The sequence below is a fragment of the Pontibacter aydingkolensis genome (genome assembly GCF_019443125.1).
GTDB lineage: Bacteria > Bacteroidota > Bacteroidia > Cytophagales > Hymenobacteraceae > Pontibacter > Pontibacter aydingkolensis.
The window spans coordinates 1-115,343 of sequence record NZ_JAHYXK010000002.1 but is presented as its reverse complement, the minus strand read 5'-3'; the positions used below and the strand labels follow the sequence as shown (position 1 = coordinate 115,343).

101 protein-coding genes and 3 tRNA genes (1 of these 104 running past the window's edge) are annotated in these 115,343 nt (G+C 46.0%); 42 read left to right on the top strand and 62 right to left on the bottom strand.

Annotated features, from left to right (window positions below; genetic code table 11):
• The 6 genes from K0O23_RS02815 to K0O23_RS02790 all read left to right on the top strand — a co-directional run.
• Positions 1 to 132, top strand: partial view of a LytR/AlgR family response regulator transcription factor gene (locus K0O23_RS02815; RefSeq protein WP_219875879.1) — the final stretch only. It extends 612 nt beyond the left edge of the window; 132 of the gene's 744 nt are visible here — the last part of the coding sequence; its start codon lies off the left edge, out of view; the stop codon is at positions 130 to 132.
• 250 nt (positions 133 to 382) lie between these two features.
• Entirely contained in the window at positions 383 to 1,015 is a 633-nt protein-coding gene (locus tag K0O23_RS02810; RefSeq protein WP_219875878.1) for a TetR/AcrR family transcriptional regulator, read from the top strand.
• Between the two features lie 24 nt (positions 1,016 to 1,039).
• Positions 1,040 to 2,407 carry a TolC family protein gene (locus tag K0O23_RS02805; protein ID WP_219875877.1) on the top strand — a complete coding sequence of 456 codons (1,368 nt, stop codon included), beginning with the start codon at positions 1,040 to 1,042 and terminating at the stop codon, positions 2,405 to 2,407.
• Between the two features lie 34 nt (positions 2,408 to 2,441).
• Positions 2,442 to 3,593, top strand: a complete 1,152-nt coding sequence (locus K0O23_RS02800; RefSeq protein WP_219875876.1) for an efflux RND transporter periplasmic adaptor subunit — start codon at positions 2,442 to 2,444, stop codon at positions 3,591 to 3,593.
• A gap of 23 nt (positions 3,594 to 3,616) precedes the next feature.
• Positions 3,617 to 7,039 carry an efflux RND transporter permease subunit gene (locus K0O23_RS02795; protein WP_219875875.1) on the top strand — a complete coding sequence of 1,141 codons (3,423 nt, stop codon included), beginning with the start codon at positions 3,617 to 3,619 and terminating at the stop codon, positions 7,037 to 7,039.
• A 6-nt stretch (positions 7,040 to 7,045) separates the two neighbouring features.
• A complete protein-coding gene (locus tag K0O23_RS02790) occupies positions 7,046 to 7,297 on the top strand; it encodes an acyl carrier protein (RefSeq protein ID WP_219875874.1) in 252 nt (83 codons plus the stop codon).
• A gap of 318 nt (positions 7,298 to 7,615) precedes the next feature.
• Here the strand turns inward: K0O23_RS02790 and K0O23_RS02785 are convergent, their stop codons facing one another.
• The 4 genes from K0O23_RS02785 to K0O23_RS02770 all read right to left on the bottom strand — a co-directional run bounded on the left by K0O23_RS02785 (position 7,616) and on the right by K0O23_RS02770 (position 10,260).
• Complete coding sequence (locus K0O23_RS02785; protein ID WP_219875873.1) at positions 7,616 to 8,356, bottom strand: M48 family metallopeptidase; 741 nt, start codon at positions 8,354 to 8,356, stop codon at positions 7,616 to 7,618.
• Between the two features lie 240 nt (positions 8,357 to 8,596).
• Positions 8,597 to 8,818, bottom strand: coding sequence for a hypothetical protein (locus tag K0O23_RS02780; RefSeq protein WP_219875872.1), 222 nt, complete (start codon positions 8,816 to 8,818; stop codon positions 8,597 to 8,599).
• 21 nt (positions 8,819 to 8,839) lie between these two features.
• On the bottom strand, positions 8,840 to 9,388 hold the full coding sequence (locus tag K0O23_RS02775) for a YkvA family protein (protein ID WP_219875871.1): 549 nt from the start codon (positions 9,386 to 9,388) through the stop codon (positions 8,840 to 8,842).
• A gap of 260 nt (positions 9,389 to 9,648) precedes the next feature.
• Positions 9,649 to 10,260 (bottom strand): C40 family peptidase, encoded by a 612-nt coding sequence (locus tag K0O23_RS02770; RefSeq protein WP_219875870.1) that lies wholly within the window; start codon positions 10,258 to 10,260, stop codon positions 9,649 to 9,651.
• A gap of 290 nt (positions 10,261 to 10,550) precedes the next feature.
• On the opposite strand from K0O23_RS02770, the gene K0O23_RS02765 reads away from it, so the two are divergent.
• Positions 10,551 to 10,928, top strand: a complete 378-nt coding sequence (locus K0O23_RS02765) for a hypothetical protein (RefSeq protein WP_219875869.1) — start codon at positions 10,551 to 10,553, stop codon at positions 10,926 to 10,928.
• 197 nt (positions 10,929 to 11,125) lie between these two features.
• The gene (rlmH, locus tag K0O23_RS02760; protein ID WP_219875868.1) at positions 11,126 to 11,599 is read left to right on the top strand and encodes a 23S rRNA (pseudouridine(1915)-N(3))-methyltransferase RlmH; all 474 of its coding nucleotides are present in this window, start codon (positions 11,126 to 11,128) and stop codon (positions 11,597 to 11,599) included.
• A gap of 94 nt (positions 11,600 to 11,693) precedes the next feature.
• Here rlmH and K0O23_RS02755 read toward each other — a convergent pair whose 3' ends face one another.
• The 4 genes from K0O23_RS02755 to K0O23_RS02740 all read right to left on the bottom strand — a co-directional run bounded on the left by K0O23_RS02755 (position 11,694) and on the right by K0O23_RS02740 (position 14,368).
• Complete coding sequence (locus tag K0O23_RS02755) at positions 11,694 to 12,101, bottom strand: SMI1/KNR4 family protein (protein WP_219875867.1); 408 nt, start codon at positions 12,099 to 12,101, stop codon at positions 11,694 to 11,696.
• Between the two features lie 135 nt (positions 12,102 to 12,236).
• Positions 12,237 to 12,827 carry a hypothetical protein gene (locus tag K0O23_RS02750; RefSeq protein WP_219875866.1) on the bottom strand — a complete coding sequence of 197 codons (591 nt, stop codon included), beginning with the start codon at positions 12,825 to 12,827 and terminating at the stop codon, positions 12,237 to 12,239.
• Between the two features lie 395 nt (positions 12,828 to 13,222).
• Positions 13,223 to 13,852: a thioredoxin family protein gene (locus K0O23_RS02745; protein WP_219875865.1), complete on the bottom strand. Its 630-nt coding sequence runs from the start codon at positions 13,850 to 13,852 to the stop codon at positions 13,223 to 13,225.
• A 12-nt stretch (positions 13,853 to 13,864) separates the two neighbouring features.
• On the bottom strand, positions 13,865 to 14,368 hold the full coding sequence (locus tag K0O23_RS02740) for a TlpA disulfide reductase family protein (RefSeq protein WP_219875864.1): 504 nt from the start codon (positions 14,366 to 14,368) through the stop codon (positions 13,865 to 13,867).
• 114 nt (positions 14,369 to 14,482) lie between these two features.
• On the opposite strand from K0O23_RS02740, the gene K0O23_RS02735 reads away from it, so the two are divergent.
• Positions 14,483 to 15,040: a type 1 glutamine amidotransferase domain-containing protein gene (locus K0O23_RS02735; protein ID WP_219875863.1), complete on the top strand. Its 558-nt coding sequence runs from the start codon at positions 14,483 to 14,485 to the stop codon at positions 15,038 to 15,040.
• Here K0O23_RS02735 and K0O23_RS02730 read toward each other — a convergent pair.
• From K0O23_RS02730 to K0O23_RS02715, 4 genes are all read right to left on the bottom strand, one after another.
• Positions 15,037 to 15,174, bottom strand: coding sequence for a hypothetical protein (locus K0O23_RS02730; RefSeq protein WP_219875862.1), 138 nt, complete (start codon positions 15,172 to 15,174; stop codon positions 15,037 to 15,039). The two genes, K0O23_RS02735 and K0O23_RS02730, sit on opposite strands and share 4 nt — an antisense overlap.
• 248 nt (positions 15,175 to 15,422) lie before the next feature.
• Entirely contained in the window at positions 15,423 to 15,974 is a 552-nt protein-coding gene (locus tag K0O23_RS02725) for a DUF6992 family protein (protein WP_219875861.1), read from the bottom strand.
• A gap of 87 nt (positions 15,975 to 16,061) precedes the next feature.
• Positions 16,062 to 16,814: a YceI family protein gene (locus tag K0O23_RS02720; protein ID WP_219875860.1), complete on the bottom strand. Its 753-nt coding sequence runs from the start codon at positions 16,812 to 16,814 to the stop codon at positions 16,062 to 16,064.
• Between the two features lie 134 nt (positions 16,815 to 16,948).
• A complete protein-coding gene (locus tag K0O23_RS02715) occupies positions 16,949 to 17,581 on the bottom strand; it encodes a porin family protein (RefSeq protein WP_219875859.1) in 633 nt (210 codons plus the stop codon).
• 473 nt (positions 17,582 to 18,054) lie between these two features.
• Here K0O23_RS02715 and K0O23_RS02710 point away from each other — a divergent pair, with 473 nt between their 5' ends.
• The gene (locus K0O23_RS02710; RefSeq protein WP_219875858.1) at positions 18,055 to 18,957 is read left to right on the top strand and encodes a histone deacetylase family protein; all 903 of its coding nucleotides are present in this window, start codon (positions 18,055 to 18,057) and stop codon (positions 18,955 to 18,957) included.
• Between the two features lie 188 nt (positions 18,958 to 19,145).
• Here K0O23_RS02710 and K0O23_RS02705 read toward each other — a convergent pair whose 3' ends face one another.
• From K0O23_RS02705 to K0O23_RS02690, 4 genes are all read right to left on the bottom strand, one after another.
• The gene (locus tag K0O23_RS02705; protein WP_219875857.1) at positions 19,146 to 19,352 is read right to left on the bottom strand and encodes a hypothetical protein; all 207 of its coding nucleotides are present in this window, start codon (positions 19,350 to 19,352) and stop codon (positions 19,146 to 19,148) included.
• A gap of 93 nt (positions 19,353 to 19,445) precedes the next feature.
• Complete coding sequence (locus K0O23_RS02700) at positions 19,446 to 20,144, bottom strand: methyltransferase domain-containing protein (RefSeq protein WP_219875856.1); 699 nt, start codon at positions 20,142 to 20,144, stop codon at positions 19,446 to 19,448.
• Positions 20,125 to 21,279: a type III polyketide synthase gene (locus K0O23_RS02695; protein WP_317195633.1), complete on the bottom strand. Its 1,155-nt coding sequence runs from the start codon at positions 21,277 to 21,279 to the stop codon at positions 20,125 to 20,127. Before K0O23_RS02695 ends, K0O23_RS02700 begins: the two co-directional genes overlap by 20 nt.
• 169 nt (positions 21,280 to 21,448) lie before the next feature.
• The gene (locus K0O23_RS02690) at positions 21,449 to 22,561 is read right to left on the bottom strand and encodes an NAD(P)/FAD-dependent oxidoreductase (RefSeq protein WP_219875854.1); all 1,113 of its coding nucleotides are present in this window, start codon (positions 22,559 to 22,561) and stop codon (positions 21,449 to 21,451) included.
• Positions 22,562 to 22,726: 165 nt separating this feature from the next.
• Between K0O23_RS02690 and K0O23_RS02685 the strand changes: the two genes are divergently transcribed.
• Both K0O23_RS02685 and K0O23_RS02680 read left to right on the top strand, forming a co-directional pair.
• Entirely contained in the window at positions 22,727 to 23,101 is a 375-nt protein-coding gene (locus K0O23_RS02685) for a T9SS type A sorting domain-containing protein (protein WP_219875853.1), read from the top strand.
• 145 nt (positions 23,102 to 23,246) lie between these two features.
• Positions 23,247 to 24,272, top strand: a complete 1,026-nt coding sequence (locus K0O23_RS02680) for an alkaline phosphatase D family protein (protein ID WP_219875852.1) — start codon at positions 23,247 to 23,249, stop codon at positions 24,270 to 24,272.
• A gap of 154 nt (positions 24,273 to 24,426) precedes the next feature.
• On the opposite strand, the gene K0O23_RS02675 is transcribed toward K0O23_RS02680, so the two are convergent.
• The 3 genes from K0O23_RS02675 to K0O23_RS02665 all read right to left on the bottom strand — a co-directional run bounded on the left by K0O23_RS02675 (position 24,427) and on the right by K0O23_RS02665 (position 26,243).
• The gene (locus K0O23_RS02675; RefSeq protein WP_219875851.1) at positions 24,427 to 24,780 is read right to left on the bottom strand and encodes a hypothetical protein; all 354 of its coding nucleotides are present in this window, start codon (positions 24,778 to 24,780) and stop codon (positions 24,427 to 24,429) included.
• Positions 24,781 to 24,876: 96 nt separating this feature from the next.
• Positions 24,877 to 24,948: transfer RNA gene (locus K0O23_RS02670), tRNA-Arg, on the bottom strand.
• Between the two features lie 62 nt (positions 24,949 to 25,010).
• Positions 25,011 to 26,243: a Pycsar system effector family protein gene (locus K0O23_RS02665; RefSeq protein WP_219875850.1), complete on the bottom strand. Its 1,233-nt coding sequence runs from the start codon at positions 26,241 to 26,243 to the stop codon at positions 25,011 to 25,013.
• A 407-nt stretch (positions 26,244 to 26,650) separates the two neighbouring features.
• On the opposite strand from K0O23_RS02665, the gene K0O23_RS02660 reads away from it, so the two are divergent.
• Both K0O23_RS02660 and K0O23_RS02655 read left to right on the top strand, forming a co-directional pair.
• Positions 26,651 to 30,469: a BamA/TamA family outer membrane protein gene (locus K0O23_RS02660; RefSeq protein ID WP_219875849.1), complete on the top strand. Its 3,819-nt coding sequence runs from the start codon at positions 26,651 to 26,653 to the stop codon at positions 30,467 to 30,469.
• Between the two features lie 86 nt (positions 30,470 to 30,555).
• A complete protein-coding gene (locus K0O23_RS02655) occupies positions 30,556 to 31,587 on the top strand; it encodes a DUF6268 family outer membrane beta-barrel protein (RefSeq protein ID WP_219875848.1) in 1,032 nt (343 codons plus the stop codon).
• Between the two features lie 133 nt (positions 31,588 to 31,720).
• On the opposite strand, the gene ppk1 is transcribed toward K0O23_RS02655, so the two are convergent.
• The 4 genes from ppk1 to K0O23_RS02635 all read right to left on the bottom strand — a co-directional run bounded on the left by ppk1 (position 31,721) and on the right by K0O23_RS02635 (position 36,508).
• Complete coding sequence (gene ppk1, locus K0O23_RS02650) at positions 31,721 to 33,832, bottom strand: polyphosphate kinase 1 (protein WP_219875847.1); 2,112 nt, start codon at positions 33,830 to 33,832, stop codon at positions 31,721 to 31,723.
• A 73-nt stretch (positions 33,833 to 33,905) separates the two neighbouring features.
• Entirely contained in the window at positions 33,906 to 34,400 is a 495-nt protein-coding gene (locus K0O23_RS02645) for a SixA phosphatase family protein (RefSeq protein WP_219875846.1), read from the bottom strand.
• 191 nt (positions 34,401 to 34,591) lie between these two features.
• A complete protein-coding gene (gene hflX, locus K0O23_RS02640) occupies positions 34,592 to 35,779 on the bottom strand; it encodes a GTPase HflX (RefSeq protein WP_219875845.1) in 1,188 nt (395 codons plus the stop codon).
• 3 nt (positions 35,780 to 35,782) lie between these two features.
• Positions 35,783 to 36,508, bottom strand: a complete 726-nt coding sequence (locus K0O23_RS02635) for a SirB2 family protein (RefSeq protein ID WP_219875844.1) — start codon at positions 36,506 to 36,508, stop codon at positions 35,783 to 35,785.
• A gap of 256 nt (positions 36,509 to 36,764) precedes the next feature.
• Here K0O23_RS02635 and K0O23_RS02630 point away from each other — a divergent pair, with 256 nt between their 5' ends.
• Entirely contained in the window at positions 36,765 to 37,883 is a 1,119-nt protein-coding gene (locus tag K0O23_RS02630; RefSeq protein ID WP_219875843.1) for a glycosyltransferase family 4 protein, read from the top strand.
• A gap of 104 nt (positions 37,884 to 37,987) precedes the next feature.
• A complete protein-coding gene (rfbC, locus tag K0O23_RS02625) occupies positions 37,988 to 38,557 on the top strand; it encodes a dTDP-4-dehydrorhamnose 3,5-epimerase (RefSeq protein ID WP_219875842.1) in 570 nt (189 codons plus the stop codon).
• Between the two features lie 203 nt (positions 38,558 to 38,760).
• Here the strand turns inward: rfbC and K0O23_RS02620 are convergent, their stop codons facing one another.
• Positions 38,761 to 40,047, bottom strand: a complete 1,287-nt coding sequence (locus tag K0O23_RS02620; RefSeq protein ID WP_219875841.1) for a UDP-N-acetylmuramoyl-tripeptide--D-alanyl-D-alanine ligase — start codon at positions 40,045 to 40,047, stop codon at positions 38,761 to 38,763.
• A 172-nt stretch (positions 40,048 to 40,219) separates the two neighbouring features.
• Here K0O23_RS02620 and K0O23_RS02615 point away from each other — a divergent pair, with 172 nt between their 5' ends.
• Together K0O23_RS02615 and K0O23_RS02610 are read left to right on the top strand one after the other, a co-directional pair.
• The gene (locus K0O23_RS02615) at positions 40,220 to 42,445 is read left to right on the top strand and encodes a T9SS type A sorting domain-containing protein (RefSeq protein ID WP_219875840.1); all 2,226 of its coding nucleotides are present in this window, start codon (positions 40,220 to 40,222) and stop codon (positions 42,443 to 42,445) included.
• On the top strand, positions 42,445 to 42,834 hold the full coding sequence (locus K0O23_RS02610) for a hypothetical protein (protein WP_219875839.1): 390 nt from the start codon (positions 42,445 to 42,447) through the stop codon (positions 42,832 to 42,834). Before K0O23_RS02615 ends, K0O23_RS02610 begins: the two co-directional genes overlap by 1 nt.
• 284 nt (positions 42,835 to 43,118) lie before the next feature.
• Here the strand turns inward: K0O23_RS02610 and K0O23_RS02605 are convergent, their stop codons facing one another.
• From K0O23_RS02605 to K0O23_RS02595, 3 genes are all read right to left on the bottom strand, one after another.
• Positions 43,119 to 43,892: an amidohydrolase gene (locus K0O23_RS02605; protein ID WP_219875838.1), complete on the bottom strand. Its 774-nt coding sequence runs from the start codon at positions 43,890 to 43,892 to the stop codon at positions 43,119 to 43,121.
• A gap of 108 nt (positions 43,893 to 44,000) precedes the next feature.
• Positions 44,001 to 45,149, bottom strand: a complete 1,149-nt coding sequence (locus tag K0O23_RS02600) for a methionine aminotransferase (RefSeq protein ID WP_219875837.1) — start codon at positions 45,147 to 45,149, stop codon at positions 44,001 to 44,003.
• Between the two features lie 42 nt (positions 45,150 to 45,191).
• Positions 45,192 to 45,779: a uracil-DNA glycosylase family protein gene (locus K0O23_RS02595; protein ID WP_219875836.1), complete on the bottom strand. Its 588-nt coding sequence runs from the start codon at positions 45,777 to 45,779 to the stop codon at positions 45,192 to 45,194.
• 79 nt (positions 45,780 to 45,858) lie between these two features.
• On the opposite strand from K0O23_RS02595, the gene K0O23_RS02590 reads away from it, so the two are divergent.
• The gene (locus tag K0O23_RS02590; RefSeq protein WP_246596892.1) at positions 45,859 to 46,446 is read left to right on the top strand and encodes a hypothetical protein; all 588 of its coding nucleotides are present in this window, start codon (positions 45,859 to 45,861) and stop codon (positions 46,444 to 46,446) included.
• A gap of 69 nt (positions 46,447 to 46,515) precedes the next feature.
• On the opposite strand, the gene K0O23_RS02585 is transcribed toward K0O23_RS02590, so the two are convergent.
• The 6 genes from K0O23_RS02585 to mfd all read right to left on the bottom strand — a co-directional run bounded on the left by K0O23_RS02585 (position 46,516) and on the right by mfd (position 57,065).
• On the bottom strand, positions 46,516 to 46,938 hold the full coding sequence (locus K0O23_RS02585; RefSeq protein ID WP_219875835.1) for a hypothetical protein: 423 nt from the start codon (positions 46,936 to 46,938) through the stop codon (positions 46,516 to 46,518).
• Positions 46,939 to 47,129: 191 nt separating this feature from the next.
• Positions 47,130 to 47,942, bottom strand: coding sequence for a hypothetical protein (locus K0O23_RS02580; protein ID WP_219875834.1), 813 nt, complete (start codon positions 47,940 to 47,942; stop codon positions 47,130 to 47,132).
• 222 nt (positions 47,943 to 48,164) lie between these two features.
• The gene (locus K0O23_RS02575; RefSeq protein WP_219875833.1) at positions 48,165 to 48,575 is read right to left on the bottom strand and encodes a response regulator; all 411 of its coding nucleotides are present in this window, start codon (positions 48,573 to 48,575) and stop codon (positions 48,165 to 48,167) included.
• Between the two features lie 14 nt (positions 48,576 to 48,589).
• On the bottom strand, positions 48,590 to 51,664 hold the full coding sequence (locus K0O23_RS02570) for a PAS domain-containing protein (protein ID WP_219875832.1): 3,075 nt from the start codon (positions 51,662 to 51,664) through the stop codon (positions 48,590 to 48,592).
• Between the two features lie 119 nt (positions 51,665 to 51,783).
• Complete coding sequence (locus tag K0O23_RS02565; RefSeq protein ID WP_219875831.1) at positions 51,784 to 53,418, bottom strand: PAS domain-containing protein; 1,635 nt, start codon at positions 53,416 to 53,418, stop codon at positions 51,784 to 51,786.
• Positions 53,419 to 53,693: 275 nt separating this feature from the next.
• Positions 53,694 to 57,065 (bottom strand): transcription-repair coupling factor, encoded by a 3,372-nt coding sequence (gene mfd, locus K0O23_RS02560; protein ID WP_219875830.1) that lies wholly within the window; start codon positions 57,063 to 57,065, stop codon positions 53,694 to 53,696.
• A 251-nt stretch (positions 57,066 to 57,316) separates the two neighbouring features.
• Here mfd and K0O23_RS02555 point away from each other — a divergent pair, with 251 nt between their 5' ends.
• From K0O23_RS02555 to K0O23_RS02545, 3 genes are all read left to right on the top strand, one after another.
• Entirely contained in the window at positions 57,317 to 59,284 is a 1,968-nt protein-coding gene (locus K0O23_RS02555) for a T9SS type B sorting domain-containing protein (RefSeq protein ID WP_219875829.1), read from the top strand.
• A 90-nt stretch (positions 59,285 to 59,374) separates the two neighbouring features.
• The gene (locus tag K0O23_RS02550) at positions 59,375 to 59,611 is read left to right on the top strand and encodes a hypothetical protein (RefSeq protein ID WP_219875828.1); all 237 of its coding nucleotides are present in this window, start codon (positions 59,375 to 59,377) and stop codon (positions 59,609 to 59,611) included.
• A gap of 174 nt (positions 59,612 to 59,785) precedes the next feature.
• Entirely contained in the window at positions 59,786 to 60,121 is a 336-nt protein-coding gene (locus tag K0O23_RS02545) for a DUF805 domain-containing protein (RefSeq protein WP_219875827.1), read from the top strand.
• Between the two features lie 214 nt (positions 60,122 to 60,335).
• Here the strand turns inward: K0O23_RS02545 and K0O23_RS02540 are convergent, their stop codons facing one another.
• The 4 genes from K0O23_RS02540 to K0O23_RS02525 all read right to left on the bottom strand — a co-directional run bounded on the left by K0O23_RS02540 (position 60,336) and on the right by K0O23_RS02525 (position 64,745).
• On the bottom strand, positions 60,336 to 61,397 hold the full coding sequence (locus K0O23_RS02540) for a J domain-containing protein (protein ID WP_219875826.1): 1,062 nt from the start codon (positions 61,395 to 61,397) through the stop codon (positions 60,336 to 60,338).
• A 98-nt stretch (positions 61,398 to 61,495) separates the two neighbouring features.
• Positions 61,496 to 62,428 (bottom strand): glutamate--tRNA ligase family protein, encoded by a 933-nt coding sequence (locus K0O23_RS02535; RefSeq protein ID WP_219875825.1) that lies wholly within the window; start codon positions 62,426 to 62,428, stop codon positions 61,496 to 61,498.
• A gap of 176 nt (positions 62,429 to 62,604) precedes the next feature.
• The gene (locus tag K0O23_RS02530) at positions 62,605 to 63,264 is read right to left on the bottom strand and encodes an SHOCT domain-containing protein (RefSeq protein WP_219875824.1); all 660 of its coding nucleotides are present in this window, start codon (positions 63,262 to 63,264) and stop codon (positions 62,605 to 62,607) included.
• A 125-nt stretch (positions 63,265 to 63,389) separates the two neighbouring features.
• The gene (locus K0O23_RS02525) at positions 63,390 to 64,745 is read right to left on the bottom strand and encodes a mechanosensitive ion channel family protein (protein WP_219875823.1); all 1,356 of its coding nucleotides are present in this window, start codon (positions 64,743 to 64,745) and stop codon (positions 63,390 to 63,392) included.
• Between the two features lie 257 nt (positions 64,746 to 65,002).
• On the opposite strand from K0O23_RS02525, the gene K0O23_RS02520 reads away from it, so the two are divergent.
• The 6 genes from K0O23_RS02520 to K0O23_RS02495 all read left to right on the top strand — a co-directional run bounded on the left by K0O23_RS02520 (position 65,003) and on the right by K0O23_RS02495 (position 70,759).
• Positions 65,003 to 65,530, top strand: a complete 528-nt coding sequence (locus K0O23_RS02520) for a DUF2911 domain-containing protein (protein ID WP_219875822.1) — start codon at positions 65,003 to 65,005, stop codon at positions 65,528 to 65,530.
• 139 nt (positions 65,531 to 65,669) lie between these two features.
• Entirely contained in the window at positions 65,670 to 67,058 is a 1,389-nt protein-coding gene (locus tag K0O23_RS02515; RefSeq protein WP_219875821.1) for a CPBP family intramembrane glutamic endopeptidase, read from the top strand.
• Positions 67,059 to 67,281: 223 nt separating this feature from the next.
• Entirely contained in the window at positions 67,282 to 68,250 is a 969-nt protein-coding gene (locus tag K0O23_RS02510) for a DUF2157 domain-containing protein (RefSeq protein WP_219875820.1), read from the top strand.
• Positions 68,237 to 69,316, top strand: a complete 1,080-nt coding sequence (locus K0O23_RS02505; RefSeq protein WP_219875819.1) for a DUF4401 domain-containing protein — start codon at positions 68,237 to 68,239, stop codon at positions 69,314 to 69,316. Before K0O23_RS02510 ends, K0O23_RS02505 begins: the two co-directional genes overlap by 14 nt.
• Positions 69,306 to 69,809 carry a GDYXXLXY domain-containing protein gene (locus K0O23_RS02500; protein ID WP_219875818.1) on the top strand — a complete coding sequence of 168 codons (504 nt, stop codon included), beginning with the start codon at positions 69,306 to 69,308 and terminating at the stop codon, positions 69,807 to 69,809. Before K0O23_RS02505 ends, K0O23_RS02500 begins: the two co-directional genes overlap by 11 nt.
• 35 nt (positions 69,810 to 69,844) lie before the next feature.
• Positions 69,845 to 70,759 (top strand): NAD-dependent epimerase/dehydratase family protein, encoded by a 915-nt coding sequence (locus K0O23_RS02495; protein WP_219875817.1) that lies wholly within the window; start codon positions 69,845 to 69,847, stop codon positions 70,757 to 70,759.
• A 7-nt stretch (positions 70,760 to 70,766) separates the two neighbouring features.
• Here K0O23_RS02495 and K0O23_RS02490 read toward each other — a convergent pair whose 3' ends face one another.
• The 3 genes from K0O23_RS02490 to K0O23_RS02480 all read right to left on the bottom strand — a co-directional run bounded on the left by K0O23_RS02490 (position 70,767) and on the right by K0O23_RS02480 (position 75,110).
• Positions 70,767 to 71,357: a YfiT family bacillithiol transferase gene (locus tag K0O23_RS02490; RefSeq protein WP_219875816.1), complete on the bottom strand. Its 591-nt coding sequence runs from the start codon at positions 71,355 to 71,357 to the stop codon at positions 70,767 to 70,769.
• Between the two features lie 655 nt (positions 71,358 to 72,012).
• Positions 72,013 to 72,636, bottom strand: coding sequence for a hypothetical protein (locus K0O23_RS02485; protein ID WP_219875815.1), 624 nt, complete (start codon positions 72,634 to 72,636; stop codon positions 72,013 to 72,015).
• Positions 72,637 to 72,740: 104 nt separating this feature from the next.
• Positions 72,741 to 75,110, bottom strand: a complete 2,370-nt coding sequence (locus K0O23_RS02480) for a TonB-dependent receptor (RefSeq protein ID WP_219875814.1) — start codon at positions 75,108 to 75,110, stop codon at positions 72,741 to 72,743.
• Between the two features lie 261 nt (positions 75,111 to 75,371).
• Here K0O23_RS02480 and K0O23_RS02475 point away from each other — a divergent pair, with 261 nt between their 5' ends.
• Both K0O23_RS02475 and K0O23_RS02470 read left to right on the top strand, forming a co-directional pair.
• Positions 75,372 to 75,740: a DUF4174 domain-containing protein gene (locus tag K0O23_RS02475; RefSeq protein ID WP_219875813.1), complete on the top strand. Its 369-nt coding sequence runs from the start codon at positions 75,372 to 75,374 to the stop codon at positions 75,738 to 75,740.
• 46 nt (positions 75,741 to 75,786) lie between these two features.
• Entirely contained in the window at positions 75,787 to 76,590 is an 804-nt protein-coding gene (locus tag K0O23_RS02470) for an SDR family NAD(P)-dependent oxidoreductase (RefSeq protein ID WP_219875812.1), read from the top strand.
• A gap of 22 nt (positions 76,591 to 76,612) precedes the next feature.
• On the opposite strand, the gene K0O23_RS02465 is transcribed toward K0O23_RS02470, so the two are convergent.
• A complete protein-coding gene (locus tag K0O23_RS02465; protein ID WP_219875811.1) occupies positions 76,613 to 77,143 on the bottom strand; it encodes a hypothetical protein in 531 nt (176 codons plus the stop codon).
• Between the two features lie 92 nt (positions 77,144 to 77,235).
• Here K0O23_RS02465 and K0O23_RS02460 point away from each other — a divergent pair, with 92 nt between their 5' ends.
• Positions 77,236 to 78,432 (top strand): carboxypeptidase-like regulatory domain-containing protein, encoded by a 1,197-nt coding sequence (locus tag K0O23_RS02460; protein WP_219875810.1) that lies wholly within the window; start codon positions 77,236 to 77,238, stop codon positions 78,430 to 78,432.
• Between the two features lie 151 nt (positions 78,433 to 78,583).
• Here the strand turns inward: K0O23_RS02460 and K0O23_RS02455 are convergent, their stop codons facing one another.
• From K0O23_RS02455 to K0O23_RS02420, 8 genes are all read right to left on the bottom strand, one after another.
• Positions 78,584 to 78,979: a hypothetical protein gene (locus tag K0O23_RS02455; protein WP_219875809.1), complete on the bottom strand. Its 396-nt coding sequence runs from the start codon at positions 78,977 to 78,979 to the stop codon at positions 78,584 to 78,586.
• 244 nt (positions 78,980 to 79,223) lie between these two features.
• Complete coding sequence (locus tag K0O23_RS02450) at positions 79,224 to 80,633, bottom strand: alpha/beta hydrolase family protein (protein WP_219875808.1); 1,410 nt, start codon at positions 80,631 to 80,633, stop codon at positions 79,224 to 79,226.
• A 157-nt stretch (positions 80,634 to 80,790) separates the two neighbouring features.
• On the bottom strand, positions 80,791 to 81,147 hold the full coding sequence (locus K0O23_RS02445) for a helix-turn-helix domain-containing protein (protein ID WP_219875807.1): 357 nt from the start codon (positions 81,145 to 81,147) through the stop codon (positions 80,791 to 80,793).
• An 11-nt stretch (positions 81,148 to 81,158) separates the two neighbouring features.
• A complete protein-coding gene (locus K0O23_RS02440; protein ID WP_219875806.1) occupies positions 81,159 to 81,452 on the bottom strand; it encodes a type II toxin-antitoxin system HigB family toxin in 294 nt (97 codons plus the stop codon).
• A gap of 163 nt (positions 81,453 to 81,615) precedes the next feature.
• The gene (locus tag K0O23_RS02435) at positions 81,616 to 82,593 is read right to left on the bottom strand and encodes a GNAT family N-acetyltransferase (protein WP_219875805.1); all 978 of its coding nucleotides are present in this window, start codon (positions 82,591 to 82,593) and stop codon (positions 81,616 to 81,618) included.
• A gap of 235 nt (positions 82,594 to 82,828) precedes the next feature.
• Positions 82,829 to 83,401, bottom strand: coding sequence for a DUF4738 domain-containing protein (locus K0O23_RS02430; RefSeq protein ID WP_219875804.1), 573 nt, complete (start codon positions 83,399 to 83,401; stop codon positions 82,829 to 82,831).
• A 368-nt stretch (positions 83,402 to 83,769) separates the two neighbouring features.
• A complete protein-coding gene (locus K0O23_RS02425; protein ID WP_219875803.1) occupies positions 83,770 to 84,318 on the bottom strand; it encodes a lipocalin family protein in 549 nt (182 codons plus the stop codon).
• Positions 84,319 to 84,334: 16 nt separating this feature from the next.
• A complete protein-coding gene (locus K0O23_RS02420) occupies positions 84,335 to 84,766 on the bottom strand; it encodes a GNAT family N-acetyltransferase (RefSeq protein ID WP_219875802.1) in 432 nt (143 codons plus the stop codon).
• A gap of 386 nt (positions 84,767 to 85,152) precedes the next feature.
• On the opposite strand from K0O23_RS02420, the gene K0O23_RS02415 reads away from it, so the two are divergent.
• From K0O23_RS02415 to K0O23_RS02400, 4 genes are all read left to right on the top strand, one after another.
• Positions 85,153 to 85,650: a YajQ family cyclic di-GMP-binding protein gene (locus tag K0O23_RS02415; protein WP_219875801.1), complete on the top strand. Its 498-nt coding sequence runs from the start codon at positions 85,153 to 85,155 to the stop codon at positions 85,648 to 85,650.
• 198 nt (positions 85,651 to 85,848) lie between these two features.
• The gene (locus tag K0O23_RS02410; protein WP_219875800.1) at positions 85,849 to 86,631 is read left to right on the top strand and encodes a TerC family protein; all 783 of its coding nucleotides are present in this window, start codon (positions 85,849 to 85,851) and stop codon (positions 86,629 to 86,631) included.
• A gap of 665 nt (positions 86,632 to 87,296) precedes the next feature.
• On the top strand, positions 87,297 to 89,603 hold the full coding sequence (locus K0O23_RS02405) for a M20/M25/M40 family metallo-hydrolase (RefSeq protein ID WP_219875799.1): 2,307 nt from the start codon (positions 87,297 to 87,299) through the stop codon (positions 89,601 to 89,603).
• A gap of 129 nt (positions 89,604 to 89,732) precedes the next feature.
• Positions 89,733 to 90,299, top strand: a complete 567-nt coding sequence (locus tag K0O23_RS02400; RefSeq protein WP_219875798.1) for a DUF4142 domain-containing protein — start codon at positions 89,733 to 89,735, stop codon at positions 90,297 to 90,299.
• 15 nt (positions 90,300 to 90,314) lie between these two features.
• Here the strand turns inward: K0O23_RS02400 and K0O23_RS02395 are convergent, their stop codons facing one another.
• The 4 genes from K0O23_RS02395 to K0O23_RS02380 all read right to left on the bottom strand — a co-directional run bounded on the left by K0O23_RS02395 (position 90,315) and on the right by K0O23_RS02380 (position 96,181).
• Complete coding sequence (locus K0O23_RS02395) at positions 90,315 to 90,971, bottom strand: hypothetical protein (protein ID WP_219875797.1); 657 nt, start codon at positions 90,969 to 90,971, stop codon at positions 90,315 to 90,317.
• 736 nt (positions 90,972 to 91,707) lie between these two features.
• The gene (locus K0O23_RS02390; RefSeq protein WP_219875796.1) at positions 91,708 to 92,727 is read right to left on the bottom strand and encodes a dipeptidase; all 1,020 of its coding nucleotides are present in this window, start codon (positions 92,725 to 92,727) and stop codon (positions 91,708 to 91,710) included.
• Between the two features lie 151 nt (positions 92,728 to 92,878).
• Positions 92,879 to 95,362: an outer membrane beta-barrel family protein gene (locus K0O23_RS02385; protein ID WP_219875795.1), complete on the bottom strand. Its 2,484-nt coding sequence runs from the start codon at positions 95,360 to 95,362 to the stop codon at positions 92,879 to 92,881.
• A gap of 294 nt (positions 95,363 to 95,656) precedes the next feature.
• On the bottom strand, positions 95,657 to 96,181 hold the full coding sequence (locus K0O23_RS02380) for an RNA methyltransferase (RefSeq protein WP_246596891.1): 525 nt from the start codon (positions 96,179 to 96,181) through the stop codon (positions 95,657 to 95,659).
• 481 nt (positions 96,182 to 96,662) lie between these two features.
• Between K0O23_RS02380 and mutS the strand changes: the two genes are divergently transcribed.
• From mutS to K0O23_RS02355, 5 genes are all read left to right on the top strand, one after another.
• Complete coding sequence (mutS, locus tag K0O23_RS02375) at positions 96,663 to 99,290, top strand: DNA mismatch repair protein MutS (RefSeq protein WP_219875793.1); 2,628 nt, start codon at positions 96,663 to 96,665, stop codon at positions 99,288 to 99,290.
• Between the two features lie 228 nt (positions 99,291 to 99,518).
• Positions 99,519 to 99,591 (top strand) — tRNA-Gly (locus tag K0O23_RS02370).
• Positions 99,592 to 99,677: 86 nt separating this feature from the next.
• A tRNA-Leu gene (locus tag K0O23_RS02365) sits at positions 99,678 to 99,761 on the top strand.
• 526 nt (positions 99,762 to 100,287) lie between these two features.
• Positions 100,288 to 100,644 carry a hypothetical protein gene (locus K0O23_RS02360; RefSeq protein ID WP_219875792.1) on the top strand — a complete coding sequence of 119 codons (357 nt, stop codon included), beginning with the start codon at positions 100,288 to 100,290 and terminating at the stop codon, positions 100,642 to 100,644.
• A gap of 808 nt (positions 100,645 to 101,452) precedes the next feature.
• Positions 101,453 to 101,983, top strand: a complete 531-nt coding sequence (locus K0O23_RS02355) for a hypothetical protein (protein ID WP_219875791.1) — start codon at positions 101,453 to 101,455, stop codon at positions 101,981 to 101,983.
• Between the two features lie 204 nt (positions 101,984 to 102,187).
• Here K0O23_RS02355 and K0O23_RS02350 read toward each other — a convergent pair whose 3' ends face one another.
• Positions 102,188 to 102,898: a hypothetical protein gene (locus K0O23_RS02350; protein ID WP_219875790.1), complete on the bottom strand. Its 711-nt coding sequence runs from the start codon at positions 102,896 to 102,898 to the stop codon at positions 102,188 to 102,190.
• Between the two features lie 769 nt (positions 102,899 to 103,667).
• Positions 103,668 to 105,167 (bottom strand): DUF6056 family protein, encoded by a 1,500-nt coding sequence (locus tag K0O23_RS02345; RefSeq protein WP_219875789.1) that lies wholly within the window; start codon positions 105,165 to 105,167, stop codon positions 103,668 to 103,670.
• A 191-nt stretch (positions 105,168 to 105,358) separates the two neighbouring features.
• Between K0O23_RS02345 and K0O23_RS02340 the strand changes: the two genes are divergently transcribed.
• Positions 105,359 to 106,435: an acyltransferase family protein gene (locus tag K0O23_RS02340; RefSeq protein WP_219875788.1), complete on the top strand. Its 1,077-nt coding sequence runs from the start codon at positions 105,359 to 105,361 to the stop codon at positions 106,433 to 106,435.
• An 8-nt stretch (positions 106,436 to 106,443) separates the two neighbouring features.
• Here K0O23_RS02340 and rodA read toward each other — a convergent pair whose 3' ends face one another.
• From rodA to purN, 7 genes are all read right to left on the bottom strand, one after another.
• Entirely contained in the window at positions 106,444 to 107,769 is a 1,326-nt protein-coding gene (gene rodA / locus K0O23_RS02335) for a rod shape-determining protein RodA (RefSeq protein WP_219875787.1), read from the bottom strand.
• A gap of 3 nt (positions 107,770 to 107,772) precedes the next feature.
• The gene (gene mrdA / locus K0O23_RS02330; protein WP_219875786.1) at positions 107,773 to 109,602 is read right to left on the bottom strand and encodes a penicillin-binding protein 2; all 1,830 of its coding nucleotides are present in this window, start codon (positions 109,600 to 109,602) and stop codon (positions 107,773 to 107,775) included.
• A complete protein-coding gene (locus K0O23_RS02325; protein ID WP_219875785.1) occupies positions 109,603 to 110,130 on the bottom strand; it encodes a hypothetical protein in 528 nt (175 codons plus the stop codon). It lies immediately after the preceding gene.
• Positions 110,120 to 110,986: a rod shape-determining protein MreC gene (gene mreC / locus K0O23_RS02320; protein WP_219875784.1), complete on the bottom strand. Its 867-nt coding sequence runs from the start codon at positions 110,984 to 110,986 to the stop codon at positions 110,120 to 110,122. Before mreC ends, K0O23_RS02325 begins: the two co-directional genes overlap by 11 nt.
• 9 nt (positions 110,987 to 110,995) lie before the next feature.
• The gene (locus K0O23_RS02315) at positions 110,996 to 112,021 is read right to left on the bottom strand and encodes a rod shape-determining protein (protein ID WP_219875783.1); all 1,026 of its coding nucleotides are present in this window, start codon (positions 112,019 to 112,021) and stop codon (positions 110,996 to 110,998) included.
• Between the two features lie 543 nt (positions 112,022 to 112,564).
• Positions 112,565 to 114,088, bottom strand: a complete 1,524-nt coding sequence (gene purH / locus K0O23_RS02310) for a bifunctional phosphoribosylaminoimidazolecarboxamide formyltransferase/IMP cyclohydrolase (RefSeq protein ID WP_219875782.1) — start codon at positions 114,086 to 114,088, stop codon at positions 112,565 to 112,567.
• Positions 114,089 to 114,118: 30 nt separating this feature from the next.
• Positions 114,119 to 114,712, bottom strand: a complete 594-nt coding sequence (gene purN, locus K0O23_RS02305; RefSeq protein WP_219875781.1) for a phosphoribosylglycinamide formyltransferase — start codon at positions 114,710 to 114,712, stop codon at positions 114,119 to 114,121.
• Between the two features lie 391 nt (positions 114,713 to 115,103).
• On the opposite strand from purN, the gene K0O23_RS20465 reads away from it, so the two are divergent.
• Positions 115,104 to 115,343, top strand: a 240-nt coding sequence (locus K0O23_RS20465; RefSeq protein ID WP_394371676.1) for a transposase-like zinc-binding domain-containing protein, incomplete at its 3' end; no start/stop codon positions are given.

The window sequence follows — 115,343 nt, the reverse complement described above, 5'->3', positions numbered from 1 at the left end:
CTTGCCCTTCCGCAACTCACCCGCATAGAACCCCTTGAAAAAGACAGCCATATAGCCCTGCTTAAAACCGGCCAGCGCATACCTCTGAGCAAGAGCGGATACACCAAATTAAGAGCAGTTTTAGGATTGTAACTTTCTGAAGGCCCTGCTTAGCTGCTGATGGATTGCTGCAGCTTTTCTGGCAGTTCTTTGCTGGATTGTGTCCTGTTTTCCGGGGTGTTCGTCTTTCTTTTGTAAAGATTTATACTTGCACGCGAAACATATGTTTATTGTATGTTATTTATACATAGCCTTGTAGCGCCTGATTTCGAACTATAAATTATTGAAAAATACTTGCAGGAAACTTTGGGGGTTTAAAACGTTTCCATAGTTTTGTGTTGAAATGGAGACAACTGAAAACCTAGACATCAAACTAAAAATTTCACAAGCCGCATTTGAGCTTTTCTGCCAGCGTGGAATCAAAAGCGTGTCGATGGATGATATTGCACAGCAACTGTCCATGTCGAAGAAGACCATTTACAAGTGGTTCGATAACAAAGACCAGATTGTGTTTCACTCCTGCAAGTGCTTCCTGGCTGCTATGGAAAACGATTGCGAGCGCTCTATGCGGGGAGCAGGCAATGCCATCGACGAGCTCTGGGGTCTGATGGAGATGACAAAGCGCGTTGTGTCAAAAGTACACCCATCCATATTCCATGATGTGCAGAAGTACCACGGCGACAGCTGGCAGCTCTGGATGGCGCACAAGTATGATTTTCTATTGGATAAGATCAAGCTGAACATACTTCGCGGCGTGGCAGAGGGGCTTTACCGAGGCGACCTGGATGTGGAGATAATGGCGCGCATGCGACTGGGTATGATCGAGCTAGCCTATGATAACAAGCTGTTCCCCCCACACGAGTTTGACTTGCAAAAGGTGCAGCTCGATATGCTGGAGCATTACATGCTGGGCATGGCCACCTTACGCGGACACAAGATGATTAATGAATTCAAACACAGAATTGAAGAAGAATAACACTACCTACTACCTGATAAAATTATGAAGAACTACCTAAGCCTGATACTGGCAATAGTTACGCTGACAGGCTCCGCTCTCGCTCAGGGGCAAACCTCGCAAACGTTTAGCCTGCAGGAAAGTATAAACTACGCGCTGCAGAACCGCGCCAGCCTGCAGGTTAATCGCAACGAAGAAAAAATTGCCAAAGCACAGGTTGGCGAGATCCGCTCTATGGGTTTGCCGCAGGTTAACGGAATCCTTGATGTTGGAAATAACTTTGTGCAGCAGCAGCAGTTCCTGCCCGGAGAGTTCTTCAACGATCCCAACGATCCGGAATCGCCGCAGCCAGGCTCTTTTGTGCCGGTAACGTTTACACCTGCCTACACAGGTAACGCTGTACTGACAGGCAGCCAGTTATTGTTCGATGGCACTTATCTTATTGGCTTAAAGGCTGCCAAAACTTACACAGAGCTTTCTAAAAAGAGTACCAGGCAGAGCGAAATAGAGGTGGCCGAGCAGGTATCCAAGGCATACTATGGCGTGCTGGTTAACCGCGAGCGGATGGAGCTGCTAAACCAGAATATTACGCGCTTGGATACAGTGCTTAACCAGACAAGAATAATGTTTGACAACGGTGTAGCCGAGAAGCTGGATGTAGATCGCCTGCGTGTATCCTTAAATAACCTGAAAGTAGAAAAGCAAAAGGCACAACGCCTGATGGACCTAAGCGAAAGCCTGCTGAAGTTCCAGATGGGCATTGATCAGAAACAACCGATTGTTTTAACAGACAAGTTGGCTGAAGTAGAGGTAAGTGTAGCTGCAGTAACGCCGCAAGATTTCGACTACAGCCGCCGCGTTGAGTATTCTATACTTGAGACGCAGCGCGATCTGGCTGAGCTTGACTTGCGTAACAGGCGCTCAGGATACCTGCCGAAGTTATATTTAAATGCACGCTATGGTTATAACGCTGCTAACAATGAGTTTCAGCAGATAACCAAAACCCGAAACTGGCTGGAGTATGGCTATGTAGGAGGTCAGATACAACTACCTATCTTCGACGGTTTACGCAAGCATTACCAGATACAGCAGGCGCGAATCGCATTAGACAACACCAAGTATGGCTTTGAGACGCTGCGCCAAAGTATAGACCTGCAAATAGACCAGTCAGCCACAGAACTTACAAACGCGTTGGATGTGCTGGACTCGCAGCGCGAGAACCTGGAGCTGGCAGAGGATATAGCACGTGTGGCCAAGATCAAGTTTCAGGAGGGTGTTGGGTCTAACCTGGAGGTGATAACTGCCGAAACAGACCTGCGCCAGGCCCAGACAAACTACTATGCCGCCATTTACGACGCCCTTATTGCCAAGGTAAACTTAGAGAAAGCCACCGGCACATTGCTTACAAAATAAAACTATCGGAAAACTACCAAATCGCTTAATCTAAATGAAAAAAATACTAGGAATATCTTCAATGGCCATCCTGCTGGGATTGGCTGCCTGCGGCGGGAACGACGATAAAGAAAAACAGCTGGAAGAATTAAAGGCAGAGCAGGAAAAGATAGAAGAACAAATTGCTACGCTGGAGGCTGAACTCAAAGCTGACGGTAAAGTAGTTGCTACCCAAAAGAAGACTGTACCGGTATCAGTAGAAACTGTAAGCCAGGATACGTTCCGCCATTACCTGGAAGTGCAGGGCCGTGTTGATTTTGACCAGAACGTACTGGTAAGCGCCAAGGTGCCGGGTGTGCTTACAAGTATGCGTGTGCAGCGCGGCGACAGAGTATCGAAAGGCCAGACCATGGCTACTATAGATGCACAGGTGCTGGAGCAGAACCTTGCCGAAGTGAGGACCCGCCTGGAGCTGGCCAACATTGCCTTCGAAAAGCAGAAAAACCTTTGGGACCAGAAGATAGGCACCGAAATGCAGTACCTGACGGCTAAGAACAACAAGGAGGCCCTGGAGCGCAGCCTGGCAACGTTGCAGCAGCAGCGCGACCAGTACAACATCAAAGCGCCTATCAGCGGTGTAGTGGATGATGTAATTCCAAATGCAGGAGAGGCTGTTGCGCCGGGTGTAGGTATTATAAGGGTGGTAAACACGCAGGGCGGCAAAATTGTGGCAGAAGTATCGGAGGCATACCAGGATAAGCTAAACAAAGGCGATGATGCGGTGGTTTTCTTTCCGGACCTGAACCGTGAGGTAGAGACAAGAGTGGAAGTGGTAGGCAGTTATATTAACCCTACAAGCCGCACATTTAAAGTAGAGTTAAGCCTGAAGAACGGAAGCCAGATCAACCTGAAGCCGAACATGGTGGCGGTAGTACGCATACAGGACTATAAGAACGAGGGCGTCATTGTGTTGCCTGTAAACCTGGTGCAGCGCGACGAAAAAACCGAGTATGTATACGTGGCCAAAAAAGAAGGCGACAAGTATGTAGCTGCCAGAAAAGAAATTAAAACAGGCATGAGCTACAAGGGTGAGGTAGAAGTGCTGAGCGGCCTGGATGCTAACGACCAGATCATAACGGCCGGTTACCAGAATGTGAACGAGGGGCAGCCTGTGGTATTTACCCAGACCACCCTAACACAGAAGTAAGTCATACTTTCAAAGTATAAACTATGAAACAATTCAAGCCAACCAGTTGGTCTATCGATAATAGGACAAGTATCTATATCATAACCGTTATTATTTCGCTGGCGGGTATCTTCTCTTACATCAACCTCCAGAAAGAGAATTTCCCGGATGTCGTTATTCCTACAGTTTTTGTAAGCACCATATATGCCGGTACTTCGCCGTCGGATATGGAGAACCTGGTAACGCGCCCCATCGAGAAAGAGATAAAAGCCATTAACGGTGTTAAGAAAGTAACCTCTAACTCGATACAGGACTTCTCGATGATAACCGTGGAGTTTAACACTGACGTGGAGGTAGCTGTCGCAAAGCAGCAGGTAAAGGATGCCGTAGACAAGGTGCGCGTAGACCTTCCTACAGACCTAACCCAGGAGCCTAACGTGCAGGAAGTAAACTTCTCTGAGATCCCGATCATGTTCGTGAACGTGTCTGGTAACTATAGCCTGGATAAGCTGAAAAAGTATGCCGAAGACCTGCAGGACAGGATGGAGGCGTTCCCGGAGATTACCCGCGTGGATATGGTGGGTGCCCTGGATAAAGAGGTGCAGGTAAACGTGGACCTCTATAAAATGCAGGCTGCCAAAGTAACATTTAACGATATTGCCGCGGGCATTGCCCGTGAAAACGTTACTATTTCTGGCGGTAATATTACCGTAGGCGAGGCTAAGCGTTCTGTGCGCGTGGTAGGCCAGTATGTAGACCCGAACATGATCGGTGACATTGTGATCAAGTCGTTGTCGGGAGCTAACATACAGCTGAAAGAGATTGCTGAGGTAAAAGAAGGGTTTGAAGAGCAGGAAAGCTTTGCCCGCCTGGACAATGCACCGGTTATTACCCTGAACGTGATCAAGCGTAGCGGCGAAAACCTGATCGAAGCGTCTGACAAAATACGTGAGACAATAGATGAAATGCAGGGGGCTACGCTGCCAGATGATTTGAAGATCACGATTACCGGCGACCAGTCTAAAATGACTCGCCATACTTTGAACGACCTGATCAACACGATCATCATCGGCTTTGTGCTGGTAACGCTGGTACTGATGTTCTTTATGGGTACCACCAACGCCATTTTCGTGGGCTTGTCGGTGCCAATCTCTATGTTCGTGGCCTTCCTGACATTCCACTTCTTCGGCATTTCGCTGAACATGATCGTGCTGTTTGCCTTCCTGTTGGCTCTGGGTATTGTGGTAGACGACGCCATTGTAGTAATAGAGAACACGCACCGTATTTTCCATACAACCAGCTTAAGCATTGTTAAATCGGCTAAGTCGGCTGCCGGCGAAGTGTTTATACCCGTTTTGGCTGGTACACTAACTACCATTGCGCCGTTCTTCCCGCTTCTGTTCTGGCCTGGTATTGTGGGTAAGTTCATGCAGTATCTGCCCATTACGCTTATCGTAACGCTTGTTTCGTCGTTGCTGGTAGCCTTTATTATTAACCCGGTATTTGCGGCGTCTTTCATGAAAAGAGAGCATAAGACTGAAGCAGAGGGTGCGCCGCGTTCTCGCAAGCTGTTCTGGATATTTACAGTTGTTGGCTTGGTGCTGGCTCTCATTGGGTATGTAGCCGGCTGGTATGGTACTGCCAACCTGTTGATGCTGATGATTGTGCTGGTGCTGCTGAACAAGTTCGTTTTTACGGGTATGATAAACAGGTTCCAGAGCAATACGCTGCCTCGTTTTATGAGAGGGTATGAAAGTTTGCTGCGTTGGATGCTGGTAGGTTACCGGCCAATAATGGTGTTTGCAAGTGTAATAGCCTTATTATTTTTCTCGCTGGGCATAACTTATCTGTGGCCTCCTAAAGTGGTGTTCTTCCCATCCGGTGATCCAAACTTCGTTTATACTTACATCAACATGCCAATCGGTACCGATCAGGCTGTAACAGACTCGGTTACGAAGATCGTGGAGAAGCGCGTGTACAATGTGATAGGGGAGGATAACCCGAATGTAGAGTCTGTTATTTCGAACGTGGCCATTGGTGCCGGCGACCAAAATGAGCGCAGTGCTACACCACAATCTCATAAAGGAAAGGTTACCGTAGCCTTTGTTGAGTATAAAGACCGTGAAGGAGATATTTCGACCTCTGATTACCTGACCAAAATACGTGAGGCGGTGCAAGGGATACCTGGTGCCAACATCACAGTGGATAAAGAGCAGAGTGGTCCTCCGGTTGGCAAGCCGATCTCGGTTGAGATTGCAGGCGAAGACTTCGAAGGCCTGATCAGGTTATCGAAGCAGGTGGAGCAGTATTTAGACCAGCAAGGAATTGGCGGTATAGAAGAACTGCGCTCCGACCTGGAAGACAGCAAGCCGGAGATTGTTGTGAACATTGACCGTGAGCGTGCTAACCGGGAGGGTATAAGTACAGGCCAGATAGGGCAGGAGGTGCGCACAGCTATTTTCGGTGCCGAGGCCTCTAAGTTTAAGCTGGACGAAGAAGAGTATCCGATACAGGTGCGTTATGCAAAGCCTTACCGCGATAACATTGATGCTTTGCTGGACATGCGCATTACCTACCGCGACATGAACTCAGGGCAGGTGCGCCAGATTCCGCTATCGTCGGTGGCAAGTATAGATTACTCTACGAGCTACGGCGGTATTAAACGCAAGAACCTGAAGCGCATGGTAACGCTGGAGTCGAATGTGCTGGATGGCTATAATCCGAACGAGGTAGTGCAGCAGATAGAGCAGTCGCTGAACAGCTTCCAGACGCCGGAAGGATACGAGGTAAGAATGGGCGGACAGCAGGAGGAGCAGCAGGAAACGATGGTGTTTTTGATGCTTGCTCTTGTAGCGGCTTTCCTGATCATTTTCCTGATTCTGGTAACGCAGTTTAACTCGGTTTCGAAGCCGTTTATTATACTTTCGGAAGTGCTGTTCTCAATCATAGGCGTACTTTTAGGCTTCTCCATTTTCGGAATGGATACATCAATAGTAATGACGGGCGTTGGTATAGTGGCGCTGGCAGGTATTGTGGTTAAAAATGGTATTCTTATTGTGGAGTTTACGGATATACTGCTGGCAGAGGGCCGTGACTTGAAAGAAGCCATTGTAGAGGCAGGCAAAACGCGTCTGAACCCGGTATTGCTAACGGCAACGGCTACTATACTTGGCCTTATTCCGCTGGCAATCGGCTTAAACCTGAACTTCTTTACGCTGTTCACAGAGTTTGAGGCAGGTTTCTTCCTGGGCGGCGACAGCGTAACGTTCTGGGGCCCGCTGGCCTGGACCATTATTTTTGGCCTTAGCTTTGCTACCTTCATTACACTGCTGGTTGTGCCGGTAATGTACTTACTGAACGAAAGATTAAAGGATAAATTAATAACCAAGAGAAAACGTGGCGATGTGAAGCTGCAAAAAGAGGCAGAGTTTCACGCAAACGGAAAAGTTAGAGAATACACAGTTTAATTTACTATGATTGCTACACATAACGCTATTGAGAAAGAGGTTATCCGTATCATTAGCAAGACAAAAGAGATTAAGTCAGACCGCCTTTGGGCAGACAGAATGCTGCAGGACTTCGGGTTCGACACAGTAGATGTAGTGGACATTATCCTGGAGTTGGAGAGAAGTTTTAAGATCACGATTCCGGATGAGTTGCCTATAGATAAAGTAGGCGATTTTATTGATTTCGTATCTACGCACACCCTGAGAAAGGCCAGCTAAATTTTGTTAAACCACACCCTAAAGAAAAAGCCCTGAAGCATGCTTCAGGGCTTTTTTGTGTCTTTTGCAGTTTGTTGTAAGTTGGTTATTGGTTGCTCGTTGTTAGTTGTTGGTGATTGTAGAGATGCAATACTTTGCGTCTTTTCTTAAATGTAGAGAAAGCTTGCTCAAAAGACCTCACAGTGTTTTAAAACCTGTGAGTGTCTGTGCCCGTGGCCATTGCATCGTTGAGACAAGACGCTCACAGGTCTGGAAGACGCTGTGAGGTCATCGCGGATTTATACTTTGGCTTAGTAAAGTTGCCCGATAGCTTATACTTTAAAAGATTGAAATACGGTAAGCCTTCAGTTTTTTATCCAGCGCCCTGGCATTGCCGCAAACACTATCAAGCAGCGCCCAGAAATGAGGACCATGGTTTTTCTCTACAGTGTGTGCCAGCTCATGCAGGATCACGTAGTCGCAGAGTGCATCAGGCAAACGCATCAGGTGTAGGTTCAGGTTAATGTTGTTGGTGTGGGAGCAACTACCCCAGCGGCTCTTAGCACTCTTTATAAACACGTTCTGGTACTCAAACCCAAACTTATCTGCAAAGTATGCTACTCGCTCCGGCAGGTATTGCTTTGCCTCTTTTCGGTAAGCATCCTCAATAGACTGGCGGATAAACTTTTGCACATCAGGGTCGCGCACATCTTTGTGGGCAGGGTAGAACACATTAATGTAGCCACCCTGTAAAACGCAGCGCATGTTATACTGGGCATGGGTTAGCAGGCGAAGCGTATGGTTCCTGGTTTTAAATTCCGTAGAGCCATCGTACACGGTAAGCTGCTGCTCATGCTGTTGCATGCGCGCCTGGTGCTCTTTTATCCAGTCTGACTTGGTGTAAATGAGCTGCTCTGCTTTTTCGAAGCTGATATGCGGCGGTACAGCAACGCGTACACCCTTTAGAGGGCGTACACTAATGCTGAGGCGCTTTGCTTTATCGCTTCGCTCAATCAGAACTTTCCCGATTCCGTCGATGTGTACATTAACGGAGGTAAGTCGTAAAAATGATGAAGACACTTTGGCTAAAAAGTTAAAATACAAAATCCTGTGGCCAAATATAAAGAATAATTTCCTTACAAAACTAAAGTATAAGCGCCTTTTCTTTGATTTTATGTATATGCCAGTATTCGTATTGTGCTATATTTTAATGTTTTAAGGCATGCAAATTGTGCGTCTGTAATTCTTTAAATCAACTTTTAGTGCAAAAAACAAGGGCCGGCTATAGCATAACCGGCCCTTGTTTTTTTATGTTTTTACTTAACGGATGTTGCCGCCTGTAGGCAAATCGTCGTGTGGGTTTTTATGCGTACGGCTGCTGTCGGTGGTAGAGCCGCGCAGGGTTGGCTCTTTGCTACTGGTAGCCGATCCTTGCGCATCGGTAGAGTGGCCCTGAGAAGTATGGTCTTTAGCAGGTTGCTGGCCCTTTGGCTGCTTGCCTTGCATTTTGTTTTTGTTCTTGTCAGCTTTGTTGGTTTCCATAGTTTTGGGGTTTAATCGTTTCTATTCTCTGTTGTCAGTCTTTCTTTCCACTGTACCCGCAGGCTCGTCTGCATACTTTGGCGTGCCAAACGAGGGGTCTGCGTTGTGTGTAGTGGCTTCTGTGTGTTGCGGTCTTTCATGTTCCTGGGCTGGTCTGTTTATGTCCCACTCCTTAAACCTGTCCAGTTCCGATTTTATACTTGTCATAAACCAGGCAAGCAGGCTGGCATCGTCCAGCAGGCCTATTACCGGAATAAAATCTGGGATCAGGTCTATCGGCATCAGGAAGTAAAGTATAACGGCTACGCCTCCAACAAGGGTAGTTGCCGGTATGCCTTTATACTCGCCGGCAGTGGCAGCCTTGATCATGCGCGAAAGCAGCTGCAGGTTTTCCCATACTTCGCCGGCAATGGCACCAACGCTTTTACTCTGGGTTGCTTTCTTAAAGGCATCGTTTAACAATCCTGCTACTTTGGAAGGGTGCTTCAGGTATTGCTCTGCCTTCTCCAGAATATTTTTAAATATCTTGCTCTCGGCTACTCTTTTGCCATCAGGTCTTTGGTTCTCCATAGTTTTGTACGTACTGCTATTTGTTGTGTTGGTATAAGTATAATGAAGTATAATGTTAAAGGCCGCTGTAGTTACCCTGCTACGGCGATGCAAAGTTGCTTAACTAACAGTAACCTTCCTATACTCTGTGCGGGTAAAATTGTTTTTCGGGCTATAAACAAAACATGCCCTGCAGGGGTTGCTGCAGGGCATGTTTTGTCAAGCTTATAAGTAGTGCTGCCTGTTAAGCAGGAAAGTGTGTTTTTTAGTCGTGCTACGGTTTAATTTACACGGCCAGCGGCATAGTAGTAGTTGCGGTAATAGGGTTCTTTTAACGAGCTAACCATTACCCCGCCATTTGTTGCCGAGTGTATAAACTTGTTGTTTTTAAGGTAAATGCCCACATGAAAAACAGGCTGCTTCGAGCTGCGGCGGAAAAATACCAGGTCGCCGGTGCGGATGCTGTCTTTCTGGATGCGCTGTACCTCCTGGAACATGGAGTGAGAGCTGCGCCTTAACTTTACGCCGTATACTTCGCGGTAAATGCTGGTAACAAAGCCAGAGCAATCGGTGCCTTTTTTAGAGTTGCTCCCGTAGCGGTAAGGCGTGCCTATCCACTTTGCCACCGTTTCTACCAGGTCTTTGGCATCGGGGTTGGCAAAGGCCATGTTAAGCCTTTTCGAGAAAAATTCTTCTGCCTTTGCTTCTTCTATGGGTTCGTAAAGCTCAAGGGCCCGCACCATGTCCTCGCCGGAATTTATCGCGTAAGGAGTGATATGGAACGCTGCAGCTGTGGATTCTGGTGTTGCCGACTTTGCCGGTGTTACCTCGTAGAAGTATGATAACACAACCGAGATGATGGCAAGTGCAGTTAATACAATGGTTTTAGTCATGGGGTTTGGCATGTTATCGGCCGGCACTAGGCTGGCAAACAGTTACACCTTTATTTTCTAAACAGAACAGGAAAATTGCACTGAATCCTGCTCCATGTGCTGCTTTAAATGCCTCTTTGGCATAGCGGCGGGCAAAAATAGTTACAAAAATCTAAAGTGCCAAGTAAACTGCAAAAGCTATTTGCCTGTAAATGTGGAGCATCTGCCCGTAAAACTATCATGTATACCTTTAAAGTATATATAAGAAATGGAGTAGTATAAATTAAAAGTGCAATCCGGATTTTATACTTATGGATTTCAAAATTGTAGAACGATCTTTATTTGCCCGCATTGCCCGTATGGTTTTAAAGAGCAGCAATGTAGCCATGGTGCTGGGCAAAACCATACATTTAAGCGGTGTTACCCGCGACGACTTTATGGACGACCCTGGCTGGCTGGCCCATGAACTCTGCCACATCAGGCAGTTTAGGGAGAATGGTTTTTTCCGGTTTCTGTGGCTGTACCTGGCAGAGTCGTGGCGGGTGGGTTACTACAACAACAAGTATGAGGTAGAGGCCCGCATAGAAGGCATGAAGCACCGCCGCCATATGAACCCGGCCCAGCGTGCCGACAATGCCATTACCCCAACCGGCCTGCCACTGCCAGCTGATGAAAGAGAGACGGAGTAGGAGAGTAGCTTAACGACTGAACAGCAGGTGCATAAAGTGTAAGTATGAGCTAAGAACTGCACCCTGTTTTGGAAAGTACCCCTTTTAAGGCGAAATTGGCAGAAATATAGTTTTCAATGAATAATGGTAATGAAGTATAAAATAGGCTGCTACCTTCTCAGGCCCTTTGTCATACTCTCATTTGTCAGGCTACTTAAATGAAGATCAGATTAATTGCGATTGGCAAAACCGACGAGGCCTTTCTGGAAGAAGGTGTTCAGAAGTATCTTAAAAGATTGAAGCATTACCACCAGGTAGAGTTTATCATAATCCCGGATATAAAGCAGGGTGGTAAGTATGCGGCAGAGAAGCTAAAAGAAGAGGAAGGAAAACTCATACTTCAGAAAGTGCAGGAAGGCGACCATTTGATCTTACTCGATGAGAAAGGAAAAACGTTTACCTCCCAGGAGTTTGCAGCCTTTTTGCAGAAAAAGCTGAATGCCGTTACCACCAACCTGGTTTTTGTTATTGGCGGTGCTTTTGGTTTTTCTCCGGCGGTTTACCAAAGGGCCAACGATAAGATCTCCCTCTCTAAAATGACCTTTTCGCACCAGATGATCAGGCTCTTTTTTACTGAGCAGCTATACCGTGGCTTTACCATACTTCGGGGAGAGAAGTATCATCATGAGTAGGCTTGATGATTAACGTTTTGTACATAAAGCGAGCGAGGCGTAGCCGAAGCATGACTTATGTACTGGGTTGGGCGTACGTTATTCTTAAACACTTTTAATAAATTGTTTCATCATCTGAATTTATTAAAGATATAGCCTCTTCAAACGTGTTTGCAAATTGAACTGGATTATCGCAATACTTATAAACACCTTCTTTCCCACGTACAAATCCTATCTGGTGCACATTCATTGAATAGTCTGCAAAACCAATAAAGTCTTTATTTGTACTTTCATTAAATTCTTCGAGCATTCTTTCAATAGGCCATATTGAAAACACATTTTCTATCCAGTCAAGATTGTTAAAGCCATTTGCCTTGACATACAGCTGTTGAAACTGTAAAGGGAATATGAAATTTAAAACTCTTTCGGCATTCTTTATTGCTTCAAGTGAAGCACCTACGTTAAGTTCTACACCATCAATCTCCCACTGCTCAATTGTTTTTCCTATCCAAGTATTTGACATTTGAAAGCACTAAAGTTTTAATTTTATTTATGCATGCTGCCCAACGTGCTCGTGCAGCCTATGGGCGAGGCGTAGCTGAGCATAAAAGCTGCACCTTGTTACCAGCTGTATTTCTACTTTCTTGTTTTCTAAACCCTATAAGCTGACATGGATAGAATCTGTTGCAGTCCCTCCTTCGCAATCAGGCTTGCCGATGACAACAACACCTTTTCCTTTTTCCATTTCAGCTATTTGTAAAGCATAGAAGTCTTGATTTATCTTTTCACTGGTGCCGTTCTTATTGACTTGGTAAATGGCGAGTCGTGCGGTGCAGTCAGGATACTGGAAGTCCCATACAAACACAAGGCTATTTTGTCCACTGGTTTCAGGTATGTAGAGTTTGTCGGAATGTAACCTGTTTTGAAGTTTTAAATTTGTCTGTTTGTCGACCAAAGCCCCCTGCACATTCTTGTATACATATTCTTTGTTGCTGGCGAGCTTTAGTTTCATAATAGTAAACAGCTGTGGGTCTCCTTTTAGGTCTTCTAGATTCTCTAATACAATTGTGTCCGCTTTACCATCATAATCTAGGTCAATGATATATCTATCAACTAAATATGTGCTTAAGGTATCAACTCCTTTGTACTCCTTAAAGTCACCTGTATACTCAACGGTATGAGTTCTCTCACCTGCCTGTTGGCTACATGAGTAAAACAGTAAACAAATTGCGAGTAGAAGGTTTTTCATTCGTAATTGTTATTGCTGGTAACTATAGTGTATAAGGAGTTGTTCCGGTTATTGGCCATATATGTGGATGTGTTATCGTACAAGTTAAAAACTGCTTTTACAAGTAACCATATAGGGCTTACACAATACAAGATAATATTAAAGTATCTATCTGCCAAATCCTATACTTTTCTAAAGTAGTCAATGTGCAAATTGTTGATATAAAGGATTTTATTAATGTGTGTAAAGCCGTTTTGTTGGTAATTTGCTCACAAAGATGCCACTCACCAGGCAGCCAGAACATACGTAGCCGTATTATGAAACATTTAGTTGCGTTTATAAACGTTTAAATGCGGAAACAAAAAATCCCCGCCACAAAACATGGCAGGGACTTTATACTTTTGCTTATACTTAAATTAGGCCTCTCTCCACTTAATAGTGCAGCCAATGGCTTTGGTGTTTGGCTGGCTAACGGCTTTGTTGGCTACCAGTTCATCTAACGCTGCTTCGGCATACTTTTTCTCTACTTTAGAGGCGTCGCGGCTGTTATCGTCTATGGTGCCAATGTAGGCTACTTTATACTTGCCGTCTTTCTGCTTCTGTACAATGTATAAATGCGGCGTGCGGGTGGCGCCGTAGGCTTTGGTTATCTCCTGTGTCTCGTCGTACAGGTAGGCAAACGGGAAGCTCTTTTCCTTAGCGCGCTTTTGCATGTGGGTGTAAGAGTCTTTTGGAGATACGCTTACGTCGTTGGGGTTAATAGCAACAACCGGGTAGCCTTTAGGAGCATACTTGTTGTGCAGGTCTATAAGGCGGTCTTCGTAGGCTACAGAGTAAGGGCAGGTGTTGCAGGTAAAGGTTACAATAAAGCCTTTGGCGTCTTTGTAGTCGGCCATGGATACCATTTTGCCGTCCACGTTCTTCAGTTTAAAATCGCGGGCAGTGTCGCCCACCTCGTAGCCGCTATCGGCAGGAGCAGCTGCCAGCAATACACCCACAAACAGCAGGCACATAATGTACACGAAAGGTAGTTTAGGCTTTCTCATAGAGGTTAAATTTTATTTAGGTTTATACTTTGTGATCAGGTTCTGTAATTCCTGCTGCGACAGTTCTTTTTCTACAAACTCGTACTGTTTGCGCTTGTTGTTAAACACCATGGTGGCAGGTATGGCCCCGCTCCATTTTGGCTCCAGCTTATCTATCCAGGTGTTGGCGTCTACCTCGTCCAGCAGCATCACGTCAGACTTTAGACTACGTTTCTTTACAAAGGGTTTAACGCGGGTATTAAGATCTTCGGCGGCATCCATGCTTACCAACACTACGCGCACCGGCTGGTTTTTATACTGCTCGGTAAGCGCCTCAAAGTATGGCATCTCTTTAATGCAGGGTTTGCACCAGGTAGCCCAGAAATTTACCACATACAGGGTATCGTGCGGGGCATTGCGCAACTGCTCTAGTTCTTTATACTTTATCACCTTCACGTCCTGGGCAAAGGCAGGGGCCAGACAAAGTATAAATAAGGCTGTGGCGGCAGTTAGTTTCTTTAAAAAAGTGCTCTTCATAGATACAGAACGATGGTTGTGTAATAGCTATTGCGTATACGATGCTTTAACAATTTAGCTTTTAGTTCGTTATTGTAAAAGCTAAATTTAATTTAAACCAAAACAAACTTAAGCATGGCAAACAGATTAGAAGGAAAGAAAATTGCGATACTGGTAGAAGAAGGATTTGAACAGGTAGAACTTACAGAACCGCTAAAGGCATTAAAAGAGGCAGGAGCAGAGGCCCACATTATCTCACCCAACAAGAACAGCGAAATTAAAGCCTGGAACCATACCGAGTGGGGAGATAAATTTAAAGTGGATAAGAAACTGAGCGATGTAAATGCAGATACCTACGATGGGCTGGTGCTGCCCGGCGGCGTAATGAACCCGGATAAGCTGCGCACCAACAAAGATGCCGTTAGCTTCGTGGATAAGTTTATGACCTCTGGCAAACCGGTTGCCGCCATCTGCCACGCCCCCTGGACGCTGATAGAAACCGGCAAAGTTAAAGGTAAAAAAATGACCAGCTACCATACCCTGAAAACCGACCTTAAAAACGCCGGCGCCGATTGGGTAGACCAGGAAGTAGTGGTAGACCAGGGCCTTGTAACCAGCCGAAACCCAGACGATATACCCGCTTTTAACAAAAAGATGATCGAAGAATTTGCCGAAGGAAGGCACAGCCGCTAATCTGCTATACTTTCATACTTTACAGGCCGCACTTTATACGTTAAGGTGCGGCTTTTTTGGATCAGGATCTTCAGGATTAAATAATGGGCAGGATTGCCTGTAGATGCAGGTGTTATTATTGCTGTTCCGGACATCCTTGTCCGGAGCTTTCTCTGCAGCGGACTTCCTAGTCCGCGTGGAGGGGGCCAATCTATGGGGACAAAGATGTCCCCGGCAGTAAGCTTTCGGACTTGGAAGTCCGAAAGAGCTGTAACAACAGAGCCGTTTCACTCTAAAAGATTCTGCGAGGGCAAAAGTAGGGCAAGTTTAAAACCCTCGCCAGCAAAAGAAGCATCATCTTGGTGAAAGTGAAAAGATGACCATACTGCAGCCAAAAATGATTTTACCCCAGCGGTACCAGCCGGAAGAGCCTTTCAGAAATATTCTCCAGCATTACGGTTAGCACTACATCGAGTAGCAACAGGAAAAACCCTTGTAACACAACTGCCTGTCCCCAACCCATTAACTGCTCGGGTTTCATTAAAGAGGTTTTAGCGCGTTGCTGTAAGTAAGCTCCCAAGGCAATGTAAGCCACATCCAGGCCAATATTTAAGTACAGAATTTTTTTGTACCAGTCGTGCTGCCGTATGCTTTCTGCTAAAGCCATCGCTTCTCCGTCCGAAGATATAATATGGTGTAGTGCAATGCCGGCGATAACCAGGTTTACGACGTTCCAGTACAGGTTCATTTGGTAAAAGTAGCGCCTTGCCCGTGTGGTAGTGGTAAGTTTAAAGCTTGCCAGCAGAATGTTAAGTACAGCCCAGCCTCCCAGCACCAACATGCCCACCCGAAGTATACTTTCCTGCTTCAGGTTAAAAGTTGCCAGCGTGTTTTCTTGTGCCTGTGCCGTAAGTGTAAGCAATAGTAAGGGCAGCAGGCAAAGGTATTTTCTCATACTTTATACGTTGTTCTTTAGGGCTAGAAACGCACTAATTACGGGTTTAGCATAAAGCAAAGGCAAAAAGCTGTATCGTAGCGCGCATTAAAGTGCCTGGTCAGCCTTTGGGCGGGCCACAATATCAAACCCGATGTTCACTTCTGACCGGATAGTCTGGTTGCCAAGCGAGTTGTCGGAGCGGTACACCAGACCCCAGTGAGTGCGGTCTATGTTAAAGTTGGCTTTGGCCTTTAGAAGATTATCCTCCAACGTGATTTTTGCCGGAAATGTAATGCTTTTGGTCTGGTCTTTAATAGTTAGGTTACCTGTTACAAAGTGTGTTGGCCTTTTTACACGCAAGGCATCATCTGCGGTTTTACGGGCAGGAGTGCTTTGTGTAGCAACTTTGGTGCTATCGTAGGGGGCAATTCCAGTAAACTCAAAACGGGCAGTATTATACTTTACCACATCAAAAAAGTCTTCAGATTGCAGGTGCTTGGTTAATTTAGCATTGCTGGCCTGGTCTATTGTTTTATCATCAGCGCTAAGCCTGGTCATGTCAATCAGAATGGTCCCGCTGGTAAGCAGGCTGTCTTTCAGGTGCAGTTCGCCTTCTTCAATTTTAAAGTAGCCGTTGTGGCGGCCCGTCATTTTGGCACCGATCCAGGTTAGCTGGCTTTTGGCGGTATCTATCACAAAGGTTTCGGAAGGTGTGGCAATAAGGTCCTTCGGGGTAACGGCCTTCCCTACAAGCGCCTTGTCAGACTTTACGGCTGTGTCACAGGAGCTCAGGGTAGCAATGCTCAGGAACAGGACAAGAATAGCATACTTAATTATATGCAGCTGATATCGAATCATACTTTTAGGCTTAATCTGTGCTATGCCAATTCTGGCGCTCCAGCCTATAGTACGTTTACAACGCCTAAAATGATATTTTGCTGCTGTCCGGGGGGTAGGAAATTATCTTTGAGTCAAGTATGCCCGGTGTTGTATCAGAAGCCGATGCCAAGATATACCTGTAAAATGCCGTTCTTTATATCGTTGGTAACGCTACGTCCTGCCTTGTCGGTTTTAATTAGATCGGCAAAGCCAAGGTTATAGCGGCTACCCAACCTGAAACGGCTGATACGACCTTCAAATCCGGCGGCTACGCCATAGTCGAATGTGTTAAAACGGTCCAGGTTTGTTTCTTTGCCATCTTCTCTTGCAAACAACATGGAAGATATCTGTGGACCCAGGTGTATGCTGATATTGTCTGTCAGGTTAAACACGGCAAGAACAGGTACATCCAGGTAATCAAACCTGAAAGTAGAGTCGTTTCGTTCGTAGCCTTTGCGGGAATACAATGCTTCCGGCTGAATAGAGAAAAAATCGCTTAGGGCAAACTGTACAAACACCCCGGCGTGATAGCTTGTATAATGACTGATGTCGCCAAGCAGGTCTTTTTCGCTGCCATTTATCTCGGCAAAGTTAACACCTCCTTTTATGCCAAAACCTGCGTTAGGGCCGCTCAAGCCGCTGAGTATATTATGGTCCTGCTGTTGTGTTGTGGGGCCGCCTCCTTCCTGGGCCTTTGCTGCCAATATGTAAAACAGCATAAATAGCACGGTAAATAGTCTTTTCATAGTATAGGTGATTATACTGGTTTGTAATCTTGCTTATATATCATATACTCTGATGGTTGACTATAAAGTTGCAGTTTGCCTGAATACTATGCTTTGGGAGATAGAGGTAGAGCAGTGCTAGTATATAGGGGCCTGCAAAATGGAAAACGATGGCAGCTAGTCCGGATAAAATTTTTAGCAATTAAGTTGCCTCAAAGTATACTTTTCTGGTTGATAATATGAAATTGTAAAGAAAAATTGGATTTAGTTACACTGCGTTAACACTTGTTGGTGGATAACTTAAGGTAATAAACATAGTTATCCACATTTATCCACATATAAAGTAGTGAACAACTTCTTAATTATGAATACTGCTACAGGTTATCCACTTTGTGTTTTTCTGCTGCTAACAGATTTAGTTTTTGCACTGTTCTATAGTTGTGCCTAAGGTGGCGTGCAAACCTGCGCTGCCTTATAATTGTTACCTTTGCGATATGCTAAAAATTGCCTGGTCAGAGATATTCGCGCACAGCCTGCCGGAGGGTCATCGCTTCCCGATGGCAAAGTATGACCTACTGCCCGAGCAACTGCTTTATGAAGGCACCATCACCCAGGACAACCTGTTTGAGCCGCAACCGCTGGCCGAGCAATTTATACTTGATACCCACGATGCCGGCTATTGGCACCGCTTGAAAAGCCTGGCGTTAACTCCCTCAGAAATTCGCAAAACAGGCTTTCCTTTGTCTGAGGAACTGGTAAACCGTGAGATAGTGATCATGAACGGTACTTTACAGGCCTCACTTTTTGCGCTGCAGTATGGTGTTGGGATGAATATTGCCGGTGGTACGCACCACGCTTTTACTGATAGAGGAGAAGGCTTTTGCCTCCTAAACGATATCGCTATCGCGGCCAACTATCTGCTAAAGTATAAAAGCATTAACCGCATACTTGTCGTGGATTTGGATGTGCACCAGGGTAATGGCACAGCGCAGATATTCGCAAACGAGCCACGGGTGTTTACCTTCAGCATGCATAGTTGCCATAACTACCCGTTTCATAAAGAAAAATCCGACCTGGACATACCGCTGGCAGAAGGCACCGACGACAAAAAATACTTAGGCCTGCTGAAGCACCACCTGCCGCGGCTGCTTGACCAGCACGAGCCGGAGTTTGTGTTTTTTCAGTCGGGGGTGGATGTGCTGGAAACAGATAAGCTTGGCAAGCTGGGTATGAGCATAGCCGGCTGCAAAGAACGCGACCGTACCGTGCTGGAGCTCTGCCACCGCAACAACCTACCCGTAGCCATAAGTATGGGTGGTGGCTACTCTAAACAAATTGCCCACATCGTTGAGGCCCATGCTAACACTTTTAGGCTGGCCCAGCAAGTGTATTTTTGAGTTAGAGAGTTAAAGAGTTTGGGAGTTAGAAAGTTAAAAACGTAGAGACGCAATATCGTTATTTGTTATTGGTTGTTCGTTATTCTGGAACGTAGAGACGCAATACCTTGCGTCTTACCAGCCACGAAGCAGAAAAGTATAAGTCATCAACAAGTCAATAATTTAACAACCCAACAATCAACAATTAACTACTCCCTCGTTTTGAGTTTATCGTCTTCGTTTTTGCGGCCGGGTATAATGCTGCGCAGGATAATGTATACAATAGGTGCAAAGGCCAGTACAAGTATAATGTACAGCACTATCTTAAGCGCCTTCAGGAAAAAGGATATGGCAATGGCTGATATAACGATTGAAAGTATAAACAGGAGCCGGAACCGGATGTTGTCTTTTTTCATACACTACTATACCATAAATATGGCTGTTAAGTTAGTGTAAGATGTGTTAAGGAGAACGCGCAGCACTTTTTTTTAAAAGTATAAATTGCCAGGCTAACTCTTCTCCAATACCAACTGCCATCTAAAGGCCCACATCCACTTTAAAGTATACGCTGTAATACCAGCCTGCTGTACCAGCTGCTCCAGTTCTTCGCGTTTAAAAGCACGCCACACCGAAAGCGGGGCATCGTTTTTAACAAGCCTGGAGCCTGAGAATACTGCAGTTATGTATTTGATAGAATAGTATGCCAGCCAGTGGCGGTGCAGGTCGTTGATGATAACTTTGTGCTGGGCCTGGCTGTGAAGCTGGCGGAACATCTCTATAAGCTGTGTATTGGTAAAATGGTGGCAAAACAGGCTGCAGACTACAATGTCGTACTTCTTTTCTGAAAAAGCTTCGGAGAAAACATCGTACTGGGTTATACTTATTTCCGGGTAATCGGCGCAGCAAGTACGGGCATACTTCACCATGAAGTCGTTTGCGTCAATACCTTCCAGTTCAACGGTTATTTGTTTGCGGCGGGCCCACTTTGCTATACTTTTAAGTGTGTCTCCGCCGCCGCAACCTATGTCGGCTATGCGTATAGTTTGGTAACCGGCCAGGTCTGGTTTCTCCAACGCGTCCAGCACCACTTTGTGCCCGCCCAGCCAATTGTTGATAACCTCCAACTCCGCCAGGTTTTTACGAAGCTCTTCCCCCGACAAGGTCAGGTCGTCCATCAGTTCGGGTTCGTTAGACCTGTACTTTAGCATAATGCACCTTTAGCAACATAGATTCCAGGGTAAGGCCGGGGCCGAAGGCAAAGCTAAGTATAGGCTCATCCTGCTCTTTTGGGGTAAGGCTATCCATAAGCGCTTTAAGCACAAACAGCACCGTAGCCGACGACATGTTACCAAAGTCGCGCAGCACCTGGTACGCAAAGCGGTTATCGTTGCGCGTCATGCCCAGTTCCTGCTCTATTACTTCTAAAATGCGCCTGCCACCGGGGTGTATGGCAAAAAGGCTTATTTCCTTTGTAGTTGTTTTCAGCCCTTGCAGCAGCCGTTCAGTTAGTTCTTTTATGCCTTTCTTGATAAGGTCCGGCACATAGGAAGAAAGTGTCATCTCAAACCCGGTGTCGCCTATGTGCCAGGCCATGTCACGCTTGCCAGCCGGTGCCAGGTCGCAGTGGAAAGACTGCAGCTCCAGGCATACTTCCTGGCAAGGTAAACCCTGCATCAGCACGGCAGCGGCTCCGTCGCCAAACAAGGCATTTGATACGAGGTGGTCCTGTTGGGCGTGCTTTTGAAAATGAATGGTGCAGATCTCAGTGCATACCAGCATCACTTTTGCCTCAGGGTTAGCTCTGCAAATAGAGTCGGCTAGTTTAATGGCGTTAAAAGCAGCATAGCAGCCCATAAAGTTAACGGCAGTGCGCTGCACACACGACGACAGCTGCAGCCGTTCTACCAGCTCAATATCCAGGCCTGGGGCATACATTCCAGTGCAACTGACCGTAATCAGGTGGGTTAATTCTGGCAAGGTTACTGGGGACTGTTCCAGACAACGGCGCACAGCGTCTTCCGACAGGTTTACGGCATGGTTGCGGTATAACTCCATGCGCTGCTGCACCGTCGGGAAGGGCTCCAGGGTAGGAGTGTTTGGGTAAAAGGTAAACTCTCCGTTCTGACGCGTATAATCCTCCAGTACGCTGTAGCGCTGGCCAATGCCGGATACCCGGTAAAGCGCCTTTAGCTTTCGTGTTTCCTGCTCGTCGAACTGCAATGCCTCGGCCATAAAGTCTGCCACCTGCATCTGAGGTATTTTGTGGGGTGGGTTAGCAGTGCCTATAGCGCAAATGTAGCTCTTCATGTTATGTCTTGTTTGTCGCGTTTCGTCTCCCGGGATAGAGTATAAACTTCATATTGTGAGGCTTACCATCATCAACCGGGCTGTAGTCTTAATGTTTGATTCAGGTAAAGGTCCGGAAGAGTTGATGCAGCTTATGCGCCTGTTAAGCACAAAAAGCGAAGCATGCACATAAGTACGCAGCCCAACCTATAATAGATGTATCTGTTTAAAAAGGCTTGCCATGAGTTTGGCGCATAATAAGGTTTACAACAGCAGGTGCCCGCCTTAGCACACCAACCGTTATTTCTGAGAGTACCGGGCTGCCAAATAAACGCTGTACGGTGCGGCCAAGCTGCAGGCGGCTTTGGAACTGCTTTTTCCAGGCATAAGTATACCGCTCCTCCAATTGCTGCCTGTTTTGGCCATTTCTGAAATAATGCACTACTTCTTCTGCTGCTATTCTACCTGCGTGTATCGCCATCGCCATTCCGTTCCCGCAGAGTGGGGTTATCATACCGGCTGCGTCTCCGCACATTAGCATGTGCTCTTCCACGCAGGTTTTGGTGGCAAAAGATATTTCGTTGATAACCTCTGGCTTTGAGTATAGAAACTCAGCCTCTGCAAAAATGTGCTGCAGGTGAGGATTAAGGTAAAGTATGGCCTGCTCCATAGCTGGTATAGTGCCGTGCTGCTGCAGGTTGTGCCTGGTGGTAAGGTAGCAAAAGCAGTAACGGTTATCCTCTATGGCCGAGATGCCTGCATACCCATCCTTGAAATTGTGCAATGCGATCTGGTCTTGTGGTTGATGATAACGCAGGTGATACTTAACTCCGATGTAGGGAGACCGAGCCTTAAAAAAACTGCGGGAGAGTTGCCTGTCCAGGTTGGTGCGTTTGCCGTATGCCCCTAGCACCACCTCTGCGTTTATACTTTCGCCGTCTGCCAGCTTAAGAGTAAAGTGGCCATCTGTAAAAGACACATCCTGCACAGGAGTGTTCAATTTAAATGTTACGCCGTGCTGCTGTGCCAGTTGGTAAAGATAATTGTCGAACGTATATCGGCTCAGTCCGAAACCGCCCAGGTCAAGGTCAGCTTTTAAAATTTTTCCGTTAGGCGACGAAAGTATAAATTTTGAGATGCGAGCCGGAGAAAGTTGTTCAATAGCAACACCGAGGCTGTGCAGGTAGGGCAATACTTCGTTAGACACGTACTCCCCGCATACTCTGTGAAAGGGGTATGCCTTTTTCTCGATCACAGTTACTGCTATGCCACCTTGTGCCAAATGCAAAGCACTGGTAAGTCCTGCCAGTCCACCTCCTATTATTACTACCTGCTCCAATTGGTTATGTGTTTTGTGATGTTGTTTAAGTGCAATTTTAAGTGTTAAATTTTAGTGAATCCACCTGTTTTAAGGTGTATAATACAAGAACAATTTATTGTGTAAACCGTTTTAATAAATGTGGAACGACTTTTGTAACTTTGAGCAAGAATACAACTTACATACATGAAGCAATTTATACTTACGTTATTTACAATTTCAACAGTGCTTTTAGCGCAGGCACAGGCCAGAACGAATGTGGTTGGCCCTGTTCGCCAAGCCGAAAAGGCACTTGAAGTTCAGGAGCAGGATGAAGAGTTAGCCATATATCCGAACCCGAGTAATGGCGTTTTTACCATATCTGTAGCCAATCTTTCGGCAAAGAAGGCAGAGCTGCGCATCATAAATGTTATCGGTAACGAGATTCATCGTGAAACGTTGACGCGCGACGACGGCCAGTTTACCAAAACGATTGACCTTACCGGAAAAGCAAAAGGACTTTACTATGTGAAGTTAGAAACAGACACCTACAGCTCTGTAAGAAGGGTAGTGATAAAGTAACCGAAATAGACTCGTGACAAAAGCGGCGGCTCTTCAAAAGGGTCGCCGCTTTTTTTATTTAACTCCAGTTAAGAAACAAATAGAGGTATATCCAGGACTTGTTTTTCTTATATTTGTAAAAGATAATATCAACTGCTCTGTCATTATGCTAAATAAGTATACTGCCGTTAGGTTACTCGTATTTGCCCTGCTTATACTTACCGGCTGCCAGAAACCGGCTGCCACCACGCAACCCGAAACGCCGCTTACCACCCTGGCTTTTGGGTCCTGTAACCGCGAAGACCTGCCTCAGCCGCTCTGGGAGCCTATCTTAAAAAATGAACCACAAGTGTGGGTATGGCTTGGCGATAATATTTACGGCGACTCCTACGACATGAACGTGCTGCAGCAGAAGTACGAGATGGTGAAAGCTGAACCAGGATACCGGCAGCTAATGGCTACCTCGGAAATAATTGGTGTTTGGGACGACCATGATTATGGCCTGAACGACGGCGGCAAAGAGTATGAAATGAAGGAGCAAAGTTCCCAGCTGTTCTGGGATTTTATAGGTGAGCCGGCCAACAGCCCACGCCGCCAGCAGGAGGGTGTGTACAGTTCGCATACTTATGGGCCAAGTAATAGCCAGGTAAAAGTTATCCTGCTCGATAGCCGCTACCACCGCGACTCGCTGGCACGCATTAACAGGGTGTACCAGGTAAACCGAACCGGCGATATACTAGGTGAGGAGCAATGGCGCTGGCTGGAACAGGAACTGCGCAACAGCAAAGCTAAGGTAAACATTATAGGCAATGGTATTCAGGTACTGCCCGAAGAACAGGTGTTTGAGAAATGGGCCAACTTCCCTGCTGCCCGTAAACGCCTTCTGGACCTTATAGCTGCCTCTGGTGCCAATGGTGTTATACTTTTGAGCGGAGACCGCCACATTGCCGAGATTTCAAAAACAAACCTGGCGGGCATGCGCTACCCGCTTTACGAAGTAACCAGCAGCGGCCTGACGCATGTGTATAGCGGAGCAGCCCGGGAGCCTAACAAATACCGGGTAGGCGAACTGATAAAGCAACTGAACTTTGGTATACTTAACTTCAACTGGAGCCACAACCAGGTAAAGGTTGAAATGCTGATAAAGGGTGAAAACGATACTACTTTGCTTAAAGAGACAGTTGTGTATTAATGCCCTGCTCTGTAATTATATTCATGATGCCAGAGAAGGCGCTTTTGCAGGTAGGAGTGTCGTGAACAATCTCAGATGGACTTGATCCTGAGCCCTTGAAAAGTATAACACATAGCGAGGTTATTAATACTTTGCGGAGCGGGTAAAGTCCAGACTATTGTTTTTTCTCCGGAAGTATAGTTTTAGGAATGTAGCCTGTCAGGATCGAGGTGTCTTTTCTGATTCTGGCATGTACAAAAATAGCATGCGTGGAGTCTAGTATGTGTATGCTTTGCGATGTGTCAAAGCTGGCAACAGGAGTACTCTGGAAATCTGGCTTGGAATACAACTCTCCCCCGATAAGCGGCTTAGTGGCAAAAAGTACATCAGATGGAAGTGGGGTTTCTTTTCCTGTTTCGCTGGCCATGGTAGCCTCTGAAGAATCCTGCTCAATGGCTTCGCGGTTATTTTCGCGGCATGCTGTAGCAAGTAAAACGATAATTATTCCTGATAGTAAAAGTATCCTCATGCTTGAGTAGGTATACAAGAAGTATATGGATAAGTTACATAAAGTTTGACTCTTATCAAAATACCAAATAAGTGATTATCGTTGTTAATAGCTTCGTGGCCCTGCCAGGAATCGAACCTGGATCTAAAGTTTAGGAAACTTCTATTCTATCCATTGAACTACAGGGCCATTTGTATTTTGCTGCAAAAGCAAATTTAAGGCAATTAAACTATTGTACAAAGTATTCCCGGTTATTGCACAAGGCCGCCTTCAGTACCCGGTATGGTGTTTGGGCCATAGTATAACACAGCAATGGCAAATGCTATAACAGTAAGCACCAGCCCTACCATAAAAATGGTGTAGGAGATGCGCAATATTTTATACTTTCTGTCCAGTACTTCCCCTAGGTAATATATGTCAGTTATCATATTGTTATACAGCGATTTTTTGTCACGCATGATCTCGTGCATACCATGCTGAAAATCCTCCAGAGGCAGATGGGTAAAGTTGCCGAAAAACAGCAGGTTGATGTTGCGACTGTTCATCTTTTCCTTTTTAAAAGAAAAACTGGTAACCTCTGGCTGCGCCGATATAATGGCAAAGATTACCGAGCCAAGCGTAGTTAGCACAAGCGTGCCAACAGGTATAAGCAGCGTACGGTGCTGCGCAAATTCGCTTCCGGTGGCTGATGTCTTGGCACTTAAATAGGTAATGATAACAGACAGGATAATAGCGTTTAGGCTGATCATCATGTTTGCTTTGTTATCGGCAATGGCACTTAGGTTAAGGTGTGTGCGGTAAGTGTTGCGAAACATAGTTTCGATGCCTCGCTTTGGCTGGGCCAGGGTTTCACGGTGCTTCTTCTCTTTCTTCTTCTTTTTCTTTACTTCTTTTTTAAGTCGGGTGCGCTGCTCCTGTATGTTCAGGCCTAGTTGTCCTGCAAACTTTTTTTGCGCCTGGTGCGTGTGAAACGTAGTTGATAAAAGGAAATCGATCTGAAACTGTGCCCACTCCCTGTCTGAGAAGAACTTATCCTGATAGATCTCCCACTCCACGCGCAGCAACTCAGCTGTGGCAAAAAATGTATCTTTGCCAATGTTAGACATATCGGCATCCACCAGCAATTCCTCCAACTGTCCTTCTGGCTGACGGCTATGTTCTGTAGATAAAATAATGCGGCAGATCCGCTCAATACGCTCCTCAGGATAACCTTGCTCCTGTAGCCAGGCTGTTGCTATTTTAACACTCTCCTCTTCGTGGTCTGCATATGTCTCTATATAGCCGGTATCATGAAACCAGGCTGCCAGAATCAGGTCCTGCAATTCATCTTCTGGTAGGTCGCTTAGCTTGCCAAGGTTTTCTGCTTCTGCCGCGGTTTCGTATGTATGCTTGTAATTATGATAAACAAGCTTTTTAGAGAGCCTTTCTTTAAAAAGCTTAAAGATAAACTCACTTGCCTGCTTAACAATGTCCTGGTTTTCCATAATGTAGTTGGTGCTGCCATGTTGCTACTTGCAAATGGTATAGAAAAAGTATGTAGGGTGCAAATAGCACTTCGTAATCTGCGGTTACGGTAAAAACGGTTTTTTGTTAGTAAGGCAGCTATTCCAGAGAGTAGTTATAGAGGTGTGGCAAGTAAACAACTAAATTTTAATCCATCTCGTTTATGAAATCCAGCCTCGTTTTCCTTTTCCGTTTGGCGCGTAAAACCAAGAAACAGTGTGCTGCGGCCAGTAACAGGAAATGCAAAAGCTTGTTTGAAAGCTATAAGCAAAGCTCGGTAAGCACTAAAAGTATAAGACTGGATTTTACTATAATTACCTGTGTGGTTGCTAACCAGATCTTATATGATGCTGTATACATGCGGGGTGTGCTATAGTACAATAAACCTATGATCAAAAAACTACTAACTGAGCGGCGACTATACACAAAGTATGTATGTCTGGCGCTGTTGCTATTTGTCTTAACCGCCTGCGTATCTACTGAGCCATATTACAGCCGGGCCGCCCTTAACTGGGAGCAGGATAAGCCGGACCCTCAAAATAAACTGCTTTACACAGTGTTTCTTATTGGAGACGTAGGAGCCCCGGATCTTGATGGAGAACCTTCTATGATACTGATGCGGAAACAAATGGAGGAGGCTGGTATGCAAAGTGCCACCATCTTTCTGGGAGACAACGTGTATCACAACGGTTTACCGCCAGTTGGCAGCTACGACAGAGAAATTTCGGAAAAGCGCCTGAATGCCCAGTTGGATATCCTGAAAGGCTACGAGGGCGAAAAGTACATGATACCCGGCAACCACGACTGGAACCACAGTGGCCGGGGTGGTCTTGACTATGTGATCCGGGAGCAGAACCATGTTAACGAGTACCTCACCGAAGAGAATATTGTAGTAGGCGGAGATTTCTTTGTGCCAGGCAACGGCTGCCCGGGCCCTTACGAGGTAAAGATCAGCGACGACCTTGTTTTAATAGCGATAGACTCAGAGTGGTGGTTGCACCCCTTCGACAGACCTTACGGCGACAACAGCAATTGCGGTGCAGCAACAGAACTGGACTTCTTAATACAGTTGGAGGATGTTATTGAAAAGAACAGTGGCAGCGACATATTGATAGTAGCCCATCACCCCTTATTTACCAGGGGCAACCACGGCGGTTTCTTTACACTTCGCGACCATCTCTTCCCGTTTACCATGCTCCGCGACTGGATGTATCTGCCTATGCCTGTTATCGGTTCTATCTATCCTTTTGCCCGAAAGTATGGCGGCATTTTACAGGATATCCCGCACCCGCGCTATCAGGCTTACATTCAGGGCCTGCTCAATATATTTGATAAGTATGACAACATTATTTACGCTGCCGGGCACGAACACTCGTTGCAGTACTTTAAGCACAACAACCTGGCACATATTGTAAGCGGCTCGGGGTGTAAGATACAACATGTAAAAGGCGGTGGAAACGCAACATATACACAGGCTGTAAAAGGGTTTTCAAAAGTGCTGTACTACGAGAATGGCGAAGTATGGACGGAGTTCTGGGAGCCTGAAGGTAAAGGTGAAACTGGCAGAATAACTTTCAGGACGGCTCTTTACGCCAAAAAACCACGCAAAGAAGTGCCGCTGGTGCGTGACGATACCAATTACGCAGACAGCACCATTGTATTGGCTGCCAATAACGCCTACGACGCATCAGGATTGCGCAAAAAGATGCTGGGCTCACACTACAGGCAAGAGTGGGCCACCCCTGTAAAAGCGCCCTTGCTGGATATGAAGAACGAACTGGATGGTTTAACGCCATACCAGAAAGGTGGAGGTAAGCAAACAGCATCGCTTAAAGTGCGGAACCCCGATGCTAAAGAATATACCCTGCGCACTGTAGACAAGGACCCAACGAAGGCCTTACCAGAATACCTGCAGGAAACAGCCGCACGCGCTTTACTACAAGATCAGATATCGGCACAACACCCCTATGGTGCGCTTATGGTGCCCAAGCTTGCCGATGCCGCAGGCGTTTTCCATACAAATCCTAAACTGGTATACATCCCCAACACGCCATACCTGAGACAGTACATAGATGAGTTTGGCAACACCCTGGCTTTTCTGGAAGAGGATGCCGACGAGAACCACGAAGAAACAGCCAGCCTGGGCTACGCCAAAAACCTGGTTGGTACCGAAAAACTGCTGCAGGAACTGATAAAGGACAACGACAATGAAGTAGACCAGCCGGAGTTTGTGCGTGCACGCTTGCTGGATATGCTAATAGGAGACTGGGACAGACACGAAGGGCAGTGGCGTTGGGTAGAGCGCAAAAAAGAAGGAGACAAAGGCAATTTATACATACCTGTTCCTGAAGACCGCGATCAGGCATTCTTTAAAATTGATGGCATACTTCCGTGGCTTGCTACCCGTAAATGGGGCGTTAGAAATGTGCAGAACTTCGGCTACAATTTTGAAGATGTGATTGGGCTAAACCTGAGTGGCCTGCAAATGGATAGAACGTTTACCTCCAGGGTAACACGTGAGCAGTGGCGAAAGATTGCCCAGGATATACAGGCTGGTATGACAGATGAGGTAATCGAAGCAGCTGTTAATGAGTTGCCCGAAGGAGTAAGGAATATTTCAGGGCCCGAGATCGCAGCTAAACTAAAATCAAGGCGGGAGCAGCTGCCTGCCGTTGCAGAAGAGTACTATACTTTTTTAGCAAAGTATGTAGATATAGCCGGAAGCAATAAGCACGAACGTTTTGAGATCAGGCGTGTGAACAACGAGCAAGTGCGGGTAACAGGCTACAAGACCAGCAAAGAAGGCGAGATTCTGGAAGAGTTGTACAACCGGACTTTCCTTACTTCCGAAACCAAAGAGTTACGCTTATATGGCATGGGAGGCCAGGATCAGTTTATAGTTACAGGCGATGTTAACTCAAGTATAGTAGTTCGTATTATTGGCGGCGCCGATGAAGATGTTATTGTCGATTCTTCGAGCGTTAGCGGCCTTAAAAAGCACACCATAGTATACGACACAGAAGAGGAGAACAAGTTTGTATTCGGGCCTGAGACGAAAGATAAAACAGAAGAGTTTCCGGAGGTTAACTTCTACGATCGTGACAACTACAATATCCCATATTTTGGGCCGCGCCTGTCTACAGAGTATAACGTTGATGACGGTATTTTTATAGGGGCAGGGCTGTTGCTGCGCACCTATAAGTTCAGGAAAGTGCCTTATGCAGCCGAGCATTTACTGGAAGCAAACTATGCCTTCCTCACAAAGTCATTTAATGTAAGATATACCGGAGATCTGAAGCAGGTTATCGGCAACTGGAACATGGCCTTTAGCGGACTGTTGCAGGGCCCTAAGTACCAGCGTAATTTTTATGGCCTGGGCAACAACACCCAACAGGGCTCCGACATAGACGATAGTTACTACAGGGTAAGGTTTGAACGGTTGTCTGCTCACGCCTCACTTTACCGCGACTTCACCTCCTTCTTTAAGATTGGCATTGGCCCGACTTACGATCGTTTTAAGGTGGTTTACCCAACCCGCGAAAGCTTTCTGCTGGACGAGGCACGTGCCGGCAACCTGTTGCCAGGTACTTATGATCCGGTAACCGATGACTTTGAAGTGCAGCACTATGCAGGCGTATCGGCTTACGCCAACATGGAGGTATTAGGTGGCGGCAGCACTATCAACAATCCGGATATAGGCATGCGCTGGTATAACAGCATCAGTTATAACCAGGAAGTAGGAGGCCAGAATTTAAATTTTACCAGAATAAGCTCAGAGTTCAGGTTTTATGTAAGCCCTAATTTCCCGTTTCAGCTAACCTGGGCAGGGCGCATAGGGGCGGCCCATAACTTCGGGGATTACCGTTTTTACCAGGCCAATACCCTGGGAGGCACAGAGAACCTGCGCGGGTACCGGCGTACGCGCTTTGCAGGCAGGAGCAATGTGTATATAAACGGCGAAGCACGCCTGGAGCTGTTTAAGTATAACCTGTACCTGGCGCCGGGCAAATTTGGTGCGCTAGGGCTACTGGATGCTGGGCGGGTCTATCATGATGATGACCCTAAACAGGCTTTTTTCCGTAGTCTGCATACTGGTTATGGAGGTGGTATATGGGCAGAAACATTAAACCGTTCGTTGTTGTCGCTTACATACTCGGTAGGAGAAGTGGATAAGCTCTGGATGCTGAATTTTGGCTTCTTTTTTTAACACAAAATAAAATTAGAAGTATAAAGTAAAGTGCCAGACACTATACGGTACTTTACTTTATTTAAGCCCCATTCAACTATCAAACTATGAAACTACCTAAACTACTTTTTATATCTCTAGCTATTCTTTCTTTAAACTCCGGTGCAAAGGCGCAGGGGCGGGAAATCGAGTCTGTGGTAGAGTATGCTTCCCCGGGTGTACGTGGCATGGGTAAACCGCAGGGCGTGGTAATAAAGTATGAACGCCTGCCCGATTTTGGAATAAAGTCTGAGTCTGATGATCCTAGTCTGGGTAACGGAGAAGGACGTATCAGGCGGCATAATAAATTCTCTGTGCGAGCACTGGCCCCACTTGTTAATAAGCCTCAGACTAAGGTTATACTTGGCTTCGATTACGAACTGGAGGAATTCAACTTCGCCGGGCTTAATGAGTCATCCTATGACCTGTACCGTTACCTGGAAGACAAGAACCTGAAGAGCATCGGGTTACAGTTGGCATACCTGCACTCTTTAAATGTGCGTAATTTTTATCTGATACGGGTAAAAGGAGAACTCAATGGAGATTATACCCGCGATAATATCAAAATATCTGATTACCTGAAGGCTACTGTTGACTTGGCTTACGGATGGAAAAAAACTCCTGATTTTGCTATTGGTGTTGGTTTGCAATGGGGTTATACTTTTGGCAGGCAGAGAATATACCCAGGTATTTTGTATAACCGAACTTTTAACCCGAAGTGGGGCGTAGAATCGATTTTTCCGGCTAATGTCAGGTTACGCTATAATGCCAACGAGAAAACCCTTTTCTATACAGGATACAGGCTGGAAGGTGCCAGCTACGATATTTTTGCTGATGAAACTAATTTAAGGCGATTTGGTGAAATAGAACTACGCCGCACAGACATAAAAGGGCTTTTGCGCATGGAGCGTGAGATTTATGACTTTTTATGGTTTGGAGTGGAAGGTGGTTACAGGAGGTACTACAGGCATCGTATTTTTGATGAAGTTGGCTCTACTGATGAGTTGATAACAAACGATCTTGCCGGCGCGGGATATGTGGAGGTGCAATTGTTTCTGGTGCCGCCACGCAAGTGGACAGAGAGAAGCAGCAACAGGTAGTTAAATAGATTAAAGCAAAATTTATCTGCACACTACTTTATGGGCAACAGGTAAATATAGCTTAACAACAAAGTATAAACGGTGAGAGGCTGCCCTTGCAAGGGCAGCCTCTCACCGTTTATACTTTGCACTTCTAGTGTTTGCAGGCTGGCTCCATATCGTCCGGCACCAGGCTGCGCAGGTAATCATAAGAAGCATACTGTGAGCGGATATCTGGTTTGTCTGTCTCAGAAAAATACGTGTTGTCAACTTTACGGGCTTTGGTATCGTCGTTCAACTGGAAATCTATCAGAGATCTTACCTCATCTACAAGGTTTTGATGGTACAGCGGAAATGCCACTTCCACACGGCGGCTTAGGTTACGGGTCATCCAATCGGCAGAGGCCACATAGTATTTTTCGTCGCCGTTGTTATGGAAAATGTATACCCGGGCATGCTCCAGGTAGCGGTCTACTATGCTGCGTACCTCAATGTTTTCGCTGATGCCTTTTACACCGGGCACAAGGCAGCAGATACCACGCACCAGTAGCTTTATTTTTACCCCTGCCTGGCTGGCTGTGTATAGTTTCTTGATGATGCGTTCGTCCTGCAGGGCATTCATCTTTAAGATCATACTTGCAGGTAACCCCTTTTGGGCATTTTTTATCTCTTTGTCGATGAGTTTAACAAAGCTTTGCCGCATGTTGATAGGGGCAACCAGCAGGTGCTTAAACTTCTTGTCTGGCTGGCGATCTATAAAAAACTCGAACACCTGCTCCATGTCTTTTGTCAGGCGAATGTCTGAGGTAAACAGGGCATGGTCTGCGTATATTTTAGAGGTGTCCTCGTTATAATTGCCGGTGCTCAGATAAGCATAGTTTACCAGCTTGCCGTTTTCGTTGCGGGTTATCAGCCCCAGCTTGGAGTGTACCTTAAGGTCTGGCAGCCCAAAAATCACGTTAGCCCCGGCCTTTTGTAGCTTACCCGCCCAAAAAATATTCGACTCTTCATCAAAGCGTGCCTTTAGCTCTACTACCACTGTTACCATTTTGCCGTTTTTGGCAGCCCTAACAAGTGCTTTGGCAATAGCCGATTTATCGGCCACACGATACAGCGTGGCACTCATGGCTGTAACCTTAGGGTCGTCGGCGGCTTCGTCAAACAAACGCAGCACATACTCAAATGACTGGTACGGGTAATGCACCAGGTAATCCTTTTTTTGCATGGCAGCTATAATGCTTTTCTCTTTCTCCAGTTCCGGGTGTACTAGCGTAGGCTGTGGCTTATACTTTAGCTCTGGCAGGTTAAAGTCCGGAAACTGAAAGAAGTCGCGGAAGTTGTGGTACTTACTGCCTTCCACCAGCTCTTCCTCTGTTATAGCCGTGTGCACCATCATCCGGTCCAATAGTACTTTGGGTGTTTCGGGATCGTATAGAAGGCGGGCCGGGTAGCCGGTTTCACGTTTCTTCAGGCTTTTCCGGATCTTGGCCATCAGGTTACCCGATACTTCTTCCTCAATATCGAGCTCAGCATCTCTGGATACTTTTACAGCATGTGCATGAAACCGGGTATACTCCGGGAAAAGCAATGGTAGGCAAAAGCGAATAACATCATCAATAAACATAACATTACGCTTGTTGTCGACTGTAGGCAGCTTTACAAACCGGCTACCCAGCTTTTTAGTCGGTATCTCGAGCATAGCAAAACGCTCCGGCTTGTTGTCTTCCTCTTTGCCAGTTGGCTCTAGCATGTGTATGCCTAAGTATACAGTCTGGTCTTTCAGGAACAGGTGCGTGTCTGTCGCATCAAGTATAATAGGCAGCAACTGTTCTTCTAACGTCTCTTGGAAGTAGGCTTTTACCCATTCCTGCTGATCGGGGTTTAGCTCGGTTTCGTTAAGCAAATGAATGTCGTGCTTGCGCAGGTCTGCCAGTATACTTTCACGGAAAACCTTTCCGAACTCTTCCTGCTGGCGCTTAACCTCCTGCATCACCTGGTCAAAAGTGTCGGAGGGGTCTTCATCCAGTTTTTGGCGGGTTTTCTTTTTAAGTTTGATCAGGCGCTTAAGTGTGGCTACTCTTACTTTAAAGTACTCATCGAGGTTCGACGAAAAGATAGCCATGAATTTAATACGCTCCAGGAGAGGCACTTTCTTATCCTTTGCCTCTTGTAATACTCTATAGTTAAAGGCAAGCCAGCTCAGTTCTCTGTTGGTAAGTGGGTATTCGGGAGTGGCTTTGGCCTCTTTTGTAATATCTTTTTCCATTGTTATCGGGTGCCTGCTTTTTTACAGGATAATTGTTGGCTTGTGCAGGAGCAAGCAGCTAAGTATGCTCCGGCTATTTGTAATTTTTGGGGAAGTCGTAAAAAAGTAATGAAGCGTTTTCTTTACTGATGTCGTACCAGCTGTCGCAGTTAAAACTCAGGGCCACCACACCTGTTGTAGGCAGGCTAACAACGTGTTCTGGGCTAAGCATGTTGGCAAACTCCGAGATAGGCTCATTGTGCCCTACCAACATTACAGAGTCTACATCAGAAGGTGTATTATGCACAACATCCAGCAATTCGTGCTTATCTGCACCATAAATTTTGTCGGTTACAACAATGTCTTCTGTTTCGAATTTCATTTCCCTTCCCACCAGAGTAGCCGTGGTGATAGCCCTCACCGCAGAACTAGACACAATAAGAGCTGGAATTGCGCCCCTGCCAGAGAGTTCCTGCCCCATCAGTTGTGCATCGTTGCGCCCACGCTTATTTAAAGGGCGATCGTGATCACTGAGCTCATCAAAGTCCCAGCTCGATTTAGCGTGCCTCAGGATGTATAGCGTCTTCATATGGTTAGTATATCTTGTGCTGTTGCTGCCAAACCGGCAACAATAGTAGCTTTGCTACTTACTGAAACTAGGGGTAATTGGTTGTGTTACGTCGCCCCGGCACTCTTTAAGAAGGAAAGCACTGGTGTTTAAAACAAAAGAGGAAGCCGCATCAGCAGCTTCCTCCTTCAAACAAAGTATAAATCTATACTTTAAACGTTGTTCGGGTAACGTTCAAAATGAAGCTCAGCTACACGGCGTTGTAACTCTTCGCGTAACTCATCGATATTCAGTTTATTAGTAGCTGAGATAAACAAGGCAGGAGCATGCTCTTTTGCCATGTATGTTGCTTTCAGGTCGTCGATAGACGGACGCACATCGGCTTCCTCTTCTTTTAGCTCCTGCTCACGCTGCTTTAAGTACTGGTCTATCTTATTGAAAACCAGTAGCACCGGCTTATCTGCAGAATTAATGTCTTTTAAGGTTTCGTTTACCACGGCAATGTGGTCCTCAAAAGAAGGATGCGACACATCCACTACATGCACTAGCAGGTCTGCCTCACGAATCTCATCCAAAGTAGATTTAAACGACTCGATAAGCTTTGTTGGCAATTTGCGGATAAACCCTACGGTATCGGATAACAGGAATGGCACGTTCTCCAGCACTACTTTGCGCACAGTGGCATCTACGGTGGCAAACAGCTTGTTCTCAGCAAACACCTCTGATTTAGAGAGCAGGTTCATCAGTGTGGATTTGCCTACGTTAGTATACCCCACAAGTGCCACGCGCACAATGCCTGCTCTGGCTTTGCGCTGCTCAAAGTTCTGCTTCTCAAACTTTTTAAGTCGCTCTTTAAGCAATGTTATTTTTTCGCGCACAATACGCCGGTCAGTCTCGATCTCCGTTTCACCGGGGCCTTTCATACCAATACCACCTTTTTGCTTGGATAAGTGGGTCCAGAGGTTGGTAAGGCGCGGCAGCAAGTACTGGTACTGGGCCATTTCTACCTGGGCGTGGGCCTGGGCTGTTTTGGCGCGAAGAGCAAAAATATCAAGTATAAGCAAGCTGCGGTCAACGATCTTTACCTGCAGCTCACGCTCAATGTTACGTACCTGCGAAGGGCTAAGGTCATCGTCGAAGATCACCATATCTATATTATGCTCTTTTACATAAGCATTTATCTCGTCCAGTTTACCGCTTCCTACAAAGGTGGCCCTGTCGGGCTTGTCCAGTTTCTGTACAAATCGTTTTACAGCCTGGGCTCCTGCCGTTTCAGTTAAGAAAGCAAGTTCGTCAAGATACTCATCGGTTTGCTCATCGGTTTGGCGGTAGCCAGGTACGGCTACCAGTACCGCGGTTTCCTGCGGCTTGGCAGTGTCATAAAATTGTTTCTTACCCATTAATTACTTCTTTAAAGTCATGGTATACGCGGCAAGGGCCTCTGCCTCCTGTTCTGTTAGCTGGCCTCCAAAGCCCGGCATCAGGCCACGGCCATTCTCGACTACGTTTATACGGTCCTGAAGGCTTAAGTTACTTACTTTTAAATTAGCGGCACCACCAAATCCTTTAGCGCCGTCGGGGCCATGGCATGTTTCACACACCTGCGTGTAAATGGCTTTTGCATTGGCAAGCTGTGCATCTGCTATGGTGGCTACCATTTCTTCTGTTGTGTTTTTAGAATCGATGTTGGCAGTGCCGGTCTCGGCAGCATCGGTAATTGGCGAGCTGTCGTCGTCTGTGGTAGCATTGGTAACAGGGCCAGGGGTGCGCATGGTCAGGCTTTTGGTTTCGGCCACACCATAAACGTATAAAAATATTAGTAACGCTAAAGCTGTCAGTACTTTGCTGTGGCGCTTAATGCCTATAATACCTAAAGGTATAGCCAGCAGCACCAGCACGATTTTAATTATCAGCCAGCCCTGCATGCCCTGGTACAAGTATAAAAGGTATCCCCCTGTAACAAGTATAAGTGTGCCAAAAACCATGTCCAGCGCCTTGGTGTAACGCTTCGCCTTATCCAGCAGCGAGTGTTTGTTCAGGAAAAGCATAACGGCTTTAGCTGTGAAAAGGATCAGGAAAAGTATAACCACCAGTACGTGCGTGTGCAGAACAGCTACAGTTGCTTGCATGTGTTGTGTTTGTGTGTTTTGTAAGATAAAAGGCGCAATTTAGTTTAAAATTTCAGATGCTGGCGCTAAAATGGTTAACTTAGAGCTTTTGACCTGAGAGCATGTGTAGAATCTATACTTTGCGCCGCAAATCGCTCACAAAGGAACCCGGCTTCATGGTTTTACACCAGAATCCTTTGTGAATTATTTTCTCATGCAAAACGAAATTTAAACATACTTCTAAAGAACCTTATCTTTGCGAGCCTAGAGAGCACGTATGCGGATTGCAATTGTAATAAACACTTCCTGGAACATCTTTAACTTTCGGCTTAGCCTGATAAAGGCTTTGCTGGCTGAAGGGCACGAGGTGGTGGCAATAGCGCCTAAAGATGCTTACTCAAAGCGTTTGGTAGAGGCTGGCTGCCAGTTTGTGCCAGTGGCGATGGAGCAGGGTACCAACCCTTTTACCGACATGATGCTGATCTGGCGTTTGTACCAGACCTATAAAAAGGTAAAGCCGGATGTAGTGCTGCATTATACCATCAAACCAAATATTTACGGAGCCATTGCAGCGCACTGGGCAGGAATACCAGCCATCAACAATGTATCGGGCCTGGGCACAGTGTTCATTACCAAAGATTATATCTCCAGTGTCGCGCTTAAGCTTTATAAATTTTCTTTTAAGTATCCCGCCAAAGTTTTCTTCCAGAACCAAGATGACAGGCGCCTTTTCCTGCGCAACAAACTGGTGCGTGCAGGTCTAACCGAGGTGCTGCCAGGCTCAGGTATAAATTTACAGGAGTTCGTGCCAGCCGAAAAGTATAAACGCAACAAGCCTTTTGCTTTTTTGATGGTGGCGCGTGTGCTCTACGATAAGGGCGTGGTGGAGTTTGTGCAGGCAAGCAAGTTGGTTCAGGAGAAATACCCCGATGTTAAATGCCAGTTGCTAGGGCAAGTAGACGAAAAAAGCCGCTCTGGCATTAAGAACATAAAGCTGCAGGAGTGGCTGGCAACAGGTGTGATAGAATACTTGGGAGCAACCGACGATGTAGCCAGCATTATTGCCCAAGCCGACTGCGTGGTGTTGCCCTCTTACCGCGAAGGCACGCCCAGAACGTTGCTGGAGGCTGCTGCCATGGCAAAGCCGCTTATAGCTACGAACGTGCCGGGTTGCCGCGAAGTAGTGCAGCAAAGTATAAACGGTTACCTGTGCAAACTGCGAAGCTCCCCTGATCTGTCCGAAAAAATGTTGCAGATGCTCTCATTGAGCGATGCGGAATTGGAGCAGATGGGAAATGAAAGTCGCCATATAGCCATTACCCGTTTTGATGACCGCATTGTAATACAAAAATACCTGCATGCTATCGAGGAAGTAAGCAGGCAGGTTAAAGTATAACGTCTTAACCACAGGTTAATGGGAATTTTGGGATTAGCACGATTTGATTTAACCATACAACAATAACATATTACCACATTAAGCAATTAGCACATTAACCATACATGGACCACACACTTTACCACATAGAGGGGTTGATCGAGTTTAAGCCCCGCGTTTTTAGAGATGATCGCGGATACTTTTTGGAGACTTTCAGCCAGAAGTGGTTTGAGCCATTCGGCATTAACCCAATCTTTGTGCAGGACAATCAGTCTGTTTCAATGAAAGGCGTTTTGCGCGGGCTGCACTTCCAGAAGCCGCCGCATGCGCAGGGCAAGTTGGTTAGGGTATCTACTGGTAAAGCACTGGATGTGGCTGTAGATCTGCGTAAAGGATCACCTACTTACGGGCAGCACGTTACTTGTTTACTGGACTCCGAAAAGCATAACCAGTTCTGGATACCGGCAGGCTTTGCACATGGCTTTGTAGCTTTAGAAGATAACACTACTTTCCTCTACAAGTGTACCGATTTTTATACGCCTTCTGCAGAAGGTGGCTTGTTGTGGAACGACCCGGCTTTGGGTATAGAGTGGGGTATAGAAAATCCGCTGGTGTCGCCGAAGGATGAGATATTGCCAGTAATTACGCAGTTTAATTCGCCATTCCAGGACCACAGATTAAAGACCGGTGATTAAGGGGATTTTATTGATTAGGTGGGATTATTGTCTTAACCGCAGATTAAGGTGGATTTGACTGATTAGCATGAAATCATAAATCAAAAAAGAGGCACAACAATTTGTGCCTCTTTTTTAGTTGTAAAGTTTATGATGAAAATTATCTGTAACTATAAGGTCTACTGAAAATCACATTAATCAATAAAATCCCCTTAATTACCAGTCTACAGCACCTCCAACAGCGTTTCCAGTCCCATGCCCCTTGAGCCTTTTACCAGCACGTAGCTATCTGATACCGGGTGGTCTTGCAGCCATTGCTGTAGTTCAGGCTTGGTTTCAAAGTGTAAAAAACTATCATTTACCCCGGCGGCATACTGCATGTCTTTTCCGCAAAGAAGCACCTTGTCTATTTGCTGTTCTGCTACTACTTCGCCTAAGGCTTTGTGCTCAGCGGCACTTTCTGATCCCATTTCAAACATATCACCCAATATAACCACTTTGTGCGGCGCAGTCATACTGCCAAAGTTGCGTACGGCAGCAGCCATGGAGGTTGGGTTAGCATTGTAGGCATCCAGTAAAATAGTATTGCTGCCTTTGTGGATTACCTGTGAGCGGTTATTTACCGGGCTGTAGTTGGCAATGGCTTCGTTGGCTTTGCTAAGCGGTACGCCAAAGTATTTACCGATGCAGGCGGCTGCGGCCATGTTCTCGTAGTTGTAACTGCCTACCAGTTGGGTGTTTACTGTATTGTCTTCTTCATCCTTGTACACCACGTAAGGCGATGCCTCCAGCAACTCAGAATGGTAAAAATCCTCAGGCCCTGGGTAAGTTACTTTATTTTGTATGCGGCGGCTCATGCGCATCAGGTGCTCGTTGCCGGTGTTAATAAACACGGTTCCGTGGTGGGCATCCAGGTGCAGGTACAGTTCGCTTTTGCCGCGTGCCACGCCTTCCAAGCTGCCAAACCCTTCCAGGTGTGCCTTGCCGATATTCGTGATCATGCCGTGCGTTGGCAGGGCAATGCTGCTGAGTAAAGCGATCTCCCCAATATGGTTGGCACCCATTTCGATAATCGCCATCTCGTGCTCCGGGGTAATGCGAAGCAGCGTAAGCGGAACCCCAATATGGTTGTTCAGGTTGCCTTGCGTGTAAAGCGTATTAAACTTCTGGCTCAGCACTGTATAGATAAGCTCTTTGGTTGTGGTTTTGCCGTTGCTGCCTGTAATGCCGATAACAGGTATACTTAGCTGTTTGCGGTGGTAGCGGGCCAGGTCTTGTAGCGCCTGTAGTGTGTCTTCTACCACAAATACATTGTCAGCAGCCATGCTTGGGTCATCTACTACGGCATACTTAGCGCCTTTTTCCAGGGCCATGGTTGCAAACTTTGCACCTTTAAAATTGGGGCCGTTCAGGGCAAAAAACATACTTTGGTTCTGCTCGGCGCGGGAGTCGGTGCTTAAGTGGCGGCACTCCAGGTATTTATCGTATAGATATTCAATGCTGTTCTGCATGAAATGTGTAATTTTATTGTAATAAGATGCTGTAAAGACTAGTGTATACGTTTAGAGTATAGCTTGCTTCTTTGATGGCAATATACATCCAAATCATCAAACACTAAACACAGAGAACAAAACCGTTGCAAGCAGGTTAATTTATACTTGTCTGCAGCATGCTACCTATAAGATGAAACACCTGTACGCCCTTCTGCTTTTATTGCTTGCTGCGGCCCAAAGTATAGCACAGGAACCAGAGCCGCTACAGTTCCGGCTGCGGCATGATATTCCTGTTACTGTTGCCGGTAAACAGCTATCCGACCCCTGGAGCGGCGGCCTTAACACGCCCCAGTTTTCTACTATAGACCTGAACAAAGATGGCCAGGAAGACCTGTTTATTTTCGACAGGCAACTGCGTAAAGTATATACCTGGCTGGCGGTGCAGCAAAACGGCCAGTGGAAGTATACATATGCGCCAAAGTATGAAGTATTCTTTCCTGCTGATCTGGAGAACTGGGTGCTGCTGCGCGACTATAACTGCGACGGGTTGAAAGATATTTTTACCAGCACGCCACTTGGCATCAGGGTATTTAAACAGGAACCAGCCACGAATGGTCAACTCAAATTTACCTTATCTGAAAGTGCCCTGTACTACAACAGCAACCGTGTAAACATGCAGATGACAGGCACCGATGTGCCGGCCATTACAGACATAGACGGCGACGGTGACCTGGATGTGCTGATAGCGGAGTTCTCTGTGGGCAAAACGCTGGAGCTTTACCGCAATGTGCAGGCAGAGCAGGGGCTGGCCTGTGGCACGATGCAGTTCGTGCAGCAAACAGACTGGTGGGGGCGCATTACGGAGTGTGATGGGTGTAACAATTTCCTGTTCAGTGCTTATTGCCGCGTAGCTGCGCCATTGCATTCGGGCCACAACGGATCGTCGCTGCTGCTGATAGACATGGATGCTGACGGTGACAAAGACCTTATAATGGGTGCTGTGCAATGCAATAACCTGGTGCTGATGGAGAACCAGGGAACCGCCGGGAATGCCGTAATGACTGGCTTTACACCTGCATTCCCCGCTGCTAAACCGGCCTCCTTTGCTGTGTTTCCGGCTGCTTACTACGAAGATGTGACATTTGATGGAATACCCGACATGCTGGTGGCGCCACAGGTAACCGACAATATCTGGAACATGGATTTCAAGGCCTCTACCTGGCTATACAAAAACAGCGGCGCAGCCAACAGGCCAACATTTGATTACGTGCAGAACGATTTCCTGCAAAACCAGATGATAGACCTGAGCGAAGGTGCTTTCCCGGCCTTTGCCGACCTGGATGGCGACGGCGACCTGGATATGCTGGTAGGCAACCATGCCTCGTATCGTAATAACCTGTATAGTGCCTCTATCAGCTTTTACCGCAACACAGGCACCGCCACAGCACCTGCTTTTGAGCTGGTAACCGATGATTACCTTAACCTGAATAGCCTGCAATTATTTGCTTTAAAACCGGCCTTTGCCGATGTAAACGGAGATAACCTGCCAGACCTCATACTTACCTATAAAGAGTTAAAAGCAGGTACTAACCGCATCAGTTTTATACCTAACAAAGCTGCAAATGGTCAGGCGGCTGTTTTTAATTCTGCCGATGTTAAAACGCTCCAAAGTATACCGGATGGCGCTAACCCTGCCCTTGCAGATGTAGATGATGACGGTGACCTGGACCTGTTGCTTGGTATGAAAGACGGCAGCATCGCTTTTTACCGGAACACAGGTACAGCTTCCAATGCGGTTTATACTTTAGAAAGCAATGCCCTAGGTGGCATAGGTTTTAATACAATAAGAAGAACCCTGCACCCCACAGTAACAGATGTAGACGGCAATGGCAACCCGGATCTGATAACCGTAGACGACAGCGGTGCTCTTAGGATTTACCGCAATTTTACCAGCAACCTTACAGGCACCTTTACCGCCGAAACGCAGGTACTCGAGAATGTGCTTACCCAAGGTTTACAGGCTACCCAATTTGGCAAAGGCTTAAGTATAACTGTGGCTCCACTGGGTGGCGAAAATAAACTATACTTTATAGTTGGCTCGCAGGGAGGTGGTTTATACTTGCTCGAGCAAACGGCTGGCAACATGGCTGTAGCCCAGGGACCTGATGCAGGTGTAAAGCTGGAAGTGTATCCTAACCCAAGTGATAAAACACAACGCGATGTGGTTTCCGTGAGGGCCTCTGAGCCAGTTATACTTCAGGTGTATGATGCCATTGGCCGCAAAGTATACCAAAGCAATAATGTGTTTAGCAGGAGCCATACGTTGCCGTTGCGAAACTTTAAAGCAGGCATGTATATTATCAGAGCAACATCTAAAAAAGGAGGTCATACTTCTGCTAAACTGGTGGTACAGTAATGCAGGCATTTTTATACTTTAACCTGGCCACCCCGGCAACATACAGGCAACCGCTCCTGGAACAGGTAAAAGCTGCCCTGCCACAAGTGGCTATACTTGATATGGATACCAAATCAGGGGAATTGGTGCAGCGCTACGCACTTCAGTTACTGCGTGATGCTGCACAGGCTGTAGTAGTCATAAAAGCAGACGAAAGTATAACAGACTTAAGTGCACTAATGCCGCTGCTAGAGGAGTTGTTTCTGGAAAAGCCTGAAAGGTTGGTGTTACTACAAGGGGCGCAGGCCAGGTTACAGCGGATGCTCAGTGCAAGGCAAAATTTAAAATATAAAGTTGTAGCAGAGGAGGAAGTAGTGCCGGAAGCTCAGGAGTTTTTTCAGAGCAACTAGAAACTTTTTCTGGAGCACAGGTTATATGCCAACCCAGAAAAATGCGAATGTAAAAAGGGCAGGGCCGTTTCATTCTCTTTTATTCTTTACAGAATGACAGAGGTTTTTGACCTCTTTTTATCAGAATGAAACGGTCCTAGTAAAAAGAGGAGGTCAAGGCCGCTATTGAAAGCAATCCTGTGTATCCTATTTATCATGAAAATCCTGATTCAGACCTGTGAGCGTCTACGCCAATAGCCAGCATATTATAATTCGCAGCAGAAGACGCGCAAAGTATTAAGTCTCTACAGCAGGGTAAATGCATCCGCATCGAGGTGTGCCGGAAAAGCCTCTCTGAAATTTTCCAGTTCTTTTTTGCTTAGCGTTAAAGTATGTATACCCTCTACTTCACTTGTCTCCAGTAAACGATGGCCTTTTGGGTGAATTATGGCCGAGTCGCCGGAGTAGGGGTGGTTATTGCCGTCGGTACCTACCCTGTTCACGCCCACAACATACGCCAGGTTTTCGATGGCTCGGGCCTGCAGTAAAATGCGCCAGGGTTGGTTGCGTACTTTTGGCCAGTTGGCAACATAAAGCATCAGGTCGTAGGTATTGTTGCTGTTGCGGCTCCACACCGGGAAACGAAGATCATAGCATACCAGCGGGCAAACTTTCCAGCCATTCAGCTCTACCACCAGGCGATCTTGCCCAGGTGCATAAGTATGGTGTTCTTTTGCCATCCGGAATAAGTGCTTTTTATCGTACTTTGCATAGCTGCCGTCGGGGCGTACCCAATACAAACGGTTAAAGTATAGGTCTCCTTCTTTTACCATCACGCTTCCGGTTATTACCGCATTATACTTTTTAGCTTCCTGCTGCATCCAGGTTAAAGTTGGTCCTTCTGCTTCCTCGGCCAATCCTGCGGCGTTCATGCTAAATCCGGTTGTGAACATCTCAGGCAACACAATCAGGTCTGTAGCAGGTGCAGCGGCAGCAAGCTTCTCAGAGAACATACTCCGGTTAGCCTCAGCATCTTGCCAGTGCAGCTCAGTTTGTACAATCGTTACACGAAGATCCATTATCGTTGTTTGTTACTCGTTATTCGTTATTGGGTAATGTAGAGACGCAATTTTTGCGTCCTGTCAGCTAAAGGACTAAACGGTGCTCTAAGAACTAACAATCGCCAGTTAGATCCTGGACAGTTTCTCTCCAGCGGCTCTCAATGCATCTTCACTTTTTGCAAAGCAGAAGCGCAGGTATTTGTTGTCTGTTTTGTTATGATAAAAAGCAGATACAGGAATAGCAGCTACACCAGTTTCTGTAGTGAGTCGTTTTGCAAAGTCCAGGTCATATTCATCAGAGATGTTATCATACTTTGCCAGCTGAAAATAGGTGCCTGCTGCCGGCAAAATCTCTAAGCGGCTGCCTTTTAGCTGTTCGCAAAAATAATCGCGCTTGGTCTGGTAAAAGTCCGGGAGTTCCTGGTAGTGTGCCTCGTTATCCATAAAATCGGCTATGGCCAGTTGCAGCGGCGTAACAGAGCAGAAGGTGATAAACTGGTGCATCTTTCGTAGCTCTGTAGTGAGGGGTGCAGGAGCTACGGCATACCCAATTTTCCAGCCGGTGGTATGGTAGGTCTTGCCAAAAGATGATATCACAAAGCTTCGTTCGCGCAGGGCTGGGTGCTGTAACACGCTGTTGTGCTGCTGCCCGTCAAATACCATGTGTTCGTATACTTCGTCGCTTATTACCAGTATGTCGGTGCCGTCGGTTATACTTGCCAGTGTGTCCAGGTCCTGCTTAGTCATTACTGCGCCGGTTGGGTTGTGCGGAGTATTTATAATAATAAGCCTTGTCCGCGACGAGATACACTTCTTAACCAGATCCCAGTCTACGCTAAAGTCTGGTAGCGTAAGGGGTACAAATATTGGTGTGCCGCCGCATAAGCGAATAGCAGGCACATAAGAGTCGTAGCATGGTTCCAGCACAATTACCTCAACGCCGGGTTTTACTACGGCTGTAATGGCCGCGTTCAGTGCCTCGGTGGCACCGGAGGTAACTGTAATCTCTGTATCGGGGTTGGGCAGGTAGTCGTATACTTTTTCTGTTTTAAGGCTGATCTTACCGCGCAGTTGGGGCATGCCCGGCATCGGAGCATATTGGTTAAAGCCTTCGTGCATGTATTTTGTAACAAGCTGCATAAGCGGTTCAGGGCAATTAAAATCCGGAAATCCCTGCGACAGGTTAATGGCTTTGTGCTCGTTTGCCAACCCAGACATCACTGAGAAAATGCTATTGCCAATATCTGGTAGTTTGCTGCTCGGGTAGTTGATCATGTGTATAGCGTTAGGCAGTTTACAGTAGCTAAAATAGAAGATTTACGTGTTCTTAAACAAATCTTTTATCAGTGTTTGCAGCGCGGGCACTGCATCGGCCTCAAACCACGGGTTGCGCCTTTGCCAAAAATGATTCAGGGGCGAGGGGTGTGGCATAGGCATGTATTTTGGCAGATACTCATGCCAATTGCTTACGGTTTCTGTAAGGTTGCTCTTTACTGACTTTCCTAAAAAATAATCCTGGGCATACTTACCGATAAGTAATGTGAATTGAATATTAGGTAACAGGGCCAGCAGGTTCTGGTGCCAGTGCCGGGCACATTCGGGACGCGGAGGCAAATCGCCGCTTTTGCCCTTACCAGGGTAACAGAAACCCATCGGTATTATGGCCACCTGAGAACTGTCGTAGAACATATCTGCGTCCATATCCAGCCACTGGCGCAGGCGCTTTCCGCTTTGGTCGTCCCAGGGTTTGCCACTGGCATGTACTTTGGTGCCAGGCGCCTGCCCCACAATCAGCAACTTGGCAGTTGTGCTGGCTGCCAGCACGGGCCGTGGTCCCAAGGGCAGGTGTTCTTCGCAAATGCGACAGGCACGAACCTGCTGCAACAAACTTTCCAGTGCCTCCATAGTATAGTAATATAAACTACAAAGGTACGAAGTATACCAAAGGAGTAGCGGTCGCAAACCGTTAAAAAGTATAAATGCAATGTGTAAGTACTGGAAGATATGGCTGATGGTAAGTGCGCTTTGCTGGTTTAAGCCAGTAGCAGAGGCACAGGAGACAGCTATGTTCAAAAATACCTTCACCCTAAAGTTTTTCGGGTTTTCGATGCACCTTAAAGAGAGCCCTTACCCAGAGATATTTCCTAACAGGTTAGACCAGAAAGGCTACGCTACCTTTAACTATGGAGCAATAGCGGGTTACGAACGTTTTGTGGTACGCGATGCCATTAGTGTGCGGGTAGAGCAGGGTTTATATGCCGATTGTGCTGGCCAGCTGGCGGGTTTTACCCACCTGGGGTGGCGTGGTATAATCTTCCGGAGTAACCGGCATTCAGTTAACGGCGGCTTCGGACCTACCTTAGTGTACCGCCAGGACTGGAACAGACTAGAGGGATACCAAGACGACGGTTATTTTAAACGCAGCGGCACATGGCAACACAAATTTTACTGGTATGGCGGCGAGTTTGAGTATAATTATGAGCTCAACAATAATACAGACATTTCAGTTAACCTGGTGCCTGGGTTGCCGGAGCTTATATCGTTGGGGTTTGGTATCCGGAAGCATTTTTAATAAAGCATAATAGCAAAGGACCAGAGACTTAAAACCCTCTGGCCCTTTGCCCTATGGGATATGTTGCACTCAGTGGTTTCGTTCATCCCGTCGCTCATCACGTGGGTGGCGCCTGAGTTCCCAATCCGGGTGTTGTGGTGGTGGCATCATATGCGGTTTTTCTTCCTGCCAGCGGTTATCCGCACGCTGGTTGTTTCTATCAAAATACACATCCTGCTGGCGCCAGATAGGAGGCTCCTGGTGCTCAAAACGGTTGTGGCGAGGGTCATGCCATTCTTCGTCCTGGTGCCGGTAGTGCTTTTCGTATTCCTGTTGGCCGGCATCGTGTAAATGTCTGTTCTGATGGTTTAAGTGTATTAAAGGCTCAGGTTCACCCCAGCGGCTCCTGAAGTCCTGAAAATGCTCTTCGTGATGCCTTGGGTGATGCCTTTCGTGCCGGTGGTGTCTATTTCTGTGGTGCGGATGTCTTGGGTCGTTTTCGTCGTAATGCATAGCGTGTCAGTTAGGTGATTGGATTAATTGCAAATGCTCCTACCCTGAATTTACGGGCTGATAGTCAGTAGGTTTGAAAGAAATGTTTATATGAGTTATGAAAACAACAAAGCCGGCTTGTATGGCCGGCTTTGTTTCACTAACTAAAACTAATCTACTACCAAATCTACCTAATCTGGTCTTTATACGAACTACCGCTGATATCGTTTTTTGTAATCTGTATCATTGTAATAATTATCCTCTCCAGAGTCTACTTCGTCGGCCCAGCGTGGTCCGCCTTCGTATCCTCTGTCAAAGCGCCTGTCGCGGTAAGGTTCAGAGCCATAGCGCTTATGAGAATCTACACGATCTGCGGCGCTCTGGTGCTGGTAACGTGGGCGGTACTCCGGGTCGTCAGAATGCCAGATATCGTTCCAGGTGTCTTTTACACGGTCCATAAAACCGCGGTTGTCCCTGTTCGGGTTTTCATCTGATGTATAACGTCCTTCTCTATACCAGTTGTGGGAGCCGCTACCGTATCGAAAGTCGGTTTCTTTGTAACGGCTGCGGCTGTCGGGGCTGTCACGCCAGATGTCGTTCGGGTTATCGTTTACATCTGATGTATTTCCCTGCAAAGAACCGCCTGGCGTATGCGGCCTGCGCATAGTATGCATGTCGCTGTGCTGGTATCCCTGGCCGTGGTCCAGGTAAGAGCGTTCGTTACGGTATGGGCTTTCTGGCTTGCTGCCATAGTGCTCGCCTAACTGCGCGTTGCGCTCCCGGGCATATGTTTTGTTTCTATCGTGATGATAGCTTTCGCCGTAGCGTTTCTCTGGAGTATCCTGTGCGCCGCGCGGGCTGGGTCCTGTGTGAAAGTAGTTGCCTTCGTCCCACTGCTTGTCGTTGTGGGTGCTGCTGCCACGGTAGCCGTAACGCTTTTGATGTTCCCTTTCCTGTTCGGGTGATTTATTTCCCATGCGCCAGTTCTCTTCTCCCTGGCCTCTATAGTTTCCTGCGTTTGTCATTGCTTTATCCTTTTCTTAGGTGTTACTCTTCAAACCCCGCAGTGTGCGGGTTTATTATGTACGATATTACAGAGGCTATTGTTAAATATAACGAAGTAATGCCTTGAATCAGAGTTGATAACAACAGTAAAAGGACGTATGCAAAATAGGGGGTAAATAAAAAGCGGCGCCACACTTTTGTAAGTGTGCCGCCGCCATACTAGTGTTGAGTTTATACGTTACTTAAAAGTACTCATTCATGATATCACGTACATCGCCTTCTGTAAGAGGCTTGGAGTAATGCCGGCGCACATCCGGAAACTGCTTTAACTTTTCAAGGTCGTAAAAGCTTGCGGATGAAGTTAGCATCAGCATAACGATCTGGTCTTTATGACTGTTGTCAAGTTTCTGATATTCTTCTAAAAATTCAAAACCATCCATCACAGACATTTTAATATCCACAAGAATAAGCTGCGGCCTAGGGTACTCCGGATCGTCGGCAAATGCCTTTTCCAGGTACTGAAGGGCTTCTTCGCCATTAGTTACCACTCTAATATCCTCAGCTACCTGCATGCGTGTTAATAGCCTGTGGTTTAGGTAGTTGGTTGTTTCATCGTCGTCGATCAGCAGAATTGATTTAACTGATTTTGTCATGTTACTATGTGTGGTTAGGCCTTCTTCTGTTTAAAGTATAAGTAAAATGTAGTGCCTTTGTTTAGCTGGCTTTCAATATTTATATAACCTCCCTGGTTAGTTAGCAGCCTGTTTACAATGTACAAGCCAAGCCCGGAACCGTTTACATGATTATGAAACCGCCTGAACATCTGGAACAACTTATTATGGTGTTTGCTTAAATCTAAGCCAATCCCATTGTCTGAAACCTGCAGCTCTACAAAGTTATCTTTTATTTTAGTGTTAAGGTGTATAACAGGAGGCTTTTCGTTTGATTTATACTTGATAGCGTTGCTAATCAGGTTGTAAAGTATGCTTTTAAGGCCTGGGCGGGTGAAGTATAAATAAGGCGCAGCTGAAAAGTTAGTAGTTATACTTGCCTGTGTGCCTTCTATATGGTGTTGCAGGTTCTCCAGTACATCCTGGGTTATAGCTTGCAGATCCAGGTACTCTAGTTCTTTCCTGCCTGCTTTCTGCACTTTAACCACTTCAGACAGCTCATCGATTGTGTTCTGTATCTGGTGAAGCGACCTGTTAAACATGTTAATCATTTTAGGAGCATCAGGATCTTTAAACTCAGCTACACGGGTAAGCTCCTCAAAAATGCCAGCCATATTCAAGATTGGAAGTTTAAGGTCGTGAGAGGCGGTATACACAAAGCTATCCAGGTCCTGGTTGGTGCGCTCCAGTTCAATGTTTTTCTCCAGCAGTTCTTCTTCAGCTTTCTTATGGTCCTCAATATCGGTGCAGGTTCCAAACCACTTGGTAACGTTGCCCTCATTATCACGCATAGGCAGCCCCTGGCCCAAAAACCACCGATATGAGCTACTAAAACTACTCCTGATACGGTACTCAATTTCATAATAATCACCAGTGTGTACTGAGTGCAGCCAGCGATTTAAGGCCATTTCAACATCATCCGGGTGGAGTACTTTTAGCCATGCTTCCGGCCCCAGGCTTTCTTCAAGACTTAAACCGGTATAGTTTATCCATCGGTTATTAAAATAGTCAACAGCGCCATCAGCGTTGGCAGTCCAAACCATTTGCGGAATAGATTCTGTTAAAAATCTAAACTTTTGCTCAGACTCCTGTAGCTGCTCCTGCAATAGCCTTTGGTCGTGTATGTCGGTGGCGGTGCCAAACCACTTTACAATTTCTTTTTTATCGTTATACATGGGTTCAGCGCGTAACAGGAACCAACGGTAAGTCTTTGCCTCCGTATCCTGGAAACGAACCTGAAACTCTAATTTCTCACCGGTAGCTACACAATTTAACCAAGTGCTCATCAAGCTGTCAAGCTCATCGGGGTGTATGGCTGGTGCCCAGCCAAAGCCAAGCGAGTTTTCGTCCATTTTAGTATACTCGAACCAGCGGTGGTTGGTATAATCGATGTATCCGTCTGGGTTGGCACTCCAAACCATTTGCGGTATAGACTCAGTCAGGAAGCGAAATTTCTTTTCAGAAGCCTCTACCTGTTCGCGCAATACTTTTTGGTCGTGAATATCGGTGGCGGTTCCATACCAGGTTATAATATTGCCTGCAGCATCGCGTATTGGCAGGGCTCTAGCCAAAAACCAGCGGTAGTTTTCTGTGTTTGCATCGCGTAGACGTAGTTCCCGCTCATACATTTGGCCGGTGCGCATAGAGGACAACCAGTCGTCTACAGTAGGCTGCAGGTCGTCAGGATGCAAAGAAGGGCTCCAACCTAAGCCTAATGTCTCCTCCTCTGTCATTTTGGTGTAGTCGTACCATTGCTGGTTAAAGTAATCTACGTAACCGTCAGGCTTACCGCTCCATACTATATGGGGAATAGACTCGGCAAGCATCTTAAAGCGCTCTTTGCTGCTCTCAATTGCCGCCATCATTTGCTTTTGGTCTTCTATGTCGGTGTGAGACCCAACCCACATGATAATATTTCCCTTGCTATCGCGCATGGGTACACTTCGCGCCAAAAACCACTTATAGTTCCCATCTTTCCCTTTCCAGCGATTTTCGCCTACAAAGGTTTCGCCTGTGCTAATGGATTTCTTCCACATCCTTGCAGTTTCTTCTGCATCATCCGGATGTATAATATTTGACCATCCCCACGCTCTCATCTCCTCAAAATTAGACCCAGTGTACTCGTACCATTGCTGGCTATAAAAATTTACGGCACCGTCTGGGGTTGTTGTCCAAGTCATAAGGGGCAGCGCGTTCAACATTTTAAGGGTGTACTCTGTCTGCTCTTTTAATTGCTGTTCTATTTTTACCTTTTCGGTTACATCCTGCATAGCTCCAAGCATCCTTACTGATTGGCCTTGCTCATTTAGAATAATGTATCCCTGGTCAAAGATAGTTTTATAAGAACCATCAGCGCATCTAAACCTGTAGGTGTCGTTCCACTTGTTTTCCCCAAGCTCTATAGCATGATGTATAGAATGCGAAACCCTATCTAAATCTTCAGGATGTATTCTGCTGGTCCAAGAGGTCGCATCTGGCTCTATTTCAGATGGTAAGTATCCGAAAAGGCTTGTAAAGCCATCGTTCCACCATACTTGGTTTGTTAGTAAGTTCCAATCCCAGATAACATCACTTGTAGCCTTGGCAATGCGCTCAAAGCGTTCATTCATCTCCTGGTAATTTGCTTGGACGGAAGTTGTCTTATGCTCTTTTTTTACCAACTCTGTTACATCGCGCACCTCATGAAGTATATGCTGTATTTCTCCTGTAGAAGAATCTAACACAGGTTTGCTGCACAAGTCCCAGTAGCATTCTGCAAAACGGCCGTCAGGCAACATTACATCAAAACGTAAAGCCTCTATGGCATCTGCAGCTTTATTTTCCAGCACATGCTTCAGCGACTTTAATATAACTTGTTTTGACCCTAATCTTTCGATAACATCACTCTCGGGGAAAATATCAAACAGGTATTTGCCAATTAGCTGCTTGCCAACTGTATGAGTGGAGGAAAGGTAATGTTCACTAGCCTCAATAATGCGAAAATCAGGGGAAAGGACTATAAAAGAGCCAGGTAGTGCCTTAAACAGACTTCTGTAATCTATGTCAGGCTGGGCAACAGGTGTATTTTTCATTTAATAAATTGCTGACTCTACTGCGACAGCTAAAATTACGCACAAATTGTATTGAAGTAACTAAAAAAGTAGAAATTGGTTGTGCTGTAACTTATATAAAACAACAGAACGTAGCCTTATCATTTTGCTGATTTTATTTTCTGTTCTAACTCCTGCGCTAGTTTCTCTGCTTTGTGCTTTGCCTTCACAAGCTCTGTTACCTCTACTGCCGAAATCAGCACACCTTCTACCAGACCGTGGTCATTAAAAATGGGTTGATATCTGAAATTAAAAAAAGCCTCTATAGGTTCTCCTTTCTGGTGGCGGTCGTACATTACATTTAGTTCGCTTAGCTGTGCGGCATTGCCCTGGGTATATACTTGGTCCAGCAAATCCAGAAAGCCCAGCTGCTCAAACTCCGGCCATATTTCGCGCGCAGTTTTACCAATGTAAGTACGCGAGCCATACATGCGGTACACACCCGGAGACACGTAGCGGCAAATGTGGTTTGGCCCCTCCAGCAGGCAAAGGTGTGCTGGCGAAAGCTGTAGTATATTTTGCAGTTGCTGGTCTTTCAGGCGTATGCTCTCAAGTGATTGCTTCTGGTCTTCGATATCTGTAAAAGTGCCCACCCACAGGGTTACATTGCCATTCTGGTCGTGCATAGGTACGCCACGCTCAATAAAAGAACGGTAGCTACCATTTATGCAGTCGCGTATGCGGTACTCCATTTCATACAGGTTGCCTGAAGAAATCGCTTCGTGCCATGTTGTAAGCACATCTGCGGTATCTTCGGGATGGATAACGCTGGTCCAGCCGCTGGTCTGGCCTTTTGCCATGCCCGTGTAACTATACCAGTTGTCGTTAAAGTATAGCACTTTGCCTTTAGGATCTGCTGTCCAGGCCATGTGTGGCAGGTGTTCGAGCAGCTGCCTGAAACGGGCATCGCTTTCTTTTAGTTCTACTTCAGCGCGTTTGTTCTGCGATAAGTCTATAATTGTTCCGAAAGTTCGTGAAGGCCTGTTTTGGTCATCATAAACAAAGTATCCCTGGTCGAGCACGTGGGCATAGGTGCCATCTGCTTTTCGCAGCCTATACTCTCCGGTCCATATTTTTTGCCCCAGCGAGGTAGCCTGCGCTATACTTTGCTGCACGGCATTAAAGTCGTCAGGGTGTACCAGTTTATCCCAAGCAGCTCTGCTTGGCTCCATTTCTTCCGGGGCATAACCAAATACCTGCTGCAGTTGCTTATCCCAGGTTAATACATTTTTTTTGATGTCGTACTCCCATGCAACCGTATGAAGCGCATTGGTAAGCATGGCCAGCCGTTCCTCGTTCTGTTGGTGAAGCTGTTCCTGTCGTACATTCTCTGTAATGTCCCTGGCTTCGTGGAGGATGTACAGGATGTCGCCGTCGCTATCCAGTATAGGCGTATTTATTACTTTCCAGTATTTCTCTTCAAAGCCTTGCCTTGAATGCTGTGGCAGATCTACTCGGACAAGTGGGATAGTATGAGCTATTTTATACTTCAAAACATGATTTAAAGATGTGTTCAGTGCATGTTTTGCGGCATCATAGGAATCGTGTGGGTTATCAGTAAACAAGTTAAATATATTCTTCCCTATAATATCCTCAGGAATTAAATCAATGGATTTGGTATATGCCGTAGTAGCATCCTGTACATCAAAATCAGAGGTTAGGAGCAAGTATAAACCTGGCATAGCTCTAAAAACAAGCGTTAGATCAGATGATAGTTTATTATCTACTAGGTGCATGCTCGGGTATACTTTAAGCCTTTGAATGGGAGAGTAAATTACTAAAAAAAATAAGTATGGTGCAACTGTTTAATGGTATAACATATATTAAAATATGCCTGAGGCAGGCACCTTATGTGTAAAGCTTTGTTTGTAAGCCACAATCCTTTATTTAAACTAAAATGAAGTATAGTTTATTATGGAAGGTAGGGTAGCAAAGTATGGCAGCAACCAGGCGATAACAAAATACAGCTTGGGTATACTTTGTTATCGCTTGGTTGCTGCACATTTTAAGCTTAGGCAGAGGCAATTTCTGTTATGCCGAAACCCTCAAATACCTCCTTGGCATCTGCTATACTTTGAATATCCTCCACGATCACGATCAATTTGTTTTTGGCTTCTTTCAGGCGTGAACGGCGCGAGTGCTGCTGTACATACTTAAGTATATTGCCAAATGTCTCGGACTGGAAGTATTTGTCGTTATTCTCACTTGGCAGGTAACCTTTCATTACTTCTTTTTTAATGGTGAGCTTCTCGAAACCCAGCTGTTGTGCTTGCCAGCGCAGTTTCACGATCTCCACCAGTTTAAGCACTTCTTCAGGCATTGGTCCGAAGCGGTCTACTATACTTGCACGCAACTTCTCCAGATCATCCAGGTCCTTGGTACTATCCAGTTTGCTGTACAGGTTAAGGCGTTCTGAGATGTTGCTCACGTAGCTCTCCGGTATCAGTACCTCCATATCCGTCTCAATATTACAGTCGCGTACAGGCTCTATAAACTCTGCCAGATTATCGCCCAGGAACAGCTCCCTGAACTCAGTTTCCTTCAGTTCTTTGATAGCATCGTCGAGCACCTGGTGATACATTTCAAAACCAAGATCGGTGATGAAGCCGCTTTGTTCGCCACCCAGCAGGTTACCGGCTCCACGAATGTCCAGGTCGCGCATGGCAATCTTAAAGCCTTCACCCAGATCAGAGAATTCTTCCAGCGTGCTCAGTCGTTTACGGGCATCGCTTGGAAGGCCGGCTACTGGTGGGGTGAGCAGGTAGCAATAAGCTTTTTTGTTTGAGCGACCCACGCGGCCACGCATCTGGTGCAAATCTGATAAGCCAAACATGTGTGCGCGGTTGATGATGATAGTGTTGGCATTCTCAATATCCAGGCCAGACTCGATGATGTTTGTACTTACCAGCACATCAAACTCGCCGTTTACGAACTTCATCATGCGCTTTTCCAGCGTTTCGGGGTCCATCTGGCCGTGGGCGTATGTTACTTTAGCATCGGGTACCTGGCGCAGGATCATATCGGCAATCGCCTCAATATCCTTAATGCGGTTATGTACAAAGAACACCTGTCCGCCGCGCTTCATCTCGTTTACTACTGCATCGCGTATCAGCACTTCGTCAAATACATGCAGTTCTGTTTTTACCGGCTGGCGGTTTGGCGGTGGAGTAGCTATCACGCTCAGGTCACGGGCACCCATCAGCGAGAAGTGCAGCGTTCGCGGAATAGGCGTAGCTGTAAGCGTTAGAGTATCCACGTTTACGCGCATCTCCTTCAGTTTATCCTTGGTCTTTACACCAAACTTCTGCTCCTCATCTATCACTAGCAGGCCAAGGTCTTTGAATTTCACATCTTTGCTTACAATACGGTGCGTGCCGATCAGGATATCTACTTTGCCTTCAGCTACCCGTTTTAAAGTATCCTTTGTATCCTTGGCCGTTTTAAAGCGGTTAATGTAGTCTACAGTAACCGGAAACTGCTCCAGTCTGTCGCGGAACGTTCGGAAGTGCTGCATGGCAAGTATAGTTGTAGGCACTAGTATGGCAACCTGCTTTCCGTCGCAGGCAGCTTTAAAGGCAGCACGAATGGCTATTTCTGTTTTACCAAAGCCTACATCGCCACATACCAACCTGTCCATTGGGTGCGGCTGCTCCATATCGGCTTTTACGTCTTCCGTAGATTTTGCCTGGTCCGGAGTATCCTCGTAAATAAACGACGACTCCAGTTCGGCCTGTAGAAAGCCATCTCTGGAGTAGGCAAAGCCCGGGGCGGCCTTGCGTTTGGCGTAAAGGCTGATGAGCTCGTGAGCAATATCCTTTACTTTGCTCTTTACCTTCTTCTTCTTGTTCTCCCACTCCGGCGAACCCAGCTTGCTCATACTTGGCGGCCCGCCCTCTTTGCCGCTATACTTTGAGATCTTGTGCAGCGAGTGGATACTCACGTACAGCAAATCGTCGTCGCGGTAAACCAGTCGGATGGCTTCCTGTAAACGGCCGCCAACTTCTACTTTCTCCAGCCCGGCAAAGCGACCAATGCCGTAGTCTACGTGCGTAATATAATCGCCAGGGTGCAGCGAACGCAGCTCTTTCAGCGTCATGGCCTTCGACTTGGAATGCCCTTCCTTGGCCTTGTGCTGGTAGAACCTGTCGAACAGCTGGTGATCGGTGTAGCAGGTTATTTTTAAGGTATGATCGATGAAGCCTTCGCTTAGCGAGACTGGCAAGTGCTGGAAACGCACATCATGGTCCAGCTCATCGAAGATCATGGTGAGTCGGTTGATCTGGCGCGGCGAATCCGTGGCGATGATGTTTACAAAACCATCGCCCTGCTGCTCGTGCAGGTTTTTAACCAGCCTGTTAAAGTCCTTGTTGAACGATGGCTGTGGTTTGGCCTGCAGCTGTATCACCTCAGCTGTTTTGAAGTGGAAACGCTTGCCCATTTCCACCACATTGAAGTTGTCGAGTAGCTTTTTGAACTGTTTCTGCGTCTGGAACAGCTGCTCCGGGTCCGACACAATTTGCGTGCCGCCGCTGCCTGCCATCAGCTTTTCAAAATCATGCGATGCCTTGTCAAAATACTCTTCAATCACGTCCAGTGTAAGGCGCACATCTTTAAACCAGATGTTGGTGTTTTTTGGAAGGAAATCAAGGAAAGCCTCGCGTGTTTCCTGCAGCAGTTTGGTTTGTACGTTGGGTATGATAGAGATGCTTTTCTTGGTCTCTACCGACAGCTGCGTGTCCGGGTCGAAGGTTCTTATACTTTCAATCTCATCACCGAACAACTCGATACGGTAGGGCAAGTCGTTGGCGTAAGAGTATACGTCTACAATGCCGCCGCGCACGGCATATTGGCCTGCTTCGTACACAAACTCGGTGCGCTCAAAGCCATACTCTGCCAGCATCTCGCTCAGGAAATTTACATCCAGCTTTTCGCCTACTTTAGCACCCAGCGTATTCTCTACCAGCGATTTTTTATTGATTACTTTCTCGGTAAGCGCCTCCGGGTATGTCACGATCAGTTCGCCTTTGCCGGTTTTCTGGTTCAGGCGGTTGAGCACCTCGGCACGCATCAGAATGTTAGCATTCTCGGTATCGTCGAAGCTATAGGGCCGCTTGTATGATGTCGGGAAAAGCAGTATTTCCTGGGTATCGCCGAGCAGGTTTTTGAGGTCGGTGTAAAAATAGGCAGCCTCCTCTTTGTCGTGTAAAACGAAGAGTTGGTGTTGGTTATTTAAAGTATAAACCGCCGAAGCCAACACCGCATCCAGGCTGCCAGCCATGCCTTTTAGTTGCAGGCGGTAGGGTTCTTTGGCTTTTAAACGCTCGGCAATGGTTTGCACCACGCTGTCGAGGCGGTACAGTTCTAAAAAATCGGTTACTTTCATTCTGGTCTAAAAGTCACAAAACAGCAAAGGCAGAACACAGGACTTTTACCAAGTCGTGTTCTGCTGATCGTTATTTACAAAGATACGGAAGTTAATGTTTTGTTGGAACAGGGAAATGGAGGAGAAGGTTGCGGAGGGAAACACATTTATATGATAATGATAGTGTCTATTTTGGCAGTCAAAATTTTTATTGCCAGATTCGCATTTATGCCCTTTACTTTGTAAAAATATTACCAATACTTAACCTTTGCATGGCTAGAATCTGTGTCGCCACTTTCATTGTAATTACCCTATGCTTATTTCCTGGCCATAAAACTAATGCACAAAATTTTGAGTGGATTAAATCAGCAGGAGGTGATACAAAAGTTGGATCCATATATCCAGGAAAAATTCATGTTGATGCATATGGGAATACTTATGTAGCAGGAGCTTTTCATAATAAGGTCATGTTTGATGACATAGAAATTGTTTCATCGGGTGTATACCATTATGGAGATATTTTCATTGCTAAGTATGATGCGAAAGGTAAGCTTTTATGGCTGAAGAAAGATGGTGGAACAGGTAATGAATATGCACAAGAAATTGCCGTAGACGCCCATGGGAATATCTATATCTTAGGCTTTTTTAGTAAGATATTTGATAGTAACTCCTGTAAAATTGGTGACATTAGTTTAGCCTCTAAAGGCAATGAGCACGAGTATTTTCTGGCAAAGTATGATTCTAAAGGTAATCCAATTTGGGTTAAGCAATCTTATAACAGCGGGCATAGTATCCAAACCCCAGGCTTAATGAAACTGGATAAAGAAGGGAACATAATAATTGAGGGTACATTTAAGGGAGAAATGAAAATAGGCGACCTTACATTAAAGAATGATGGGAAAAGCTACAGCCTGTTTTTAGCAAAATTCAGTACTGATGGAAATACTTTATGGGCCAGCTCACAATTAAGTAATTTTCATACTTCTGGTATGGTTTCGGGAGGGCAGTTCACTGTAGCAGGCTTGTCAACAGATGCTGGCGGAAATATTTATTATGCTGGGGTCTTTAACGGGACTATGAACATTGGTGGGGAACAAGTTGAAAGCCAAGGAGATGATGTGTTTTTTGTAAAGCTAAATTCAGATGGGCAGCGGATTTGGTATAAGATTTTGGGTGGCAGATATTACGATACAGTCACTGACCTGGTAGTAGATAATAAAAATAATCCATATCTGTTATTGTGGACTAACGAGTTAACAATAGGAGGGATTTCAAATTCAAAAGGCTTTGGGTCATATGTGGCTAAATTTAAACCCAATGGCGATGCTTATGCATTAAACTCCATAGTCGAAAATGGGTATTGTAAAGCCATGGCAGTTGATAACAACAACAGAGTTTATGCAATAGGATATTTTAAACCTAAGGCAAGAATTGACTGCGTGGAGTTGAGGAGTAAAAGTAGTAATGAGGATACTTTTATTATAAGTCAAGATGCTGTAGGTGATTTGCAGTGGATAAAAGAAATAAAAGGCTTGTTCGGAATCTGGGGCTTAGATATTAAATTAGATATGGCTAATAACGTTTATGGCCTAGGGGTTTTTAGGGGTGATGCTACATTCGAAAATATAGAAGTCCTAAATATTGGTGGAGCAAATGCTGCTGGGATGGGGCTTTTGACGGAGGATATGTTTATTACTAAAATAAATAACATTAATGTTTATGCGCCGCCACCCACTATAGGTTTAGTCTGCAATATTACACAGACCGCTTCGGCCCTTAGCAGCGTAACATTAAGTGCAACCGCAAGAAATGTAGTCTCTCCTGCAACATACAAATGGGACTTGGGAAATGGAGAAATTAAAACTACATCAACACCTAATTTAAAGTATACTTATTCAAAACCTGGCGTTTATAATGTAACTGTTAGAGTAACAGATGGAGCGGGCTGTGTTGAACTTTGTAATGGCACCTTAACAGTAGAAGGGGGTAAACACAGCTTTATTGTGCCTAACATCTTTACTCCGAACGGAGATCAGAAAAATGATACTTTTAATATAGCTGACTATACAGGTGACATACCTTACCAAATTAAAATTTTTAATAGGCTAGGTAATCAAATAGCTTTTATTGAGGATGGAAGAAAAGGGTGGGACGGATCTGGCTCTCCAAGTGGAACATACTATTATATGGTAATAATAGATGGAGTAGAAGTTAAAGGTTGGGTAGAGCTTGTAAGGTAACTTACTGCTGATAGAATTTGCAATCCGACCTCTACACCGCCTTTAGCAAAGCATACTACCATACTTCACCACCAGTTGCCGCTTCGTAAATTGAGTTTTCTTGTAGGGACAGGTCGCGACCTGTCCGCGCGAGGGCTGCAGGATGAAACAGGAATCCATACTTCTACATCTCTTAAAATAAAATCTCTCTCGGAGCTAATAGGGGCTTACAAAACCACCACAACCAAACTAACAAGGGCAGCAGGTTTACCAGACTTCTCATGGCAGCGATCCTTCCACGACCACATTATCCGGAATGAATCTGAGCAATCCGGAGAAATGGCCTGAAGATGTGTTTTATCAGCAAGTATATATCATTCTTACTTCAACAACACCCTAATCATCTGCGGATCATCCTGCAACGTGCGAAGCCAGGGCTTCTTTCCAGAAAATATCTACCATACTTTGGATGTTATATAGAAAAAACTTATATTGGTATATAACAAACTTAAATGATCTTATATGTTTAAAAACCCATTTTCATTCTCCGGAAGAATCAGAAGAACAGAGTTCGGGATTTCCTTAATTATTTATACTGTTATTTCTTTTGCGGTTAATGCAGGCATGATGATAAATGAGACTACTTTAGCCCTGGGAGTTTTGTACATTCCAATGCTATGGTTCTTGTGGGCGCAGGGCGCCAAAAGATGTCACGACAGAGACAATTCCGGCTTTTATCAGCTTATCCCTTTCTACGGACTTTGGATGCTGTTTGCCGCAGGTGACGAGGGAAGCAACAGATTTGGCCCGGACCCGAAATGTTCACAAGACTTTGAACTGGAGGCAGAAGCTTTTTAATTTATAGTTACTTACCTGTTTTCTGCTTATTGCAATACCCCATGCTGCAAGCTATACTTCCGTTATACTTGCAGCATAGGGTATATTTTTTGTAGGATAGGATATATGCTAACGTAATTTACATTTCCCCAACCACAAGGTTTCGCTGCGCTTAAACTGCCATTCCACCAGACACTCATAGGGTTTTAAACACTGTGAGGTCTTTTGAGTGAACCTATTTTAAAAGCACTCTGATCATTTGGGGATTGTCCTGTAGGGTTTTTAAGTTTAGCTTTAGTTGCTCCAACTCTTTTAGCAGGTCTTCTTTGGCAGCTTTAAATTTCTGGTTCATTTGCTTGGGGGTTCCGCCAAAGCGGGAATAAAAGCCTGCATTCGGGCCGGTTAGCATGTCCTGCAGTTCTGCCTTCAACTCATTTACCTGGTCTGTTAGTATTTGCACGTAATACGCAAGTTGCTCATCGGCTAACTGATCCAGAGCCTGGCCCTGTTCCTGCATAAACTCCATCTGCAGGCGCAGCAGCTCAAAAAAGTCGTCGTGGTGGTAGGCTTGAGTTACGCGTTTCATAGCCTCTTCTTTCCAGGCGCGTTTGGTCTCGTCGCGCTCTTTGTCGGGGTGCAGTTGTTTGGCCAGTTCGGTGTACACGCGGCGGCTGGCTTTGCTGATGTTGCTGAGTTCGGCTTTTGCCTGGGCTTCTTTGGCTAACTGCGCCTTTGTTTTGCGGCTTTTCTGACGGTTCTGTTTTTCCTGCTCACGCTGCTCTTCCTCCCGGTCTAGCTGGGCTTGTATGCGCTCAAAATCATCCAGGTCATCAAAATTGCCTTCTACAGTTGGTACATCGTTAATTATGCTTTCGTCTGATTCTTCCGAGATGTACAGATCACGTTCCGCGTAAGGTACTTCGGCGTACTTGTCGTGTAGGTTAATCATATCCCGGCGCTCATAGTTCGAGATGAGGTCGAAGGTGATATTCTCGATAAGTGCAGAAAGCTTTAGCTTTTCACGGATGCTGAAAATGGGAAGTGAGAAGGCTTCATCTAAGAGGTGTGCTAAGTCCACGCGCTTCTCCAGTTGCTGCTCTATAATGGGGCGAAGCTCTTTTTCGATGCGCTTTTGAGCCTGGTTTATACTTTCCTGCCTGGTGGTTATTTCCTGCTTCAGTTGCCCGATCTGCTCTGTTTTAGCGTTGAACTCCTGCTGCAGTTTGCTCAGTTTTCGGTTACCTGGCGGGGCAATTTGTGGCGTAAGGTTTGGTACGGGCTTATTGGAAACGGGCATGCGGAAAGTATAAGTATAAATACGGCAAAGGTACTCTTTTATACTTTTGGTAAGTGCATGTAAGTTGCTTTTAGCGCAGGTTTAGTTTAGTAAGCCAGCTATACTTGCCTGATATGCCGGGGCAAACCTTCGAGGGTGAACCTTTTCAGGAAGCTTTCCGCGTTGGTTATGTTTGCATCCTGCCAGCCTAAAGTATAAGCCAGCTTTGCCCACAGTTCTTTAGTTGTAAGGCCAGTACTCCGCATCTCGGTTATGGATAATGCATCGTCGGATTTGGATAGCTTACTGCCGGAGTCTGTTAGTATGATAGGGTGATGTATGAATTGCGCGTTTGTGAAAGCAGTTGCCCCGACTTGTTCTGCGAGGAACAGCTGCGCAGCCGTGGAGATCATCAGGTCCTCGCCGCGCACGATCAGGTTTATGCCCATCTCCAGGTCGTCGCAGAGAGAGGTAATCTGGTAAGCCGGGATATCGTCTTTGCGGCGAACTACAAAGTCGGGCATCTCCAGGTGGAGGGCTACAGTGCAGTTACCCAGCAGCTGGTCATGAAAGCTGATGACAGTATCTTCCGGAACACGCACGCGCCAGGCAGTTTCGGCAGTATCTAAGGCCAGCCCTTCATCACGGCAGGTAAGCGGGTATAATCCATTTGGTGATACTTCTGCGATTTGAGTGCGGGAGCAGGGGCAGGCATATACCATATCCTTTTCCACTAACTTGTTGAGCAGATCCTGGTAGCAGGAAAGCCGCTGGTGCTGTGAATGATCTTCGTAAAAGTCTGCAGGGCTTCGCGGGCCTTCGTCGTAGTCAATGCCCATAAAGCTGATCGTGTCAAAGATATCCTGGAGGTATTCGGGGCGGAAGCGGGCATTGTCGAGGTCGTCAATGCGGAGCGCAAGTATACCTTGCTGCTTACGGGTTAGTGCCCACGTAATCGCAAACGACAACGCGTTGCCGAGGTGCAGGTAGCCGCTGGGCGTTGGGGCAAGGCGAGTCTTTACTTTAGCTTTAGGTTCAGGAGGCTGTTGCACGTGCGAGTTGGTATTACAGGCCTAGGCCATTAACTTATACTTTAACAGGTAAAGCAATATACCAATACTTTAAGTCTTATTGAATAGTGCCGTGCCTATTGTTAAGTAGCAATGCAAAAAAGCCTGCAACCGTGGCTGCAGGCTTTTTATACTTTTAGGGGCAATATGTTTTTAAACTACAGTGCCGCCAGGATTTTGTCTTTCTGTGCTTTATAGTCTTCTTCAGTAATAAGCCCATTTTCTTTTAGTTTACCTATTTTCTCGAGCTTGGTTATGTAATCATCTGCGTTATATGTAATTCTGCTTGATAAAGAAAGTTCAGATAATTCTTCTCGGCGAGCGGTTGCTTTCTTAAGCTTCAAAGCCAAAAATGCAGTGCTACCCAGCAGCAAAAGTGTGAACACAAAAGCTGTATTTTTATAACTACTCTGACTTGCTGTATCTGTGAGACTATTATTGTAAAGCTCAGTTGTAGCAGCGAGTTGTGTTTCTAAGTTACCAATTTTAGTCTTGTAAGATGCTAACTGATCCTGGGCTGCCTCAAGTTCTGCCCTTAATCCTTTTTGTGTATTAACATTTAGGCTTCTAATTTCCTCCATTATTTCATTGTCCTTGTCGATAATGCTTTTCTGTACCTTGATAATATTGGAAAGGTCACTGCTGGATTTACCTCCGAAAAAAGCATTGTTCTGACCCTGATAATATTCCCAATCACTGTAAAGCTGACTACGCTCCTGCATAAGCCTGGACAATCGCTGCGCTAAGGCAGAAGAGGGAGTCATAAATGCAACAGTCAATAATATTGGAAAGAAGATAACCGTAAAAGATGTTTTCATATGCAGTATTAGAAGTTTAAAGCCGGGTGCAATATTAAATGATTTAGATATACTAATTGTACATGTTTATTAATATTTATAAGATAAAAGATGCATTATTTTGGCTCTCTGAACTCTACTTCTATTTATACTTCTTTATTGCCATCTGCTGTAAATTTTGCCTCTACAGGTACGCCGTCCGGGTTAATAAACTGTACTTGCTGCCTTGGGTAAACCGGGATGATCTTCTTCAGATATTCGGGTTTGTTTGCCTCCTCTATAATGCGTTTGGTTAACTCACTTTTCCATTTACGGCGCTCCCGCGCACCTACCAGGTAGCGTATGGTTACGTTGGTCCAGGAGTCTTCCATCGAAATAAATACCTGGGGTTTGTCAGCTACGTTCTCGCCGAGGCCTGCGCGTTTAAGTAACTTGGCGTAATTCCTGGCAGGCGTTACCATGTAATTCCCGAGCAGGTCTTCAGCAACATTGCCTAATACCTCCATGGCAAGCGTTATATCCGACTCATTGGCAATGGCTACAGCCAACTCGTCCCACACAAAAGGGAAATCGCGTGTTAAGTTTATTACCGTGCCTGTAACTATCTCGTTGTTGGGGAATGTAACCAGGCGGCCAGTTGGCTGCTCGGCATAGACAAAGCCTGGCTGGTAGGGTGCGCCAATTTCCCAAACGGTGGTGGTCAGGAAATCAATACGGTACACATCCCCGAATACATCGCCTACCCGAACGCGGTCCCCGACGCGGTAATAGCCTTGAAAAGAGTTGAGCAGCCACCCGGTAAAGCTCTCAATAGGCGTTTGCAACGACCAGGACAAGGCCAGGCCTATCAACCCAAGCGAGCCTACCAAGGCACGGATATCGCCAGCCACCACACTAATGGCAATCCCAATCGCCAGCAGCCACACCCCAATAGAAATAAGCGATATGATGGCACTAGAGCTTTGCCACCGGCCTAATGCTCGCTGCAGTACAGCCTTTAGCAGCTTTAAAAAGAGCCATGCCAGAATAAGGGTACCGATGGCAATGAGCAATTTAGGGAGGTTATACAGAAAGCTTTTCCAAAGGCTTTGCAAGGAGCTTATAGCCTCGCCGGCCGCCTCTTTGCTTGCCGCAACAGCAGAAGCAGTGTTGGCAATGGTATCAGCTGCAGCCTGCTCTGCGACTATAGCTGTGTCTTGTGCGGTGGGTTGCTGCAGTGTGTCGTCCTGTGCCTGGCTTACTTCGCTGGGAGCAAAAAGCAACATGATAAAGCCTGTTATCGCAACTGTCAGAATAGAAGCTTGCCGGATGTTCTTTAGCCTGCCCTGGGCACTTTTTATGGCAGTTGCCCCAGTAACCCTTCTGCCTCGCTGGCCCCTGGTTCGGGCAAACCTTTTTGCTGCAGGAGTTTTAGCCGTGCGCCTTTTTAAAGTATTGTTATCCCTGTTTCTGTTGCCGGATACTCTTGTTCCTCTTGGCCTGTTTCTGTTGTAAGTAGGCATACACGTCGCAAGTTTGTAGTGTCAGTTGGTGTCATTAAATCGGTAGAATATGCTTCTGCCATAGCTGTAATCGTGCTATACGTAAAACATCGCCTTTGCAGAACAAATGCTTAATTAAGCTGTTGCTCCGGAAGTATAAACTGCATACCAAACATTACCCGGCTGCCTGATACTACAGTAGCCCAGTCTTACGTTAACTCCGTAACTATACTTTTTGATTAAAAAATATTATCTTTCAGCTATAAAAAATAGATACTATGAAGAACACAAGAAAATTAACCTCGCTGGCAATGCTGCTTATTGCCGTATTATTTTCAGCAACTGCCTGGGCTCAGGATGCAAAGCCAAAGGCAAGCCCTGCTGCCAGTGCAGAAGGTAAAATAGGCAATGCCAACGTTACAGTAAACTATAGTAGCCCGGCTGTTAAAGGCCGCACCGTGTGGGGCGAACTGGTGCCTTATGGCAAAGTATGGCGTTCCGGTGCAAACGAGGCTACCACTGTTACATTCGATAAAGATGTGATGATAGAAGGAAAACCATTGGCAGCTGGTACCTACAGTTTTTATACAATACCCGGCGAAGACAAATGGACCGTTATCTTTAACAAAACAGCAAAGCAATGGGGAACGCAGTATGACGAAAAGCAGGATGCTCTACGTGTTGATGTAACTCCGCGCAAAGCTAAAAGTATGAATGAGCGCCTGAAGTATGACGTAACAAAAGACGGATTGCTATTGAGCTGGGAAAATATGGAAGTACCGGTAAAGGTATCGGCAAAGAAATAAACTAAGTACAAGTAGTAAGTAAAGCGGCAGTTGCTTAAGAGCAGCTGCCGCTTTTTTTGTGGAAATGCCATATTGTATAATGATTTCCCTATATTAGAAGCTATACTTTTTATACTTGTTTAACTCTCACTCCGAAAACATGCTTAATACCCTATCAAGCTCTTTTAGGCAAACCTCATCTGACCTATGGCATTTTATTAAAAACCCTGTTGATGCTCCTGATACAGGCTTCAGCGCTTTGGGTAAGCTGCGTGTGCTTTTGCTGGTACTGCTCCTGGATGTTATACTTAGTATTTTCCTGATAGGGGTGTTAAGGGGCATTGAGGCTTTAGGCTGGTACAACAGCGAAAGCCATGCTGTTGCAGAGATGATGCGCCATATGCCTCTCTGGGGGTTTATGGTGTTAGGGGTAATTGCCATACCGCTGCTGGAAGAACTGGTTTTCCGTTTTGGACTGCGGTTCAGGCGAGGTTACTTTGCCGTTCCGTTTGCCATAATGCTGCTGACAGCCACAGGTTTTGCCTTTTACCTGCTGCCCCTGCTCTGGGCTTTAGGAGTGCTGGTAGCGCTTGGTGTACTTATGGTTTTATACCTGCTTAATGCTGATGCTATTGGCGATTACCTGGAGCAGGTATGGCCCCGCAAGTACAGGATCGTGTTTTACACTGTAGCCTTGCTTTTCGGCCTGATACACATCACTAATTTTAACGACTTTAACTATGCCTCGGCGGCAGTTCTGCTTGTACCTGTAATTGTTGCTCCGCAGATATGGGCAGGCCTGATACTGGGCTACATGCGTGTAAAGCATGGTTTCTTTTGGGGCTTTTTTCTGCATGCTGCGCACAATGCTTTTTTCTTAACACTGGCTCTGTTTTTTATGGGCACTTTAGAGGAGAAGCTTAACATCAGCAACGAGAACTATACTTTAAAAATAGAAGAGCACATACTTAAGGAGCCAACTGCATCTAGCCTGAGCCATGTTGGCCACGACTCCATTGTTTTTGAGAACATAAAGTTAAATGACGTGATCGTGAGCCTGCTGCAAAAGGAGAGAACTAGCACTCAGTTTGAAAGTAACAAGAGCCTGGGCAAAACCATTAACCTGCGTTATGTCAGCCATACCGGAAACCTAGCCCAGAACAGGGATTCTGTACTTGCCAATTTGCAGAAGCTTTACAAATTTGATGTTACTACCCTTGACCTGGAGCAGGATATGTGGGATGTTGAGCTTGAAAACACCACTGTACTTGCACAGCACATAGCTGCGGATACCGGGCTGTATAGGTCAACTGTAACCCCGGTAGAGATAACCATGGAGAATGCGACGGTAGAGCAACTGCTGCTTACTGTTAAAGATGAGTTTTACTTACACCTGACCGATAAGACAGCAAAGCCAGGAAAGTATAATTTTAAACTTGCAAAAAACGGTTTTAAGCAGCTACGCGCCGATTTACAGCAAAAGTATGGGTTAAGCTTAGAACCCAGAAAGTTTATGGCAGAACAGGCCGTTGTCAGTTTCAGGAAGTAAGAACAGAAGTAAGCTCAAAGCAAGTATAGGTAAGTGCTTGATGAGGCTGGGGTTGTTGTCTGTAATTATTTGAGTATCATGTAGACGTATTTGTGGCTTACAGGAGTTTTATACTTTACACGAGCTTTTACCATTTAGATACAAGCCGGCAAAGCATTGCGGCTTCCTATCCATTGCTAATCCAGTGTAGCTTGCGTAACTTACTATAAGCAAACCTGAAACTATGAAGAGCAACATTACTCGTGAGCTTATCTATACCATTGCCCGGCATAGCAACTGGCAACCGGAAGGTATAAATGCCAGGTTCCGTAACGCAAAAGTATACGCCACTCCCCGCGACTGGGCCGCTTTTCTGCGGTTGTTCCTGCTGGGCACTGGCGCCAGTTTTACATTGGCCGGCATCATTTTCTTTTTTGCCTACAACTGGGCAGATATGCATAAGTTTTTAAAGCTGGGGCTGATAGAGTTGCTATTGGCAGCTACCACCGCTGCGGCGATTTTCTGGAAAGGCAACGCAGCTGTAAAAAATGTACTGCTAACGGCAAGCACAGTGCTGGTGGGAGTGCTGTTTGCTGTGTTCGGCCAAATCTACCAAACCGGAGCCAACGCCTTCGACTTCTTTTTCGGATGGACATACTTTGTAGTGCTTTGGGTGCTGGTGGCAAACTTTCAGCCGCTCTGGTTTATCTTTCTGGCGCTGCTAAACACCACAGTTATACTTTACACCCAGCAGGTAGCTACTCACTGGTCTTTTGCCGTGATGCTGGATATACTGTTTATACTTAACGTTACGGCAGTAGTAATATGGGAGGTGTTGGCTGCTAAAGGCCGGATTAATATACAGCACAGGTGGTTTCCGAGAATTGTGGGGCTGGCAGCCATTGCAGCTGTAACAATAAGTATGATCTCTGTCATATTCACTGGTTGGAGCAGCGATAATGGTCTGTCTTTTATACTTGGTTTGGGTGTGTATGGCGCCGCTATCTGGTATGGCCTCAGGTCAAGAGATCTTTTTTACCTCTCTGCTATTCCCTTCAGTGCTATCTCCGTTGCAACTGCACTCATTATCAGGCTGGGCGAACACCTGCAGGAGTTTATGCTGCTGCTTGCCACGCTGTTTGTAATGGGCAGCATCACACTTCTTATCCAATACCTGAGCAAACTAAACCGGCAATGGCATGGCAAATTCTGAGGTCCAAAATCTGGACACACTACTGCACGAAATAGCGCAGGAACAAGGCGATAACTTTATTTACGACCAGGCCAGCATAGCGCGGGAAGGGGAGCAAGGTGCCTTCACGGTTTCGGGGCTAGCCATCAAAGTGCTTACTATATTGGGCGGGCTTTTAGGTGCATCTACGTTTCTGGGTTTTCTGGCAGCAACCGGCCTTTACGACTCTCCTGTGAGTATGGTAGTGGTAGGTGCACTGCTTTTTATAGGGGCAGAGTGGCTTATCCATACGAACAAAGAGGCCATGGCAGACGCTGTTGGCGTTTCGCTGAACATTATCGGGTACCTGCTTTTGGCAATAGGAGTAGGGCAGTTAACAGATAGTACTTCAGCTGTGGCGGGAGTATTGATTCTCGTGGCTTTGCTGGTGATGGTTTTCTCTGAGAGTGCGATCGGTGTGTTTTTAGCGGTGCTTGTAGCTAGCGGCAGCTTTATGACCCTCATCCTGAACCACAAAGTATACAACATTTCGCATGGGCTTGTTATACTGCTGGCAGTTATACTTACTTACATGAGCCTGAACGAGGCAAAGCTTATTGCGGCATCTCCGAAGCTTAACAAAAAGTATAGGCCCGTACGGATGGGGATTATATTCTCTCTGGTTATTACCCTGGCAATGTTTGTGCATCAGAAGTTTCTGGAAACAACCATTACGCATTTCTGGATACCCGGCCTGTTTTTGATCGGATGCCTTTTGTTTCTGATGTATAAAATCATGCGGGATGCGGCCATTACCAGAACCAAAACGCAGGCTGTATTTTGTACTTGCTGCATTTTACTTTTGGCTCCAATCATATTTACACCTTCTGTGCCGGGGGCATTGCTTATACTTCTCTCCAGTTTTTACATTGGCTACAAGCCTGGTTTTTGGGTTGGACTGCTGGCACTGGTATACTTTGTTATACTTTACTACTACGACCTTAACATGACACTGCTTGCCAAATCGGGGGTGCTGGTGGCGAGTGGTTTGCTATTCCTGGGTGGTTTTGTTTTACTCAGCAAACTTCTGAAAAGCTATGCTGACTAAAAAAGGCGTTATCATATTTGTTAACCTGGTGCTAGTGCTGGCGCTGTTTAACTGGTCGGTTACGGAGAAGGAGGAGATTCTGGAGAACGGAGAATTGGTGCTGCTGGAACTGGCTCCCGTAGACCCGCGCTCTTTAATGCAGGGCGATTACATGCGCCTGAGTTATGCCATTAGCAGGCCCGAACTGTTCGATAGCTTAGATCAGAAAGGTTATGCGGTGCTAAAACTGGGGCAATATAATGTGGCGGAGCTGGTGCGTTTCCAGAAGAAGGAGCAGCCGCTTAGCCCAAAGGAGCAACTGCTAAAGTATAGCAAAACCGACTGGACCATTAACCTGGGTGCAGAGTCATACTTTTTTGAAGAGGGGCAGGCTAAAACCTTTGAGCAGGCAAAGTATGGCGGATTAAGAGTTGATGAAAAAGGCAATAGTATACTTATTGGCCTGTACGATGAAAAGCAGCAGCTGCTAAAGCCAAAAAGGGCAGAAAAGTAGCGAATATACATGTTATCTAATCACAAATAAAACACATGCAAACCATACTAGGCGCAGGCGGAGCTATTGGTGTTGAGCTTGCCAAAGAGCTTCCAAATTATACCGATAAGATCAGGTTGGTAAGCCGCAAGCCAGAAAAAGTGAACCCGACAGACGAACTCTTTACTGCCGACCTGGCCAATGCAGAGCAGGTATACAGCGCAGTAGAAGGCTCAGAAGTGGTGTACCTGGTGGCAGGGCTGGAGTATAAGGCCAACGTATGGGAGAAAGAGTGGCCACAGCTTATGCGTAATGTGCTTAATGCCTGCATCGCGCACAAAGCAAAACTGGTGTTCTTTGATAACATGTACATGTACGATCCGGACCACCTGCACCACATGACAGAAGAAACACCCGTCAACCCTATCAGCAAGAAGGGCAAAGTACGGGAACAGATAGCTAACATGCTGTTAGAAGAGGTGAAAGCAGGAAAACTGGAGGCTTTAATTGCCCGATCCGCCGACTTTATCGGACCAACTAAAAACAGCCTGCTTTACTCGGCCGTGTACGAAAACTTAAAGAAAGGTAAAAAAGCCATGTGGTTTGCTGATGCCTCTAAAGCACATACTTTTACTTATACCCCGGACGCTGCCAAAGCAACGGCGCTGCTGGGTAACACCCCCGAGGCTTACAACCAGGTATGGCACATACCAACTAGTAGTGCCCGCCTCACCGCTAAAGACTGGGTAAGCCTGTTTGCCAAGGAGCTACGCACAGAGCCAAAGCTAATGGTGCTGCCAAAGTGGATGGTGCCTGTACTGGGCCTGTTTATGCCCATTATGCGTGAGTTCAAAGAAATGCTCTACCAATACGACCGCGATTATATATTTGACAGCAGTAAGTATGAACAGCGCTTTGGCCAACTGCCTACTCCGCCAGATAAAGCAGTTAAAGCTATAGTGGGAGCCTGAATTATATTTAACTGGTTTCAGCAGGTGTATTTATACTTAAACTGGGTGCCTCTTTTGCCCAGCCCTCACGTATAGTCAACCCTGTAATATGAGCCAGGTGGTGCTCACCGTGCCAGGCATAAAGCCCGATGTGTTGCTGTATCGTGCACTCACCTGTTTCAGGGTGTATCAGCCTGCGGTTTAATTGCTCTGGCGTAAGGCATTTAAGCAATACCACCCAGCGCTGGTGAAGGGCTTCCAGCAAAGTAAGCGAAATTTCCGGGTTGGCCAGGGAGCTATCGGGTAGCATGGCCCACTCTGCCTCGTGGTATGTACGGATAGTGGGCACGTCCTCGGTGAGGGCAAGCTTTTGCCTGATGTAACCGTTCATATGGCTGTCGGGGATATGATGAATCAGTTGCCTGAGTGTCCAGCCCTCGGGGCGGTAGGGGGTATCCAGCTGTTCCGGTGTGAGGTCCTTTACAGCGTTGCGTACTTTGCCTGGCAGCTGGGCAATGGCCAGTATATGCTGCTCCACCTGGTGCTGATCAGTTCCGTATTTAGCCGGGTCGTACTTCCCGAGGGGGTAGCGCAGCAGTTCAAGTTCTTCTTCTGACATAAAAGTATAAAGTATAATTGGTGGGCTTAATAAGTCAATTTACGCTTTTCTCAGATTAATGGAGCAGCATAAGGGAAGATATACTTGTTGTTAATTGTTCCTACACAGCTCCGTGACCAACCACTCCTCTCCCGAAACAAGTCCAGGATCTGAGACTTAACCAAGGAGGGAAGCATTTTCTTACCCATTCTACTTCCCTGATAGGTTTCTTTTGAAAGCCAGCAAAGTATAAAAACACACCCCAACCCCTCTCAAGAGTAGGGTCGTTTCATTCTCTATACATCTGCCGCAAGTTTTCAACTTGTGGCTTACAATGGTGTTGAGTTTGCAACTCAACTGGGCCAGAGGCCCAACTATATCTGGTCACGAGCGAGGACGCTCGCGCCATAAGTATAGTATTTTCCAGAATGAAACGGCCCTACTCTCAAGAGGGGAATCTTCTGATGTTGCTACTGCTTACCCCTATACTTTGTAGTTATTGCTTAACCTCCCTTCTACCAAGATCTTTACAAGATGACAAAGAGGAATGGCTTAAACTATTATGTTGATAGAAGAAGCAATAAGTATAAGCTCCCTCTCCTGTTTTTAGGAGAGGGCTGGGGTGAGGTATTACAGCAGGGGTGGTTGGACCAGGTACTACGAAAGCAATCAACAACTACTCCACCTTCTCCACCAGTAAATTCAAAGCGTTATCCAAAGTATAGATAATGGTACGGGTGCCGCCTGTAGGGCAACAGTTGGGGTCGGTTTCGAGGTAAATGGGGAAGGTACGCACCAGGCGGTCATTCACTACTTTAAATTCATCGTGGCCCATGTAGTCTTTTTCCAGTTGCGGGGTAAGGGGCGGCATAGTAAGTTCACCCCAGTATTCACGCTCAAACTCGTAGCCGTATACTTTGCCATAGCTTCCGGTGCCGCTGCCGCTCACAAACACCAGCAGTTCGGGCTTGGTATTGTCGTTGAGGTCGGTAACTACGCTTTGGGTTACGGTGCCTTCTATGGCCTCATCAATTCGGGTAGTAGGTTGCCCTTCGCGCTCCACGGTTATAGAAAGGCTGCGCTGCGAGCCAGTGCCGGTAGTGCGTATGTTAAAGCGCATGCCACGGTCCAGTATCTGCTCTTCGTAACTAACTTCATTGTCGCCAGCTGGAGCAGGCTGAGCCGTTGTGGTTGTGTCTGCTGATTCCGGCGTGTCTGTCTCAGTTTGTTTATCGGAACTGCAGCCTGTTAACAATGTAAGCCCGGCTAAAAAAGCGGGAAGTATAAAACGGTAGCGCATAGGATAGACTTAGCTTAAGTATAGTAACGAAAATGCACTTTTTCGGGCTAAACGCAAAACGGCAGGTTTGTGGCCTGCCGTTGCTATACTTTAAGTGCTGAATTTTAGAACTCTATCCTATAGTTTAACACCGGAATGAGTCCGTTCTGATAAATTGTAACTATCTCTTCTTTGGTGCGATCATAGTGGATGCCGCGCACGTTCAGGCGATTTGTGATGTTCTGTATATCCAGAGAAATGATGTAGGATGCCTTTGGCTTATTTTTCCGGTAGCTTACCCGGATATCCGACCTGAAATAATCTGTTGCCTGGATTGTATTACGCCTGTCTCCCTGCAGCTGTTCGTTGCCTGTTTCTCTCGATTTTTCCAGGTCGATAGGTGTGTAGCGGTTGCCGCCTGCCGATACTAGCTTAAAGCTTGTACCGATCAGGTTCTGCTTGTTTTGCCCTACCTTGAATTCTTTGCCTGCTAAAAAGTTTACAATGTAATTCCCATTGAAGCGCGTATCGCGTTCTATTCCATCTGCGGCTGTATACCTGGAGTCGTACAGGGAGGTGGTAAGCAGGAAGTAATAGTTGTTGGTAAAGAATTTCTCCAGTGTCATCTCCAAACCGTAGTTACGGCCGGTGCCTGTGTTTACTAAACTGTCTGTAACAAAACCATCTTCATGGTTAAGGGTAGACAAAGTGCTTCCAAGCCCGGCCCCAACCGGAATGTTGTAAAGGTGCTGGTAGTATGTTTCTACTTTCAGACGCAGGTCCTCACGCAACATTTGGTCGTAGCCAAGTACGTAATGTGCAGCGCGGGTAAAGCCAAGGCCTTTGTTAGGTTGAGTGAAAGAGTCATCCTGCAGGCGCTGCTGTGCAAAATAAGTAGACATAGCCTCATGCCTGCTATGTAATCCGAAACCAGCACTAAAGGAGCGGGCAGCATTTACCTGCCATTTCAGGCCAAGTCGCGGCTCTAAGCTTGTATTCCCATTAAGACCAAGGTACAGGGCGTGTAATCCGGTGTTAAGTGTTAGCTGCTCTGACAGGCGGTATTTCCACTGGGCGTAGCTTTGTGCCAGGTAAGTATTTCCTTGCTGTTCTATTAAACGCTCCTGCTCATCATTCTCATCAGGGCCTTCTGCAAAAGCATCATAGCCCAGGCGGCTCAGGATCAAACCAGCTCTGAAAGTATGATGGTTGTTGATCTTGCGGTTGTACATGCTGGAAAGACGTGCAGTATTGTACTGAAAGCGCTGATGATAAAACGGAGAGGAGCTAAGGTCTGTCGATAGGGAGTCTACAGCAATTTTATTACTGCTTCCTGATACGGCAAATGAAGTTGACAGGTAGTCTTCCTTATCCAGGAAAAGCATGTGTGATACACCGGCGGCACCCATGTTTCCTTTAAAACTTTGGTCGAACCTGTCCCAGTGATTTTCCCATTCCTCTACGTTGCGGGAGGCTTCCATAACCTGCTCACTTAGCCCGCCAATTCCCCAGAAGGAGAATATGCCTGCCTTCTCAGTTGGGAGATGTAACTTGTAAGAGAAGTCCTGGAAAACCGGCGAGGCATCACCCGTGATCTTTATACCTATTTTATTTAGCATGGCAAGCGTCGAATAGCGGTAGTTGGCCAGGTAAGAAGCCTTTGAGCCTTGTTTTAAAGGACCTTCGGCGGCAAAATCCACACCAAGCAAGCCTGCCTGAAAAGCGTACTCACGCTTCTCGTTGTTACCGTTTCGTAGTCTGATATCAAAGATGCCGGAGAGCGCATTACCATACTCTGCCGGGAAAGCTCCGGTGTAGAAGTCAGAGTTCTCGAGCATGTTAACGCTTAGAATACTGATGGCTCCGCCTGCCGCACCTTCTTCTGCAAAGTGGCTTGGGTTAGGTACTTCAATCCCTTCAATTCGCCATAGTACTCCTCTTGGGGAGTTGCCGCGTACCACAATCTCGTTGCTCTGATCATCAGAAGTACCCACACCGGCAAAGTTCTGGGCAGCACGGGCAGGGTCGTTTATACTTGCGGCATAGCGCTTTGTCTCCTCTACAGCTATGGAACGGGAACTGATCATGGCCATTTCGTTCAGCGGGTTGCCTTTGCTCTGCTCTTCAGCACTGATCACAACTTCTTTCAGCGTTTTAAAAGATTCACTCAGACCAATCGTAAGAACAAGTTCTTTACCAGAGCCCAATAAAAGTTCAGGCATCACCTGCTCTTCGTAACCTACATAGCTCACGCGTAAAGTATGGCGGCCAACAGGAACTTTGTCCAGTCTGAAATTACCAGATACATCTGTGGAAGCTCCAATAGGAGGATTAGTGGTAATAATGGCTACTGTAGCACCAATTAATGGCTCTTGTGATTCTTTATCTACAATGCGGCCGCGAATAGTTTGGGAGAGGTCTTGTGCATTGGTAGTATAGCACAGCAACAACAGCACCAGGCCAAGCAAGTGCTTTTGGTAATAATTAATCTTCATAGTTTTATATAAATAGATGATTTCTCGTAACAGGGCGCAAAGGTATAAATAAGATTGGGTAATAAGTATATAGAAATCTTAATATTCGATATTTGCTTCGTGAACAGCAGAAATTTCAAGTGTAAACAGCACCTATAAATAAGCAAGTTAGCCAGCAAGGTATGACTTACCGTATGCGGTAATATGTTATATGTTTATACCATATTTTTAACAGCATGCATGCTTTTGCCGGCAGCATGGCTTCAAAATAAACCAAAACAAATGGATCTGAATAACTTTAAATGGGAGAACAGGGTACTGTTATTGTTTACCCCTGATGCAGAAAACGAAGAATACACAAAACAGAAAACAAACATCAGTAAAAATGCCAAAGGGCTGCCCGAACGGGATATGGTATTAATAGATGTAGAAGGCGAAACTATACTTCGGATAAATGGTGAGGTGCAAACAGAAGAGCACGGAAAGCAACTGCGTGAGCAGTTCGGGGTTGCGCCTGATGCATTTACTATATTGCTGTTGGGCAAAGACGGCACTGAAAAGTACAGGAGCGCCAATGCTGTGCCCCTCGATACAATTTATACTTTGATTGACCAAATGCCAATGCGGCAACAGGAAATGCGCAAACAGTAAACCAGTTTACTTGTTGCTACTAAACAGAAAGTATAAATCACTAATTATGACATACACGACAAACATAAAGTATAATGTATTGATTACGGGTGCCTCGGCAGGCATTGGTAAAGAACTGGCTGATATTTTTGCTGCGCAGGGACATAGCCTTGTATTGGTGGCCCGCTCCGAAGAAAAGCTGAACAGCCTGGCCGTGCAGTATGCCCTAAAGTATGGCACTCAAACCAAAGTTATTGCCTTCGACCTAACCCAACCTGATGCGCCCGACAGATTATTTGAGCAACTGCACAATGAAGGTATACAGGTAGATGCGCTGGTTAACAATGCCGGCTTTGGCAACTATGGCTACTTTAAAGAAACGGCGCTGCAAAAAGAGCTCGACATGATACAACTCAACATTGTTGCCTTAACGCACTTGTGCAAGCTGTTTTTAAACCAGTTAGGCGCGGGCAGATCTGCCAAAATACTTAATGTTTCGTCTACGGCTGCTTTTCCGCCTGCAGGGCCGCTGATGGCTGTTTACTATGCTACCAAAGCCTATGTGCAGTCTTTTTCGGAAGCGCTTGCCACCGAGTTAGAACAGGAAAATATAACCGTAACAGCCCTTTGCCCCGGCCCTACAGAAACCAACTTTCAGGAAGAAGCGAACCTGCACGGCTCCGGCCTTTTCAGCAAACAGTTTATAGCAGATGCCCAAAGTGTGGCCAAAGCAGGATACGAAGGAATGATGGCCGGCGAAGTAGTTGTGATTCCGGGAATTCAGAATAAGCTTACTGCCCTTACCGCACAGCTTATGCCCCGAAAATTTGTGCGCAACATGGTAAAGCGGGTGCAGGAAAAGCGGGGATAAGTATAAGGCTTAAAGTATAAGCTTATGCATACCCCATTATCCAGAGCAAAAGGTAAAGCACCAGGGCATTAAAGACGGCAGCATTCAGCAATTGTTCTTTGTTTTGCCACATCATTAACCCAAACACCGCTACCAGCACGAAGCCGATCGGAATGAACATGAACTCTGTAAAGATGCCCGGCCCTCTCTTTAACTCATATTGCTTTTTGTCCAAGACCATGTAGCCTTTTACAACTGTTCTGAATAGAGGCGTTGCAATAAAACGGGCTGAATCAGCTTTCCAGTACTCAAAGTCCTGATACTTGTTAAACGGGAGCATAAAGTTAGCAGAGTATAAATACTCGTTGTCCAGCTTTAGAGTGTGAGATTTGCCGGAGTATCTGTTATAGGAAGTGTGGTATACTTTTCTGCGGCTTTCGATTTTTTCAACGCTATCAATGCGGGGCAGCAAAAAAAGATCAAAGCAAAAGGTAATAACCAATGCCAGGCACAGCATATGAAACCGCCTGCAGAGCCAGATAGCCCAGTTGGGCAGCGAATCGGCGTAGCTCATGTAAGTTTGTTTGCAGATAAATGTTAAAGAAAGTTAAAGTTAGCAGGTAACTCATAAATTTTAGTCATTTTTAAGAAAACACCTGCATCTGCATGAAACAACTTATACTTTTGCTGCTATGCTGCCTTGTTACATTGCCAGTGCTGGCGCAACACAAAATACAAGGCCGTGTGGTGGATGAGCATACCGACGAGCCTATCGAATTTGTATCAGTTTATGTAAATACTACTACCATAGGCGCTACAACTAATACGAAAGGCGAGTTTGCACTGGCCGTGCCGGGTGGCCGCTACGAGATTATTGTGTCGTACCTGGGATACGAACCTCTAATTTACCAGGTAAACACCGATGAGTTGCCAAAATCCATACTTTTTAAGCTAACTCAAAAAGAGCATAAACTAGCCGAGGTAGTTGTAAAAGGCACCCGCGACCCGGAGTGGTACCAGAACCTCGAAACCTTTAAGCAGAATTTTTTAGGCAAGAGTGAATTTGGCAGGCAATGCAAGCTGCTAAACCCAGAGGTACTCACCATTACCTTCGATCCGAAAACGGCGCTGTTGGAGGTAAAGTCTGATGAGCCGCTAAAAATAGAGAACCCGGCGCTGGGCTATAAAATTGAGTACCTGCTAACCGATTTTAAGTTTTACATGCGGGATGGTTATATGGTGTTTCTGGGTTACCCAAAGTATACTTTGATGAAAGGCGGGAAAAGCAAGCAACGCCGCTGGAGCCGAAACCGGAACCGCGCTTACCAGGGTTCTGTCATGCACTTTGTACGGGCACTACGGCAGAAGCAGCTGGAGGAGCAGGGCTTTAACCTGCGCAGGCTTTACCGTTTGCCAAACCCCGACAGGCCCACCGACGAAGAAATTGCCACCGCCAGGGCACAATTGCGCGAAGAGAGCAGTACTCTCAATCTGAATAAAGGCTATGGAGCTATACTTGCCCGGGCCAGGTTGCCCAAACTTATACAACAGCTGGATAGCAGGCCGGTACCTTACACAGACTACTTAACTTTTACCGGCGATGAGGTTAAAATGCAGTTCGATCATTTTATGCAGGTAGTGTTTACCGGCGAAAAAGAAGAGATGGCCTATGTGCAGCAACTAAAGCCTTTTAACCCACCAAAACCAGGTTACCAGACCTCTGTACTGTCGCTTAAGGCAAACTATGCGCTGCTGAATAAAAACGGTAGTATCTACGAGCCGCTGGGTGTGCTTTTCGAAGGCTACTGGGGTTTTGAAAAGTTAGGCGATATGCTGCCGCTGGATTATACTTTACAGGAGTAAAGTGCTTTTGCTGTTGTGGACATGGTATAACACATGGTGCACATCGCGTAGGCCTTTGCGTACTTTGCAGTTTTATTGTACCGCAAGGCACGCAAAGGCCTACGCCAGGTTTTACTGGTGAAGTGCTGTTATATTCTGGAAAACTGGATGCCTAAAGCGGTGCTCCAACCGGTTTAGCGCAATCGTGGCCAGGCTGGCCGTGCGGCGGATTAGTGCCAGCTGCTACCGTTCCTGTGCTTTGCTGCATTTGTGGTTGCGGCATTGGCGGTGTAATGGTAGTTGTTGGCGTTGGCGCGTTTAGCTTAGGCTGCACTGGTGTGTTTAAAGGTGCTCCAACCGGAATGTCGCAGCGGTGGTTTGGCTGGCCATGTTCTGGATTTAAAGCAGCAGTAGCGCCATTTGTTGTGCCGGCAGCCGGTGTAGCTGTGGTATTAAAAGGAGCCGTTGTTGTAGCGGCAGGCGTGTTATTTGTTTTTTGCTCTTTTTCAGAACAGGCAACAAAACCTAGCACAGCAACAGGCAATAAAAGGCGGGAAAATATTTTCATAAGGCAAAGGGGGTTTATAGTGAAGTAGCTATAGTAACAGTAGTACTTATACTTTTGTTTCCTGTACTAAGTTGATTTATTTATAGATTAAATTTTGTTTTGATGCTCTAATAGTTCCGGCTGCGCATATAACAGAAATTGGCGACCTTTAACAACTCTTGGAAATGTTAAGTTAAAAGGTTTTGTGGTGGATACCAAAAATAGGGTATCCAGCTTAAAAACGTAATTCTCAAAACGAGTTAGCTTACTTCACAACGTCCTTTATCCAGTTACCCATCGTTTCCAGGGCAGCGGGGGCAAGCGTTTCCTCTAGTTGACCATACTCTGCAGGGCCTCCGGTGTTGGCTGTCTGGAAAAGGTGATTCAGGCCGGGCATTTCCTTTATCGTATACTTTTTGTTGCCTGCTGCTTTCAGAGCTTTTTCGGTGGCGGGCAGGTTTTGCTGGTAGGGCACCTGCACATCTTTGGTGCCGTTAAGCGCCAACACTGGCATTTTTAGTTTCTGTAAAGTAGGGGCAGGGTTATAAGCAAGAAAATGGCGGTACCAGGGCGTGCTGATCTGTGCAATTACGGCTTGTTCGCTTTGCGGCGTAAGGCCGAGCTGCTTTTGTTCCTGTTCGGTTAGATTTGCCTTTGTATCCTGCTCCAGCTTTTTTATACTTTCTGCGGCTTGAAACACATCGGCTTCGGTAGCGGCAATTTCAAACTGTGCTTTGCGCAACTGTAGGTATTTCTTTAGCTGTTCGTTTGGCACGCCTGCCATTTTTAACAGGGCCTCGTTCTGCGCCACCAGTAGCTCCGTGCCGGGTACGGCGTTTCCGGCCATCAGCACTACAAAAGCCACATCAGGGTGTTTTGCGGCTACTTTAGCTGCTACCAGTGCACCTTCGCTGTGCCCGACCAAACCAATCTTTTTAGCATTAACGCCTTTAAAGCTTTTCAGGTAAGTATAAGCTGCTTCGGCATCTGTAGCGAAGTCTTCGGTGGTGGCTGTGGCAAAGTTACCACCTGATTTACCAACTCCACGGTCATCTAAGCGCAGCACGGCAATTCCCTGTCGGGTAAGGTAGTCGGCCAGCACCAGGAATGGCTTGTGCCCCATAATGGTTTGGTCGCGGTCTTGTGGGCCGGAACCGGTAACAAGTATAACTGCCGGCACATTGGCTTTATTATGTGGCAGGGTAAGCGTGCCTACCAGTTTTATGCCTGCCGTTTTATTTTCGATGGTTACTTCAGTTTCCTGGTAAGGGTAGGGCTTTACAGGCATTTGCGGACGTTTGGCAACTTCGGCCTCGCCTTTTATAAGGGGTATGTGCATGCGCTGGCCACCTTGTTGCAGGTGCCCGTCAATGGTCTCGGGGCTGGTTACTTTGCCTGTATACGAGCCGCCAATCGCTTTAATGTCCAGAAATAAGCTATCCTGTGCCAACCTTACCGAGGTCACAGGTATGCCTTTAGCGCCCTGGTCGGGGCTGTCCATGGTGGCGGTAAGGTTGCCCTCTGGGGTAGTGCTGATGTGGAAGACCAGCCTAAGCTTTGCGCCGCCTATGTTTAGTGAGCCGTTCCAGGTGCCAGTCACATTGCTGGTTTGCTGGGCAAACAGGTTGCTACTGATAGAAGCCAGCAGGATAAGTGTGAGCAGGTATAGTTTCATTGATTTGTGTTTCTGATGAGGCCCAAGTACTATGACACGGATTCTTTATACTTATTTGTTCCTTCTAACTCACAATAAATACTAACGTTTAGTATATGCACAGCTTGCAGCGTAGCAAGGGATTTGTATATAAAGTGTTAGAAAGGCTGTTTTTCTTTTAGTATTCCTGAATGAGCACGTTGGTCGGGATGTTCAAGGTCTTATGCAAACTCCTTATCATCTCTAGTGTAAGCTTTCTTTTTCTGTTCAACACTTCGCTTACCCTGCTCTTGAAACCCAGCACCTCGGTTAAGTCTTTCTGCTTCATTCCAAGTTGCTCCATTCTGAACTTTACTGCTTCAATCGGGTCCGGTGCTTCAATTGGGAAATGCTCCTTTTCGTAGGAGTCAATCAGGAATGAAAGCACCTCCAGTTCATCGCCCTCCTGTGTGTCTGGCTCCGCGTCAAATATATTTTCCAGCCTTTGAAGAGCTAATTGGTAGTCTTCTTCAGTTTTTATCAGCTTAACATTCATTTTTTCTTTCTTTAAATTTTAGTAGCGTCAACCTTGTCATATTCAGCATGCGTCCCAATAAACCGTATCCAGACAACACCATACTTGTTGTTGATTCTAACGATTAACCTGTAGTTATTCCCTTTAATGTTGAAGACCACCCTGTTGTCCTCCAATATGCTTGATGAGGGGTAGTTTTTCTTTATATCGTTTGGAGACTTCCAGTCAGCCTGCTCCGCCTCGTTGTACCAGGCTTTTAGCTGCTGCTCAGTATCGGCATGTTTTTCCCAAAAATCCCGCAGCGTCCGTTTTGCTATTACTCTCACTTCTTAAAATATAAACTCAAATATAATAAATAAAGTTACCAAAATGGTAACTTTATCTCTGGATTTTTATTCTTAATATTTTCTAACGGACTGGGCTTTGCTGTGGCGTAGCTACAGTAAAGCTGTGGTTAGCTGTGTAAAGTATTCACTTGATGGTAAATAATTACCGCCAATCATCCACCAAATAGATGCCAGCTCTATTATATCCCGGCTCATTAGGCCGCTCCATGGCTACCCCCTGAAGTTCTGTACGAAAGCCGCTATTGAGCATATGCCTGTACGCTTCATATCTGGCTGTGTTGACACCTGCAACCACTTTTTGCAGTCCCTTTTCAGCAGCCATTCTTTCACAGGCTTTCAGTAAGCTTCCAAAGTCTGACTCGGCACTTGTTCCTGAATGTACTACTCCAAACTTGATATAACAGGTATTACTTCCCGCTTCTGTTCCTGGCCCACAATGGCACACCGCCAGTCCCAATAACTTTCCATTCTCCCACAGAAGCACAGTGTCTCCAAGCCCTTGTGAGGCCACAGATTGAATTTCCCGGCTTATGTCTAGCTCCTCATATACTGAATCCGTCAGTTGCCTGCAAACTAGAAGCGTAGCTTCCTTTTCGTCTTCCGGAACCCCTGAAAACCTTGTCGATTGAAATTCATTATTTACCTGTTCAACCGGTTTAGACATAATGGCTGTAAGGAATCGTGGCCAGAAGCCGTATTTCTGATAAAGACTAACATGCTTTGCACTTTGCGCAAAAGTAAAAAGACCAGCATGCTTCGTACCCCATTTGGCAAAGCATTCCATAATAGGCTCCATAAGGAGCTTGGCTATACCATGATTCCAGCGTTCAGGATGAACAGTAAGAGGGCCAAAAAAACCAACGCTTCCCCAGTTGCTGACAAAGTTGGAACCTACTAATTCACCATTAGCTTCTGCGCCAAAAGCTGAATCAGGATTGGCCTTCCAGCGGGTATGTACGAAACCTGCATCACCCATAAAAGCAGTGGGATCTGGTAACCCTAAGAAGGTCCCGAATGCCAGACGCATAATATTATCTGCAGCAGGCAGTTCGCTTTCTTGAAGCGGGCGGACGTGAACACCCGGATCTAGTCTGTTGATGGTGGATAGTTGTGAAATCATCTAATTATCTTTAAATAACTCGAACAATATATTGTACTTATTTTATAAAATATTGTTCGAGTTACCTAGCATTAGTGTATGTAACTAACTTGTTTCTTTACACTATATATTAGACTCTTTGTATTGCTACTGAGTATCATTTCCTTAGTTACCTATACCAGCTAACGGTTAGTATAAACGACGGCGAAGGCCGTCGGCCGATGCTGGCGTTTATACACTGTTGAGTGAAGTAATTTTATTCTTCTGATTCATCTATAAGGTATTTAATTACCCTGACTTTTCCTTTTTTATCTACTGCCACTTCTGCCGCATCGCAAACATCTGTGTCAGGAATACATGCATCTACTCTAAAGACAAATTCTCCATTTTCAAATTTCTGGAAAGATGTTCCTGAAAGTTGGAGTTCAGTGTTTTTATCGAATATATCTTTAGTCAGAGTAGATTTTATAAAGGGCTTCTGATTCTGAAGTATTGTAACTTCGGCTACTCTGTTATGGCTATGTACAAAAAATTCACCCATATCGTCGATGGCCGTATGGATTACTGCACTGTCATTTAAACTATAGTTGTAGGTTTTAATTAAATATTCCTCCTGTAGGTGGATAGTCGTATCTTCTTTAAAAACGTCGTGGTCAAGTGGCCAATACTCTCGTCGGATATTCTTAACTGAATTTTGCTGTTTTTCATCTATTGTCGCTGGCCTTTCATCTGAGTAAGCTTGAGAAACCCCAACTCCTGATTCTTTCTTTGAGGTGCAGGAAAGGCAAATTAGAATGAGAAGTGTAGACAGGGAGTACTTTCTATTCATATATTATTTATTTCACTCAACTAGAGTGTATAAGGAGTTGTTCCGGTTATTGGCCCTATATGTGGATGTGTTATTGTACAGGTTAAAAACTGCTTTTACAAGTAACCATATAGGGCTTACACAATACAAGATAATATTAAAGTATCTATCTGCCAAATCCTATGCTTTACTAAGCTAAACGATGTGTAATTGCCTAAAAGCAAGCGTGTTGAATAAGTGGGCAATGGTGTTATGTCGTTGATGTACTCATAAAGATGCCATTCATCAAACAGTCAAAATATCTATAGTCGTGTTTTTACTCGAGTATACCCGTTTATACACGGCTAGCAACGGCTAGCAGCTATGCAGCAGGCAAAGTTTAAAACCGCCTACTTATAGCAACTCTGATCCATTTTCTCCAGCTGTTCCACGGGGAAGCCTTTGCTCTTAGCTTGCTGTACCATCAGGTTATAAACGGCGTCATCCAGGGCAGGAGTACGTGAAAGTATCCAGAGGCTTTCGCGGTCCGGGGAGCCTACAAGCACATGCTTATACTCGGGGTCTAGTTCCAGTATCCAGTAGTCGCCTTTAAAGGGCCAGAAGAACTGTACTTTTAACCTGCTGTTGTCGCTGCCCTCCACCGGGAAAGCCTTGCCGCTGATGTCTTTCACCTCGCCGTTTGTCCCGCCTTTGCGGCAGTAATTGTACACCTCTACATAGCCTGAAGGATTTAAAGTATACTCGGCATACACGCAATGGCAGCCCTTTGTAAAGCGTTGCGGCAGCGAGGCAATCTCATACCATCGGCCGGTATACTTGTTCAGGTCTACGCTTGGCACGGTTTCTAGTGGAGGATAGTTTTTACTGCAGCTGCTTACAAGTATGGTAGCTGCGATCAAAGCGCCTGCGGTAAGTATAAACCTGGTATTTTTCTTCATAGCCGTGGCGGTGGTGTTAGAGCTGCCTGGCCATTTTATAGTGTTGTATAGTGCCGAACAGCAGGTACGATTTTTCTTCTATCTCATACCCATTGCGGCGGTAAAAGTTTACGGCATTTTCTCGGGCGTGCAACATCATGCGCGTGGCGCCCAGTTCTCGGGCGCGTTCTTCCTGGTAATGTAGCAGTTGGTCGCCCAGTTTTTTCCCCTGCATATCGTGGCGTATGCCCATAAACCGGATTTGTGCTTCATGCGGTGTGGCCAGGTGCATGCGGCAAACACCCAGGGCTTCTCCTACATCGTTTATCAGCATGGCATGTATGGCGGTGGCATCGTCGTCGGCGTGTTCGCTGCCTTCGGGTTGGCCCCAGGGCTGTCGCAGCGTCAGGTAGCGCAGGCGGTAATACTTTTCAAACTGCTTCGGAGTAGAGGGCTCTATTATTTGCATGGTTTTGATTGTTGATTGTTAAATTGTTGAATGGCTAAATTGTTGAATGGTTAAAATTTCTGGCGCAAGTCTTTAGCGCAGCGGTGACTTGTGACTTGCTATGATGGGAAGTTTTCAGACTTTTGTGAGCCGTACTTTATACTTTGAGACTGCAAAGTATTAGTTTGGCCTGCCCGGAGCATTTTGGATGCGCTGCCTTGTAGCTGACAAGACGTAAAATATTACGTCTCTACATTCACGGAATCAATTACCGATCAACTAACAACGAATAACCGACCACCAATAACAATTTAACCATTCAACAATGCAGCAATTTAACTAGCAAAAGATAACTTTGTCGGCTTAATATAGTAAAATCAATTTTTAAAGTATAAGGCTAAAAAACTATGGCATCTTTTGATATTGTAAGCAAAGTAGACCCGCAAACCATGGACAACGCCGTAAACGTTGCCCGCAAAGAGATCATGAACCGCTACGATTTCCGCGACACCAAAGGCTCGCTGGAATATAACAAGAAAGACAACGTGGTAAACATTACCATGGAGAACGATATGCGGGTGCAGCATACAGAGGATGTGCTGATCAGCAAGATGGTAAAGCAGGGATTAGACGCCACGGCGCTGGATTTCTCTAAAGAGGCGTACCAAAGCGGTGCCATGATGAAAAAAGATATCAAAGTAAAAGCCGGCATTGAGAAAGACACGTCCAAAAAGATCATGAAGATCATCAAAGACAGCAAGCTGAAAGTATCGGCAGCTATTATGGATGATACCATTCGCGTTACCGGCAAAAAAATAGACGACTTGCAGGATGTAATAGCCCTGCTGCGCGGCAACACAGAAGAAATAGGCATGCCACTACAGTTCGTGAACATGAAGAGTTAGACATGAATTACTAAATTGTTAGATTGTTAAATTGTTGTATTCTTTAAGAAGCAACAGGTGTAAGTCAAACTTTCTGGCTTACAGACTGCTACACTTGCTCCTTCGCAATACGTATGAGCAAAGGGTTAAACAACCGTATCACCAAGGCAGAAACAACAATTTAACAATTCAACCATTAAACAATTTAATACATAAACTATGGAAATATTCGCGAATCCGGACACCTGGATAAGCTTACTGACACTAACCTTTATGGAAGTGGTGTTGGGTATAGACAACATTGTATTTATATCGATAATCGTAAGCAGATTGCCGAAAGAGCAGCAGGCAAAAGGTCGTAACATTGGTTTGATGCTGGCTTTGGTTTTCAGGATTATCCTGCTGATGTTCCTTACCTGGATTATAGGTGCCAGCAAGCCGCTCTTCACTATCGACCTGCCGTTTACTGATGGCGACTTTGCCGTGTCGTGGCGCGATATCATACTTTTTGTAGGTGGTTTGTTTCTGCTGGCTAAGTCTGTTACCGAGATACACAACAAGCTGGAAGGCGAGGAAGAGACCCACGAAGGAGGCAAGGTGTATGCCTCTATGAGCAGGGTATTGATACAGATCGTGCTCATCGACATCGTTTTCTCTTTCGACTCTATACTTACAGCTGTGGGTTTGGCTCAGGAAGTACTCGTCATGATCATTGCGGTTATTCTGGCTATGATCATCATGCTGATCTTCGCCAAGTATGTAAGCGATTTCGTGAACAAGCACCCAACAGTTAAAATGCTGGCACTTTCGTTCCTGCTGCTAATTGGCTTTATGCTGGTAGTAGAGGCGCTGCACCAGCACATACCAAAAGGCTACATTTACTTTGCCATGTTTTTCTCTTTATTGGTAGAGATGCTGAATATGCGCCTGCGCAAGAAAACAACCCCGGTACATCTGCGCCAGAACGAGGTATTGGATGCTGAGAAAACAGAGATTCTGTAATTAATTTGATATTTACGGCAACAGGCAGCATCTGCAAAAGGTGCTGCCTGTTTTTGTTTTCCACCTTGGTCCTTCCCCTAAAAACAAGTGAGGGAGAAGATACTACAGGTGCTCATTCTGTTTTGTTTTATTCCTGCATTTCTATCTAGTTGGCTTTATTCCTCAGTCTTACCTGCTCATACTTTCACCTTTGGCTTTTGGTGCCCTCAGGCCGGGAGGCCTCGTCCTCGGGCATCGCGCTGCTTTCGCTTCCTGCACTCGTTCCTCGTGCTGCCTCGCTGGCGCTCGTCACCGGAACCTCTCGAGGCGCTCTTTGTCGAGGCCCCCTTCCCCCACCCAAGGACTGGGATCGACACTTCTTAGCTAGCGGCTTCTGCATCTGGAAAGAAAGTATAGAATTAATTCGTAGGGGCAGGTCGCGACCTGTCCACATGGAGGCGTGACTATGAAACTTATACTGTAGCTAAAGCAGAGGCAGAGATTCCCCTCTTGAGAGGGGTAGGGGTGTGTTTTTGCACAATATGGCAGAAACAGGGACGATGTTGTCCCCAGCACAATAGGTTTCGGACAAAGATATCCAAAAGCAACAACCCCTCCCTCAACTCAAATAAGACAAATATTCACTATATTAGGACAGTAATATATAAACTGTAACTCAGTTACCTATGCAGTACCGCCACCGCCCAATTGCTCTTTTTATACTTTTAGCCCTGGTCACCCTTGCCTGGCTGAGTGTATACTTGCTTATGCCTCCAAAAGCCAAGTCTGGCAGCGTGCCTGCAATTGAGTTCTCGGCGGAGCGGGCCATGGTATATGTGCAGGAGATAGCTAAAGAACCCCATGCCATGGGCACCGCCGCACACGCCGAACTACAGGAATACCTGTTGCAACAAATGCAGGAATTGGGCTTAAACCCCGAAGTGCAGGAAGCAACTGCTGTTAATGGTATAGGAGTAGGCTATGTGTACAACCTGGTTGGTAGATTAAAAGGTAACGGAAATTCCGGCAAAGCCATACTCGTAATGGCGCACTACGACTCGCAGCCCAACGCGCGCGGCGCCGGCGACGATGGCGCAGGGGTGGCAGCAATACTTGAAACGGTACGTGCCCTGAAGCAGGAAAGACCTTTGCAGCATGACATTATCGTATTGTTTACCGATGGCGAAGAGTATGGCCTGTACGGAGCAAAGGCTTTCTTGAAACATCCATGGGCAAAAGAGGTGGGACTTGTACTTAACCTGGAAGGCCGTGGCACCGAAGGCCCAAGTATGACCTTTGAACTGAGTCCGGAAAACGGCTGGGTGGCAAAGCAATACATCGAACACGCGCCATACCCTTTCCTGAGCTCACTGGCCTACGAAATTTATAGCCGCATGCCCAACGATACCGACTTTACGGTGTTTAAAGATGCCGGCTACAGCGGACTCAACTCAGCTTTTATTGATGGGTTTGTACACTACCACAAAGCAACCGACTCACCAGAAAACCTGAGCCTGGAAACGGTGCAACAGCATGGCAGCAACCTGCTGGCGCTCTTAAAGCATTTCGGGAACACATCCCTGGAGCAAACCAAAGCCCCGGATACAGTTTTCTTTAATGCAGTAAACGGCTGGGTAGTAAATTACCCGCAAGGCTTAAACATACTTTGGGTAAGTATAACCACATTGCTTTTGATCGTAACGCTGGTGCTGGGAGTAAGAAAACGAGGTTTTACCATAGCACAGGTACTCATCAGTTTTGTAGCATTTACAGTGATGTTGCTGATAACAGTAGGTTTGTTTGTGCCGGTAAACACCCTTGTACAGCAAATGCTGCCTGTTACGCATAACATGAATGGCGTTTATAGTACGAATGGCTTTTTTATAGCTTACCTGCTGTTGGCGCTGGGTGTTTTTCTACTGCTGGCATGGCTGGCTCTGCGTTGGTTGCAACTGTTGGCATTGGTGATGGGTGTGTTTATACTTCAGTTTATCCTTGTAGCCCTTATCTACTTTACAATTCCAAGTGCTACTTACTTGCTGATGTTTCCGTTGCTGTTTAGCCTGGCAGGAGTGTTGGTCATACTTTTAACCAACTTGCATGAGTTACCTCAGTTAAACCTAAAGTTTGCGCTGATCTTACTGGTAGCGGCACTGCCTGCAATTTTTATACTTATGCCAATTGTGCATGTGGTGTTTATAGCTTTTAGTCTGCAGTTGCCGGTGGGCCCTTTGGCTTTATTTGTGTTGCTGCTGGGCTCTTTGCTGCCCTTGTTATACCTGGTAGAGCACAGTTTCAGGTGGGGGCGTTGGCCAGTGTTGCCTTTGGTGCTTTTACTGGCAGGTGGCCTGGTGCTTATACTTTCCCTGCAAAACGAAAAGCCATCGGCACAACAGCCCTTGCACAGCCATGTAAGCTATTATGTGGATACTGATAGCAGTAAAGCCTACTGGGCATCTTATTACAAGACCACTGACGATTGGAACAAGCAGTTTTTTAAAGAAACAACACAAGCACCTCTTTCCGAAATCTATCCGCATGCCAGGCTGAATTACCTTAAAAGCGAAGCGGAGGTTTTGCCTGTAGCGGCTCCGGTGGCAGAAGTGCTAACTGACTCTGTTGCCGGAGGTGAACGCTTGTTGCGTTTGCGCATGGCTTCGCAGCGTAATGCAGCTCATTTCGAAATTGTTCTGCAACCTGAAACTCCGGAAGACATCAAAAGTATAAACCTTGCCGGCGAGTCGTTACAATTAGAACCAATAGATGCAAAACAAGGCAAAGTATACTATGTCCTGATGCATGGCTTGCCTCTAAGCAAAGAGGTGCACCTGGAAGTTCGTTTAAAAGAAGATGCGCCCCTCACGCTGTATCTCTACGACCAAAGTATAGGTTTGCCAGAGCAACTGCTAAAAGATCCTAAGCCAGCCCACGTTATAGCAGAACAAGGTAGAAACAGTAACCTGACAGTGGTGCGGAAAGCATATACTTTTTAGCCATGGATTTTAATTTATAGCAGGCTGTAAAGGTAGAGCTGCATTTTTAAAGGAATCTTGATTTAGGCAAAACCAAGGCAGGTGTAGGTAGAGTATAGGTAGCTATACTTTATACTTGTACTTACACCCATGTTTATAGATAAGCTACTCTCCCTGGCTATTGGTTTATTGTTTTTGCTGGTACTTTCCTGCGATAGTCCATCTGGTAATTCCAGTAATGAAACCACTACCTTAACTTCGCAGCGCACGCTTAAAAACGACCCGGCTTTCTGGGATTACGCAGCCAGCAGCAACATGCTTCAAACCGAGATAGGGCAGTTGGCTATGGAAAAAGGCGAGCCGGAAAGTATAAAAGCACTAGGCGAAAAAGCTGTTAAATTTCATAGCAAAGCGTTGCAGCAACTAAAAAGTATAACCCGCCAACATGCTACTTTACACTTGCCGGATAGCCTGACCGGCGCTGATAGTAAATTGGTAAAAGAGTTTAAGCAATTGGAAGGAGAAGAGTTTAATGCCCGCTACAAGGCTTTTATAGCAAGCACACACCAAATGCAATTAACACGCTACAAAGAAGCCCTGGAAAAAGCAGACGATCAGGTAACAAGAGACTGGTTGAATTCGATTTTAACGCACTTGCAGGAAAAGCTGAACGATTTATATACTGCGGACTCGGTGCAGGAAAATGCTACACTGTAAAAGAAAGTATAGCAGTTAGCCCCAGAGTTCAGACGCTTTTCGTGCCATCCTGAAGAACAGGTCGCGCTCAAGCCCGGCCACCTGGCGGGCTTCGCACTCAGAATACCCGTTTTCTACTGCGTTCAGGTAATCAAAGTATAGCTGGGCCATCTCCAGTGAGTCGTCTTCAAAGCACTCCGCCAGGTCTTCCTGCGATGCTTTTTTAGGCTCAAATACTTTAGAAGGATAGAGTTTGTCTAACTGGTAAATAAGGTAACGTTGCTGGGTTTTGTTCTGGCGGCCGTTAAAGAACTGCTCAATGTCCATGTCGTCCTCGTCCTCAAACTCTTCAAGGTCATCTTCCACGGCCATTGGCTCATACACAATAATGTCGTGGCCAGTAAGCTCCAGGTACTCGTCAAACTGCTCTTTTATAGGGATTATGGTAGGGGTTTCGTAAGGTTTGTTGAGCACGTCAGCCATGTGCAGGGCTATTTCTTTGCCCTTTTCTCCGGCAGCGATCAGCATCTGGTTAAACTGCGTAAAGTCGCATCCCATATAAATAAACTTGTACTCATCATTCAGCACAGTAAAGCACCACAGTGTAATAAACTCGGTATCATCTATTACTACGGTGTCAATGTACAGTTCATTAATCTGTACGTAAATCGGCGAATATTCCTGTGCGTCCATAGGCTGGCCTTTGTGGGTACAACGTCTGTTATGCTGCCTGTACGTGTTTGTACAGGTATAGTTAGTGCGTATACGGAGAATAGTGGCTTATGGCTATCTCTCTATATATTATTAGGGCTAGTATCTGAATATAAGGGCATTAGTGCAATTCCGAAAAGTGTAAAATTGTAATGCCATTTATTAAGACCAGCCAAGTTATGACTTAAATCATGCGGTGCTTTAATTTATTGTACTCTTTACAGATAGTTTAGTTTCCTAAGGAGCAACATTAAGTGCAAATTGATAGCTTTTGTAACGTTTAATTAGATGTATTTTTAGTGGAGGGATGATTTAAGGCCTTAAAAGTTAGAGTAGCAGAAGAAGTGTATAACCAAAAACGCATCTTAACCTTTAAGTAAACGAGCAGGGCATAACAACACCTCTGAAAAATCTTTTTCTCCCGCGAGTTTAGCGGTAGCATATATGTGGCTGACCATGCTGCCAGTTTGAAAAGGCTTTCTGCGTGAGCAGGAAAGTATACTTTGTAAGATTTATACTTTGTGAATTCCCCTCTGGGGGTAGGGGCCCTCGAAAAAGAGAGGGGCAGGGGTGTGTTAATCATCATGCGTAATCATCAATTGCCAAAGTATAAAGAATAGCCTCAGCCACTACAGCCCTTGCTTTTGCAAAGCAAAGCAGTTGAAAACTGCTGCCATACTTAGCCATCAGTTACGCTCAGCTAAACTCTAGGCAGAGGTTACTTAATCTGCCAGATACGCTCTATAAACTGCTGTGCATTGTGGTAAGCCAGTTTAGACAGTTGCTCCTGGGGTACAGTGTTTTGTAGCCTCTCAAGTATAAAGTTATAGCTGGTGCCGGCTTGTTCGTGCTCTTTAAAGTAATAGGGAAAGCGATCCAGGGCTGGGCTGTCTGCAAAATAAAAATAGTCGGCTCCAAAACACAAGGCATCCTGTGCGCCCAGGTCCAGTCCATACATAATATGGTGTATCAGAGCCTCTGGGTCATCTGTGTTCAGGAAGGCACGCAGAAAATTCATACCTATTAACCCATTGCGGCGGATTACCTCCTGGGCAAACTCATTGGGTAGGTTCCTGCGATGGTCCCATACCGCCCTGAAGTTGGAGTGGCTGGCAATAACCGGCACATCCAGGCGCTCTTTGTCTATGTGTGTGAGTATGTCGTGGGCCAGGGCATCGCTGGTGTGGGCCAGGTCTATGGCAATCTGGCGTCCATGTATGTAATCGAGTAGCATCTGGCCGTCGCGGGTAATGCCTTTGTCTGAAAAGTTACCGCCGCCAAAACGGTTGGCATCGTTGTGTGTCATGCTGATGTACAGGATACGGCCGCAAGCTTCAATGATCTTCTCTAGTTTCTTAAAGCCATCTTCTAAAGGTTCGTCTTCTTCGCAAAAGCCTGATGCGTTCTCTATAGCTGCTACCATGCCAATGCCGTCCTTATCCTGAAGTGCCTGCTGTAACTGTTTTGCTGTGGCAATGTTGTGTAAATTATTGGCAGGATCTTTTGCCAATAGCTCATACATGTCGCGCTGTAGGGCCGCATAGTTGGTGCTGCCCGGTGCAGTAGCCGAGTAGATAGCCATAACCTGCAATTTTACGTTGCCTTCTGTGAGCGACGGCAGGGCACAGCCAATTTCAAGCACGTTGTCGATTTTAGACCCTGGGACATCTGTTAAATATACCAGCAGGTCGCAATGCAGGTCTATTATTGGATAGTGGTTATTGGCTTGTTGACTCATGGCAAATTATAAACTCAGAGTTTAATGTACGGTAAGTATAACGGAAATCCGGATAATAGCTTTATACTTTTTATACTTTGATGTGGTTGGCCCATAAAAAAAGCAGCCGGACAAAGTGCCCGACCGACTCAAAATAGAAAACAGGTAAAAATTAAAAGTCGTCGTCATCCCCGCCACTGTCCCGGTCGTTCTGGTCGCGGCGGCGGTTACGGTTATTATCATCGCTGTTGATGCGGTAAGTAAAGCCTAAGTAAATGATGCGGCTCTGGCGGCGGTTCTCAGACTCTGTCCTGAAGTTGGGGCCATAGCTCAGGAAGTTGAACTGACGCGTGTTAAACACATCTGACACACGCAGCGAAACAGTGGCATTCTTTTTAAGCACGTCTTTCTTCATGGCCAGATCGGTGCTGAACATCTGCTCCATGCGCCCTTGTATGTCAGCCGTTGGAGCACGGTAAAAGCCGGAAAGTTGAATGTCGAGGTCTTTCCAGACTGTCATGGTAGAAGTAAGTTTGGAGTTCCAGCTAAACTGGGCATTGCTCAGCTCGGTATCGCCCTGGGTGGTGCTTAGCTGTGTTCTGAAGGCCGATACGCTTCCGTTTAAACGCCACCATTTTGTAGCCGGGTAATTATAGCCAAGCTCAGCGCCATACGACCTGTTGTCGGATATGTTAAGAAATGTTGTTTCTGTGCCGGGTACAGCCTCCCCATCTACAATTACAGTAGTGGGCATCCGGAAACGCTCGATCTCATCCATGGTGTGGCGGTAAAACAAAGTGGCGTTTACAGAGGCTTCTCCCCAATATCTCAGGTATCCCAGTTCAAGCGAGTTCACAAACTCAGGATTCAGGTTTGGATTACCGTAGCGTGTGTTAAACCTGTCCGATCTGTCTACAAAGGGGTTCAGAAAGCGGCTGCGCGGCCTGTTTATGCGACGGCTGTAACTAAACTGCACTTTGTTGTCGTCATTGATATCCTGTGTGACAAATACCGTCGGGAACAGGCTGAAGTAACTGTTATCGTCTTTAATATTTTGTGTTCGCTGGTCTGATTTGGTAACTGTTTGCTCGGCGCGCGCACCCACCTGGTAGCTAACGGATTTATACTTGTTGCTGTAGTTAGAGTATAATGAGTAAATATGCTGATCGAACACAAAATGATTGCTCTGGTTGATGTTATACTCCAGTTGGCCGGTTTCATTGTTCAGATCGAAAAAGCGTGAGTCATCATCCAGGCGTTCAAAAGAGGTTCTCAAACCGGCCTCAAAACGGCTGTTTTCCGAGATAGGATGCACATAGTCTGCTTTGGCTATAATTTCTCTGTTGCCATCGTCTACCAATGTCTGCTGTACTTCTGTAAGTCTGCCTTCCAGTCCTTCTGTTTCTCTGAAGTTGCTTATCTCATCGTCTATATTGGTGTTGTACACAAAATCAGCCGTTAGTTCCTGGCCTTTTTTGTCGAAGGTCTGGCGGTAACCCAGGGTAACGTCCATGGCTTTTTCGTCTTCTACCTCATCAGTGTTTCGGATGCTGGTGCTTGCCAACCGCTGGTTTTCATCCAGAAACCGGTAAAAAATGCTGTTGTTGCCGGTGTCTTTGCCAAACCTGTAAATACCCGAAGCCGATAAAGTATGCTTTGGCGTAAGGTAGTAATCAGCCCCGAACCGGAAGCTGTGAGAGATGTCCTTGCTGTTGCGTTTACCATCCTGCAAGCGATAGCTGGTACTGTCCTGCAGGCCAGCTTCATCAAAGTAAAAGTTAGTGGTGGTGCTGTTGTTAAAGCCCGGCCTGGTACGCTGCCTAAAATCGTAGCCTGTAGTCAGAGACCATTTGTTATACCTGTAGTTCAGGTTAAGCGAGGAGTTGTAGTTATCATAGGTGCCTGCGGTAACCGAGGCAGATCCGTTAAAGCCGGGTGTTTTTTCTTTTTTTAGAACCAGGTTGATAATGCCTGATGTACCTTCCGGGTTATACTTTGACGATGGGTTGGTGATTAGTTCTATACTTTCGATCAGGTTGGCCGGAATCTGGTCCAGGGTCAGGTTAGAGAGGGCAGAGCGTTTGCCATCAATCAATATGGTTACATTGGAGCTGCCGCGCATACTTACGTTGCCGTCAATGTCTACGGTAACTGAGGGTAGGTTCTGCATCACTTCGGCCACAGAGCCGCTTTCCGCGTTAATATCCTGGCTTACGTTTACCACGCGCTTGTCCAGTTCAAACTCTACCAGTTGCCTTTCGGCTACCACCTGTACCTCAGCCAGTTTGGTAGAGGCAGCACTAAGCGTAATGTTACCCAGGTTGGCTTCAGGCTTATCAGCCGTAATATTGATATTAGGAATAAAGCGGGTTGGGTAGCCAACCATAGAGGCGCGAAGTATAAACTGCCCTGCCGGAATACGCTCAAGTATAAACACACCCTCTATATCAGTGGTGGCGCCGGTTACCAGACTGGAGTCTTTTGCTGTTAATAAAACTACGTTAGCGAAGCCAACAGGCGCTTTAGAGTCGACTTCTACTAGTTTTCCGCTTATTTTGCCGCGGGTAGAGGCAGGTTGTGCTTGTTGTGCGGATAAAGGGTATGCTAAGGTAAAGGTTATGGCAAAAAGTAATATGCGTAATAAGTGGTTTTTCATAGTAAAGTGTAGTGCTTGAGTAATTAAGCTTCTAACATCAGTTTAAACATTGATTTGTAGCAACCAAGGCTTTGAAGCAAAGTATAAAACACGCCTTTTTTGCAAAAGCCTTATATACAAGACTATAAAAAGACAGCAGGGTTTAGTACTGTGGAAAACTACAGGGCTTTGCCGGATCAGATAAGAAGGCAACAAGTAAGGGTTATACTTGTTTTAAAAAGAGAAAAGTATAGCCAGCCTGCTTTATAAAGACAGCGCCAGCTATACTTGTTATACTTTGAGTTTATACTTTAGTTAATCCTGCGAGGCGATTGTTTTGCTCAGGAAATCCCAGACGACCACGCCGGTTGCCACAGAGATGTTAAGCGAATGCTTGGTGCCAAACTGCGGTATTTCCAGTATTACATCAGAGGCGCTTACCACTTCCTGCTCCACGCCAAAAACCTCGTTACCCAGCACAAAGGCATAGTGCTGCCCCGGCTCCGGCTTAAACTCATTTAGCATCGTACTGTTCTCGGCCTGCTCCACAGAGCATACTTTGTAACCATCGGCCTGCAGTTTTTTTACCAGTTCTAAAGTATCCGGCACATGCTCCCAGGCTACAGATTCCGTAGCGCCCAAAGCAGTTTTTTCGATGTCGCGGTGGGGTGGGGTGCCGGTAATACCACAGAGGTATACTTTCTCAGCCATAAAGGCATCGGCGGTACGAAAAACAGACCCCACATTATTCAGGCTACGAACATTATCGAGCACCAAGACTAACGGTATTTTTTTCTTATTTTTGAATTCTTCAACCGAGTCGCGATTGAGGTCATCCATCGAAAGTTTACGCATTGTTTCTTAGACAAAAGATTTTTTGACAAAAGATAAATGACTCCTGTCAGCTATACTGCAAAGGTCAGGCTGATTTTGGCAAAAGGCAAGTTGATTGCTGGTTGTTAATTGCTGAATTGTTGGATGGTTAAATTGTTAGACTGGGAAGAAAGTATAGTAGCAGCTGTTTCGGATTTCTTAATCCGAAACGACAACTGAAGCGGATTTCCTAATCCGCGTTAACAGGAACATGGGGACTAGGAAGTCCCCGGCAGATAGCTTTCGGACTAGGAAGTCCGAAAGTGCATGCATAGAGCACGTAAAGTATAAATTCCCCTGGGGGTCGGGGCCCTCTTTTAAGGGAGGGGTAGGGGTGGGTTAATCCCATTCCCGAACAAGTATAAAGTATAGAATCAGCTTTAAATTAAATGATTGATATACCAGTATCAACCAATTTAACCATGCAGCCATTTAACCATAACAAGGTATGAAAGGAGAAGGCACAGTAACCCCTTTGATGAAGCAGTACAACGCCATCAAAGCAAAGCATCCGGGGGCACTACTGCTATTTAGGGTAGGCGATTTTTACGAAACCTTCGGCGAAGACGCTGTAAAGGCTAGTAAGATACTGGACATCGTACTGACAAAACGCGGAGCCGGCTCTTCGTCTGAAATAGCGTTGGCTGGTTTTCCGCACCACTCCCTCGACACCTACCTGCCCAAACTGGTGCGTGCCGGCGAGCGCGTGGCCATCTGCGACCAATTAGAAGATCCGAAAACAGTAAAAGGTATTGTAAAGCGCGGCGTAACCGAATTGGTAACACCGGGCGTGTCGTTTAACGACCAGGTGCTGGAGCGCCGGAGCAACAACTACCTAGCGGCTGTGCATTTCGGCAAAACCGAAACGGGTGTGTCTTTCCTGGATGTGTCTACTGGCGAATTTATTACGGCGCAGGGCGATAAGAACTATGTTGGCAAGCTGCTGCAAAGCCTGGCACCATCGGAAGTACTGTTCTGCAAGCGTGAAAAAGAAACCTTTACCGAAAGCTTCGGACCCGATTTCAGGTACTATGCGCTGGATGAATGGGTATTTAAGTATGATTACGCTTATGACGGATTAACCCGCCAGTTTGGAACAGCCTCGCTAAAGGGGTTCGGTATAGAAGGAATGGCCGAAGGCATCATCTCGGCAGGAGCCATACTGCATTACCTCGCCGAAACGCATCACAACGAAATCAGCCATATCTCCACTATCTCCAGATTAGAGGAAGATAAGTATGTTTGGCTTGATAGGTTTACCGTGCGTAATCTGGAGCTTGTTTTTCCACAGCACCAGGAGGGCGTGCCACTGATCCAGGTACTGGACCAGACGGTAACCCCAATGGGTGCCCGCCTGCTGAAGAAGTGGGTAGTGCTGCCGCTAAAGGACGTGGCGCAGATCCGTCGCCGTTTAGATACAGTTGAAGCACTTACAAAACATCAAGACCTGCTACAAGAGCTAACACAGCACCTGAAGCAGATAAATGACCTGGAGCGCCTTATTTCTAAAGTGGCTGTGCGCAGAGTAAATCCTCGGGAGCTGATGCAGCTTTCCAAAGCACTGGATGCGATTGTGCCGATACAGAAGGCTTTGGCGCTAAGCGATATTCCGGCCTTACAAAAACTGGCTGCCCAGCTGGCGCCATGCGATGGCCTACGTGAGGAAATAAAGAACGTGCTGAAGCCAGAGCCGCCGATGCTCACCAACCAGGGCAATATGATAAACGATGGCGTACATGCGGAACTGGATGAGCTGAGAGCCATAGCTTTCTCAGGCAAAGATTACCTGGCACAGGTGCAGCAGCGCGAGATAAGGAACACCGGTATAAGCTCGCTTAAAATAGCCTATAACAAAGTTTTTGGCTATTACCTGGAGGTGAGCAACGCGCACAAAGACAAAGTGCCCACCTCCTGGATTAGGAAGCAGACGCTGGTAAACGCAGAGCGTTATATTACTGAGGAATTAAAGACCTACGAAGAAAAGATACTGAACGCAGAGGATCGTATCTATGCTATAGAATTTGGCTTGTATAACGAACTGGTGCTACACGCCCTGGATTATGTGGCACAGGTACAGCAAAATGCAAAGGTTATCGGTGTGATCGACTGCCTGAGCTCTTTCGCAAGCATAGCCCTGGCCAATAATTATGTGAAGCCGGCAGTAAACGATAGCCATGTGCTCGACATAAAAAAAGGCCGTCACCCGGTAATTGAAAAACAGTTGCCGCTAGGAGAGGCTTACGTACCAAACGATATCTTCCTGGACAACGAGGAACAGCAGGTGATCATCATTACAGGCCCGAACATGGCCGGTAAAAGTGCTTTGCTGCGCCAGACAGCTTTGATCGTGCTGATGGCGCAGATCGGTTGCTTCGTGCCTGCGGAGGCGGCAAGTATAGGCATCATCGATAAGATCTTTACCCGCGTGGGCGCATCGGATAACCTGTCTAAAGGCGAATCTACGTTTATGGTGGAGATGACCGAGACGGCAAGTATACTGAACAACCTCTCAGACCGCAGCCTGGTGTTGATGGACGAGATCGGACGTGGTACGAGCACCTACGACGGTATTTCCATTGCCTGGGCTATTGTAGAGCACCTGCACAACCATCCAAAGTATAAAGCCAAAACGCTTTTTGCCACGCATTACCACGAGCTTAACCAACTGGCTGAGGATTTTCCGAGAGTAAAGAACTACAACGTATCGGTAAAAGAGGCAGGAGGGAAGATACTGTTTATGCGTAAACTGGTGGCAGGCGGCAGCGAGCACAGCTTTGGTATACATGTAGCCCAGATGGCCGGCATGCCAAACAGCGTAGTGCTGCGTGCCGACGAGATCATGCACCACCTGGAAAAAGAAAAGGTATCGGAGCACGCGCCGAAGCAACGCATGAAAACGGCTCCGAAGAATAACTTCCAGCTAAGCATGTTTGAGCCAAGCAACCCGCAGCTGGAACGTGCCAGAGAGCTGATGGAGCAGCTGGATATAAACACCATTACCCCGGTGGAAGCACTGCTAAAGCTAAACGAATTGAAGCTACTGATGCAGGACAAGACGCAGGAAGCTGTTCGTTAGGGCTCTATAGTATAGGCTGTAGGAAGTATAAAGTATACTTTGGGCCTTTGTTCTGGCGTTTAGCAGGTGTTGCAGCAGGCAATGCAAAAAAATATTGAAAATTTTCTGCCTGAAAATCAGCTGTAAAGCTGAAAAAGGAGGAAAAATTTACACCAGCCTATTGACAAGTCAGATTTTGTCTATATCTTTGCATCACTAAATCACTACGGCGGTTTGGTAATAACAAAAGCGGGAGTAGCTCAGTTGGTAGAGCGCGACCTTGCCAAGGTCGAGGCCGCGGGTTCGAATCCCGTCTCCCGCTCAGCAAAATACGAACAGGAGACGTTGTCTAATAACAACGTCTTTGTTTTTTTGCGAAGACTCCTTCAGATGTCGATCTGAAGTGTTGCCGGGATGGTGGAACTGGTAGACACGCAAGACTTAAAATCTTGTGAGCGCAAGCTCGTGCGGGTTCGATTCCCGCTCCTGGTACTAAAATTAATGCATAAAGCGCTGTAGGTGAGCAACTTACAGCGCTTTTTTGTTTTGCGCAAGAGAAATACGTGACAAAATGCGCACAGTTTATAAGCAACTGCCAGTAAAATACTCGGCAGATGTGTGCCCTCCTTATATTATCAACCTTCTTCATTCTACGAGGTCAGCCATCCTTTTCTTTGTTTTCTCTTGCGGATGTTCAAGCGTAACTGCGCTTGTGGTGCGCCAGCGGCTGGCTTCTTGAGTGTGCTCTCAATTGCACTAAAATATTAAATACACCTACTGTTGTTTAATATTAAAATTAAACTATATTTGGAGTCTCTATTGCTGGAGATACTGATTAAGGTGATTGCAATGTAAAATATTGCACTTATTCAATAGTAAGCCAAGGGAGGTGTGACGATTTGATTACGATTATCCTTTTACATTACTTTGTGGCCGGTGCTCACAGCAATGAGACTTAAAAAAGAGAGTAAGGCGTAACCGAAAAGCCGCACGAGTAGGGCAATCAAAAAAAACAATCATGAAAGCATTAAGATTCTTATTGACAATGGTAGTTGCAATTATGTTCGTGGCAGGCATGAGCAGTTGCGACAAGTGTGATGGCGAAAACCCGCGCGCCAAGGTAATAAACCGTGGAAGCGCAGAAGTCAGCGTGCAGATCAAAACTTCTAACGGTAACACAGAAAACATAAACAACGTGATGCCTAACACAAGTTCTGACTCAAGGAGTTATGCCAAGGGGCTAGTAACATTCACTATAACACTAGGTAAAACTGAACTTGTAGAAACTGTTCAAATGGATAGCTGCCATGAGTACGACATTGTAATTGATGCTAACAACAACATCAGTACAGTTTCGCGCGACCTGAACGACTAAGTAGGCTTGTTTTTAACAAGTATAAAGTTTAGCTGCCCAACCCAGGCATAATGGGTAGGGCAGCTATTTTTGTTCGTTACCTGATTTTAGCGACTAAGGCAGAACCCCGGTAAAGTATAGTTTAGCAGTCTGCATCAACAGCTGTCTTTTTACCAGTCTTTTTCTTTGCCTTCTCTTTTGCAAATAAACCTGCCGTGTACTTTTCATACAGCTAAAACAGGTACTCCATCCGCTTGGCCTCCACTTCCTCTTTTTCAGTTTTTTCCCACTCTCTGGCAAACTTGGCTGCTCTGTCCTTTATCTCGTTCCAACTTAAGGTCATATGACGTCTGTTTTCAGCCTTCAATATAAATATATTGAAATGGAAATATTCATAAAAAGACTTAATGCAAAGAGGTGCAAGGTGGCTCTGTGACAAAAGAAATGTTCAGCAAAAATGCTCACTCTCAAAATTAGGTAACTATACCACCTGTTTACAGCTTCTACAACAAGCAGGGTCGTTTCATTCTGATAAAAATTGAAAAAACATTAGTCATTTTGTTAAGGACCTTGGTTGCTGGGAGGTTAAGCTATCCTCCCAGCAACCAAGGTCCTTGCAGGATGACAGAATAAAAGAGAATGAAACAGCCCTACTACAACAAGGGAGGAAGAGAATCCACAGATGCTGGAACAGGCTCATTCCAGGCTAGGCGTATATCATTCCGTTTCATTTCGGTGCAAAATAACATAAACTTAGATAATTAAATATAAAAATAGTTATATCTTTTATTGAAGTGTCTCGTAAAAACCCCTAAATTACTTGTCAGCCATGGTGGAAAAAAAATCGAAGAGCGTTTCGCGTGAGAGCGCATTAGCCGAAACCAGCGATGTAGCCAACGTCAGTTCAGTTCAGCGTATCAGGGGAAATAAGAGAAGCCTATTGGTAGCCCACATTACTGGTGAAGACCAATACCCAATTGCGCCCGCCTTGCCGGGGCACGTTTGCGCGACTAGGGCCACCAAGGGTTTTCTGGTGAGAAGAGGGGGATTGTGGAGGCAGGCACCTGTAAGGGAGCAAGGCAGCAATGCCTTGGCAAGCGACGCGGATGTTTGGATGAGTGCGGCCCCCATTCAGGCGGAGACGGTCACGCAATGGAAAAAGGCCTTTTATAGCGCCTATAGGCAAAAGCAGTTTAGTAGAGCGGAATACATCTACCAAAGCAGACTGCTTTTTGACCTCGATACTCCTGACGTGCATGCTGCCTTCAGGCAATACCGCAGGAATGACCTGCTGGTCAAACTGCTAGCCGGCGCTCTTTTTGCGGCTGTGTCCCTGTTGGCTTGGCTGCAACTGGCATAAGGCCGTGAAAATGAAAAACGCCAGCCACCATCGTCAAAGGCAGGTAAGTTTGCCAACCTACTTGTCTTCTTCCGCTTGGCACAGGCCCATACATTCAACGGGAAATTAACTTTTGCTTTCGTCTTGTCAGTAAAGATGAAGTAAAAAGCCGCTACCTAAAAGGCAACGGCTTACATTTACAATAATGAAACAATGAACTCAATACTAGTTGACATCCGTTGGCACGTCGTAGAAGCGCAGTTGCAGCACCTTTAAGCCGTTGTTGTCATAACTCCAGTAGTAGTCCTCTAAACGGTCATCGAACAGCGGCACGCGCTCCGTAGTACCATCCCCGTCAAGGTCGGCGTAGATGTAGAGCAGGTCTCTAGATACGTTCTGGAACTTAGAGCCGCCTTTCTCGCGCAGGCTCACCAGTGACTCCAGACTGCACACCTGCGTTTCGTCTTCCGGAGTTGTCGGGTCATCAGTCAACGTGGGATCAGTGGCGCAGGTGGTCATGGTAGACGAGCCGCCCGGCTTGCCCAGCGCGCGCGCGTACACCGAGTAAGACGTGATGCCGTCGTTGTCAAGGTCTGCGCTCGGCAACTGGAACAGTGCGCCGTCGCTGTCCGTGCCGTTGGCATCCAACACGCGGAATGCACCGTCGGTCAGGTCTGCGTTCTGCAGGTTAATCTTCGTATTGCCCTCCATGTTAACGAAGATGCGGTGGCCGTTGTTGCCGTCCATCGGAGCGGTCTTGCCTTTTGGCACTCCAATGATGTTAAGGGTGTAGTGAGCGCCACTTGGTGCGCCGTTACCAGTGGCTTCTGACAGGTTAGACGCCCCCAGCGGGGCCACGGTGTCCTGTTCTTCTGTGCAGCCTACAGCTAGCAACGTTGGGATAACCAGTGCTCCCAGTAATTGAATTTTTCTCATAAGAGTTATAACATTAATGGTTAAACATATAGACAACAGATACACTTAAGCATAGGATAATGTTACACTAAAAGATAAATTTTTATATAAAATATTGTATTTAAATCACTGTGATTGTACTTATTCTGACCATTTAAAATAAATAATCAGCCTAAGTAGGCAAACCAGGGATAATTGATTGCATAGAATCATTTTAATAAATTTTTAAATATTTTTACAATGCTGCTAGTCTTACTTTCACTAGAGAATATGCCACAGGTAGTTTCTCTTTTACTGCGTTACACGCTTTAAAATTTTTGATAAATCCCAAGCCTCCCTCATTCCAACTGCAAAAAGGCATGGTGGGGAATGGAAAATAGAAGGGCGAGACTTAGTCTTTTTTTTACCCGCTATTAAAAAAACGACAGTATTTGTTGTAGCCTGAGTTTATATACATCAGAGTTAAATAGTTATAACGCAACAATAAATACTTTATATAATCTCAGATATTGCAGGCAATTTTATAAGGGCTGGAGCAGGTTGTGTTCTACACCCAGCATGCTCTTGTCCAAACTCATTAAAGCACATCTCTGCCAGTGATAGGCTAGACTTTACAATGGGTATAAAGAGGGCGCGTAGCCTGACAAGTTGGAAGTTTATGCAGTGTTTCAGGATGTAGAGAACATACACCGGAACATGGAGCGTGATGTTTGTAAAACCTGGATAAGACAATTGCGTCTTGTATTCCTGTGCTTGCTCAGCGTGCAAATTTCTCGGGAGGATTAATTTCCTATTGCCCCAGTAATCTGTGTTTGATTTGGCGTCCTATTGAATGAAGCGTTTCCAGGTTGCTCTCATCAGTTGGCCAGCCTGAGGGGCCTGGTTTAGACAAGTAAATACCTTTTTTATTCCAAAATAACTTTTGAGTTCTGTTTATAGGCGAATCTTTTGCTGGGATGTATTGGGTGATATCGTATAGGTATAAACTTTTAGGCATGTCTGTAAGTGGCTCAACTATACAAACCTGACAGTTAGATGATTTTAAAAGTGCATAACGCTTGTTAAGCTCATCATTGTGTTTAGCAGCCTTACCAGATAGAAGATCAAGGTATGCAGTGCTTATATTATTATCAATGTTAATAACATGCCGGAGAAAAAGGAAAAGTACAGCGAGGTAAAGCACAAAGTTGTGTCTACTAATTGGGGGTTGCTTATAGTGTAGCTCTAATAAGGCATGTAAGATATAAAACCAGCCAAGCACAAAATAAAAATATATAACATTCTCAACGTTAGGCTTTGGTACAGCCCCTGTAGACCAGGCGTAGGTAAAATTCATAAGAAAAAGTGTACCCAAAAAAAATGCTACAGTCAGCCACAAAGAACCTTTGAAAACGCTATTGTAGCTTGTAGAACTACTAATGTCCGGCCATAGCAACACGTACAGTATGGAGGCAGATACTAAAACTAATCCCCATTTATAGAAATAAGTAGGAATAAGTATAAGCGAGGCGAGTACAGACCATGTAAAATTTCCGGTGTCACCGGAGTTAAGTTCCATTCTTTGATAGTTGCCAGGAGCCAAAACCATCACCACACTGGCTGTTACACAAAAAACAAAAAGTATCAAAATATATTGTAACGCCTGATGCTTTTGCTTCACCAACTGTATTAGTATCAGCGTTATTATAGATAATACTGATACTAATGACAGTTCATTGGTCCCAATAATGGCGAGACAAATTATTAAAATGCTTACAAGGTAGAGTGTCCTATGCCTTTGGCCCTCAGGATTAAAGAACTTTATGATCAATATCAAGGCAAGAATCGTGAAAATTGAAGGAAGTTGATACACAAAATAATGCGTCATGTAATACAATCCTCTGGATACATCGGGAAGGTGACTAAGATATATTGTTGTAATTAACGCAGTAAAGGCAAGTTTTTGTATTCTTTTTAGCTTGTCAAATAGAGTAGAAATCAGCCAATATAAAGTAGTTAGAAATAACAACAGAAATAGTAATGAGCCTGCTTTGTACCAAAACCATGAGTCGAATCTTATTGGGTTGATCCTGGAAACCATAGTTGAGAAATATCTGCCAGACCAGTTAAGGTAGGTGTCTATCTGAGTCGCAATAAAGCTAGCCTGGTTATCTCTTATGGCATACTCAAAGTCATCTGTAGAAGGTTGGTTATAAACACTGAGCAATAAGAATGGTAAGACAGTGTACATACCAATTACAATCATTATAGTATAAAAATAATGATTGAAGTATTTTGAAGCTAAGGGCATATATCTGTTAAGAAAGCTTAAAGATAATCAGATGCAACCTAAATTTATAACAGATTTAAGTTGACAAATCAAGTAACAAAATCATATATACAAGGTATAACATTTCCAACTCTCCTCCGGAGAAATTGTTAACTACTCGGCAGCATTGCATATGAACACATGTTACTGCCCACCCTTATGTTTGCTAGTATATGAGAATTAAAGAACTTGATGCCCTTCGCGGCTTGGCCGCTTTTGCTGTTTTCCTGTTTCACTTCCAGTTGTTTGATTACGGTTACCTCGGAGTACACTTGTTCTTCATCATATCGGGGTTTGTTATTTTCCTGACCGCTAAAAGTGTAAAGAAACCATCCGACTTTGTGATTGCCCGATTTTCCAGGTTATATCCTACTTATTGGGTGTGCCTGTTTATCACATTTGCAGTTTTATACTTTGGCAGGGGAGACGTAACGGTTAAACAGTTGATCTATAACATTACCATGTTTCAGGCTTTTTTAGGTGAAAAGAACGTGGACGGTGCTTACTGGAGCTTAACAGAGGAATTAGTTTTTTATGTGATCGTTTTTGCGGCTTTGATGCTGGGCATGGTAAACCGGGTTAAACTTTGGACTGGGGCTATGATGGCTTTGGCATTGGGTGGCTTGTTTTTGAATCCCGAATTAGGAGGCATCGAAAAGAATGTACAGGCGGTGGTAAAGTACTTTAACCTGTTTGTGGCGGGCATTATCTTCTACCATATTTACCTGGCCCAGAAAGTAAAGGTAATACATGCTGCTGGCCTTATACTTTGCCTGGGCATAGCCTTAATGTATGGTTACGGCAGTTACCTGTCCTACTTTAACCATAGTATAGAAATTGCTGTGATCTGTGGCTTTTTTGGGTTATTTACGCTGCTGGTAATGGGTAGGCTGGCTTTCCTGCAAAAGTATAAATGGCTGCTGTTTTTAGGCGAGATATCTTACCCATTTTATCTGCTGCACCAAGAAATAGGGTTAACATTCAGGCGTTTGTTTGCCACAGAGAATATACTGGTGCATATAGTGCTGGTAGCGGTCATCTTTGTAGGTATAACATTGCTGGCTACTTTTATTAACCGCAACATAGAGCATAGCACTTCCAGGGTTGTAAAGAAGAAACTGCAGGCCTGGTACAATGGCAAAGTATACATTCCGGATGCAACGGCTGTTGCCAACCATGCAGTAGCAGCACAGCCAGTCAGGGTAGACGGATTATCTGTGCTGCAGGCCGAAAGATCGTCTGCACCTTAAGAGGGGTTTTACCTGGCTAAGTCTTTGGCGCGGTTGGCGTCCAGGGCAATAAGTATAAACAGCAGTATCGTAAACGACCACAATGACGAACCTCCATAGCTAAAAAACGGCAGCGGGATACCTACCACAGGTGCCAGGCCAATGGTCATGCCCACATTAACCAGAAAGTGGAAGAAGATGATAGAGGCTACACAATAGCCGTATGCGCGCCCAAATACAGAGCGCTGCCGTTCCGCAATGCTTACGATCCTGATCAGAAGGAATACAAACAAGCCGAGCAGAACGGTACTTCCTATCCAGCCGTGTTCTTCGCCGATCGTGCAAAAAATAAAGTCGGTGCTTTGTTCGGGTACAAAGTCGAATTTAGTCTGAGTACCTTCTAAAAAGCCCTTGCCCCAAAAGCCGCCAGAACCTATCGCGATCTTAGATTGTGTTACGTTCCAGCCATAGCCCAGCGGGTCTGCCTCAGGATTTATAAGCGCCTTTATACGGTTTTGCTGGTGCGGTTGCAGGATGTCGTTTACAAAGTAATCCACGCTGAAGATCATGCCCACGATAAGAACAAGCATGGCAACCATGGTTTTTAATCGGCGCATCAGGCGGTAATCAAGCCACACAGCCGCTCCCATCAGCAAAATTACCCCTATAATAAGGTAAAGCTTGGGCACCAGCAGGGTAAGTATAAATATGGCGGCTGCAACACTGCCTATTATAAGTATAAGCGGCGACATGCCTTCGCGGAAGAACGCAAGTATAAATGCGCCAAACACCAGGGCCGATCCTGTTTCATTTTGAAGTACAATGATAATCGGCGGCACAAAGGTGATGGCAGCCAACACCATCTGGTCTTTGAATTTTTGCTGGCGCAGGTTTACGCTGCTCAGATACTTTGAAACCGCGAGTGCCGTGGCAAACTTGGCCAATTCTGCAGGTTGTAAACGTATGCCTCCTCCAAGGTCGAGCCACGATCTGGAGCCTGCTATTGGTTTTGCGATAACAAGCGTAACCAATAGCAAAAGTATGATTCCCCCGTAAATTGGGTATGCCAGGTGTTCGTATACTTTGTAATCAACGATCAGGATAACCAATATCAGGATAAGAGCAAGACCGATCCATAGCAGCTGCTTACCTGAGTTGATGTCCATGCTAAAGATGTTTACAATATTATCGGGACTGTAAACAGCGGCATAAATGTTCATCCAGCCCATCGCTACAAGTAGGAAGTATAGTAGTATAGTTACCCAGTCTAAGTGGTGGGTAAGCAGGTTAGGCGTGCGGTGGCTACTGCGCGTGGCTACTTTATACTTTGGTAAAACTTGCTGCTCTGCACCCATGGCTTACTTCGATTTAATGTTCAGGTACTCACGGCTTAGCACCCACTTCTCCTGCTCTTTGATCGTAACCGTATCAGTCAGGTACTGCTCTATCATCAAACCGGCGATAGGCGCGGCAGATTGCCCACCCCACTTACCGTGCTCTACATAAACTGCGATCGCGATCTTCGGATTGTCTTTAGGAGCAAAGGCTACAAACACAGCATGGTCAGCGCCTTGTGGGTTTTGAGCTGTACCAGTTTTACCGCACACTTCTATCCCTACTTTCGCCAGATTAGCTCTTCGTGCTGTACCTGCGCGTACCACCTCGGCCATACCTGCCACAATCGGCTCATAGTGCTGCGGTGTAACCGAAGTATAATGGCGTTCCTGGTACTCTTTTAGGGGTTTGCCGTCTTCGCCTACCGAGCGTATAATATGTGGCGTTACGTAATAGCCACGGTTGGCTACAATGGCCATAAAATTTGCCATCTGTAGTGGCGTTACCCCCAGTTCTCCCTGTCCTATACTTAGCGAATAAATAGTAGAGTACTTCCAACGGTTTTTGCCATACACGCGATCATACATCTCCGGAGATGCAATAATGCCTTTTTTCTCTCCCGGGATATCGATGCCTAATTGCTGTCCGAAGCCAAACGTAAGTACCTGCTCACGCCAGTCTTTTAACCCGATAGAAGTGTCTGTAAAGGTGTTCTTAGACTTATTTTGGTTCAGAAGCAGCCTATAAGCCTGGAAGAACCAAGGGTTGCAGGAGTGCTGCACTGCTCCGTAAAGATCGAGTGGTGAAGGGTGTGGGTGGCAATTTACCAGCGCTTTGTTACACGCAAACTGCGTTTTTGGAGTAATTACGCCATCTTCCAAAGCGATCAGGGCCTGCACCAGCTTAAAGATAGAGCCAGGCGGGTTCTGGTCGGCCATGATAGGGCGGTTGAACATGGTTTTGTCCTTGTCCTGGAGTAATTGCATGTAATTTTTGCCGTAGTCCTTTCCGGTAAACAGGTTCGGGTCGTAGAAAGGGGCAGAGATATAGGCTAGAATCTCACCGGTGGCAGGTTCTATAGCTACTATACTTCCTTTGGCGCCATTCATCAGTTTTTCGCCGTATGCCTGCAAGTCCAGGTCTATGGTGCTAACCAGGTTCTGGCCGGCAATGGATAAGGTGTCGTAGGCGCCTTCTTTAAATGGTCCTTTCTCCACACCGCGCACGTTTACCATCTTATACTTTACGCCACGCTTACCCATCAGGTATTTCTCATACTCCAGCTCTATTCCGCTTTTGCCGATATAGTCGCCGGGGCGATAACCTTTGTAGGTGCTGTCTTCGAGTTGTTTCGGGCTGATCTCAGCAATATAACCCAGTGCATGCGACAAACTCTGGTGCGGATAGCCACGCGCCGTACGGGCATTTATGTAAAAGCCTGGAAAGTCGATTAGGTTATCCTGGATATGGGCAAGATCCTGGGTGGTAAGCTTCTGGTAAAAAATAGACGGTTGCACATAAGAGAAGCCGCGTGCCTTCTTCAGCCTTTCGCGTACATCATCCAGCGGTAACTCTAAAAGGTTGCTTAGGCGCAGGGTATCCAGTTGCTTCACCTCTTTGGGTACCACCATTAAATCGTAAACAGGAGTGTTTTGTACCAGCAGCTGTCCGTTGCGGTCGTAAATCAGTCCCCGGAAAGGATACTGGATGATGGTTTTGATGGCGTTGGTCTCGGCGGCTTGCTTGTAGCTGCTGTCCACAACCTGTATATAGAAAAGGCGGAGCGCAAATACGGCGCCTACCAATAAGAAAATGCCCTGAATTATGTATTTTCTGTTTTCTAAGTATTTCATTTAAACTCTACTCGTTCTCTTGGGTGAGAAGAACAGTAACTGTAGTATGATCATCACTATACCGGTAAAAACCACGCTCAGTACAATTTTCAAAAGCGTCTGTAAAAAATCGTCAAAGCTTATCCTTTCCAGAAAAAATACTGCTGCATGGTGTATTAATAGCAGCGTAAAAGTATAAGTCAGGAACCAGCCTTTGCCCATCACATGGATGTTTACCGAATCGCTTATGTCGTAACCGTCGCGGGGTGTAAGAAGGTTCAAAAGCAATGGCCGCAAAAAGGCAAGCAACACACTGGCGGCCGCATGTATGCCCATTGTATCGTAGAAAATATCTACAGTAAAGCCTACCAGAAAACCTAGGAAAAGCAGCAGCAGCCGGTTAATATTTATGGGAAGAAAGAGCAGAAACGCCACATATATATAGCAAAAGCCCGTGCCGTAAAGCACCAGGTTATCCATCAGCATGATTTGTAGTGCTACGAACAGTATAAACTGCAAAATGTTATTTAGGCCAATGCTAGTCTTCATCTGGAAGTATACCTGCGTTTTGTTCTAACTCTTCGCGCTCCTCTTTTTGCGTGTTTTCTACTACATAAACATAAGAAAGCTGCGCAAAGTCGACTGCCAGCTTTACTCTTATGGTATAAAAACTTCTGTCCGGCTCTTTGGCGATTGAGCTTATGGTGCCTACCATAATACCTTCCGGGAAAACGGTGTTATAGCCGCTGGTTACTATTGTGTCTCCTTTGGCGGGCTCTATGTGTAGCGGTACATAGTCCAGCAGCGCAGTACGATAGTCTCCTCCGGTCCATTTTATGGTGCCGAAGGTATTATTCTTTTTAATTTTGGCAGAGATCAGCATTTGCGAGTGCAGCAGCGATGTTGCCGTTGAGTAATTTTTGGAAACAGTTTTTATACGGCCTACAACCCCATTGCTGGCTATAACGCCCATACCTGGTTCTACACCGTCTTCCGTGCCAATGGCCAGTGTCAGTGTATTATTGGTACGGCGAACAGAGTTATTAATCACACGGCCTGCATGAAGTATAAAAGGACGCTGCTTTAAGGTATCCGTGTTTGCAAAGAAGGTGGTATCCAGCGTGCTGGCACTGTCAATGAGGGCTGCTTTGCGGTACTGTAACAGTTCCTGGCGCAGCACGGCATTTTCCCGGGCCAACGTACTGTTTACGTTCGTTAGCCTGAAATAATCGGTAATACCGCTCTGGAACTCTAGTACCTCCCCAATGTATTTGTTTGCTGAGTTAAAAAAGGCTGCGCCCTGATACGTGTTATAGTGCACGATCATGAAAACGCACAGTACCTCCAGCAGTACAAATACCAGGAATGCACGGAACCGGTAAATAAAAGCAAATAGATTCCGCATTTAGTCCTTTTAGGTTAGCAGGACGTTCTTAAAACCTTCGATATTTTTGATGGCTGCACCTGTGCCGCGCACTACGGCTCTAAGTGGATCCTCTGCAATATGAATCGGTAACTTGGTTTTGGCAGCTAAACGCTTGTCTAAACCGCGCAGCATCGCACCACCGCCTGTCAGGTGAATACCGTTGTCGTAAATATCAGCAGAAAGCTCAGGGGGTGCAATCTCAAGCGCCTTTAAAACAGCCTCTTCTATTTTAGAAACAGATTTATCCAGGGCAATGGCAATTTCCTGGTAAGTTACCTTGATAACTTTCGGAATACCGGTCATCAGGTCGCGGCCACGGATCTCATAATCTGCTGGCGGGTTTTCGATATCTGTAAGTGCGGCGCCTACTTCAATTTTGATCTTCTCGGCAGAACGCTCCCCGATCAGCAGGTTGTGCTGGCGGCGCATATAATCCAGGATATCTTTTGTGAATACGTCACCGGCAATACGGATAGACTGGTCGCATACGATACCGGAAAGCGCAATTACTGCAATCTCTGTCGTACCACCCCCGATATCCACGATCATAGAGCCGATAGGCTGTTCCACGTCAATACCAATACCGATAGCTGCTGCCATTGGCTCCTGTATCATCCATACTTCCTTGGCTCCGGCGTGTTGTGCAGAGTCACGTACGGCACGTTTCTCAACTTCTGTGATACCCGACGGAATACAAATTACCATGCGGTGCGATGGCTGAAACAAACGGCGGCCTGTGTCAATCATCTTGATCATGCCGCGGATCATTTCTTCGGCAGCGTGGAAGTCGGCAATTACACCATCTTTCAGCGGGCGAATGGTTTTGATGTTTTCGTGGGTTTTTTCGTGCATCTGCATGGCGTTGCGGCCAATAGCAAGCACTCTGCCCGTTGTGCGGTCTACTGCAATAATCGAAGGCTCGTCTACTACAATTTTATCGTTATGGATGATCAGGGTATTTGCCGTACCCAGGTCAATCGCTATATCACTTGTAAGAAAATTGAAAAGTCCCATTTTATATATGTGCGGGCGTGCGGTAGCCCTTGTTATATTTCAAATATACTATAAATATTAAGTATAAACCCGCCGCAAAATTAGTGATTTTAAATAGAATTTATAGTGTACTACTAGTATAGGGGTGTGTTTTTACGATTTAAGTTTGAAAAAGCCCGTCTGTTGCTGTTTTTCAGGGGTATAACGTTTGCTTTAAGTATAAATTGAGTTAGAGTAGGAGTATAGTTGCCTGTACACTTTTTGTAATTCGGGGTGTTTGTAGAGAGATTGTAATAATATTACAGTTTTATTCTGTTATACCGGACGGAGTATAGGGATCTGGTGTAGCTTGAGTCAGGGTTTATATTTTTGCCTGCAAGCTATAGTTTTATAGTTGCCAGAAATCCTCTAACTCTCAAATCTCTAAATTCTGTTTTCGTAGAAACAAGTCACTGACTGTTCGCTGATGGACTGTAAGTATAAAACTATAACTCAATTTGCAGTAAAGTAAAAAGCCCCAGCTTAAAAGTGCCGGGGCTTTGGGGTTATTGTATAAGGTGAGAATTAATGTTTAAAATGGCGAACTCCAGTCATCACCATGGCCATTCCATGTGCGTCGCAATAGTCAATTGAGTCCTGGTCTTTGATAGAGCCACTTGGCTGAACTACAGCTTTTATACCTGCTTTGTCAGCAATCTCCACGCAATCCGGGAAAGGGAAGAAAGCATCCGACGCCATCACAGTTTTCGTTAAGTCAAAGCCGAAGCTATTGGCTTTCTCTATGGCCTGGCGCAGGGCATCTACTCTGGAAGTCTGACCAACGCCACTCGAGAACATCATTTTATCTGTGGCCAATACGATAGTGTTTGACTTGGTGTGCTTGCAAACTTTGGCTGCGAACACCAGTGCCTTTTTCTCTTCAGCAGTTGGCTCGCGTTTGGTAGCGGTTTTAAAGTCGGCTTCTGTTTCGGTTGCCAAATCTTTGTCCTGCTCAATTACCCCGTTTAGTAGAGTCTTGAACTGTTTTGTCGGCATTTCCACCTCATTCTGCTTCAGCAGTATGCGGTTTTTCTTTGTCTTAAGCAAGTCTAATGCATCAGCATCAAAAGATGGAGCAATTAATACCTCAAAGAAAAGTTTGTTCAATTCTTCGGCGGCAGCCATGTCTATACTTCTGTTAGCAATGATAACACCTCCAAAGGCAGATACCGGGTCAGAAGATAATGCATTTAAGTAAGCGTCTTTTATGGTTTCGCCGGTGGCGCAACCGCAGGCGTTAGTATGCTTCAGTATGGCTACAACCGGCTCGTCAAACTCAGCGGCCAGGGCAACAGCGGCATCCACATCAACCAGGTTGTTGTAAGAGAGTTGCTTGCCGTTCAGTTGCTCAAATAGCTCGTCTAGCTTGCCATAGAATGTGCCTTTCTGATGCGGGTTTTCACCGTAGCGCAGTGGCGTTGACTCACGCACACTTTGCTTGAATGGCTGCTCTTCGTTGCCGGCGTTCAGGTAGTTGAAAATGTGCGTGTCGTAGTGAGATGATACGTCGAACGCCTTGGTAGCAAAACGCTTGCGATCTTCCAAATCAGTAGAGCCATTCTTTTCCTGCAGTAGTCTTATCACGTCATCGTACTGCTCTCTGGACGACACGATCAGCACATCTTTAAAGTTTTTGGCAGCTGCACGGATAAGCGAAATGCCGCCAATGTCTATTTTCTCAATGATGTCAGCCTCAGAAGCACCGGATGCAACAGTTTCCTCGAATGGGTACAGGTCAACAATAACCAAATCGATTGGCGGGATATCAAATTTTTCACGCTCTGAAATATCGCTTTCGTTGTCGCGGCGGTGTAGTATACCCCCGAACACTTTTGGGTGAAGGGTCTTTACACGGCCTCCGAAAATAGACGGGTAATCAGTAAGATCTTCTACGGCTACTACCTCAGCACCTTGTTCCTCCAGGAAAGCCTGTGTGCCACCTGTAGAGTATATAGTTACGTTGTGCTGTTTCAGAAGCTCTACTAATGGCTCCAGACGGTCTTTATAATATACCGAAATAAGCGCTGATTTAATTTGGACTGGTTGCATGGGTTGCTTGTATGGGTTGATGGTTGATTTCTATAGTTCGTCTTTTTCCAGTAGCAGTTTTTCTACTACTTCAGGCAAATACTTGTGCTCCAACTGCAGTACGCGCGCAGCCAGCTCTTCAGGGGTATCGTCGGGTAGTACCGGGCAATACTCCTGAAGTATAAATGCCCCTTTGTCATACTCTTCGTTTACACGGTGTATAGTTATACCTGATTGTGCCTCGCCAGCCTGAACCACAGCGGTGTGTACATTTATGCCATGCATGCCTTTGCCACCATACTTTGGTAGCAAAGCAGGGTGTATGTTGATGATCTTATTCGGGAAGGCGTGCAGAAGGTTTTGCGGTACCAGCCAAAGAAAGCCAGCCAGCACGATCAGATCAGGGTTAAATTGCTTTACCTGCTCCAGTACTTTAGTGGAATTATAAAACTCATCCCTTGAAAACAAAAGAGCCGGGACGTGGTAGGTCTCGGCTCTTTTAAGGGCATAGGCTTTCGGGTTGTTGGAGAACAGGGCGGCCACGCGTATTTGCGGGTGGTGCTCAAAGTGCTCGAGCAGGCGCTGCGCATTGCTCCCTGATCCGGAAGCGAAAATGACTATATTCTTCTTATCTGGTCGTTCCAAAAGTATAAGCTTGCATTGAAGCTGCAAATATAGCGGGTTTGGTTTTAGTTGCCAGCAAGTATAAGTATAAATCTGAAGGTATAACTAAGTATGTGTTGGCTAGCTGACAAGGTTTTACCCTGCCTGTAACTTCAGCCATTATAAAGCATGAATTTATTCAGATGATATATGAGGGTAAAGCAACCTGGCTGCGGCCTCAAGTAAAGGAAAGTCAGAAGTGCGTTCCTGGCAGCGTTTAAGATCGAAATGAAATAGAGTCCCGAAGGGCTCTCCGGCTGAATTCTTTAACAGAACCCCACAATAAGATGTAACAGGCGTTATAATTTTTGGTTGTGGTCTACAATGTATGATATTGGAATAAGTATGACAGCAAGGGTGTTTACAGGAAGTTATGTGCGAGATAACTATCCAGATAAACTGCCCCTACTGCCACAGTGTGAAAGTAGTGAAAAACGGGGTAAAGTGCACGGGCAAGCAGAATTTCCTGTGCCGTGGCTGCCAAAAGCAGTTCCAGCACACCTATCAGAAAGCGGGCTGCAGGCCAGAGACGAAAGCCCTGGTGCTGCGGATGCTGGTGCGAAACGCGGGCATTCGTGACATCGGGCAGGTAACGGGCGTGCACCGGCAGACC

Coding starts and splice junctions, on each gene's coding strand:
- K0O23_RS02575 (WP_219875833.1), bottom strand. CDS start 48,575: ATGACAAAATCAGTTAAATCAATTCTGCTGATCGACGACGATGAAACA.
- K0O23_RS02755 (WP_219875867.1), bottom strand. CDS start 12,101: ATGTCAAATACTTGGATAGGAAAAACAATTGAGCAGTGGGAGATTGAT.
- K0O23_RS02770 (WP_219875870.1), bottom strand. CDS start 10,260: ATGACTAAAACCATTGTATTAACTGCACTTGCCATCATCTCGGTTGTG.
- K0O23_RS02810 (WP_219875878.1), top strand. CDS start 383: ATGGAGACAACTGAAAACCTAGACATCAAACTAAAAATTTCACAAGCC.
- K0O23_RS02435 (WP_219875805.1), bottom strand. CDS start 82,593: ATGATTTCACAACTATCCACCATCAACAGACTAGATCCGGGTGTTCAC.
- K0O23_RS02480 (WP_219875814.1), bottom strand. CDS start 75,110: ATGAAGATTAATTATTACCAAAAGCACTTGCTTGGCCTGGTGCTGTTG.
- K0O23_RS02520 (WP_219875822.1), top strand. CDS start 65,003: ATGAAGAACACAAGAAAATTAACCTCGCTGGCAATGCTGCTTATTGCC.
- K0O23_RS02630 (WP_219875843.1), top strand. CDS start 36,765: ATGCGGATTGCAATTGTAATAAACACTTCCTGGAACATCTTTAACTTT.
- K0O23_RS02610 (WP_219875839.1), top strand. CDS start 42,445: ATGCAGGCATTTTTATACTTTAACCTGGCCACCCCGGCAACATACAGG.
- K0O23_RS02545 (WP_219875827.1), top strand. CDS start 59,786: ATGTTTAAAAACCCATTTTCATTCTCCGGAAGAATCAGAAGAACAGAG.
- K0O23_RS02700 (WP_219875856.1), bottom strand. CDS start 20,144: ATGCTAAAGTACAGGTCTAACGAACCCGAACTGATGGACGACCTGACC.
- K0O23_RS02715 (WP_219875859.1), bottom strand. CDS start 17,581: ATGAAAAGACTATTTACCGTGCTATTTATGCTGTTTTACATATTGGCA.
- K0O23_RS02415 (WP_219875801.1), top strand. CDS start 85,153: ATGGCATCTTTTGATATTGTAAGCAAAGTAGACCCGCAAACCATGGAC.
- K0O23_RS02580 (WP_219875834.1), bottom strand. CDS start 47,942: ATGACAAACGCAGGAAACTATAGAGGCCAGGGAGAAGAGAACTGGCGC.
- K0O23_RS02475 (WP_219875813.1), top strand. CDS start 75,372: ATGGATCTGAATAACTTTAAATGGGAGAACAGGGTACTGTTATTGTTT.
- mrdA (WP_219875786.1), bottom strand. CDS start 109,602: ATGAAATACTTAGAAAACAGAAAATACATAATTCAGGGCATTTTCTTA.
- K0O23_RS02655 (WP_219875848.1), top strand. CDS start 30,556: ATGAAACTACCTAAACTACTTTTTATATCTCTAGCTATTCTTTCTTTA.
- K0O23_RS02680 (WP_219875852.1), top strand. CDS start 23,247: ATGCTAAATAAGTATACTGCCGTTAGGTTACTCGTATTTGCCCTGCTT.
- K0O23_RS02660 (WP_219875849.1), top strand. CDS start 26,651: ATGATCAAAAAACTACTAACTGAGCGGCGACTATACACAAAGTATGTA.
- K0O23_RS02730 (WP_219875862.1), bottom strand. CDS start 15,174: ATGTCCGGAACAGCAATAATAACACCTGCATCTACAGGCAATCCTGCC.
- K0O23_RS02750 (WP_219875866.1), bottom strand. CDS start 12,827: ATGAAAAACCTTCTACTCGCAATTTGTTTACTGTTTTACTCATGTAGC.
- K0O23_RS02385 (WP_219875795.1), bottom strand. CDS start 95,362: ATGAAAAACCACTTATTACGCATATTACTTTTTGCCATAACCTTTACC.
- K0O23_RS02450 (WP_219875808.1), bottom strand. CDS start 80,633: ATGAAACTATACCTGCTCACACTTATCCTGCTGGCTTCTATCAGTAGC.
- K0O23_RS02745 (WP_219875865.1), bottom strand. CDS start 13,852: ATGAGAAAGCCTAAACTACCTTTCGTGTACATTATGTGCCTGCTGTTT.
- K0O23_RS02775 (WP_219875871.1), bottom strand. CDS start 9,388: ATGGAGAACCAAAGACCTGATGGCAAAAGAGTAGCCGAGAGCAAGATA.
- K0O23_RS02735 (WP_219875863.1), top strand. CDS start 14,483: ATGGCAAACAGATTAGAAGGAAAGAAAATTGCGATACTGGTAGAAGAA.
- K0O23_RS02555 (WP_219875829.1), top strand. CDS start 57,317: ATGGCTAGAATCTGTGTCGCCACTTTCATTGTAATTACCCTATGCTTA.
- K0O23_RS02340 (WP_219875788.1), top strand. CDS start 105,359: ATGAGAATTAAAGAACTTGATGCCCTTCGCGGCTTGGCCGCTTTTGCT.
- K0O23_RS02405 (WP_219875799.1), top strand. CDS start 87,297: ATGCAGTACCGCCACCGCCCAATTGCTCTTTTTATACTTTTAGCCCTG.
- mreC (WP_219875784.1), bottom strand. CDS start 110,986: ATGCGGAATCTATTTGCTTTTATTTACCGGTTCCGTGCATTCCTGGTA.
- K0O23_RS02565 (WP_219875831.1), bottom strand. CDS start 53,418: ATGCACCTAGTAGATAATAAACTATCATCTGATCTAACGCTTGTTTTT.
- K0O23_RS02355 (WP_219875791.1), top strand. CDS start 101,453: ATGGTGGAAAAAAAATCGAAGAGCGTTTCGCGTGAGAGCGCATTAGCC.
- ppk1 (WP_219875847.1), bottom strand. CDS start 33,832: ATGGAAAAAGATATTACAAAAGAGGCCAAAGCCACTCCCGAATACCCA.
- K0O23_RS02705 (WP_219875857.1), bottom strand. CDS start 19,352: ATGAAAAAAGACAACATCCGGTTCCGGCTCCTGTTTATACTTTCAATC.
- K0O23_RS02665 (WP_219875850.1), bottom strand. CDS start 26,243: ATGGAAAACCAGGACATTGTTAAGCAGGCAAGTGAGTTTATCTTTAAG.
- K0O23_RS02465 (WP_219875811.1), bottom strand. CDS start 77,143: ATGAGCTACGCCGATTCGCTGCCCAACTGGGCTATCTGGCTCTGCAGG.
- K0O23_RS02505 (WP_219875819.1), top strand. CDS start 68,237: ATGGCAAATTCTGAGGTCCAAAATCTGGACACACTACTGCACGAAATA.
- K0O23_RS02645 (WP_219875846.1), bottom strand. CDS start 34,400: ATGAAGACGCTATACATCCTGAGGCACGCTAAATCGAGCTGGGACTTT.
- K0O23_RS02360 (WP_219875792.1), top strand. CDS start 100,288: ATGAAAGCATTAAGATTCTTATTGACAATGGTAGTTGCAATTATGTTC.
- K0O23_RS02685 (WP_219875853.1), top strand. CDS start 22,727: ATGAAGCAATTTATACTTACGTTATTTACAATTTCAACAGTGCTTTTA.
- K0O23_RS02455 (WP_219875809.1), bottom strand. CDS start 78,979: ATGAAAATATTTTCCCGCCTTTTATTGCCTGTTGCTGTGCTAGGTTTT.
- K0O23_RS02390 (WP_219875796.1), bottom strand. CDS start 92,727: ATGAGTCAACAAGCCAATAACCACTATCCAATAATAGACCTGCATTGC.
- K0O23_RS02595 (WP_219875836.1), bottom strand. CDS start 45,779: ATGGAGGCACTGGAAAGTTTGTTGCAGCAGGTTCGTGCCTGTCGCATT.
- K0O23_RS02800 (WP_219875876.1), top strand. CDS start 2,442: ATGAAAAAAATACTAGGAATATCTTCAATGGCCATCCTGCTGGGATTG.
- K0O23_RS02510 (WP_219875820.1), top strand. CDS start 67,282: ATGAAGAGCAACATTACTCGTGAGCTTATCTATACCATTGCCCGGCAT.
- K0O23_RS02720 (WP_219875860.1), bottom strand. CDS start 16,814: ATGATTCGATATCAGCTGCATATAATTAAGTATGCTATTCTTGTCCTG.
- K0O23_RS02790 (WP_219875874.1), top strand. CDS start 7,046: ATGATTGCTACACATAACGCTATTGAGAAAGAGGTTATCCGTATCATT.
- K0O23_RS02710 (WP_219875858.1), top strand. CDS start 18,055: ATGCTAAAAATTGCCTGGTCAGAGATATTCGCGCACAGCCTGCCGGAG.
- K0O23_RS02345 (WP_219875789.1), bottom strand. CDS start 105,167: ATGCCCTTAGCTTCAAAATACTTCAATCATTATTTTTATACTATAATG.
- K0O23_RS02460 (WP_219875810.1), top strand. CDS start 77,236: ATGAAACAACTTATACTTTTGCTGCTATGCTGCCTTGTTACATTGCCA.
- K0O23_RS02445 (WP_219875807.1), bottom strand. CDS start 81,147: ATGAATGTTAAGCTGATAAAAACTGAAGAAGACTACCAATTAGCTCTT.
- K0O23_RS02315 (WP_219875783.1), bottom strand. CDS start 112,021: ATGGGACTTTTCAATTTTCTTACAAGTGATATAGCGATTGACCTGGGT.
- K0O23_RS02725 (WP_219875861.1), bottom strand. CDS start 15,974: ATGAGAAAATACCTTTGCCTGCTGCCCTTACTATTGCTTACACTTACG.
- K0O23_RS02620 (WP_219875841.1), bottom strand. CDS start 40,047: ATGCAGAACAGCATTGAATATCTATACGATAAATACCTGGAGTGCCGC.
- K0O23_RS02325 (WP_219875785.1), bottom strand. CDS start 110,130: ATGAAGACTAGCATTGGCCTAAATAACATTTTGCAGTTTATACTGTTC.
- K0O23_RS02765 (WP_219875869.1), top strand. CDS start 10,551: ATGGATTTCAAAATTGTAGAACGATCTTTATTTGCCCGCATTGCCCGT.
- K0O23_RS02600 (WP_219875837.1), bottom strand. CDS start 45,149: ATGATCAACTACCCGAGCAGCAAACTACCAGATATTGGCAATAGCATT.
- K0O23_RS02525 (WP_219875823.1), bottom strand. CDS start 64,745: ATGCCTACTTACAACAGAAACAGGCCAAGAGGAACAAGAGTATCCGGC.
- K0O23_RS02495 (WP_219875817.1), top strand. CDS start 69,845: ATGCAAACCATACTAGGCGCAGGCGGAGCTATTGGTGTTGAGCTTGCC.
- K0O23_RS02675 (WP_219875851.1), bottom strand. CDS start 24,780: ATGAGGATACTTTTACTATCAGGAATAATTATCGTTTTACTTGCTACA.
- K0O23_RS02585 (WP_219875835.1), bottom strand. CDS start 46,938: ATGCATTACGACGAAAACGACCCAAGACATCCGCACCACAGAAATAGA.
- purH (WP_219875782.1), bottom strand. CDS start 114,088: ATGCAACCAGTCCAAATTAAATCAGCGCTTATTTCGGTATATTATAAA.
- K0O23_RS02780 (WP_219875872.1), bottom strand. CDS start 8,818: ATGGAAACCAACAAAGCTGACAAGAACAAAAACAAAATGCAAGGCAAG.
- K0O23_RS02410 (WP_219875800.1), top strand. CDS start 85,849: ATGGAAATATTCGCGAATCCGGACACCTGGATAAGCTTACTGACACTA.
- rodA (WP_219875787.1), bottom strand. CDS start 107,769: ATGGGTGCAGAGCAGCAAGTTTTACCAAAGTATAAAGTAGCCACGCGC.
- K0O23_RS02430 (WP_219875804.1), bottom strand. CDS start 83,401: ATGAATAGAAAGTACTCCCTGTCTACACTTCTCATTCTAATTTGCCTT.
- K0O23_RS02540 (WP_219875826.1), bottom strand. CDS start 61,397: ATGCCCGTTTCCAATAAGCCCGTACCAAACCTTACGCCACAAATTGCC.
- K0O23_RS02635 (WP_219875844.1), bottom strand. CDS start 36,508: ATGCAAGCAACTGTAGCTGTTCTGCACACGCACGTACTGGTGGTTATA.
- K0O23_RS02425 (WP_219875803.1), bottom strand. CDS start 84,318: ATGAAGAAAAATACCAGGTTTATACTTACCGCAGGCGCTTTGATCGCA.
- K0O23_RS02470 (WP_219875812.1), top strand. CDS start 75,787: ATGACATACACGACAAACATAAAGTATAATGTATTGATTACGGGTGCC.
- K0O23_RS02740 (WP_219875864.1), bottom strand. CDS start 14,368: ATGAAGAGCACTTTTTTAAAGAAACTAACTGCCGCCACAGCCTTATTT.
- K0O23_RS02590 (WP_246596892.1), top strand. CDS start 45,859: ATGTGTAAGTACTGGAAGATATGGCTGATGGTAAGTGCGCTTTGCTGG.
- K0O23_RS02420 (WP_219875802.1), bottom strand. CDS start 84,766: ATGCAAATAATAGAGCCCTCTACTCCGAAGCAGTTTGAAAAGTATTAC.
- K0O23_RS02795 (WP_219875875.1), top strand. CDS start 3,617: ATGAAACAATTCAAGCCAACCAGTTGGTCTATCGATAATAGGACAAGT.
- K0O23_RS02400 (WP_219875798.1), top strand. CDS start 89,733: ATGTTTATAGATAAGCTACTCTCCCTGGCTATTGGTTTATTGTTTTTG.
- hflX (WP_219875845.1), bottom strand. CDS start 35,779: ATGGGTAAGAAACAATTTTATGACACTGCCAAGCCGCAGGAAACCGCG.
- rfbC (WP_219875842.1), top strand. CDS start 37,988: ATGGACCACACACTTTACCACATAGAGGGGTTGATCGAGTTTAAGCCC.
- K0O23_RS02485 (WP_219875815.1), bottom strand. CDS start 72,636: ATGCGCTACCGTTTTATACTTCCCGCTTTTTTAGCCGGGCTTACATTG.
- K0O23_RS02805 (WP_219875877.1), top strand. CDS start 1,040: ATGAAGAACTACCTAAGCCTGATACTGGCAATAGTTACGCTGACAGGC.
- K0O23_RS02530 (WP_219875824.1), bottom strand. CDS start 63,264: ATGAAAACATCTTTTACGGTTATCTTCTTTCCAATATTATTGACTGTT.
- mutS (WP_219875793.1), top strand. CDS start 96,663: ATGAAAGGAGAAGGCACAGTAACCCCTTTGATGAAGCAGTACAACGCC.
- K0O23_RS02500 (WP_219875818.1), top strand. CDS start 69,306: ATGCTGACTAAAAAAGGCGTTATCATATTTGTTAACCTGGTGCTAGTG.
- K0O23_RS02395 (WP_219875797.1), bottom strand. CDS start 90,971: ATGGACGCACAGGAATATTCGCCGATTTACGTACAGATTAATGAACTG.
- rlmH (WP_219875868.1), top strand. CDS start 11,126: ATGAAGATCAGATTAATTGCGATTGGCAAAACCGACGAGGCCTTTCTG.
- K0O23_RS02380 (WP_246596891.1), bottom strand. CDS start 96,181: ATGGATGACCTCAATCGCGACTCGGTTGAAGAATTCAAAAATAAGAAA.
- K0O23_RS02605 (WP_219875838.1), bottom strand. CDS start 43,892: ATGGATCTTCGTGTAACGATTGTACAAACTGAGCTGCACTGGCAAGAT.
- K0O23_RS02570 (WP_219875832.1), bottom strand. CDS start 51,664: ATGAAAAATACACCTGTTGCCCAGCCTGACATAGATTACAGAAGTCTG.
- K0O23_RS02350 (WP_219875790.1), bottom strand. CDS start 102,898: ATGAGAAAAATTCAATTACTGGGAGCACTGGTTATCCCAACGTTGCTA.
- mfd (WP_219875830.1), bottom strand. CDS start 57,065: ATGAAAGTAACCGATTTTTTAGAACTGTACCGCCTCGACAGCGTGGTG.
- K0O23_RS02490 (WP_219875816.1), bottom strand. CDS start 71,357: ATGTCAGAAGAAGAACTTGAACTGCTGCGCTACCCCCTCGGGAAGTAC.
- K0O23_RS02515 (WP_219875821.1), top strand. CDS start 65,670: ATGCTTAATACCCTATCAAGCTCTTTTAGGCAAACCTCATCTGACCTA.
- K0O23_RS02615 (WP_219875840.1), top strand. CDS start 40,220: ATGAAACACCTGTACGCCCTTCTGCTTTTATTGCTTGCTGCGGCCCAA.